108 protein-coding genes, 1 tRNA gene and 1 riboswitch (2 of these 110 cut by a window edge) are annotated in these 115343 nt (G+C 73.9%); of the genes, 46 read left to right on the top strand and 63 right to left on the bottom strand.

What is annotated here, in order from left to right; translation table 11 throughout:
- The 4 genes from EV188_RS13415 to EV188_RS13400 form a co-directional block, all read right to left on the bottom strand.
- Positions 1-43, bottom strand: the 5' portion of a protein-coding gene (locus EV188_RS13415) for an alpha/beta fold hydrolase (protein ID WP_133826759.1). Its footprint begins 830 nt before the window's first position; 43 of the gene's 873 nt are visible here — the first part of the coding sequence; the start codon lies at positions 41-43; its stop codon lies beyond the left edge, outside the window.
- A complete protein-coding gene (locus EV188_RS13410; protein ID WP_133826758.1) occupies positions 40-654 on the bottom strand; it encodes a cysteine hydrolase family protein in 615 nt (204 codons plus the stop codon). Before EV188_RS13410 ends, EV188_RS13415 begins: the two co-directional genes overlap by 4 nt.
- 37 nt (positions 655-691) lie before the next feature.
- Positions 692-1765, bottom strand: a complete 1074-nt coding sequence (locus EV188_RS13405; RefSeq protein WP_133826757.1) for an LLM class flavin-dependent oxidoreductase — start codon at positions 1763-1765, stop codon at positions 692-694.
- 62 nt (positions 1766-1827) lie between these two features.
- Complete coding sequence (locus tag EV188_RS13400; protein WP_279536734.1) at positions 1828-2823, bottom strand: 3-carboxyethylcatechol 2,3-dioxygenase; 996 nt, start codon at positions 2821-2823, stop codon at positions 1828-1830.
- Between the two features lie 278 nt (positions 2824-3101).
- Between EV188_RS13400 and EV188_RS13395 the strand changes: the two genes are divergently transcribed.
- Complete coding sequence (locus EV188_RS13395; RefSeq protein ID WP_208114172.1) at positions 3102-3746, top strand: GntR family transcriptional regulator; 645 nt, start codon at positions 3102-3104, stop codon at positions 3744-3746.
- 762 nt (positions 3747-4508) lie between these two features.
- Here the strand turns inward: EV188_RS13395 and EV188_RS13385 are convergent.
- Positions 4509-5327: a helix-turn-helix domain-containing protein gene (locus tag EV188_RS13385; protein ID WP_133826754.1), complete on the bottom strand. Its 819-nt coding sequence runs from the start codon at positions 5325-5327 to the stop codon at positions 4509-4511.
- On the opposite strand from EV188_RS13385, the gene EV188_RS13380 reads away from it, so the two are divergent.
- The 5 genes from EV188_RS13380 to EV188_RS13360 all read left to right on the top strand — a co-directional run bounded on the left by EV188_RS13380 (position 5326) and on the right by EV188_RS13360 (position 14623).
- The gene (locus EV188_RS13380) at positions 5326-6378 is read left to right on the top strand and encodes a zinc-binding dehydrogenase (protein WP_133826753.1); all 1053 of its coding nucleotides are present in this window, start codon (positions 5326-5328) and stop codon (positions 6376-6378) included. The two genes, EV188_RS13385 and EV188_RS13380, sit on opposite strands and share 2 nt — an antisense overlap.
- A complete protein-coding gene (locus tag EV188_RS13375; RefSeq protein ID WP_166659868.1) occupies positions 6368-7294 on the top strand; it encodes a ketopantoate reductase family protein in 927 nt (308 codons plus the stop codon). Before EV188_RS13380 ends, EV188_RS13375 begins: the two co-directional genes overlap by 11 nt.
- Positions 7295-7595: 301 nt before the next feature.
- Positions 7596-9569 (top strand): ABC1 kinase family protein, encoded by a 1974-nt coding sequence (locus tag EV188_RS13370; protein ID WP_243741668.1) that lies wholly within the window; start codon positions 7596-7598, stop codon positions 9567-9569.
- A 199-nt stretch (positions 9570-9768) separates the two neighbouring features.
- Positions 9769-13068, top strand: coding sequence for a bifunctional lysylphosphatidylglycerol synthetase/lysine--tRNA ligase LysX (gene lysX / locus EV188_RS13365; protein WP_243741667.1), 3300 nt, complete (start codon positions 9769-9771; stop codon positions 13066-13068).
- A gap of 106 nt (positions 13069-13174) precedes the next feature.
- Positions 13175-14623, top strand: coding sequence for a DUF2252 domain-containing protein (locus tag EV188_RS13360; RefSeq protein WP_133826750.1), 1449 nt, complete (start codon positions 13175-13177; stop codon positions 14621-14623).
- Between the two features lie 36 nt (positions 14624-14659).
- Here EV188_RS13360 and EV188_RS13355 read toward each other — a convergent pair whose 3' ends face one another.
- Complete coding sequence (locus EV188_RS13355) at positions 14660-15955, bottom strand: diacylglycerol/lipid kinase family protein (RefSeq protein WP_243741666.1); 1296 nt, start codon at positions 15953-15955, stop codon at positions 14660-14662.
- A 280-nt stretch (positions 15956-16235) separates the two neighbouring features.
- On the opposite strand from EV188_RS13355, the gene EV188_RS13350 reads away from it, so the two are divergent.
- The gene (locus EV188_RS13350; RefSeq protein WP_133826748.1) at positions 16236-16616 is read left to right on the top strand and encodes a SpoIIAA family protein; all 381 of its coding nucleotides are present in this window, start codon (positions 16236-16238) and stop codon (positions 16614-16616) included.
- 46 nt (positions 16617-16662) lie between these two features.
- Positions 16663-18327 (top strand): alpha/beta hydrolase, encoded by a 1665-nt coding sequence (locus EV188_RS13345; RefSeq protein ID WP_208114171.1) that lies wholly within the window; start codon positions 16663-16665, stop codon positions 18325-18327.
- 3 nt (positions 18328-18330) lie between these two features.
- Here EV188_RS13345 and EV188_RS13340 read toward each other — a convergent pair whose 3' ends face one another.
- On the bottom strand, positions 18331-20058 hold the full coding sequence (locus tag EV188_RS13340) for a BCCT family transporter (RefSeq protein WP_133826746.1): 1728 nt from the start codon (positions 20056-20058) through the stop codon (positions 18331-18333).
- Positions 20059-20284: 226 nt separating this feature from the next.
- On the opposite strand from EV188_RS13340, the gene EV188_RS13335 reads away from it, so the two are divergent.
- Positions 20285-21883, top strand: coding sequence for an MFS transporter (locus EV188_RS13335; RefSeq protein WP_133826745.1), 1599 nt, complete (start codon positions 20285-20287; stop codon positions 21881-21883).
- A gap of 3 nt (positions 21884-21886) precedes the next feature.
- On the opposite strand, the gene EV188_RS13330 is transcribed toward EV188_RS13335, so the two are convergent.
- The 9 genes from EV188_RS13330 to EV188_RS13290 all read right to left on the bottom strand — a co-directional run bounded on the left by EV188_RS13330 (position 21887) and on the right by EV188_RS13290 (position 30032).
- A complete protein-coding gene (locus EV188_RS13330; RefSeq protein WP_133826744.1) occupies positions 21887-22759 on the bottom strand; it encodes a M48 family metallopeptidase in 873 nt (290 codons plus the stop codon).
- 146 nt (positions 22760-22905) lie between these two features.
- A complete protein-coding gene (locus EV188_RS13325; protein ID WP_243741665.1) occupies positions 22906-23904 on the bottom strand; it encodes an alpha/beta fold hydrolase in 999 nt (332 codons plus the stop codon).
- Positions 23905-24018: 114 nt separating this feature from the next.
- Positions 24019-24606 carry a GNAT family N-acetyltransferase gene (locus EV188_RS13320; protein WP_133826743.1) on the bottom strand — a complete coding sequence of 196 codons (588 nt, stop codon included), beginning with the start codon at positions 24604-24606 and terminating at the stop codon, positions 24019-24021.
- Positions 24607-24726: 120 nt separating this feature from the next.
- A complete protein-coding gene (serA, locus tag EV188_RS13315) occupies positions 24727-25926 on the bottom strand; it encodes a phosphoglycerate dehydrogenase (RefSeq protein WP_133826742.1) in 1200 nt (399 codons plus the stop codon).
- A 40-nt stretch (positions 25927-25966) separates the two neighbouring features.
- Positions 25967-26956 carry a linear amide C-N hydrolase gene (locus EV188_RS13310; RefSeq protein ID WP_243741664.1) on the bottom strand — a complete coding sequence of 330 codons (990 nt, stop codon included), beginning with the start codon at positions 26954-26956 and terminating at the stop codon, positions 25967-25969.
- 57 nt (positions 26957-27013) lie between these two features.
- The gene (locus EV188_RS13305; RefSeq protein ID WP_133826741.1) at positions 27014-27655 is read right to left on the bottom strand and encodes a winged helix-turn-helix transcriptional regulator; all 642 of its coding nucleotides are present in this window, start codon (positions 27653-27655) and stop codon (positions 27014-27016) included.
- Between the two features lie 4 nt (positions 27656-27659).
- Positions 27660-28076 carry a VOC family protein gene (locus EV188_RS13300; protein ID WP_133826740.1) on the bottom strand — a complete coding sequence of 139 codons (417 nt, stop codon included), beginning with the start codon at positions 28074-28076 and terminating at the stop codon, positions 27660-27662.
- Between the two features lie 87 nt (positions 28077-28163).
- Entirely contained in the window at positions 28164-28895 is a 732-nt protein-coding gene (locus tag EV188_RS13295; protein WP_133826739.1) for a TetR/AcrR family transcriptional regulator, read from the bottom strand.
- A gap of 69 nt (positions 28896-28964) precedes the next feature.
- A complete protein-coding gene (locus EV188_RS13290) occupies positions 28965-30032 on the bottom strand; it encodes a homocysteine S-methyltransferase family protein (protein WP_133826738.1) in 1068 nt (355 codons plus the stop codon).
- Between the two features lie 251 nt (positions 30033-30283).
- Here EV188_RS13290 and EV188_RS13285 point away from each other — a divergent pair, with 251 nt between their 5' ends.
- A complete protein-coding gene (locus tag EV188_RS13285) occupies positions 30284-31054 on the top strand; it encodes a hypothetical protein (protein WP_133826737.1) in 771 nt (256 codons plus the stop codon).
- 1 nt (position 31055) lies between these two features.
- Here EV188_RS13285 and EV188_RS13280 read toward each other — a convergent pair whose 3' ends face one another.
- Entirely contained in the window at positions 31056-31874 is an 819-nt protein-coding gene (locus EV188_RS13280) for a helix-turn-helix transcriptional regulator (protein ID WP_133826736.1), read from the bottom strand.
- An 82-nt stretch (positions 31875-31956) separates the two neighbouring features.
- Between EV188_RS13280 and EV188_RS13275 the strand changes: the two genes are divergently transcribed.
- From EV188_RS13275 to EV188_RS13265, 3 genes are all read left to right on the top strand, one after another.
- On the top strand, positions 31957-32211 hold the full coding sequence (locus EV188_RS13275) for a Rossmann-fold NAD(P)-binding domain-containing protein (RefSeq protein ID WP_133826735.1): 255 nt from the start codon (positions 31957-31959) through the stop codon (positions 32209-32211).
- Between the two features lie 28 nt (positions 32212-32239).
- Positions 32240-32656, top strand: a complete 417-nt coding sequence (locus tag EV188_RS13270; protein WP_133826734.1) for a pyridoxamine 5'-phosphate oxidase family protein — start codon at positions 32240-32242, stop codon at positions 32654-32656.
- 96 nt (positions 32657-32752) lie between these two features.
- Positions 32753-33331: an amphi-Trp domain-containing protein gene (locus tag EV188_RS13265; RefSeq protein ID WP_133826733.1), complete on the top strand. Its 579-nt coding sequence runs from the start codon at positions 32753-32755 to the stop codon at positions 33329-33331.
- A gap of 3 nt (positions 33332-33334) precedes the next feature.
- Here the strand turns inward: EV188_RS13265 and EV188_RS13260 are convergent, their stop codons facing one another.
- A complete protein-coding gene (locus EV188_RS13260; RefSeq protein WP_133826732.1) occupies positions 33335-33742 on the bottom strand; it encodes a VOC family protein in 408 nt (135 codons plus the stop codon).
- Between the two features lie 89 nt (positions 33743-33831).
- Complete coding sequence (locus EV188_RS13255) at positions 33832-34290, bottom strand: MarR family winged helix-turn-helix transcriptional regulator (protein WP_133826731.1); 459 nt, start codon at positions 34288-34290, stop codon at positions 33832-33834.
- A gap of 74 nt (positions 34291-34364) precedes the next feature.
- Between EV188_RS13255 and EV188_RS13250 the strand changes: the two genes are divergently transcribed.
- On the top strand, positions 34365-34742 hold the full coding sequence (locus tag EV188_RS13250; protein WP_208114170.1) for a cupin domain-containing protein: 378 nt from the start codon (positions 34365-34367) through the stop codon (positions 34740-34742).
- Between the two features lie 3 nt (positions 34743-34745).
- Here EV188_RS13250 and EV188_RS13245 read toward each other — a convergent pair whose 3' ends face one another.
- Genes EV188_RS13245 through EV188_RS13235 form a run of 3 tightly spaced genes read right to left on the bottom strand, consistent with a single transcriptional unit; the run spans position 34746 to position 36161 of the window.
- Positions 34746-34937, bottom strand: coding sequence for a hypothetical protein (locus EV188_RS13245; RefSeq protein WP_133826730.1), 192 nt, complete (start codon positions 34935-34937; stop codon positions 34746-34748).
- Positions 34938-34942: 5 nt separating this feature from the next.
- Positions 34943-35317 carry a VOC family protein gene (locus EV188_RS13240; protein WP_133826729.1) on the bottom strand — a complete coding sequence of 125 codons (375 nt, stop codon included), beginning with the start codon at positions 35315-35317 and terminating at the stop codon, positions 34943-34945.
- A 10-nt stretch (positions 35318-35327) separates the two neighbouring features.
- Complete coding sequence (locus EV188_RS13235) at positions 35328-36161, bottom strand: AraC family transcriptional regulator (protein ID WP_133826728.1); 834 nt, start codon at positions 36159-36161, stop codon at positions 35328-35330.
- 46 nt (positions 36162-36207) lie between these two features.
- On the opposite strand from EV188_RS13235, the gene EV188_RS13230 reads away from it, so the two are divergent.
- A complete protein-coding gene (locus EV188_RS13230) occupies positions 36208-37689 on the top strand; it encodes a flavin-containing monooxygenase (RefSeq protein ID WP_243741663.1) in 1482 nt (493 codons plus the stop codon).
- An 86-nt stretch (positions 37690-37775) separates the two neighbouring features.
- A complete protein-coding gene (gene map / locus EV188_RS13225) occupies positions 37776-38561 on the top strand; it encodes a type I methionyl aminopeptidase (protein WP_133826727.1) in 786 nt (261 codons plus the stop codon).
- On the opposite strand, the gene EV188_RS13220 is transcribed toward map, so the two are convergent.
- Positions 38562-39194, bottom strand: a complete 633-nt coding sequence (locus EV188_RS13220; protein WP_208114169.1) for a hypothetical protein — start codon at positions 39192-39194, stop codon at positions 38562-38564. It abuts the gene before it with no gap.
- Between the two features lie 84 nt (positions 39195-39278).
- On the opposite strand from EV188_RS13220, the gene EV188_RS13215 reads away from it, so the two are divergent.
- Entirely contained in the window at positions 39279-39809 is a 531-nt protein-coding gene (locus EV188_RS13215; RefSeq protein ID WP_166659866.1) for an ester cyclase, read from the top strand.
- Here EV188_RS13215 and EV188_RS13210 read toward each other — a convergent pair.
- The 3 genes from EV188_RS13210 to EV188_RS13200 form a co-directional block, all read right to left on the bottom strand.
- Positions 39806-40045, bottom strand: coding sequence for a helix-turn-helix domain-containing protein (locus tag EV188_RS13210; protein ID WP_208114168.1), 240 nt, complete (start codon positions 40043-40045; stop codon positions 39806-39808). The genes EV188_RS13215 and EV188_RS13210 overlap by 4 nt on opposite strands.
- Positions 40046-40196: 151 nt before the next feature.
- Positions 40197-40883, bottom strand: coding sequence for an MT-A70 family methyltransferase (locus tag EV188_RS13205; RefSeq protein ID WP_133826725.1), 687 nt, complete (start codon positions 40881-40883; stop codon positions 40197-40199).
- Positions 40884-40963: 80 nt separating this feature from the next.
- Complete coding sequence (locus tag EV188_RS13200; protein WP_133826724.1) at positions 40964-41713, bottom strand: BglII/BstYI family type II restriction endonuclease; 750 nt, start codon at positions 41711-41713, stop codon at positions 40964-40966.
- 122 nt (positions 41714-41835) lie between these two features.
- Between EV188_RS13200 and EV188_RS13195 the strand changes: the two genes are divergently transcribed.
- The 3 genes from EV188_RS13195 to EV188_RS13185 all read left to right on the top strand — a co-directional run bounded on the left by EV188_RS13195 (position 41836) and on the right by EV188_RS13185 (position 45697).
- Positions 41836-43362: an ArnT family glycosyltransferase gene (locus tag EV188_RS13195; protein ID WP_243741662.1), complete on the top strand. Its 1527-nt coding sequence runs from the start codon at positions 41836-41838 to the stop codon at positions 43360-43362.
- 21 nt (positions 43363-43383) lie between these two features.
- Positions 43384-44835 carry an alpha/beta hydrolase gene (locus EV188_RS13190; RefSeq protein ID WP_133826723.1) on the top strand — a complete coding sequence of 484 codons (1452 nt, stop codon included), beginning with the start codon at positions 43384-43386 and terminating at the stop codon, positions 44833-44835.
- Between the two features lie 73 nt (positions 44836-44908).
- Entirely contained in the window at positions 44909-45697 is a 789-nt protein-coding gene (locus EV188_RS13185) for a class I SAM-dependent methyltransferase (protein ID WP_133826722.1), read from the top strand.
- A gap of 3 nt (positions 45698-45700) precedes the next feature.
- Here the strand turns inward: EV188_RS13185 and EV188_RS13180 are convergent, their stop codons facing one another.
- Positions 45701-47116, bottom strand: coding sequence for an FAD-dependent monooxygenase (locus tag EV188_RS13180; RefSeq protein WP_133826721.1), 1416 nt, complete (start codon positions 47114-47116; stop codon positions 45701-45703).
- An 81-nt stretch (positions 47117-47197) separates the two neighbouring features.
- Here EV188_RS13180 and EV188_RS13175 point away from each other — a divergent pair, with 81 nt between their 5' ends.
- Positions 47198-47803: a TetR family transcriptional regulator gene (locus EV188_RS13175; protein WP_243741661.1), complete on the top strand. Its 606-nt coding sequence runs from the start codon at positions 47198-47200 to the stop codon at positions 47801-47803.
- A gap of 7 nt (positions 47804-47810) precedes the next feature.
- Here the strand turns inward: EV188_RS13175 and EV188_RS13170 are convergent, their stop codons facing one another.
- From EV188_RS13170 to EV188_RS13150, 6 genes are all read right to left on the bottom strand, one after another.
- Complete coding sequence (locus tag EV188_RS13170) at positions 47811-48608, bottom strand: alpha/beta fold hydrolase (RefSeq protein WP_133826719.1); 798 nt, start codon at positions 48606-48608, stop codon at positions 47811-47813.
- A 79-nt stretch (positions 48609-48687) separates the two neighbouring features.
- On the bottom strand, positions 48688-49005 hold the full coding sequence (locus EV188_RS13165; protein WP_133826718.1) for a DUF5313 family protein: 318 nt from the start codon (positions 49003-49005) through the stop codon (positions 48688-48690).
- Positions 49002-51947, bottom strand: coding sequence for an FAD-binding and (Fe-S)-binding domain-containing protein (locus EV188_RS13160; protein WP_133826717.1), 2946 nt, complete (start codon positions 51945-51947; stop codon positions 49002-49004). The genes EV188_RS13165 and EV188_RS13160 overlap by 4 nt, the downstream gene beginning before the upstream one ends.
- A gap of 82 nt (positions 51948-52029) precedes the next feature.
- Positions 52030-53223: an amidohydrolase family protein gene (locus EV188_RS13155; protein ID WP_166659865.1), complete on the bottom strand. Its 1194-nt coding sequence runs from the start codon at positions 53221-53223 to the stop codon at positions 52030-52032.
- On the bottom strand, positions 53196-53921 hold the full coding sequence (gene pepE / locus EV188_RS31565; RefSeq protein ID WP_166659864.1) for a dipeptidase PepE: 726 nt from the start codon (positions 53919-53921) through the stop codon (positions 53196-53198). The genes EV188_RS13155 and pepE overlap by 28 nt, the downstream gene beginning before the upstream one ends.
- Positions 53922-54242: 321 nt before the next feature.
- Positions 54243-55958: a GMC oxidoreductase gene (locus EV188_RS13150; protein ID WP_133826715.1), complete on the bottom strand. Its 1716-nt coding sequence runs from the start codon at positions 55956-55958 to the stop codon at positions 54243-54245.
- Between the two features lie 81 nt (positions 55959-56039).
- Between EV188_RS13150 and EV188_RS13145 the strand changes: the two genes are divergently transcribed.
- Together EV188_RS13145 and EV188_RS13140 are read left to right on the top strand one after the other, a co-directional pair.
- Positions 56040-56582, top strand: a complete 543-nt coding sequence (locus EV188_RS13145) for a TetR/AcrR family transcriptional regulator (RefSeq protein WP_133826714.1) — start codon at positions 56040-56042, stop codon at positions 56580-56582.
- Positions 56579-57883, top strand: coding sequence for an FAD-dependent oxidoreductase (locus EV188_RS13140; RefSeq protein ID WP_133826713.1), 1305 nt, complete (start codon positions 56579-56581; stop codon positions 57881-57883). Before EV188_RS13145 ends, EV188_RS13140 begins: the two co-directional genes overlap by 4 nt.
- On the opposite strand, the gene EV188_RS13135 is transcribed toward EV188_RS13140, so the two are convergent.
- The 3 genes from EV188_RS13135 to EV188_RS13125 all read right to left on the bottom strand — a co-directional run bounded on the left by EV188_RS13135 (position 57873) and on the right by EV188_RS13125 (position 60355).
- On the bottom strand, positions 57873-58853 hold the full coding sequence (locus tag EV188_RS13135; RefSeq protein WP_133826712.1) for an NADPH:quinone reductase: 981 nt from the start codon (positions 58851-58853) through the stop codon (positions 57873-57875). The two genes, EV188_RS13140 and EV188_RS13135, sit on opposite strands and share 11 nt — an antisense overlap.
- Positions 58854-58882: 29 nt before the next feature.
- Positions 58883-59401, bottom strand: coding sequence for a G/U mismatch-specific DNA glycosylase (gene mug / locus EV188_RS13130; protein ID WP_243741714.1), 519 nt, complete (start codon positions 59399-59401; stop codon positions 58883-58885).
- A gap of 99 nt (positions 59402-59500) precedes the next feature.
- On the bottom strand, positions 59501-60355 hold the full coding sequence (locus tag EV188_RS13125; protein ID WP_133826710.1) for an SMP-30/gluconolactonase/LRE family protein: 855 nt from the start codon (positions 60353-60355) through the stop codon (positions 59501-59503).
- A gap of 146 nt (positions 60356-60501) precedes the next feature.
- Between EV188_RS13125 and EV188_RS13120 the strand changes: the two genes are divergently transcribed.
- Positions 60502-60804, top strand: coding sequence for a hypothetical protein (locus EV188_RS13120; RefSeq protein WP_133826709.1), 303 nt, complete (start codon positions 60502-60504; stop codon positions 60802-60804).
- Positions 60801-62204 (top strand): alpha/beta hydrolase, encoded by a 1404-nt coding sequence (locus EV188_RS13115; protein ID WP_133826708.1) that lies wholly within the window; start codon positions 60801-60803, stop codon positions 62202-62204. The genes EV188_RS13120 and EV188_RS13115 overlap by 4 nt, the downstream gene beginning before the upstream one ends.
- 81 nt (positions 62205-62285) lie before the next feature.
- On the opposite strand, the gene EV188_RS31560 is transcribed toward EV188_RS13115, so the two are convergent.
- Positions 62286-63077: a hypothetical protein gene (locus tag EV188_RS31560; protein WP_166659863.1), complete on the bottom strand. Its 792-nt coding sequence runs from the start codon at positions 63075-63077 to the stop codon at positions 62286-62288.
- A 131-nt stretch (positions 63078-63208) separates the two neighbouring features.
- Between EV188_RS31560 and EV188_RS13105 the strand changes: the two genes are divergently transcribed.
- Together EV188_RS13105 and EV188_RS13100 are read left to right on the top strand one after the other, a co-directional pair.
- Positions 63209-63736, top strand: coding sequence for a peptidylprolyl isomerase (locus tag EV188_RS13105; protein ID WP_133826707.1), 528 nt, complete (start codon positions 63209-63211; stop codon positions 63734-63736).
- Between the two features lie 25 nt (positions 63737-63761).
- Positions 63762-64637: a rhomboid family intramembrane serine protease gene (locus EV188_RS13100; protein ID WP_133826706.1), complete on the top strand. Its 876-nt coding sequence runs from the start codon at positions 63762-63764 to the stop codon at positions 64635-64637.
- On the opposite strand, the gene EV188_RS13095 is transcribed toward EV188_RS13100, so the two are convergent.
- Positions 64548-65108, bottom strand: coding sequence for a PH domain-containing protein (locus EV188_RS13095; protein ID WP_133826705.1), 561 nt, complete (start codon positions 65106-65108; stop codon positions 64548-64550). The genes EV188_RS13100 and EV188_RS13095 overlap by 90 nt on opposite strands.
- A 55-nt stretch (positions 65109-65163) precedes the next feature.
- Positions 65164-65418, bottom strand: a complete 255-nt coding sequence (crgA, locus tag EV188_RS13090; RefSeq protein WP_133826704.1) for a cell division protein CrgA — start codon at positions 65416-65418, stop codon at positions 65164-65166.
- A 75-nt stretch (positions 65419-65493) separates the two neighbouring features.
- Here crgA and EV188_RS13085 point away from each other — a divergent pair, with 75 nt between their 5' ends.
- The gene (locus tag EV188_RS13085; RefSeq protein ID WP_133826703.1) at positions 65494-66144 is read left to right on the top strand and encodes an aminodeoxychorismate/anthranilate synthase component II; all 651 of its coding nucleotides are present in this window, start codon (positions 65494-65496) and stop codon (positions 66142-66144) included.
- A gap of 19 nt (positions 66145-66163) precedes the next feature.
- On the opposite strand, the gene pknB is transcribed toward EV188_RS13085, so the two are convergent.
- The 7 genes from pknB to EV188_RS13050 all read right to left on the bottom strand — a co-directional run bounded on the left by pknB (position 66164) and on the right by EV188_RS13050 (position 75854).
- Positions 66164-68110 (bottom strand): Stk1 family PASTA domain-containing Ser/Thr kinase, encoded by a 1947-nt coding sequence (gene pknB, locus EV188_RS13080; protein ID WP_133826702.1) that lies wholly within the window; start codon positions 68108-68110, stop codon positions 66164-66166.
- A 2-nt stretch (positions 68111-68112) separates the two neighbouring features.
- Positions 68113-69522 carry a serine/threonine-protein kinase gene (locus EV188_RS13075; protein ID WP_133826701.1) on the bottom strand — a complete coding sequence of 470 codons (1410 nt, stop codon included), beginning with the start codon at positions 69520-69522 and terminating at the stop codon, positions 68113-68115.
- Entirely contained in the window at positions 69522-71003 is a 1482-nt protein-coding gene (locus EV188_RS13070) for a peptidoglycan D,D-transpeptidase FtsI family protein (protein WP_133826700.1), read from the bottom strand. The genes EV188_RS13075 and EV188_RS13070 overlap by 1 nt, the downstream gene beginning before the upstream one ends.
- Complete coding sequence (locus tag EV188_RS13065) at positions 71000-72595, bottom strand: FtsW/RodA/SpoVE family cell cycle protein (RefSeq protein ID WP_133826699.1); 1596 nt, start codon at positions 72593-72595, stop codon at positions 71000-71002. Before EV188_RS13065 ends, EV188_RS13070 begins: the two co-directional genes overlap by 4 nt.
- Positions 72595-73965 carry a PP2C family protein-serine/threonine phosphatase gene (locus tag EV188_RS13060; protein WP_133826698.1) on the bottom strand — a complete coding sequence of 457 codons (1371 nt, stop codon included), beginning with the start codon at positions 73963-73965 and terminating at the stop codon, positions 72595-72597. Before EV188_RS13060 ends, EV188_RS13065 begins: the two co-directional genes overlap by 1 nt.
- Before the next feature lie 100 nt (positions 73966-74065).
- Positions 74066-74548: an FHA domain-containing protein FhaB/FipA gene (locus tag EV188_RS13055; protein WP_133826697.1), complete on the bottom strand. Its 483-nt coding sequence runs from the start codon at positions 74546-74548 to the stop codon at positions 74066-74068.
- Between the two features lie 19 nt (positions 74549-74567).
- Positions 74568-75854, bottom strand: a complete 1287-nt coding sequence (locus EV188_RS13050) for a DUF3662 and FHA domain-containing protein (protein WP_133826696.1) — start codon at positions 75852-75854, stop codon at positions 74568-74570.
- A gap of 172 nt (positions 75855-76026) precedes the next feature.
- Between EV188_RS13050 and EV188_RS13045 the strand changes: the two genes are divergently transcribed.
- Together EV188_RS13045 and serS are read left to right on the top strand one after the other, a co-directional pair.
- Positions 76027-76109 (top strand) — tRNA-Leu (locus EV188_RS13045).
- A gap of 100 nt (positions 76110-76209) precedes the next feature.
- A complete protein-coding gene (gene serS, locus EV188_RS13040; protein WP_133826695.1) occupies positions 76210-77520 on the top strand; it encodes a serine--tRNA ligase in 1311 nt (436 codons plus the stop codon).
- Here serS and EV188_RS13035 read toward each other — a convergent pair.
- Both EV188_RS13035 and EV188_RS13030 read right to left on the bottom strand, forming a co-directional pair.
- Positions 77510-78322, bottom strand: coding sequence for a thioesterase family protein (locus EV188_RS13035; RefSeq protein ID WP_133826694.1), 813 nt, complete (start codon positions 78320-78322; stop codon positions 77510-77512). The two genes, serS and EV188_RS13035, sit on opposite strands and share 11 nt — an antisense overlap.
- Before the next feature lie 45 nt (positions 78323-78367).
- Positions 78368-78883 (bottom strand): antitoxin, encoded by a 516-nt coding sequence (locus EV188_RS13030; protein ID WP_166659862.1) that lies wholly within the window; start codon positions 78881-78883, stop codon positions 78368-78370.
- Positions 78884-79147: 264 nt separating this feature from the next.
- Between EV188_RS13030 and EV188_RS13025 the strand changes: the two genes are divergently transcribed.
- Entirely contained in the window at positions 79148-80629 is a 1482-nt protein-coding gene (locus EV188_RS13025) for a serine/threonine-protein kinase (RefSeq protein ID WP_133826692.1), read from the top strand.
- A gap of 9 nt (positions 80630-80638) precedes the next feature.
- Here the strand turns inward: EV188_RS13025 and EV188_RS13020 are convergent, their stop codons facing one another.
- Positions 80639-80980, bottom strand: coding sequence for a DUF397 domain-containing protein (locus EV188_RS13020; protein WP_133826691.1), 342 nt, complete (start codon positions 80978-80980; stop codon positions 80639-80641).
- 57 nt (positions 80981-81037) lie between these two features.
- Positions 81038-81955, bottom strand: coding sequence for a helix-turn-helix domain-containing protein (locus EV188_RS13015; protein ID WP_133826690.1), 918 nt, complete (start codon positions 81953-81955; stop codon positions 81038-81040).
- Between the two features lie 144 nt (positions 81956-82099).
- Here EV188_RS13015 and EV188_RS13010 point away from each other — a divergent pair, with 144 nt between their 5' ends.
- Positions 82100-82507, top strand: coding sequence for a hypothetical protein (locus tag EV188_RS13010; RefSeq protein WP_133826689.1), 408 nt, complete (start codon positions 82100-82102; stop codon positions 82505-82507).
- 81 nt (positions 82508-82588) lie between these two features.
- Here EV188_RS13010 and EV188_RS13005 read toward each other — a convergent pair whose 3' ends face one another.
- Complete coding sequence (locus EV188_RS13005; protein ID WP_133826688.1) at positions 82589-84946, bottom strand: glycoside hydrolase family 65 protein; 2358 nt, start codon at positions 84944-84946, stop codon at positions 82589-82591.
- A 74-nt stretch (positions 84947-85020) separates the two neighbouring features.
- Here EV188_RS13005 and EV188_RS13000 point away from each other — a divergent pair, with 74 nt between their 5' ends.
- The 4 genes from EV188_RS13000 to EV188_RS12985 all read left to right on the top strand — a co-directional run bounded on the left by EV188_RS13000 (position 85021) and on the right by EV188_RS12985 (position 89290).
- Positions 85021-86001: an aldo/keto reductase gene (locus EV188_RS13000; protein WP_133826687.1), complete on the top strand. Its 981-nt coding sequence runs from the start codon at positions 85021-85023 to the stop codon at positions 85999-86001.
- Positions 86002-86025: 24 nt separating this feature from the next.
- Complete coding sequence (locus tag EV188_RS12995) at positions 86026-86850, top strand: IclR family transcriptional regulator (RefSeq protein ID WP_133826686.1); 825 nt, start codon at positions 86026-86028, stop codon at positions 86848-86850.
- Between the two features lie 10 nt (positions 86851-86860).
- Positions 86861-87988 carry a 5-methyltetrahydropteroyltriglutamate--homocysteine S-methyltransferase gene (locus EV188_RS12990; RefSeq protein ID WP_133826685.1) on the top strand — a complete coding sequence of 376 codons (1128 nt, stop codon included), beginning with the start codon at positions 86861-86863 and terminating at the stop codon, positions 87986-87988.
- Positions 87989-88360: 372 nt separating this feature from the next.
- Positions 88361-89290, top strand: coding sequence for a hypothetical protein (locus tag EV188_RS12985; RefSeq protein WP_133826684.1), 930 nt, complete (start codon positions 88361-88363; stop codon positions 89288-89290).
- Positions 89291-89502: 212 nt separating this feature from the next.
- On the opposite strand, the gene EV188_RS12980 is transcribed toward EV188_RS12985, so the two are convergent.
- Positions 89503-90255, bottom strand: a complete 753-nt coding sequence (locus EV188_RS12980; RefSeq protein ID WP_133826683.1) for a metal-sulfur cluster assembly factor — start codon at positions 90253-90255, stop codon at positions 89503-89505.
- Entirely contained in the window at positions 90252-91298 is a 1047-nt protein-coding gene (locus EV188_RS12975; protein ID WP_133826682.1) for an amidohydrolase family protein, read from the bottom strand. Before EV188_RS12975 ends, EV188_RS12980 begins: the two co-directional genes overlap by 4 nt.
- A gap of 166 nt (positions 91299-91464) precedes the next feature.
- On the opposite strand from EV188_RS12975, the gene EV188_RS12970 reads away from it, so the two are divergent.
- Positions 91465-92166: an NAD(P)H-binding protein gene (locus EV188_RS12970; RefSeq protein ID WP_133826681.1), complete on the top strand. Its 702-nt coding sequence runs from the start codon at positions 91465-91467 to the stop codon at positions 92164-92166.
- Between the two features lie 8 nt (positions 92167-92174).
- On the opposite strand, the gene EV188_RS12965 is transcribed toward EV188_RS12970, so the two are convergent.
- From EV188_RS12965 to EV188_RS12935, 7 genes are all read right to left on the bottom strand, one after another.
- Positions 92175-93116 (bottom strand): glycine betaine ABC transporter substrate-binding protein, encoded by a 942-nt coding sequence (locus tag EV188_RS12965; protein ID WP_133826680.1) that lies wholly within the window; start codon positions 93114-93116, stop codon positions 92175-92177.
- Positions 93117-93278: 162 nt separating this feature from the next.
- Positions 93279-94241, bottom strand: a complete 963-nt coding sequence (locus EV188_RS12960; RefSeq protein ID WP_133826679.1) for a glycine betaine ABC transporter substrate-binding protein — start codon at positions 94239-94241, stop codon at positions 93279-93281.
- A 154-nt stretch (positions 94242-94395) separates the two neighbouring features.
- A complete protein-coding gene (locus EV188_RS12955) occupies positions 94396-95211 on the bottom strand; it encodes an ABC transporter permease (RefSeq protein ID WP_133826678.1) in 816 nt (271 codons plus the stop codon).
- Entirely contained in the window at positions 95208-96266 is a 1059-nt protein-coding gene (locus tag EV188_RS12950) for an ABC transporter ATP-binding protein (protein ID WP_133827093.1), read from the bottom strand. The genes EV188_RS12955 and EV188_RS12950 overlap by 4 nt, the downstream gene beginning before the upstream one ends.
- A 55-nt stretch (positions 96267-96321) precedes the next feature.
- Complete coding sequence (locus EV188_RS12945; RefSeq protein WP_133826677.1) at positions 96322-97008, bottom strand: ABC transporter permease; 687 nt, start codon at positions 97006-97008, stop codon at positions 96322-96324.
- Entirely contained in the window at positions 97005-97994 is a 990-nt protein-coding gene (locus EV188_RS12940; RefSeq protein WP_133826676.1) for an IclR family transcriptional regulator, read from the bottom strand. The genes EV188_RS12945 and EV188_RS12940 overlap by 4 nt, the downstream gene beginning before the upstream one ends.
- A gap of 359 nt (positions 97995-98353) precedes the next feature.
- Positions 98354-99103, bottom strand: a complete 750-nt coding sequence (locus EV188_RS12935) for a DUF6474 family protein (protein ID WP_133826675.1) — start codon at positions 99101-99103, stop codon at positions 98354-98356.
- A gap of 255 nt (positions 99104-99358) precedes the next feature.
- Here EV188_RS12935 and EV188_RS12930 point away from each other — a divergent pair, with 255 nt between their 5' ends.
- Positions 99359-101143 (top strand): TM0106 family RecB-like putative nuclease, encoded by a 1785-nt coding sequence (locus tag EV188_RS12930; protein WP_133826674.1) that lies wholly within the window; start codon positions 99359-99361, stop codon positions 101141-101143.
- Between the two features lie 31 nt (positions 101144-101174).
- Here EV188_RS12930 and EV188_RS12925 read toward each other — a convergent pair whose 3' ends face one another.
- Together EV188_RS12925 and EV188_RS12920 are read right to left on the bottom strand one after the other, a co-directional pair.
- Positions 101175-101933, bottom strand: a complete 759-nt coding sequence (locus tag EV188_RS12925) for an SDR family NAD(P)-dependent oxidoreductase (protein WP_133826673.1) — start codon at positions 101931-101933, stop codon at positions 101175-101177.
- A gap of 135 nt (positions 101934-102068) precedes the next feature.
- Positions 102069-103340, bottom strand: a complete 1272-nt coding sequence (locus EV188_RS12920) for an SAM-dependent methyltransferase (RefSeq protein WP_243741659.1) — start codon at positions 103338-103340, stop codon at positions 102069-102071.
- Positions 103341-103599: 259 nt separating this feature from the next.
- Between EV188_RS12920 and EV188_RS12915 the strand changes: the two genes are divergently transcribed.
- From EV188_RS12915 to EV188_RS12905, 3 genes are all read left to right on the top strand, one after another.
- Complete coding sequence (locus EV188_RS12915) at positions 103600-105522, top strand: hypothetical protein (protein WP_133826671.1); 1923 nt, start codon at positions 103600-103602, stop codon at positions 105520-105522.
- Between the two features lie 17 nt (positions 105523-105539).
- Positions 105540-106316 (top strand): PIG-L family deacetylase, encoded by a 777-nt coding sequence (locus tag EV188_RS12910; protein ID WP_133826670.1) that lies wholly within the window; start codon positions 105540-105542, stop codon positions 106314-106316.
- Between the two features lie 122 nt (positions 106317-106438).
- Complete coding sequence (locus tag EV188_RS12905) at positions 106439-107971, top strand: hypothetical protein (RefSeq protein ID WP_133826669.1); 1533 nt, start codon at positions 106439-106441, stop codon at positions 107969-107971.
- 21 nt (positions 107972-107992) lie between these two features.
- Here EV188_RS12905 and EV188_RS12900 read toward each other — a convergent pair whose 3' ends face one another.
- Positions 107993-108679, bottom strand: a complete 687-nt coding sequence (locus EV188_RS12900) for a response regulator transcription factor (RefSeq protein ID WP_133826668.1) — start codon at positions 108677-108679, stop codon at positions 107993-107995.
- 440 nt (positions 108680-109119) lie between these two features.
- On the opposite strand from EV188_RS12900, the gene EV188_RS12895 reads away from it, so the two are divergent.
- The 5 genes from EV188_RS12895 to EV188_RS12875 form a co-directional block, all read left to right on the top strand.
- A complete protein-coding gene (locus EV188_RS12895) occupies positions 109120-110409 on the top strand; it encodes a DUF1996 domain-containing protein (protein WP_243741658.1) in 1290 nt (429 codons plus the stop codon).
- Between the two features lie 113 nt (positions 110410-110522).
- Positions 110523-110634: riboswitch (TPP riboswitch) on the top strand.
- Positions 110625-111986, top strand: a complete 1362-nt coding sequence (locus EV188_RS12890; protein ID WP_133826666.1) for a purine-cytosine permease family protein — start codon at positions 110625-110627, stop codon at positions 111984-111986. (Overlaps the previous riboswitch by 10 nt.)
- Before the next feature lie 81 nt (positions 111987-112067).
- Positions 112068-113561 carry a GDSL-type esterase/lipase family protein gene (locus EV188_RS12885; protein WP_133826665.1) on the top strand — a complete coding sequence of 498 codons (1494 nt, stop codon included), beginning with the start codon at positions 112068-112070 and terminating at the stop codon, positions 113559-113561.
- A 121-nt stretch (positions 113562-113682) separates the two neighbouring features.
- On the top strand, positions 113683-114717 hold the full coding sequence (locus EV188_RS12880) for an aldo/keto reductase (protein WP_133826664.1): 1035 nt from the start codon (positions 113683-113685) through the stop codon (positions 114715-114717).
- A gap of 109 nt (positions 114718-114826) precedes the next feature.
- Positions 114827-115343, top strand: partial view of a hypothetical protein gene (locus EV188_RS12875; RefSeq protein WP_133826663.1) — the 5' portion only. Its footprint extends 365 nt past the window's final position; the window shows 517 of its 882 coding nt (coding positions 1-517); the start codon lies at positions 114827-114829; the stop codon falls past the right edge of the window.

Genomic DNA, 115343 nt, shown 5'->3' with positions numbered 1-115343 from the left:
GGGTGTTCCAGATGGAGAGCTTCTCGGTGTCCGCTGCGGTCACGCCGGCACCGCCGCCCTCTCCAGCGCCGCCTCGACCTCGTTGACCGTGACGACCTCGCCCAGCAGGCCGAAGGTGTCGAGGGTGGCCTGGTGGGCCTCGTCGGAGGCCGCGGAGCAGGCGTCGGATACGACGATGGTGCGGTAGCCGAGGTTGACGGCCTCGCGGGCGGTGCCCTCGACCGAGACGTTGGTGGCAACACCGGCGAGCACGACGGTCTTGATGCCCTTGCCGCGCAGAAGGACGTCGAGCTCGGTGCCGTGGAAGCCGGTGAGGCGCTGGTGGTCGACGACGTGCTCGCCGGGCTGCGGAGTGAGCTCGGGGACGATCTCGGCGCCGGGCTTGCCGTCCTCGACTGCGCCGGTCTGGGCAACGACGCCGAGCAGCGGGCAGTTGACGACGAGGTCGGGGTGGCCGGGCTTGAACACCACGCGGGTGTAGACCGGGGTGGCGCCGGCGGTGCGGGCGGCGTCGAGGAGCCGCCCGACCTGGCGGATGATCTGTCCGCGTTCGACGCCCTCGCCGAAGAACTGCCCGAAGGCGCCCTCGTGGGTGACGACGTCGTTGATCATGTGCACGGCCACCACGGCGGTCGTGCGGGGGTCGAGTTCCATCGTCGGACCTCTTTCTGCTGGTGGTGGGTCGGCCTGCTCAGAGGCGAGCGATGATCGAGTTGCCGATGTTGTCGATGTCGGTGGTGGCCCGGAACGGGTTGGAGATGAACACCGAGACGATGTCGACGCCGTTCTCGTACATCAGCTGGGTCTTCTCCAGCAGCTGGTCGGGGGTGCCGTAGAGGCACCAGTAGTCGACGAGCTCCTTGGTGATCAGAGGCCGGTGGCTGGGGTCGAGCCCGCGCAGATACTTCGACCACACGTCGAGGTGGTGCGGCGGGTTCGGGTCGTTCGGGTCACCGAGATAGGCCATGGCGGCCTTGGCGGAGGCGTCGACGATGGGCTGGCCGAGCTCCTCGACGTGCTGGGCCATGAGCCCGGAGTTGGTGATGCAGGAGCTGATCGGGCCCGAGCCGAAGCCGTTGTCGACCGCGTCCTGCCAGTCCTCGCCGTTCTCGAGCTGGTAGAACCACGCCAGCCCGGCCAGCTTGACCGAGCCCGGCGGGCGGCCGGCGTCGGCGACGCCCTTGTCGATCTCGCGGCGGATCAGCTGGATCATCTCGGGCTGCGGCCCGAGGCAGTAGCAGATGACGTCTGCGGTCTGGGCGGCCAGCCGCAGCCCGCGAGGCCCGCCGGCGGCCATCCAGGTCTTGATCGGGTCGGAGTCGTTGTACCAATAGCCGTTGTGGTCGAGGAACTCCACCTCGCGGGTCTCGCCACGCCACGTGAACTCGGTCCGCTCGCCCGCCATGAGCTTCTGCGACACGCGGACCGCCTGGTCGAGGTCCTTGATCGTCGCCGGCGCCGAGCCCATCGAGCGCAGCGCGTTGTTCGCGGTCCCGATGCCCATGAACGTGCGGCCCGGGGCCAGCGCGTTGAGGGTGGCGTGGGAGTTGGCGGTGACCGGGGCGATGCGGGTCAGCGGGTTGGTCACCCACGTCCCGAGGTTGATCGTCGAGGTCTGCTGGGCCGCCAGGGCGAGGTATTGGTAGGGGTCGGAGAACAGCAGCGGGCCGTCCCCGACGCCGAAGTGGCTGGCACCCAGGTCCTCGGCCTGCTTCACCAGCCCGACCGAGTCGATCTTCGCGCAGGTTCCTACGCAGAACTCCATGACTGCTCCTTCGCCGGTCCGCTCGTGGTGAGCGGCCCGTCCTGAGATGGGAGATCGGCGCGTCAGGCGCCGGTGGTGGTGCTGTGGGCGCTGGCCATGGCGAGGTGGGCCTGGCCGGTGGTCGGGGTGGCGGTGGTGACCGCGAACCCGGCGATCCACTCGCGGATCGGTTCGTAGAAGCGGGTGCCGACCTCGTAGGGGCCGGCGGCGGCGAGCGCGGCGTAGGCCGCGATCCAGGTGCGGACCTCGTGCGAGGAGTTGCCGGCCTGTTCCTGGAACCAGGCGTTGCTCCAGCCGTCCACGTCGGCCAGGCGGCCCGAGGCCAGGGTGTCGAGGACGAGCTGGTCCCACTCGGGATTGAGGTCCTGCAGCGTCGTGGGGTCCTCGGCGAAGCGTTGACCGGTGACGATCACGCGCTCCTGCCGGGCGGCACGGGCTTCCGGGGTCGGGTTGCGGCCGTCGATCAGGCCCTCGGCCACCTCGGGGGTGGCCGAGGCGAGCTGGGGGACCGGTGGGTCGTGCGACAGGCCGCCGGAGGCGAGCAACAGCACGCGGCGGTCCAGGCCGGCAGCGAACCGGCCGATCGCGTCGCCCAACAGCCGGGCACGGCGCGCCGGTCCCAGCGGTACCGCGACCCCGTTGATGAACACGGGGATCACCGGTGGGCAGCGGTGGAAGCCGCCGAAGAGGAACTCCAGGGGCTGCACGAGCCCGTGGTCGACCTTCATCCGCTCGGAGACCGCGACGTCGACCTCGGCGTCGAGCACCGCGCCGGCCATCGCCAGGGCGGTGTCGTGCTCGACCGGCAGCGGGCCGGCCACGGTGTCGTAGTCGCCGATCGAGGTCGCCGCGGTGCCGATGCAGAACGGCGGCATCAGGTCGTAGAAGAAGCCGTTGTAGTGGTCCGGCCCGATCACGACCACCAGGTCCGGGTCGTAGGCGGTGACGAACGCCCGGGCCTCCTCGCGGGCCACGTCGACCCGCGCCCGCACCTCACTGCGAGGCTCGTTGAGGCTCAGCAACGGTGAGTGGGACATAGCGCACAGGGCCAACGCCATGGCGGCCACCTCCACAAACGGGAGCCAGAGGCTCCCCGTCGAGCAACTGAAATGCTAGCGTGCCAGTGGAAGGTAGCGCGGGCCTCTCCAGGCCCACAACCCCCACGTTCTGAGGAGCCGCGATGCCTGCGGACGACGCTGAACCGGCCTTCGGTCGTCGCTACGGTGGGCTCGTGAGCGTTCCTGATCCGTTGCCGTCACCGGGCTCGACCCGGCGCCCGAGGCTGGCGTCAGCAGCGACGGGTGGTCGGCGCCCCACGGGGTCTCGGCTCGCGTCGGTGGTCTACGACGGGATCAAGGAGAGCCTGCTCGAGGGCGACCACCAGGCCGGCGAGCGTCTCTCGGTCGAGCAGATCGCCCAGGCGCATGGAGTCAGCAAGCAGCCCGTGATGGACGCGCTACGGCGCCTCTCGATCGATGGTCTCGTCGAGATCATTCCCCAGGTCGGGGTCGAGGTCGCTCGCTACGCCCCGGAGGAGATCGACGACTTCTTCGAGCTGTTCGCCAGCGTCGAGTCCACCGCCGCCGGCCTCGCCGCCTCGCGGCGAACTGGCGCTCAGCTCCGAGAGCTCGACACGGTCGGTGCCCGCATCGAGGCCCTCACCCACGCGGATGACCCTGCCGAGCGCTCTCACGGCTACCGGGTCGCCAACCGCGAGTACCACGGCGTCATCCACACCATGGCCCACTCGCGGATCATCGTCGACTACGCCGCCAGACTCTGGGACCTCAGCGACTTCCTGATCAACACCGGGCCCTCGGACCTGCCGCTGCACAGCGCCCTCGAGCAGCGCCACGCTGATCACGAGGCTGTGCGCGAGGCCCTCCACGAGCGCGATCCGGACGCCGCGGCGCGGCACATGAAGCAGCACATCCTCGACACCGTCGGGATCATCCGCAGCGAGCGCACCGGCACGGCCTGACCATCGAGTCCCCAGCACCGCTGACGACGTGGCACGCCTCGTGGCACGAAACGAGGGCTAACGGCGATGCCGGGGAGCATCGAGTGACGGCCCGCGATGACGTTGTTGCTGGTAGCGGCCCTGGTCAACGCAATCGTCCATCTTTGCAAGGCGGGGGTTGAGGGTTCGATTCCCTTCGTCTCCACCCATCTCGACGGTCGGCCATCAGTGCCGGGCGCGGGTCGAGGGTTCGGTTGCCTTCGTTTCCACCCGGCCTCCATGCGCTCCCCCTCGGCCAGCGCGGCGACGCCGGCCTCGCCGCCCGTGGCGACCCCTGCCGCGCGGCGTCCACCCCACGCTCACCTGGTCGAGCGCGTCAGGCGCACATTCGCCGCGAGGTCGTCTGCCGATCCCCGGAACCGTCATCCGCGCGGACGGGAACCGGCTCGATGCTTCCCGTCGGGTCGCCGACGTTCGTGGACTCGTTCCGGGCGTGGTTCGACGGCGATGCCGGGCTGTGGTGGCGGTGCCATTCCGCGGCGTGCCAGACGAGGACGGCCGTCTGGTCGAGTAGTGGGGCGATTCGGTTGCTCATCGTTGCTCCTGTAGTTCCTCGGGTGGTAGGCGCCGAGACGTCGCCCTGACGAGGTGCCGTCGCGGCTGTCGGTGGCCAGCACGGAGTCGCCGCTCGGGCGGCCGCGGCGAAACCCTGGCGCAGTCCGTTGGAGCGGCCGGTGGTAGGCCGATGCGTGGCCGTACGGCTCCGGTCGTGAGGGTTGCGAGCTATCTGACGGAATCGTGGGCCGGCGAGGCCAGGGCCTCGAGGCGTGCCGCGCTCGAACTACCTGGCTCGACGGTATAGACCGAGAGGTGCTGGCCCGGTGCGCTGACGACGGTCAGCGACTCGAAGTGCAGTGCGATCTCACCGACGTCGGGGTGCCGGAAGCGCTTCACCTCCGTCGTGCGGGGGCCGACGTCGTGCTCGGCCCAGAGCGCGGCGAACGCGGGGCTGCGCACCGACAGCGCGCCGACCACCTGTTCGGTGCGCTCGACTGCGGCGGGCGCCGCAGCACGCAGGTTGCGCGCGGCGGTGCGGGCGACCTGGTCCCAATCGAGGTAGAACTCGCGGGCGACCGGGTCGAGGAAGATCATCCGGAGCAGGTTGTCGAACGCCGAGAAGCCCCGGTAGACGGCCTGCGCGAGCGCGTTGGCGGCCAGCACGTCCTGACCCGGGCCGACGACGAATGCCGGAACGCCTGCCATCTGGTCCATCAGGCGCTGCAGCTCCGGGGCCACCCGGGTGACCGGCGCGCTCGTCGGGTGCAGGTCGGGGAAGCCGATGCGCAGCAGGTGGGCGACGGCGGCGTCGTCGAGGTGGAGGGCACGGGCGATCGCGATCAGCACCTGTCGCGACGGGTGCCGTTCGCGGCCCTGTTCGAGGCGCACGTAGTAGTCGGTGCTGACTCCGGCGAGCAGGGCGACCTCCTCGCGCCGCAGCCCGGGGACCCGGCGCGCGGGGTCGGGCGAGCGATCGGCGAACTCCGCCGGCACGAGCGCCCGACGCGCCCGGAGGAACTCGCCGAGCTCATTGCCGTGATCCATGAACTCGAAGCTAACCGCGCGTCGGCCCGCCTGCCTGGGTGCGCCGCACCCACCCACCTCGACGGATCCGCTCCTACTTTCGATCGTGATGAGCGGGAGGAGCACAGCGATGCCGAGCGACGAGATGAGGGCCGTGCGGATTCACGGCTTCGGCGACGAGTCGGTGCTGGCGGTGGAGACCGCGCCGGTTCCCGAGCCCGGCCCTGGGGACGTCCTGGTGCGAGTCCATGCGGCGGGAGTCAATCCGGTGGACTCGCTCGTCCGGCAGGGGGTGTTCACGGTGTCGGATCGCCCGCTCCCGTGGATTCCGGGCTGGGACTTCGCGGGGACGGTCGTCGCCGTGGGCTCCGCGACCACCAGGTGGTCGGTCGGAGATGTCGTCTACGGTCGGCCGTCCCTGGCGCGGGACGGGAGCTACGCTCAGTACCTCGCGGTCGATGCCGGCGAGATCGCGGCGATCCCGCGCGCCCTGTCCTCGGAGTCCGCCGCCGCCGTCCCGCTGGTGACGCTGACCGCGTGGAAGGCCCTGTTCGACCTCGGCGGGCTCGGGTCGGGCGGGACCGTCCTGGTCCATGCCGGCGCCGGGGGCGTGGGGACGATGGCGGTCCAACTGGCGCGCCACCGAGGCGCCAAGGTGGTGGCGACGGCGTCGGGCGACGGCATCGAGCTCGCGCGGTCGCTCGGTGCCGACGAGGTCGTCGATCACCGCAACGAGGACTTCGCGGCGCGCGGCCGGTTCGCCGACGTCGTGCTCGACACCGTCGGTGGCCGGACGCTGGAGCGCTCCTACGGGGTCGTGGTCCCGGGCGGCACGCTGGTCACGATCGCGGGCGTGCCCGACGTGGCGACGGCGGCCGGGCTCGGGATCACCGCGCAGACGTTCGTGCTCGACTCGAACGGCCCCCGGCTCGCCGACATCGCCGGACTGATCGACGGGGGTGACCTCCGGCCGGTGGTCACCCGCGTGTTCGACCTCGACGAGGTCGCTCAGGCGCATCGCCTCATCGACTCGGGCCGGACGCGAGGAAAGGTCGTACTCCGTGTCCCCTGACCGGATCCTGGTGGCCGGGGCCGGCGCGATCGGTTCGTTCTTCGGTGCCCAGCTCGCCGCGGCCGGGCGGAACGTGACCTTCCTGGTCCGCCCGGCCCGGCGGGCGGCCCTGGCGAGTGGCCTGTCGGTCGACAGCGCGGTGGCCTCCGCGGAGCTGGCGCACCCGTGCACCCTCACCGCGGCCGAGCTCGGCTCGGAGCAGCCGTTCGGTCTGGTCCTGGTGGCGTGCAAGGCGTTCGACCTCGACGCGGTCGCGCGGGAGATCGAACCCGTGGTGCGTCGGGGCGCGGTGGTGCTGCCACTGCTCAACGGCATGCGTCAGCTCGACGTGCTCGACGAGCGTTTCGGGGCCGACGCGGTGGCCGGTGGCACGTGCTTCGTGTCGGTCCGCCGCGACGACGACGGCACGATCCGCCACCTCGGTGGTGGTGCGCGGTTGACCTTCGGCGCCCGCGGCCCGTTGCGCCTTCCGGTCGACGACCTCGAGGCACTGCTGACCTGCCCCGGCTTCACGGTGCACCGCTCGTCCGAGATCGCCGCCGAGATGTGGGCGAAGTGGGTCTTCATCGCGGCCGCGGCCGGGGCGACCGGACTGGTGGGCGGTTCGATCGGGGAGCTCGTTGCGGCGGGCGGGTCCTGGATCGCCGCGCAGCTCGTCGCGGAATCCGCGGCGATCGCCGCGGCGCACGGCTTCCCGCAACCCGAGGAGGCGCTGGCCGTCGCTCGGAAGACGGTGACCGAGCCCGGCTCCGAGCTGGTCCCCTCACTGCTCCAGGACCTCCGCGCGGGCCAGCGGACGGAGGCGGAGCACGTCCTCGGTGACCTGATCGCCCGCCGCCCGGACCCGTCGCCAGGCCTGCTCGACGCGGCGCTCGTGCGGCTGCGCGTCCACGAGTCCGCCCGGTCGGGCGGCTGACCTCACGGCCGCGTCGTCCTGGTCGACCAGGTCATCGATCCTTGCCGAGCTCGCCGAGGCGGGTGGCCGAGAGCCGGGCCCGTGACGCAGATCGACAGGCGGCCTTTCTCGGTGAGGTCGCGTCGGCGTCGGGGCCGAACGGCGCCCTCATGCCACGCCGCGAGCGGCCGGGCGTCGTCTACTCCGTGATCGTCCTGGTACTGGTCCGGACGGGTCAGGCCGGGATGTACTTCCGCCGGGCGTCCGTGCGCCGCGGTGGAGGGGCCGCGACCAGGCGCCGTGCCACTGGTGAGGAGAGCCCGTGACGGTGCAGCTGGCGTTGGACCTGTCCTTCTGGCAGTGGGTCCTCGCGATCCTGTTCATCCTCGGCGTCGGCCTGGTCTCCGGGCGGATCCTGGGGATCGCACGCGGCTTCCGCCGCGCCACGGTCGCCGGCGTGCTGGGCACGCTCATCGGCCTCGTCACGGCCGTCGCGGTGCTCGGCGACACCGCCGGCGAGGCGACCTCGTCGGTCCTCGTCGTGGTCTTCGCCTTCGGTGTCCTCGCGACGATGGTCGTGAGCATCGTCCTGGAGGTCGTGCTCCGCCGCCGTCCGCCCGGACGACGCCCGAGCCTGCGGGTGCGCGTGAGGACGGCCACGACCATCGTCGGCCGCCTCGTCGAGGTCCTCGGCATCGCACGCCGGCACGGCCTCGCCGGACGCCGGCCCACGTCGCGCGCCGCGCTCGCGACGCCCGACGGCGCCCTGCGGGTGAAGTCCTTCCTCGAGGACTGCGGCGGCATGTTCGTCAAGTTCGGCCAGATCGCCTCGACACGGGCGGACCTGCTGCCGCCGGCGCTCATCGTCGCGCTGAAGGAACTGCAGTCCGACGTGGCGCCGGTCCCGGTCGCGCAGGTGCGTGCCACGCTCGAGCACGAGCGCCGGGCCGGCGTGGACGAGGTCTTCGCGTACTTCCGCGACGAGCCGCTCGCGGCCGCGTCGATCGGGCAGACACACCTCGCGCAGACCCGCGACGGCCGCGACGTCGTGGTCAAGGTGCGGCGGCCGGACGTGGAGATCGGGGTGGCCCGCGACGCGGCCGTGCTGCGCTGGGCGAGTCGCATCGCCGTCCAGCGGTGGGAGGGTGCCCGGGCCCTCGGGCTCGAGCGCGTCTCCGACGAGCTGGTCCGCTCGATCGGCAAGGAGCTGGACTACACCGAGGAGGCGGCGTACGGCGCCGCCCTGCGCCGGGCGGTCCTCGCGGCCCACGTCGACGGCGTCGACGTGCCGGAGGTGCTGACCGGGATGACGACCGAGGTCGTCCTCGTGATGGAGCGCGTCCACGGCCGGCCGGTCTCCGACGCCGCGGCCGTGGACGCGTGCCCGGTCCCGCGGCCCGTGCTCGCCGACCGGCTCTTCCGCGCGTTCCTCGCCTCGATGCTCGAGTCCGGGACGTTCCACGCCGATCCCCACCCCGGCAACATCCTCGTCGGCGGCGACGGCACCGTCTGGTTCATCGACTTCGGCGCCGTCGGGATCATCGACCCGGTCACGTTGCGCGCGCTGCAGCTCGTCGGCCTCGGGATGGCCACCGCCGACACCGGCCTCGTCGCTCGCGGGCTCCGCGAGATGTCCGGCGCCGCCGGTCCGGCCGTCGACCTCATGACACTCGAGAGCGAGATCAGCCGCCTGCTGTCCGAGCAGCTCTCGGGCGCCGGCTTCGACCCGCGTGCACTGCAGGACCTGCTCACCGTCATGGAACGCCAGGGCATGCCGGTACCCCCCGCGTTCACGCTCATCGCCCGTGCGGTGGTCACCCTGGAAGGGACCCTGCGCGGCATCGATCCCGGGTTCAACCTGGCAACGTCGGCCATCGAGCAGTTCACGTCGCGGCTGCAGGACGGCGGTGGCGACCCCGCTGCCGTGGCCCAGCGGGAGCTGCTGCGCGCACTGCCGTCCCTGCGCACCCTGCCCGGCCTCGCCGAGGACATCGCCCTGCAGCTGCGGTCGGGGCTGGTCCGCGTGGACGTCGAGACGTTCAGCGCCGCGCGACGCTCCGCCGTCACCGCGTGGGTCGACCAGGTGCTGTTCGCGGCCGTCGGCGCTGTCGGGCTGCTCGTGTCGGCGCTCCTGCTCGTCGGCGCGGGCGTGGCCGGTCCGCGCCCGGGCACGACCGCACTGATCGCCATCGGCTGGATCGGCCTCGTCCTCGCGACGGTGATGCTCCTGCGGGTCGTCGCCCAGATCGTCCGCCGCCAGTCCAGCACCGGGGCCGACGAACGCCGAGGTGCGTGAGCACGCCACGCGAATCGGTGTATCCGGTCACAGGATTGATCGTCATGCTGACGGCAGAAGCCCGGCGACACCCTCGGGGAGAGACGACATGGCCCAGCTGACGGCTGACGAGCCGCCCCAGGCCTCCAGGACCGGATCCCGCGCCCAGGCGCCGACTGCGGCGCGTCGCGACGAACCGTCACCGGCCGGTCGGTCGGCGGTGGCACGGTTCGCCGACCGGGTGCCGGACCTCCTCGCCGGCTACCTCGCGTTCGTCGCGATCTTCTGCGCCGTCACGGCGATCGTGCCGCCACTGCGCGCCCCGCTGGAGTGGCTGCGGATCGCGATCGAGGTCGTGTCGGTCGAGGCGCCGCCGAGCCTGGCCATCGCCGTCTTCCTGGGCATCCTGGCGTCCGCCGTGCGCCGACGGATGCGCGTGGCGTGGTGGTTCGTCGTGGTCTACGTGGTGCTGGGTCGCGTCCTGGGGGGTGTCGAGTTCACGATCGACACCGAGGCGGCGGACCCGGTCACCCTGCAGATCGGGGCCACGGGAACGTGGCTGCGGCTGGTGTTCGGCGTCGCATGGCTCGCGATCCTGCTCGTCGCTCGTCGGCGGTTCAGCGCGCGGACCCAGCACCACAGCGGGTGGCGCGCCCTGGGGACCTACCTCGCCCTCGTCGTCGCCGGGACCCTGCTCGGCTGGGGCCTGCTGGCGCTGTTCCCCGGCACGCTGAGCAACGCCGCCGACCGGCTCGGGTGGGCCGTGACCTACGTGCTCGGTGGTCTCGGCGACCCCGGGGCGGTGGGCATCGACGGCGCCGCACCGCGCGCGGTCACGTTCCTGTGCGGGCTGTTCGGCGCCCTGGCCGTGCTGGCCGCCGCGTACGTGCTGTTCCGGCCCCGGCTCGACCGCCGCCGGCTCGACCCCGGCGACGAGCAGCGGCTGCGGGTGCTGCTCGGCCAGTACGGCGACGACGACTCGCTGGGCTATTTCGCCACCCGCCGCGACAAGGCCGCCGTGTTCTCGAAGACCGGCAAGTCCGCGGTGACCTTCCGCGTCGTCTCCGGCGTCAGCCTCGCCAGCGGCGACCCGATCGGCGATCCGGAGGCGTGGCCGGGCGCGATCGAGGTCTGGCTCGACGAGGCGCGCCGGTACGGCTGGCTGCCGGCGGCGATGGGCGCCAGCGAGCGCGGGGCCCGCGCCTACGCGGACGCGGGGATGAGCGTCGTCGAGCTGGGGGACGAGGCGGTCCTCGACGTCCGCGAGTTCACGATGGAGGGCCGGTCGATGCGGGTGGTCCGCCAGGCCGTGAGCCGGGTGGAGCGGGCCGGCCACACCGTCCGCGTCCGGCGGCACGCCGACCTCTCCCCGGACGAGATGAAGGAGGTCGTCGAGCGCGCCGACGCCTGGCGCGACACCGACGCCGAGCGCGGCTTCTCGATGGCGCTCTCCCGCCTGGGCGACCCTGCCGACGGGCAGTGCGTGCTGGTCGAGTGCTTCGACGGCGCCGGGGAGCTGCGCGCGCTGCTGTCGTTCGTGCCGTGGGGACGCCACGGCCTGTCCCTGGACCTCATGCGCCGCGACCGCAGCGCCGAGAACGGCCTGACCGAGTTCATGGTCGCGTCCCTCGTCGAGCAGGCGCGCACCCTCGGGGTGGACCGCCTGTCGCTCAACTTCGCGATGTTCCGCGCCGCGTTCGAGCAGGGCGAGCGGATCGGGGCCGGCCCGGTGCTCCGGCTGTGGCGGCGCCTGCTCGTGGTGGGGTCGCGCTGGTGGCAGCTCGAGTCGCTCTACCGCGCGAACGCCAAGTACCAGCCGATCTGGACGCCGCGCTACCTGTGCTACCGCGCCGCCCGCGACCTCCCGCGGCTCGGTCTGGCCGCCGCGGCCGCGGAGGGGTTCCTCACCACGCCGAGCCTGCGGACCCTGCAACGCCGCGGCCTCGCCGCCGAGGGTGGCCCGGCCCCTGGTCCGGGGGCGGTCCTCCCCCCGCCGTACGCGGTCGAGGCGGAGGATCCCGTCGCGGCGCAGCTCGCGGCCCGCCTGGCCCGGCTGCCCGAGCAGGTCCGCGTGCGGCACGCGAAGTACGAGCAGATGCTGGCGGACGGCGTCGACCCCTACCCCGTCGGCCACCCGCGCACCGCGAGCCTCGCGGACATCCGGTCCCGGTTCGGGCACCTCCAGGCGGACGCGGAGACCGGCGAGCGCGTGGCGGTGACCGGCCGGGTCGTCCGCGCCCGTGACCTCGGCGGTCTGGTCTTCGCCGTGCTGCAGGAGGGCGACACGCAGCTGCAGGTGATGCTCGCGGCCGACCGGCTCGGTCGCGACGGCGTGCGTGACTGGGCGCGGCAGGTCGACCTCGGCGACCACGTGGGCGTCACCGGCGAGGTCGGGGCGTCGCGCCGCGGGGAGCTGTCCGTGCTGGCCACCGCGTGGTCGATCACCGCGAAGTGCCTGCGTCCCCTGCCCGACAAGCGTCGCGGCCTGGCCGACCCCGAGGCCCGGGTCCGGCAGCGCTACCTCGACCTGGTGGTCAACGGCGGCGCCCGACGCATGCTGCGGCAACGGTCGGACGCCGTGCACGCGGTGCGCGAGTGCCTCACCGGCCGGGGCTACCTCGAGGTCGAGACCCCGATGCTGCAGCCGGTGCACGGCGGCGCCAACGCCCGGCCGTTCACCACCCACATCAACGCCTACGACATGCGCCTCTACCTGCGCATCGCTCCCGAGCTGTACCTCAAGCGACTCATGGTCGGCGGCGCGGAGAAGGTGTTCGAGCTCAACCGCAACTTCCGCAACGAGGGCGCGGACGCCACCCACAACCCCGAGTTCACCATGCTCGAGGCGTACGAGGCCTACGGCGACTACGACACCATGCAGACGATGGTGCAGGACATGATCCAGCAGGCGGCCCGCGCCGCGCTGGGCGGCACCGTCGTCGTCCACCAGGGCCGCGAGTACGACCTCGGCGGGACCTGGCGCTCGACGACCGTCAACGCGGCCATCTCGCACGCCCTCGGCGAGGAGATCACCGCCGACACCACCATCGAGGAGCTCCGCCGCCACTGCGATCGCGTCGACGTCCCCTACGACCCGAACTGGGGCCGCGGAGCCGTCGTCCTGGAGCTCTACGAGCACCTCGTCGAGGACCACACGCTCGAGCCGACGTTCTACCGCGACTTCCCGACCGACGTGTCCCCCCTCACGCGCCAGCACCGCGACGACCCGCGGCTGGCCGAGCGCTGGGACCTGGTCTGCTTCGGCGCCGAGATCGGGACCGCCTACTCCGAGCTGATCGACCCGGTCGAGCAGCGCAAGCGTCTCACCGAGCAGTCGCTCCTGGCGGCCGGCGGGGACGCCGAGGCGATGGAGCTCGACGAGGACTTCCTGCTCGCCCTCGAGTACGCCATGCCGCCGTCCGGCGGGCTGGGGATGGGCGTCGACCGCATGGTCATGATGCTGACCGGCAGCACGATCCGCGAGAGCCTGCTGTTCCCGATCGTCCGGCCCGGGCGCTGACCGAGGACGCCGGGGTACGCCTTCACCCACCGCGGACGAGGCGGGGAGTCGCGCGCGGAGGAAGAGTCGACGCCGAGCAGCCGGCCTTCCGGGGAGGCGGATCGGGATGGTGGAGACGGAGGTCGCGCGTCTCACCACGGCCGAACGCACGGCCCGGGGCCGGGAGGCACGGCAGCGGACACCGCCGTCGTGCCACTCCGGGTGGGAACCCGCACGTGACCGTCCCGATCCGGTCGAACTGATCGAGCGGCAGAACCGCACCCGCGAGCCCGACCTGGTGCCGGTGCGTCACGGGCGGATGGCGGTGTCGCCGTTCACGTTCTACCGCGGCGGCGCGAAGATCATGGCCGCCGACCTCGTCGGCACACCGACCGCCGGGTTGACCACGCAGCTGTGCGGCGACGCCCATCTGTCGAACTTCGGGGTCTTCGCCTCCCCGGAGCGGAAGCTGATGTTCGACCTGAACGACTTCGACGAGACGCTGCCCGGACCGTTCGAGTACGACGTGGAGCGGCTGGTGGCGAGCTTCACGATCGCCGCGCGCAACAACGGGTTCTCGAGGTCGAACGCGTGGGACGTCACGTACGCCTCGGTGAGGTCGTATCGGGAGTCCATGGCCGAGTTCGCCCGGATGCGGACCATGGACGTCTGGTACTCCCACCTCTCCGACGACGAGCTGATGAACGCCGTCCGGAACCTCACCGGCGAGCTCGAGAAGGACCCGAAGGCGAAGAAGGACGCTAAGGAGGCCAGGAAGGCGGAGAAGAAGGCGCAACGGACCCGCGAGAAGGCCTACACGCGGGACAGCCTGCAGGCGCTGGCGAAGCTGGGCGAGGAGGTCGACGGGCGGTACCGGATCGTCAGCCGGCCACCGATCGTCGTGCCGGCGCGCGACCTGGCCTCGACGTTCGGCCTCTCCGCGGACGAGGTCGGACACGCGCTCCGCGACCAGCTGCGCTCCTACCGGAGCACCCTTCCCGAGGACCGACGCCAGTTGCTGGAACGTTTCGAGGTCGTGGACTCCGCCCGCATGGTGGTCGGCGTCGGCAGCGTCGGCACCCGGGCGTTCATCGTCCTGCTCGAGGGGCGGAACGCGCGGGATCCGCTGTTCCTCCAGGTCAAGGAGGCGACCGCATCGGTCCTGGAGGACCACCTGCCGAGGAGCCGGTTCCGGCAGCCGGGCGAGCGGGTCGTGCAGGGACAGCGGCTGATGCAGGCGGCCAGCGACATCTTCCTCGGCTGGACCACCGGGCTCGACGCGGACCGGCACTTCTACTGGCGCCAGCTCCGCGACATGAAGGGCTCGGCCGACGTCGAGTCGATGACCCCGGTCGGTCTCACGTTCTACGCGCGCACCTGCGGATGGACCCTGGCCCGGGCGCACGCCCGAGCAGGGGATCCGGTCGCCATCGCCGCGTACCTGGGCGACGACGACGCCTTCGACCGGGCCGTCACCGACTTCGCGGAGCGCTACGCCGACCAGAACGAACGGGACTTCCAGGAGTTCGTGTCGGCGATCCGGTTCGGACGCCTCGAAGCACACACGGGCGTGTGAGCCGCGGAGGCGGTGGCGCCGTCGAGGCCTCCCTCGTCACGCGGCGCGCGGCCGTCCCGCGGCGCGTCGGAACAGCTCGACCGAGGCCGCACCCGGCCGGGGCAACGGTGGTCGGGCGGCGGCCGGACGGTCCTTCGGGATCCGGACGCGTAGCGCGGCCGGCAACGACCGGAACCGCAGGGGCGGTGCGAGCCGCAGCGCTTCGCCGTCGACCCCGACGTCGACGAGCTCGTCCCCGGAGTCGACCGTGAACTCCGGGGTGCTCCACTGCCGGAAGCCGGGGTGGCTGCCGAGGTCGCCGCGGAGCTCGGCCGCCAGGAGGCCGGACACCCCGGTGGTGGTGTCGAGGGTGAGGGTGACGACCCCCAGGACCCCTTCGTCGAGGCGTGCACGGGTCCCGAAGCCGCTGAGCCGTTCGACGCGGTAGACGTCGTTGGAGACCAGGACGAGGTCGGCACGGATCGAGCGATCCCGGTCCGGCGGCTCGAAGCGCAGGTCGAATCCGCGGGCGTCGGGCCCGAGCAGGTCGGGCAGCATCTGCGAGGTGGTGCGGATCTTCGCCGCTCGATACGCGTCGGACTGGACCACCGTGGCGTAGACACCGAGCGAGGCGTTGTTCACGAAGACCCGGTCTCCCACGCAGGCCAGGTCGACCCGGCGCTCGACGGCCTCGCCGAACGCGTCGAGGGCGCCGACCACGTCGTCGCGGTCCAGCCCCAGGTCCAGGGCGAAGTGGTTCCGGGTCCCGGCGGGCACGCACACCATCGGCAGCCCGTGGCGACGGGCCACATCGGCGACCAGCGCCTGCGAACCGTCTCCGCCCGCCATGCCCAGCACATCGGCGCCGTCGGCCACCGCGCCCTCGGCCAGGGCCCGCAGATCGTCGCCGGGCTCCAGGAGGATCGGCGTGATGCCCCGCCGGCGGGCCTGGTTCTCGAGGTCGAAGCGGACGACCCGGCCTCCCCCGGATCGGGGGTTCATCAGGAGCGCACCGCGGATGGCCGCTCCGACCGGTCGGGTCGTGGCGGCGGCGGTGTCCCGGGTGTCGGACAGCGCCACCCGGGCAGCGGCCAGGGAGACCAGCACCAGGGCGATCACGGTCGCGAGCCGCGCCAGGGCGTGCAGGTCGAGCAGCAGCACGCCGCCGATCAGGGCCGCGACGACGACCGTCGCCGCGACGTACCTCCGCGCCCCGCGATGGACCAGGGCGTCCCAGCCCGCCACGACGGCGACCACCACGGCGGCCACCGCCAGCGGCAGCGTCAACGGCTCACGGAGGAGCCCCGTCACCACGACGGCCACGGCGCCGAGCCCCGCCACCAGTGCGGCCACGGCGGCGCAGCGGACCCGGGCGGCGACCGCCCGGGAGGGCCCGGCGGGAGAACCTCTCGGACCGACCATCGCTGTCCGTTCTCGGCGTCCCGCGGGGGACCGCCGGTTCGAGGGCCTACGGGGGTCGGTGGGACAGGTTCGTGCACGACCCGACGGGTGCGGATCACCCGTGGTGGATGAGGTCGCTCCGGCGTGGTGGGGCCCACGGTGTCAGCACCGGGCGCCCCGACCACGTGGTCGGCCGAGTCATCGCGGGCGTCGTCGTCGAAGGGGGAGAGGCATGCTCAAGGAGATCGCGGACATGCCCGCGGGCGCGGTCGGGTTCGAGGCGGTCGGCAGGGTCGACGACGACGACTTCGAGGAGATCGCCGAGCCCGTGCTGCGGCGGGAGCTCGCCGCCGGCAGGAAGATCCGGATGCTCTACCTCCTCGGCCCCGAGCTGCGCGAGTACGAGGGCGACGCCCTGGCCGAGGAGCTGAAGTTCGCGGCGCGCCACGCCACGTCCTACGAGCGTGTCGCCGTCGTCAACGACGAGGACTGGCTCAGGCCCGCGCTCCGCGTGCTCTCCGCGCTCGTCCCCGGGCAGCTGCGGGCGTTCCCGGTCGCCGAGCTCGCGCAGGCCAAGGCGTGGGTGGCCGGCGAGGGGGAGCGCGCGTCGTGACCGTCGCCCGTGCGGCGATCAGAAGTCGTCGATGGTGACCGACGCCGTGGACCGACAGCGCGGCCGTGAGGACGGGGAAGTCGAGACGGTCCCGCGACGCCGCCCCCGGCCGCTGACCCTGCCCGGGTGCTGGGGCGCGTTGCTGCTCGGCTGCCTCTCGTTCACCCCGTCCCTCCTCCCGCGGGGCGGCGTCGTGCAGGGGCTGGTCTGGGGCATCACGGCGGTCATCGGTTATGGGTTCGGAGTGCTGGTCGCCGCGATCTGGCGGGGACTCGCCGACCGCGGGCCGCGCGCGCCACACCCGAGGTCGTGGCGGGTGTTCGCCGTGATCGCGGCGCCGGCCGTCGCCGCCTCCGTGGTGCTCGGCCAGGTGTGGCAGTCCGACATCCGTCGGCTCGTCGGCGCCGGGCCGGTCGACGTCGGGCTCCTGGTGGCGATGCCGTTCGTCGCGGCGCTCGTCTTCACGGTCCTGCTGATGATCGGGCGCGGGGTGCGCTGGGTGTACCGCCGGCTCGCCGGGCTGCTCGGCCGCCGGATCGGCGCGCGAGCGGCGACGACGCTCGGGTGGCTGCTGGCGGCGGGGATGACCTACCTGATCGTGAGCGGTCTGCTGCTCGACGGCCTGGTCAACGCCGCGAACAGTGCGTTCTCGGTGCACAACACGACGACGGCCGAGGGTGTGGTGGCGCCGTCGGACGGGCTGCGCCCGGGTGGGCCGGGGTCGCTCGTCCCGTGGGACACGCTGGGGCGGGAGGGACGGAACTTCGCGGCGCTCGGACCCGCGCCGGAGGACATCGCACGCGTCGGCCGGCTCCCGGCCGTCGCACCGATCCGTGCCTATGCCGGGCTCGACTCGGCCCCGGACGCCGAGGCGCGCGCTGCCCTCGCGGTGCGGGACCTGGCGCGGGCCGGCGGCTTCGAGAGGCGGAATCTCCTCGTCGTCGTCACGACGGGGAGCGGGTGGGTCGACCCCGCGCTGGTCGACTCGTTCGAGTACCTCACCCACGGCGACTCGGCCACGGTCGCCCTGCAGTACTCGTACCTGCCGTCCTGGATGTCCTACCTGGTCGACCAGTCCAAGGCACGCGAGGCCGGCCGGGCTCTCGTCGATGCGGTCTACGGCGTGTGGACGGCGATGCCGCCCGAGACGCGGCCCCTGCTGTTCGTCGCGGGGGAGAGCCTCGGGTCGTTCGGCGCCGAGGCCGGTTTCAGCGGCGAGTTCGATCTCGCCAACCGTTCCGACGGGGTGCTGTTCGCGGGTCCACCGAACTTCAACCCGCTGTTCCGGGAGTTCACCGACCACCGCGATCCGGGGAGCCCGGAGGTGCAGCCCGTCTACCAGCAGGGCCGGATCGTGCGCTTCGCCCGCGACCCGGAGGAGGCGATCCCGCCGGTCGACCGACCGTGGTCGGGTCAGGTGCTGTACATGATGAACCCGTCGGACCCGATCGTCTGGTGGAGCCCGCGGCTCGCCCTGCACGAACCCGACTGGATCGCCGAGCCTCCCGGTGCCGACGTCCTCGGCGGCATCGTGTGGATCCCGTTCGTGACCTTCTGGCAGGTGACCGCCGACCTGCCCTTCGCCGTCGACGTCCCCGGCGGGCACGGGCACAACTACGTCTCCCGCTACGTCGACGGCTGGACCGCGGTGCTGCCGCCGACCGGCTACGGGTCCGAACAGCTCGCCGCGCTCCGCGCGACGATCGGATAGCGATCAGCTCGGCGTCGTGTCCGAGCCCGCGCCGTCGCGCCGCCGACGGGCACCGGGGACGGCCTCGATGCGCAGGGTGAAGTAGTCGCCGTAGCGGCTGGTGCCGTCGTCGACAGCCCGCTCGACGAGCCGACTGCCCTTGTCCTCGAGCTGCACCTGCGGGTCACGGCGCAGGTCGCGGGCGAAGGCGACGCACAGGAACACCATGATGACGACGAAGGGTGCTGCGACGAGGATCGTGAGGCTCTCGAGGCCCTTGAGCGCGTCCTCGCCCCCGACCAGCAGCATCACCACCGCGACCGCGCCCATCATCGTGCCCCAGAAGATGACGATCCACCGGGTCGGCTCGTCGGTGCCGCGCTGGGACAGCGTGCCGGTGACGATCGAGGCGGCGTCCGCGCCCGACACGAAGAAGATCGCGACGAGGACCATGACGAGCAGGCCGGTGAACGTGGCGGCCGGGTACTGGGCGAGGACGGCGAACAGTTGCTGCTCGGTCCCGGCTGCGGCCGGGTCGAGCCCGGTCTTCTGCTGGTAGATCGCCGAGCCGCCGAAGATGGCGAACCAGAGCAGGCTCACCACGCTCGGCACCAGGATCACGCCGCCGACGAACTGCCGGATCGTGCGGCCACGGCTGATCTTGGCCAGGAACATCCCCACGAACGGGGTCCAGGAGATCCACCACGCCCAGTAGAAGATCGTCCAGCTGCTGAGCCACTCGAGCATCGCCTGGCCGCCGGTCGCCTCCGATCGGCCCGCCATCTCGAAGAAGTCGGTGAAGTAGGCGGACAGGCCGGTCTGCAGCAGATCGAGGATGAGCACGGTGGGTCCGAGCACGAACACGAACAGCGCGAGCAGGCCCGCGAGCACCATGTTGATGTTCGACAGCCACTGGATGCCCCGGGCGATGCCCGAGACGGCGGACAGGACGAAGGCGGCGGTCAGCACGATGATCATGGGTACGAGGACGGCGTTGCCGACCGTCCCGACCAGCCCGGTGGCCTCGAGCCCCCCGCCGATCTGCAGGGCGCCGAGACCGAGCGAGGCCGCGGAGCCGAACACGGTCGCGAAGATCGCGATGATGTCGATGAGCCTGCCGAGCCACCCGTCCGCGAGCCGTTGGCCGATGAGCGGCACGAACGCCGAGCTGATGAGCTGTCGACGGCCCCTGCGGAAGGTCGAGTACGCGATGGCGAGGCCCACCACGGCGTAGATGGCCCACGGGTGCAGCGTCCAGTGGAACAGCGAGGTCGCCATCGCCGTGCGCAGCGCCTCGACCTCGTCTCCCGGGGGCACCGAGCCCGGCGGGGGCTGGGTGTAGAAGGCGAGCGGCTCGGCGACGCCGTAGAACATCAATCCGATGCCCATCCCGGCGCTGAACATCATCGCCACCCAGGACGAGGTGCGGAACGCCGGGCGCTCGTCGTCCCCGCCGAGACGGATCCGGCCGTAGCGGCTGAACGCCAACCACAGCGCGAACACCACGAAGCCGAGTGCGGCGAGGCTGAACGCCCAGCCGCCGGCCCGGATGAGCCCGTCGAGCATCGTGCCGGTGACCGCGGCGAGCGACGTCGAGTCGACGACACCCCAGCCGACGAACAGCAGCGCGAGCGCACCGGCGACGCCGAAGACCACCCAGTCCGGACGGACGCGTCGTGCGTCGGGCGCGGGGTCGACGGGGGCACGAGGAGGGCCGGGGGATCCCGCACCGTCGCCGTTCGTCGCGGCCATGTCCATCTCCGTCCCACGCGCCGGATCGGACCCACGATCGACCTCCCGACCAGGTGAGACCTCCTCCACGGCGGGTGATCCGGCGATGCACCGTCGGCACCGGGGGAGACCGGGGGGCAGACCACCCAGCTCGGGTGAGGCCGTCGTGGCCACCGGACTCCGACCATCGAGGCCTGCCGGGCACCGGGCGATGCGTGCCGTCGCGGACCCCGGGTGGGAGGTCACGATGGCCGGAGCCGTCAACGAGGAGCGCGCCGCGCGGCACGGGCACGATCGGCTGCTCGCGCTGCTCCTGGCCATGGCGATGTTCGTGCTCGTGGTCGACACGTCGCTGATGAACGTCTCGATCGCCGCGGTGGTGCGCGACCTCGGGACGACCGTCAGCGGTGTGCAGTCCGCGATCGCCCTGGAGGCCCTGGTGTCCGCGGCGTTCATCATCATCGGGGGCAAGGTCGGCGACCTGATCGGTCGCAAGCGTGCCTACGTCCTCGGCCTCCTCGCCTACGCGGCCGGCGCGCTGGCGATGACCCTCGCGCAGGGGCTGACCATCGTCGTCGTGATGTGGGCGATCGTCGGCGGCCTCGGCGCGGCGCTGCTGCTGCCCGCCATGCAGTCGTTGATCCACGGCAACTTCGAGGGCGCGGCGCGCAAGCGTGTCTACGCCCTCGTCGGTGCGGCCGCGGCGATCGCCGCGGCGGTCGGCCCCCTCCTGGGAGGCTTCATCACGACCGTCCTGACCTGGCGGCTCGGGTTCGCGTTCGAGGTCCTCGTCGTCGCCGGGGTGCTCAGCGGCATCCGGCTCGTGCGGGACGCGCCCTACACCGGGCCCCGGCGGGTGGACCTCGTCGGCTCCGTGCTGTCGGTGCTCGGGATGGGCGGCATCGTGCTCGGCATCCTCGTCTGGCAGGAGGGCGGTGAGGCGGTCGGCGCGCTGCTGCTGGTCGGCGTGGCCGCGCTCGGGCTCCTCGCCGGGTGGCTCGTGCGGCGACGTCGGCGTGGTCAGCCCGCGCTGCTCGACGCCGGGCTGTTCGCCTCGCCGTGGTTCCGGCTCGGCATCAGCCAGCAGATGCTCCAGCAGATCGCGCTGGGCGGCACGATGATCGCCCTGCCGATCTATCTCCAGATGGTCCTCGAGTACAGCGCGCTGCTCGCCGGGCTGTCGCTCGCTCCGCTGTCGCTCACCATGTTCGTGGTCGCCCTCGTCGCCGGGCGACGCGCCGGGCGCCGGCGTCCGGCCACCGTGGTCCGGGTCGGGTTCCTGCTGATCGTGGTCGGCAACGTCGCGCTCATCGCGCTCGTGCCCCGCGCCGACTTCGGCTGGGCGCTCCTCCTCCCGCTGGCGGTGGTCGGCGCCGGGTTCGGGCTGCTGGTGTCCCAGCTCAACGCCTACACGCTCGGTCCGGTCCCCGAGGAACGCGCGAGCGAGGCGGCGGGTGTGAACTCCGCGGCGGGGTCCTTCGGCCTGTCACTCGGACTCGCCCTCGCCGGGGCGGTGATGCTCGCGGTCCTCGCGACGACCTTCACCACGGAGACGCGCGCGAGCACCGTGCTCGATCCCGCGGACCAGGACCGTGTGGCCGCCGTGCTGGAGCACGACGCGCAGGTGATGAGCAACACCGGGCTCGCCGAGCTCCTCGCCGACGAGCCCGCCGCGGCCCGCGACGAGGTGGTGCGCATCAACACCGAGGCCCGGCCGCCCGCGCTGCAGGCCGCGCTGCTCGTGCCGCTGGTCGCGGGATCGCTCGGTGTCCTGCTGACGTTCGGGATGACGCGGCTCCGCGACCCCGAGCAGAGCGGGACGAGCGACACGGTCCTCGGCGGGTGACCTTCAGCTCGCCGGCTGCTCGTCGCTCGGCACGGCCACCATCGGAGCGGGCGGGTGCAGCAGACCGAGCCCGACCAGCCGGTCGAGCCGCCGGACGGTGAACGGGTGGGACCGGGGGAGCTGGGCGAGGCCGACCCAGAAACCGCGCAGGTGCCGGCCCTGCTCGACGAGCCCGCCGACGTCGACATCGGTCTGGGTGTGCCGTCCCGAGGTCAGCAGGACGAGCCCGGCGGCGCCGGACGGGGCCGCCACGGCGCCGTGGCGGTCGCAGGAGTACTCCCGCAGCCGCGACAGGGTGGCTCCGAGGATCGGGATGCGCGACGAGTAGGCGACGGCGATCTGGTACCAGAGCGAGACGTGGTGCAGGCGGATGTGTCCCAGCTCGTGACCGAGGACGAAGCGCAGGCCGTCACGGTTGTGCGCGTACAGGTTGGCGAAGAGCTCACTGTTGAGCACGACGTAGTCGTGACCCGCCGCCTGGGCGGCGAAGGCGTTGAGCTCGCCGTTCCCGTTGGCCACGAAGATGTCGGGGCGCCTCGACAGCCGCAGGGCCGCGGCGAGCTCGTCGGCGGTCCGGTACAGCTCCGGGAACTGCCGCTCCGAGAGCTGCACCGCGGTGCCCCGTGTCGTCGCCCGCTGGACCTCACGGATGACCACGAGCGCCGGCACGAACAACAGCAGGCCGATCAGCGCGGCACGGATCGCGTTCGCCTCGGGCGAGGTCTGCAGCGACTCGGGCAGGAACGGGACGACGATCGCGGCCCGCACGATCACCAGCACGATCGCGACGTTCAGGACGACCATGACGACGAAGAACGGCACCTCGGCGGGGTGCCGCAGCGAGGACGTGCGCACCGCGGCGTGCTGATCAGTCATCGCCTCCTCCCGATACCGCGCCGTCGACAGCGGGTGACCTCCCGGGTCCGGGGCACGTCCTCCCACTCCGCCACCGAGACCGACGCGCGGTCGCCCGCGTCGTCCTCCGGCCGGCGACCTGACGCCCGGCGCCGGTCAGCCCCACGTCACGCGCCGCCCCGCGTCAGGAACTCCACGACCCGTGCCTGCGCCCCGGCGGCGTCGGGGTGGGTGTAGAGCGCGAGGTGGGTGCCGGTGTCGAGGGTCAGCAGCTCGGCGCCGGGGATGGTGTCGGCGGCGAAGGTGCTCTGGGCGGGCGGCAGGTCGCTGTCGGCGGTGCCCTGCAGGACGAGTGTCGGCGCGGTGATCTTCTCGAGCTCGAGCGAGGTGATCGCGGCGAACTGGTCGAGGTCGTTGCGGTAGCCGGCACGGCGGTGGGCGTCCGGGACCGCGGTGGGGCCGAGGGCGAGCGCGAGGTCGCGCTTGGCGGGATCGGCGAGGACCTCCTCGACGCGCCGGTCGAGCTGCTCCTTGGTGAGGTCGCCCTCGCTGTCGAGCTCCGCGCGGACGTACTGCTCGGGCTGGTGGGCGGCGATCAGTCGCAGGAGCCACTGACCCGGGGCGGTGGTGAACATCAGGCGGGTGGCAAGGTCCTGGTGCGGCGCCTCGTAGGCCTGGCTCACCGCGGCGTTGGCGACCAGGGCGGTGACCCGCTCCGGGTGCCGGACCGCGACGCGGTAGCCGGCGGGCCCGCCGCCGGACCAGGTGTAGACGCCGGCGCGGTCGATGGCCAGGTGGTCGAGGAGCGCGGCCACGAGGTCGGCCTGCTGGTCGATGGTGGCGCGGCCGTCGAGCGGGGTGCCGAGGTACCCGGGCCGGGAGAGCAGGATCGCCGAGACGCGGTCGCGGGGCAGGATCCGCGCCATGAGGGCGGCGGCGTCGATCCCGCCGGGGCTGCCGTGCACGACGACCACCGGCGTCCCGGTGCCGACGACGGCGTACTCGACCGGGCCGAAGGCCGTCTCGGCCGTCTCGCTGACGTACTCGTGCTCGTCGGTGTGCGTGGCGTGGTCCACGAGGAGCTCCTCCGCTCGGCTGCGCCGGTCGACGTCACCGAGCCTGCTGGCCCGCGCGACGACGAACATCACCCGGTCGGGGTGGTCCACATCCGGGCCACCAGCGGGACGTCGCCGGCCACGGCGTCGAACACGACCGCCACGCCGGGGAGTCCAGGAGCGGAGGAGGCGGCTCGTCGGGCAGCCGCGGCGTCGGTGGGTGCCTCAGATCTCCTGCGCGTTGCGCTCGATGCGCCCGGACGGCCACTCGGCGGCGGGTCGCCGGACGGGCAGGAGCATGCCGTTGCGGCGGTGGTCCTCGAGGTCCTGGTCGACGCGGATCGAGCGCAGGGGGTGCTCGAGCAGCGGCGTCCAGCCGCAGCGCGTGTAGAACGACCGGACCTCGGGGTCGCAGGTCAGGAAGCCGTAGGGCACCTCGAGGCGGTCCAGGGCCACCGCGACGGCGTCCATGAGCGCGGCGCCGAGACCCTGGCCCTGCCGCCCGGGGTGCACCGCGACCAGCCCGACGTCGCCGACGAGGACCGACGTGTCGTGGTCGGGGGCGCGCAGGAACCGGCGGACCAGCCCGGCGTGCGCGACGACCTCGCCGCCCTGGTGGCCGAGGACCCGGAGCTCGGGCCGCGCCCCGGCCCAGCTGCGCCCGCGGCGGAACGTCGTGGAGGCGTAGCTGCGCGCGAGCAGGGCGACGATCCCGTCGTGCTCGGGCCGTTCCAGGGCGGTCTCCCACCGGCACGACCAGGACACGGGTGACCCGACGGGCCGGCCGTCCCGGGGGAGCAGCGCGGCCCTCATCGCCGGACACCACGGGGACTGCGAGCGGACTCCGACCTCGACGCCACCGCGGCTCCTTCCTCGGGGACCCTCGAGGATTGAGCCTACATTTGGTCGCGGGAATGTGGGGTCATTCGCCGGTCACGGGGTCCAGGTGCGCAGCCACACGGTGTGGGGTGAGCGGCGCAGCTCGGCCAGCGCGTCGTCGGGGATGGCGGCTTCGGTGTCGGTGAGCACGTAGCCGCGCTCCCCGCGGGTCGAGAGGGCCTGGCTGACCACGTTGACCCCGCTGTCGAGCAGCAACTGGTTGATCCCGGCCAGCACCCCGGGGGTGTTGGTGTGCAGATACCCCATCCGGAACGCACTCGGCGCCACCGGCAACGCCACCTCGGGCAGGTTCACCGACAACGCGGTCACCCCAGTCCCCACGTACTGCAGCAGTTTGGTGGAGACGAACCCACCGATCTCCTCCTGCGCCTCCTGGGTCGACCCGCCCACGTGCGGGGTCAGGATCACGTTGTCCAACCCCCGCAACGGCGACTCGAACACATCGCCCTGCGCCTTGGGCTCGATCGGGAACACATCGATCGCCGCCCCCGCCAGATGCCCGGACAGGATGTTCTCCCGCAACGCCTCGTCGTCGATCACCATCCCCCGCGAGGCATTGATGAAGATCGAGCGCGGCTTCATCAGCGCGAACTGCTCCGCACCGAACAACCCCGCGTTCCCCGGCCGCCCGTCCACGTGCAGGCTCACCACATCGGCCTCGGCCAGCAACGCCTCCAACGACCCCATCTTGCGGGCGTTGCCGTGCGCGAGCCGGTCCTGGGTGTCGAAGAAGATCACCCGCAGCCCCACCGCCTCGGCGATGTTCGACAGCTGGGTACCGATGTTGCCGTAGCCCACGATGCCCAGCGTGCGGCCACGGAACTCGTGGCTACCGCGCGCGGACTTGTCCCAGATGCCCTCGTGCATCCGCGCGGTCTTCTCCGGCAGCCGCCGCACCAGCGCGATGATCTCCCCGAGGACCAGCTCCACCACGCTGCGGGTGTTGGAGAACGGCGCGTTGAACACCGCCACCCCCCGCTCCGCCGCCGCAGCCAGGTCGACCTGGTTGGTGCCGATGCAGAAACACCCCACCGCCAGCAGGTCCTTGCCCGCGTCGAGGACCACCTCGGTGATCGTGGTGTTCGACCGGATCCCCAACAACGACACCCCCGCCAGCGCATCGGCCAGCTCGGGACCACTCATCGAGCCCGGACGGACGTCGACGTCGAGACCCTCGGATCGGAGCGCCTCGGCCGCGACCGGATGGATGTTCTCCAGGAGCAGGGCTTTCACGCCGGGCAGCGTAGGCGCTCCGGCGAGGTCCGGCTCGGGGTCAGACCGAGAGGAACGTGAACGGCGCCGCGTCCTCGAACGAGGCGCTGGCGTCGCCGGCGTAGACGGTGCGCCCGCCCTCGCCGAGGCTCAGCCGCCGCGTCGGGGCGCCCTCGGAGAGATCGAGCCTGCCGAGCTCGACCCAGAAGGTGTTCGGCGACAGCGCCGACTCGAAGACGTAGCGCAGGTCCCGGTGGTCGGCGGCAGTGCGCCAGCGCGTGGACGAGATGTTGGGCTCGTCCGGTGTGGCGATCCCGTAGGGCACCGACACGTTGCGCACGACGCTGAGCACCCCGGCCATGGCGTCGAAGGGGTCGTCGGTCCGGGGGATCGCGTCGATGTAGTACGACGCGCGGACGAAGCGGTCGGCGGCGCGGTTGGTGCCCGGGAGCATCACCGTGCCGCCGATCTGCCGCCAGTACTCGTTGACGGCGAGCTGCTGGTCGAACGTCGGCGAGTTGGTCATCACCTGGTAGGCGGGATCGTGGTGGATCACCTGCCGGCCACCGAGGTACTCGACGATCGCGCTGTCGCCGGTCCGGTCGGACATCGAGAGGTGCAGGGTCGCGAGGCGGTCCTGGCCCGGCACCCCGGTGGTCCTCACCGACAGGGGCGCGGCGGTCAGCGCCGCCACGGCCTCGGCCACCGTCGCGAAGGTGTCGAGCACGTACTGCGCCCACAACGAGAGCGCGACGGCCGACGGGGCGTCGGCGTCGTCCGGGTACTCGGACTCCGCGAGCCAGAGGAGGTTGGCCGCGAGGCCGGCCTCGTTGAGCCCGTCGGTGGAGCAGATGTCGTACCCCGTCGCCACGACGCTGCCGTACCGCGAGGTCCAGGTCAGCGACCGGTCGCCGGCCTGGCCGTGGCGCTGCGCGCCGCGGGGCAGGGACCACAGGTTGGTGCCGACGTCGAGCTTCCAGTCCATCGACCGGCCGGTGACCACACGGTCGCCCGGTCCGCGGTAGACCACCCGGGTGCACACTGCGGCCACCACCCTCCTGTTCAGGCGCAGCCCACACTAGATCGGCTCCGCAGCCGCGGGCGAGGGTCAGGCGGCCAGGTGGAACGTGCTCGCGAAGCGGCCGAGGAGATCGCGCGGCCCGCGCAGCACCTCGACCTCGCCGGTCGCGATCGCGCGGTCCGGGGCGAGCTCGCCGGAGATGAGGCGGTGGATGCCCGGGCCCGCGCTGAACGCCAGGTCGGCGGGCCCGTCCCCGCGCGCGACGTCGAGGGTGGGGCCGTCGACGCGGACGAGCAGCTCGGCGGGGCCGACGCGCGCCGCGTAGGCGGTCGCGGGCAGCTCCGCCGCCACGTGCGGGCGGAAGGCGGTGCGCAGGGACATGGTCATCGCGTCGGGCGTGATGATCTGCTCCTCGCGCGGGTCGCCCAGGGCCTTGGACCCCCAGGCGCCGAGCGCGAGCACCACGGGCTCGAGCTCGCGGCCGTAGGGCGTCAGCTCGTAGATGACCACGCGCGAGCGCGGCGCCCGGCGCAGGATCCCCGCGGCCTGCATCTCCTTGAGCCGCGCCGCCAGGATGTTGCTCGGGATCCGCGGGAGCCCGGCCGCGAGCTCGCCGTAGCGGCGCGGTCCGACGAGGAGATCGCGGATGATCAGCAGGGCCCAGCGCTCGCCGACGAGCTCGAGCGCCTGCGTGATCCCGTCGTACTGCCCGTAGTCGCGGACCGCCATCGCCTCAGCCCTGCTGGCCCTGCTCGGCGGCGGCCGGGTCCATCCACCCGAACTCGAGGTGGTTGCCGTCGGGGTCACTGATCCCGCGCTGGTACATGAAGCCGTAGTCCGCGGCCGGGCGCGGCTCGCTGCCGCCCGCGGCGAGGCCCTCGCCGACCGCCTTGTCCACCGCCTCGCGGCTGTCGAGGAAGATCGCGGTCGCCGTCGTCGGGCTCACCGCCGGGTCGCCGATCGGCAGGTCGGTGAAGGTCTGGAAGAACTCGCGCGTGAGGATCATGAAGGCGCTGTGGCCCTCCTCGACGACGACACAGGCCGCGTTGTGGTCGGTGAACGTCGGGTTCAGCTCGAACCCCATCGCCGTGTAGAAGGCCTTCGCGCGGTCCAGGTCGGTCACCGGCAGGTTCGCGAACATCATCGTCATCGGGTGCTCCTCGGGGCGTGGCGCGTGGACGGGACGACACTTGCAAAAAACAAGTGACCCGTCAACGGACCGCCCGGCGAGCGGTCCTCACCCGCTGCGCACCCGCGCGAACGCCGCGGCCTCGGGCGCGGGGCGCTTCTCCCAGTCCGATCCGAGGACCTCCTCGAGCCACGTCTCGCTGGCGACGACCGGCAGGATGCCGAGCCAGGTGTCGGTCATCCGCTCGAAGTGGGTGGGCGAGCCGTCGACGGTCTCGGCGAACGACCGGTGCCCGCACGACGCGGCGACGACGAGGCGGCTCAGGCGGTCCGGGTCGGTGCGGGGACGCAGCAGGCCCTGCTCCAGCGCGGTGCGCAGGTGGGCGGCGGTGCTGCGGGCCCAGTCGCCGTACCAGGCGCTGTGCTGGGCGGCGAAGTGCGCGGCGCCGGACATCGCCCGGCTCGCGCCCCGCACGACGACGTCGTGGGTCCACCGGCTGACGTAGGCATCGGTCTCGACCAGGAGTGTCCGCAACGGGTCGAGGCCCCGCGTCGCGATCGTCCCGCGGACCAGGTCCCACGAGTCGACGACCTCGGTGACGAGGACGGTGGCGAGCTGCTCCTTGGAGCGGAAGTGGAAGTACATGGCGCCCTTGGTGCGCCCGGAGGCCGCGAGGATGTCCGAGAGCGAGGCGGCGTCGTAGCCGCGCTCGTCGAACGCCCGGGCCGCCTCGAGCAGCAGGGTGTGGCGGGTGGCGCGACCCCGCTCCTGGGGCGACGCGCCCGCGTCGGACCACCCGACGATCGGGACGTCCCACCAGCTCGTGACGGTCGCGCTCATGGCCCACCTCCCGCAGCCCGGTCCGTCGGGCCGCTGGAACGGCGGACACGCTAGCGCGCCCGCGACCAGCTACAACGAGGTGCGGTACGCCTGGTTGGCCGCCCGCAGCCGGGTGTCCGCGCCGAGGTAGACGTGCTTGGACATGTCGGGGGAGTACCGGCTCGCCGGAGGGGTCCGCCCCAGCGTCTCGGCCATCGCGCGGAGGTGGTGCGGGGCCGCGCCGCAGCAGAGGCCGAAGTAGCGCACGCCGGCCGCCCGGGCCCGGCGGGTGAAGTCGGCGATCTCGTAGCGGTGGCACGTGAACGGGTCCAGCGCCGTCGGGAACGGGAGGTCCTCGGGCAGCGGCGTCGGACCCGGGTCGCGCAGCGCGTGGAACGTCGGCTGCTCCGCGGTGGTGCGGTAGGGCACCGGCAGCGCGGCGACCGGGACGTCCACCGCCGCCGCGATCGGCCCGAGCAGCGGCAGCATCGTCGCCGGGCCGCGCACGCAGTTGAGCCCGACGACGTCGGCGCCGAGGGCGGCGAGCTCGCGGCACGCGTCGGTGATGTCGACGTCGTCGCGGGTCACCGGCTCGTGGCCGGCCACCAGCAGGATCACGGCGGGCAGCTCCGCCGCGCGGATGACCTCGAGGGCGATGCGGGCCTCGCCGAGGTAGCGGAACGTCTCGCCGATGACGTAGTCGGCGCCGGCCTCGGCCGCCCAGCCGACCTGCTCGGTGAACATCTCCCGCACGGCGGCGTGCGTCGCGGGGTCGGCCGGGTCGTAGACGCCGGTGTTGCAGATGTTGCCGGCCAGCAGCGTGCCGGTGGTGTCCGCGACGCCGCGGGCGATCTCGAGCGCCTGCCTGTTGAGCGGCTCGAGGATCCCGTCCTTGCCGATGACGCGCAGCTTCTCGCGGTGCGCGTAGTACGTGAACGCCTCGACCACGTCGGAGCCGGCGTGCACGAACTGGCGGTGCAGCGCCGCGACCTCTTCCGGATGCTCGAGGACCACCTCCGGGACGAACGCCCCGGCCTGCAGGTAGCCCCGTCGCTCGAGCTCGAAGAGATAGCCCTCGCCGCACACGACGGGACCGGCCGCGAGCCGCTCGGCGAGACGGTCGCGGGAGTACGCCGGCAGCGGCTGGGGACTGGTCATGGGTGGCCTCGCTTTCGTGACAGAGGTCACCAGGATCACGCGTGCCCGGGATGTTGACCTGGCGCGGGCGATCGGATCCGCCACTGATCCGAGAAGGTCGGCCTTATGACCGGGGTCGCGGACGGCGTCGGGTTCTCCCCACGACGTCGGGGGGTTCTCCCCGCCCCGACGAGGGTCTGCCCGATCGTTCCCCGACGCGCCGCGACCGAGGCTCTGAGCAGCACGAGGAGCCTCGATCCGGAGGAACGACCATGACCGATGTCCGCGACCACCCCTACGCGGCGCCCTACCCCGGTGCGTTCCGTCCGATGGGGCCGCCCCCCGGCGCCCCGGTGTCACCGTTCGGGCCCGTGCCCCCGGCGACCCCGCCGGCCGGCCTCGCGTACGGCTACCCGCCCCCGGCCCCGCTCGGGTGGGGCCCGCCGCCGCCCTTCGCCCCGCCGATGCCTCCTCCGACGGCGCCGCCGCCACCCCGGCGCGGCCGGACCGCGCTCGTCGCCGTGGCCCTCGCGGTCGTCCTGCTCGGCGGGATCGTCGCGGCGGTCGCGATCATGGCGAAGGGCGTGGCGAGCGGCCCCGTGCCGCCCGGTCCCGCCCCGGCCCCGGTCCCGGCCAGCCACCACACGCTGACCGGCATGTTCGCGAACAACGGCAGCTGCACGCCGACGACCGCCGAGGAGCAGGTCCCCTCCACCACCGAGGGCCTGGTCTGCACCGGGTCCGGCGACGGCACCGTCTTCGTCTTCTACCGCTACACCGGGTCGGCGGCGCCGTTCGAGCAGTCGACGGTCCGCGGGTGGGGCGGCTCGGGTCTCACGCTGCGCGAGCAGGACTCCTGCCGCGCCCAGTACACCGGCACGATCGACCTCCCGGGCGCCGGCGCGGCACCGGTGGTCGTCGACTTCTACCGGAACTCGCCCTTCATGGCGGTCTCGGCGGCAGGCAACGGGCAGAGCGTCGACAGCATGCTCACCCCGCGGTACCAGGTGGCGAACCGCACCGACCTCTGCGCGGGTGGGTGAGTCAGTCCGCCACCAGCGCTCCGCCACCGGTCCTCGACCCCGTGGGCCGGTGGCGGACCTCGCTCGGGGCGAGGCCCCGGTGGCGGCGGAAGGCGGCCGAGAAGCTGAACGGGTTGGCGTAGCCGACGCGGCGGGCGACGGCCGCGATCGTGACCTCGGGCTCGGTGATCAGGGCACGTTCGGCGAGGTCGAGGCGGTGCTCGCGGACGTAGGACAGCGGCGAGGTGCCGACGGCCTCGCGGAAGCGGCGGGCGAACGCCGCCCGGCTCACCCCGGTGCGCCGGGCGAGGCCCTCGACGGTCCAGGGCTCGGCCGGGTTCTCGTGGACCGCCGACAGGGCGGCCGACACGTCGGGGTCGGTCACCGTCCCGGCCGGCGCGTCCTGGGTGAGCGCGTCCCGCACGGTCTCGGTGACGAGCCAGTCGAGCAGCCGCTCCGGCACGACGCCACCGGTGTCGCCGGCGTCGATCTGGTCGACGATCCGCTCGATCAGCAGGCGGCAGAACTCCGAGTCCGCGGGGCAGACGGCGTGGTCGGGCAGGGCGAGCAGCCGGCCGGTGCCGTGCAGGGCGAACCGGGTCACGAGCAGCGTCGTGTCGGGCTCGACGGCGTCGGCGGCGAGGTCGCCCCGGGCACGGGTCAGGGCCGCGTCGCCGGGCCCGAGCGTCGTGCCGAGGAGGCGGACGCCGCCACGCGCGACCGCGAGCAGCCCCCACCGGTCGCCGCTCGGGACGACGGCCGGCCCGGCCCCGATCTCCTGGACGCGGAGCTCCGGGTCGGCGACGTGGATCGCGCCGAGCAGCCCGTCGACGGTGTCCACGACGTCCAGATTAGACGCCCGCGTAGGTGCCGTGGAGCCGCGCGGATGGGCACGGCGGCCGCGGGTGGACACGCTGGACGGCATGGCTGAGGACATCACCGTGCTGGCGTGCCGGGACATCCGCTACGAGGCGCTCACTCCCGACGCCTACGCCGCCGAGCTGCGGGCCGCCGGCGTCGACGAGTTCGGTGTCGGCGAGCTCGGCGGGCTGTTCGCGATCATGCGGGAGGGACACCTGGCGAGCGTCCGCGACGACGTCCCCCGGCTGCTCGGACGGCCCGCGCGGCCCTTCCGCGACTGGGTCCTCGAGCAGGCCGCGCTCGGCACCTGGACCTGACGAGCGCCGATCACCGATGGAGGAACCGATGTTCACCGACACCGACCGCGCCCTGCTCGACCGCCCGCTGCACGGGCTGCTGACGATCCCGCCCGGGCCGCAGCGCCTCCCGGCGCCGCGCCCGGTGTGGTTCGAACGGACGGCCGACGACGAGATCCAGCTGTTCTCGATGGCCGACGCCCTCAAGGTCCGCCGCCTCGAGGCCGAGCCCCTCGCGTCGTTCGTCGTCATCACGCCGGGCGGCGAGCCCGAGGGCTGGGTGTCGATCGAGGCCGACGTGACCCTGCCCGAGGACGGCGCGACGGACCTCGCCCTGCGGCTCGCCGAGCGGTACTGGGAGGACCTGACCCCGGAGCGCCGCGACCGGATCGAGGACTACTCGGTGGAGGAGAACCTGCGCCGGATCGTCCTGCACCCGCGCCGCGTCACGCGCGGGCCGGCCTGAGTTCGTCCCTTCGCTGACGTCCGGATCATCCGATCCCTGGAAAGCTGGGGCTGGGCAGACGCGGCACGGGCCGCGGCGCGACGGAGGGACGGCGTCATGGGCGAGGTCAAGGTCGAGCACGAGCTGACGCTCTCGCGCGAGGAGCTCGCGGACTGGTTGGCGGACCTCGCCGACGCCGTCCGCGAGGGCGGGTCGGCCGAGCTGTCGCTGTCCGGGCCGGTGCTCACGCTGCCGCTCGCCGACGACATCGACGTCGACATCGAGGTGGAGATCGAGGGCGACGAGGTCGAGCTCGAGATCGAGCTGTCGTGGTCGACGCGGTCGTCGGCGAAGGACGACGAGGCCGACGACGAGGACGAGGAGGACGACGCCGAGGACGCCGTCGGCGCGACGACGGACGCCGTCGACGACGTGGTCTCCACGACGACCGGGGCGGTGGACGACACCGTCGACGCGACGACCGACACGGTGGACGCCGTGACCGTCGCGGCCGGCGACACCGTGGCCGGCACGACGGGCGCCGTCACGTCGACCGCGAAGGCCGCGACGTCCAAGGCGCCGACGAGGACCGCCGCGAAGGCCCCCGCCAAGACGGCCACGAAGACCGCGTCGAAGGCGCCCGCGAAGGCCGCGAAGACGGCGTCGTCGGCCACGTCGGCGACCGGCGACTCCTGAGGGTCAGCCCGAGCCGGCGATGTTCACGAGCCAGCGGATGCCGAAGCGGTCGGTGCAGTCGCCGTAGAGGTCGCCCCACATCTGCTTCTCCAGCGGCGTCCCCACCGACCCGCTGGCGGAGAGCTTCTCGTACCAGCCGCGCAGCGTCGGCTCGTCGTCGCCGGACAGCGAGATGGTGATGTCGTTGCCGCGCTGCCGGGTCTCCCCGGGCGGCATGTCCGAGACCATGAGCGTGATGCCGCTTTCGGTCTCGAGCTGGCCGTGCATGACCTTGTCCGCGTCCGGGCCCTCCATGCCCATGGACCCGAAGGTCATGACGTTCGTGGTGCCGCCGAGCACGTCGGCGTAGAAGGCGATGGCGTCCGCCGCCTCGCCGTCGAAGTGCAGGTAGGGGTTCAGGGTGACGCCCATGAGGTGGCTCCGTGGGTCAACGGGTCGGGGTCGTGAAAGCTAGACCCGTGCGGGGGCGCGCGGAAGCCGCCTGACGGGCGCATCCCGGCTCACGGGGAGACGAACCAGGCCGCCGCCGCGAACGGGCCGCCACCCCCGTCGGTGAGCGCTCGCAGCCCGTCCTCGAACGCCGCGAAGCGTTCAGGGCCGACCTGCGCCGCCCGCTCGGCGCGCAGGCGCTCGAGGATCTCGCCGGAGAGCGCGAGCAGCTCCCGCCCGCGCGGGGTGAGGACGACGAGGCGGCGACGCGCGTCGGCCGGGTCGCCGGTGCGCTCCACGTAGCCCCGTTCGGCGAGGACGTCCACCGTCCTGCCGGCGGCCTGCTTGGTGACGCCGAGGCGCCCGGCCAGCTCGGAGCCCGTCACCGGTCCCGGCGCGACGGCCTGCAGCGCGAAGCCGTGACCGGGCCGGACGTCGGGGTGCCCGCGCGCCGCGAGCTCGACGTGCAGGGCGTCGATGAGGTCGCGGAACGCGCCGAGCAGCCGGAACGCCATCTCGCCGCCGGGCATGCCCCTGGACGATTCCGTCAACGCCGTTTACCTTTTTGGTCAATCACATTGACCACCCTAGACGGAGGACTCCCGTGGACACCCTCATCCGGCGCGCCGAGGCCCGGCGCACCACCACCCCGAACGCGACCATGACGACCTTCGCGTCCCCGACGCAGGGCGCGAGCCGGCAGGCCCTGTGGCGGGTCGAGATGGCGCCCGGCGCGGCCGGTCCCGACCACGTCATGGCCGGCGAGCAGATCTGGGCCGTCGTCGCCGGTGCCGCGCGGGTGGAGGTGGCGGGCGAGGTCGCCGACCTCGGCCCGGGCGACACCCTCGTGCTGCCCGCCGGCGTGCTGCGCCGCATCCACGCCGACGCCGACCGCGGGCTCGAGGCCGTGGTCACCGGGCCGGGCGACGACACCGCCTCCGGGCCCGGTCGCGAGCCGGTGGTGCCGCCGTGGATCGCGTGAGGGTCACGAGCCGATCCGCCACGGACGCCGGGACCGGGCGGGCCGGTCGGACGGGCTGGGCGGGAGATCCCGGTCGGCGCGCAGCCGGGGGTCGTGCCCGGCGCGCCGGCGGCGGCGCTCCACCACCGTGAGGGCGGCGGACAGGATCGCCAGCACGAGCAGGATGCCCAGCAGGACGAGGATGAGGGTGCCCACGACCCTCAGGATGCCGTACCGGGGCGGTACGTCCCGAAGCTCCAGATGTTGTCCTCGTCGTCGACCGCCGCGTACTCGCGCGAGCCGTAGTCCTGGTCGGTGAGGCCGTGGATGATCGTGGCCCCGGCGGCGACCGCGCGGTCGTGGTGGGCGTCCGGGTCGTCGACGGCGACGTAGATGACGGCCCGGCCGGTCGCGAAGCGGTCGCCCTCGCGGACCGGCCCGAGCAGGACGGCGCCGCCGCCCTGGACGAGCTCGGCGTGCTGGACGGTGCCGGCGTCGTCGCGGTGGGCGGCGGCGACGGTGAAGCCGAGCGCGTCGCGGAGGTACGCGATCGCCTTGTCGGGGTCCTGGTAGCGCAGGGTGGGGTAGACGCTCATGCCGCCGAGGCTAGGAGGGCGCCGGCACGGCGTCTTGGACGTTCGGGAACCCGGCCCACCACTCCCGCACGTAGCCGGTGGGCGTGACCCCGGCGAGGTCGCGGAACTCGCGGACGAGGTGCGAGTGGTCGGCGAAGCCGCAGGCCGCGGCGACGTCGGCGACGGTGGCCGGGTCGTCCGCGTCGGCCACGAGCAGGCGCGCCGCCTCGCGGAACCGCAGGACGCGGCCGGCGGTGGTGGGCGCGAGCCCGACCTGGTCCCGGAACCGGGTCAGCAGGTGCCGGCGGCTCCAGCCGGTCTCCTCGGCGAGCGTGGACACGGCGACCCGCCCGCGCGCCCGGGTGAGGCGCGTCCAGGCGTGGGCGACCTCGGGGTCGGGCGCGGTGCGCGACCGGTCGAGCAGGCCGGCGAGGGTGGCGTCGACGAGCGCGTGGCGCGCCGCCCAGTCCGGGGTGTGCGCCAGGCGTTCGGGCAGCGCCGCGAGGTCCGGCTCGTCGAGGGCGTCGAGCGGGGCGATCCGGTTGGTCAGCGTCGCCGTCGGCCGGTCGAGCAGGCGCAGCACCCCGAGCGGGGTGAGGTCGACCTGGATGCCCTGCTGGTGGCCGGCGAACGCCGTGACCACCGCCCCGTCGTGCATGCCCGCGAGGAACGCCGCCGACCGGGCGTGGCCGCCGGGACCGGTCATCTCCAGCGGGTCGGCCCAGGAGAGGATCAGCGTGCAGGCGCCGTGGGGTGCCTCCCGGCGGCGCAGCGGCGCCGACGGCGAGACCTCGTCGTAGGGCTGGTAGCGCCGCACGACGCCCGCCAGCACCCGGTGGGGGTGCCGAGCAGGGGTGACGCTCACGTTGGCAGCCTGCCAAAAGCAGCGCGGAACGGATACCGTCCGGCCCGTGACGGCAGGCAACGAGATGAACACGGCCAGCGACACCCGCGTGGTGGTCGTCGGCGCGGGCTTCGGCGGGATCGCCGCGGCGATCGAGCTGCGCAGCCACGGGATCACCGACGTCGTGATCCTCGACAGCGCGCCGGAGATCGGCGGGACCTGGTACTACAACGCCTATCCGGGCGCGGCCTGCGACGTCCCGAGCCACCTGTACTCGTTCTCGTTCGCCCAGCGCGGCGACTGGTCACGGCTCTGCTCGCCGCAACCGGAGATCCTCGAGTACCTCCAGGGCGTCGCCAAGGAGTACGGGCTCGAGGAGGTCTTCGTGCCCTCGGTGCGCGTCGACACCGTCCGGCTCGACGAGGACACGATGACCTGGACCGTCGTGGCCGAGGACGGCCGGAGCTGGGAGGCCGGCGCGGTCGTCCTGGCGACCGGCCAGCTGAACACCCCGGCGATCCCGGCGATCCCGGGCGCCGACGGCTTCGCCGGCCCGCAGATGCACTCCGCGCGCTGGGACCACGAGGTCGACCTCCGGGGCAAGCGCGTCGCCGTGGTGGGCACGGGGGCGAGCGCGGTGCAGTTCGTGCCGGCCATCGCGCCCGAGGTCGGCAAGATGACGATCTTCCAGCGCAGCGGCAACTGGTTCTTCCCGCGCAAGAACCGCTACTACCCGCCCGCGCTGCGGCGGGTGTTCCGCCGCGCGCCCGGGGTGATGCGCTTCCGGCGCTTCTTCCTCAAGGGCTACCTCGAGTCCCTGACCATCATGATCAGGCACCCGAACACGGTCGGGCGCCTCGGCCGGATCTACTCGACGCTGTTCATGCGCCGCCAGCTGCGCGACCCGGAGGTCCGCCGCAAGGCCTGGCCGGACTACACCTTCGGGTGCAAGCGCATCCTGTTCAGCTCGCACTACCTGCCCGCGCTGGAGCGCGAGAACGTCGAGCTCGTGACCGACAGGGTCACCGGGATCGAGGCGGACGGCGTGCGCACCGAGGACGGGCGCCACCACCCCGTCGACGTCCTCATCTGGGGCACCGGCTTCAAGACCACCGAGTTCATGTTCCCCATGGACGTCGTCGGGCGGGCCGGCCGGACGCTGCAGGAGGAGTGGAGCGAGGGGGCGCACGCTCACCTGGGGATGACCGTCCCGGGCTTCCCGTCGCTGTTCGTGCTCTACGGGCCGAACACCAACACCTCCGGCGGCTCGATCATCGTGTTCCTCGAGGCCCAGGTCGCCTACGTGCGGCAGGCCCTCGAGGAGACCGCCCGGCGCCGGGCCGCGGCGGTGGAGGTCCGCCGTGACGTGGAGCAGGCCTCCGACCGGCGGCTGCAGGCCGCGTTCGAGGGTACGGCGTGGACGCAGTGCGACTCCTGGTACCGCGACGAGTCGGGCCGGATCGTCGCCAACTGGCCGAAGTACATGGAGCAGTACGTCCGCGCGGTGTCCCGGCTCGACCCGACGGAGTACGACTTCGTGTCCCGCTGACCTGTCCACAGGGTCTGTCCACACTGGGGACGAACTACACCGGTGTCATTCCGGGTGGTCAGGAGCCCGGTGTCTAGGGTCGGGGCATGTTGCGGCGTGCCGAGATCGAGCTCAAGACCCCCGGCGAGGTGGACGCCATGCGGGAGGCGGGCCGGGTGGTCGCCCGCTGCCTCGACGCCGTCCGGACCGCGGCGGCGCCGGGCGTCTCGCTGAAGGAGCTCGACGGCGTCGCGCACGACGTGATGCTCGAGGCCGGCGCCGTGCCCGCGTTCCTCGACTACCACCCGCACTTCGCGCCGTCGCCGTTCCCGGGCGTCATCTGCGCGAGCGTCAACGACGCGGTCGTGCACGCGATCCCCGGCCCCTACCGGCTCGCCGAGGGTGACCTGCTGAGCATCGACTGCGGCGCGTTCCTCGACGGGTGGTGCGGCGACGCGGCGTTCAGCGCGGTGGTCGGCGCCGATCCCGACCCGGCCGACCTCGAGCTGATCGCCACCACCGAGCGCTCGCTGGAGGCCGGGATCGCCGCGGTGCGGCCCGGGGCGCGGCTGGGCGACCTGGGCGCGGCGATCGGTGCCGTCGCGCGCGGGGCCGGCTACGGGATGCTCGCCGACCACGGCGGCCACGGCATCGGTCGCGCCATGCACGAGGCCCCGCACGTCCCGAACGAGGGCCGCGCGGGCAAGGGCATGAAGCTGCGGGCCGGCATGGTCATCGCGATCGAGCCGATGCTGCACGCCGGCGGGGGCGACGACTACGTCCACGACGACGACGGCTGGACCCTGCGCACCGCCGACGGCAGCCGCGCGGCGCACGCGGAGCACACCGTCGCCGTCACCGACGACGGGCCCCGCGTCCTCACGCTGCTGTAGTCAGGCCTGGCTCGACGCGCGCCGGTTCTGCTCGTCGTCCTGCGGCGAGTCGCCCTGCGACGACCCCTCGCGCGGGGCGTCGGCGCGCTCGCGGTGCGCCTGCTCCCACTCGGAGTCGTCGCGGGCGGCGTCCTCCCCGCCGTCCGACGAGGGCTTGCGCCGGACGTTGCGGCGGTCGAGACGGTGCAGCTGGCCGTTGCCGTCACGGCCCCAGTGGGTGCCGTGGGAGTCGGTGAAGCGCATCTCGGGCACCGCGGGCGCCGAGTACAGCTCCTCGCGGCTGACGTCGTCGTGCCCGAAGGGCAGCGAGTGGATCTCGTCGCTGGCCGGGGGCAGCAGCGCCATCGACACGCTGTGCTGCTCGTCGCTGGAGGGCAGGCTGAACAGGCAGCGGACCTGGAAGACCGGGGAGTCGCCGCCGTTGTGGACGCAGAGGACGTAGTCCTCGTCGCGGTCGTGCCGGGCGCCCTCGTCGAGCCACGCGGTGACGCCCTGGGCCTGCTGCTCCTGCCGGACCTCGACCTGGTCCTTGCGGTTGAGCAGCATGATCCACACGTACGCGGCGAAGCCGAGCAGGGATCCGGCGCTGCCGACCGCCGACACCCACTGGGCGGCGAGCTGGGACGTGCTCATCGGTGCTGGTCACCTCGGGGGAACGTTCGGGGGAGTACCGACGAGGAGGTGCCCGACTCGGACGCCCTCTACGCTCCCGTCGGTGTGAGCGCCGTTTCCTCCCCGCCCCGCCCGACGCCGCCGGACGGCGCGTCCCCCGGCGCCCTCGTGCGCTGGACGATCGACGTGCTGAACGCGCACGACGCCGAGGCGCTGCGCCAGGTGTACGCGCCGACGATCCGCGCGCGCTTCCCCACGCGCACGGTGCGGGGCGCCGACGAGCTCGTGTCCTGGTGGCGCGGGGTGTTCGCGGCGGTGCCCGACCTCGGGATGACCATCGAGGGCATGGCGGAGAACGGCACGCGGGACAGCGGCGAGGTGTTCCTGCGCTGGCGGCTCGCCGGTCACCACTCGGGCGCCGAGTGGGAGGGCCTCGAGGCGACCGGGGCCGCCGTCGACCTCGACGGGATGGACCACTTCGTCGTGGCGGACGGCCGGATCGCGAGCAACTTCGTGATCTTCGACCAGATGCAGTTCGCGCGGCAGATCGGGCTGCTGCCCGCCGAGGGGTCGCGCCTCGAGGTCGGGCTCCGGCGCGGGTTCAACGCGCTCGCCCGGCGCCGGCGGGGTCGTTAGCCCGCGCTCTTGCTGCCGTCCTTGCGGGTGCGGCCCTGGGTGCCGCCGCGGCCGCGGAACTCGACGCCGGCGTCCACGAGCAGGCGGCGGACGCGCCCGATGCTGTAGCCGGTCTCGGCGCAGATCTCCCGGATGCTGGCGCCCTTCTGGTACCGCTTGAGCAGCTCGGTGCCCAGCTTGGAGCGCTCCGTCCCCGTCACCCGCTGGTTGCGCGCCAGCTCTGGTGTCTTCGCCATGCGGGGCAGTATCACAGCGCGTGGCCGAACGCCGCCACTATCGGGGATTACTCCTGAGTCAAGCGGTCGGACGCGTACTGCGAACGAGATCAAGGTCCGTCCGTCGGCCCAGTGCCGTGACGGCGAGTGAGAAAAACTGTTCGGCCGTGTACTACCTGTAGGCAGAGTACTGACGTCCGCGCGGCACGACGTCCTCGGCGGACTCGGCGCCCCAGCTCGACCACCCGGGCCGCGGGTAGCGGGCGAACATCTCGAGGTACGGCCCCGGCGAGCACGCCTCGATGAGGTCGTAGGCCTCGTCGGGCTTGCGGGAGTGCTCGCGCTTGCGCGTCTCGATCATGTTGACCTGGCGCCGGCCCGGCTCGAGCGTGCGCAGCGACCCGCGGACACCGAAGAGGACCAGCTCGGTGACGTTGCGGAAGTAGAAGCCGACGCCCCGCCCGTCGGGCCCGCCGTCCTTGCGGCGCTTGGCCCAGACGAGGTTGCTGACGTACCGGAAGCCCCAGCCCTGCATGACCGCCAGGCCCTCGGGGAGCAGGGCGTTCGGCACCCAGAGGTAGAGGTGGGCGTTCGCGGAGACGACGTCGGCCACGGGCAGCGCGGCGATCTCGGCGGCGGTCATCGTGTCGTAGCGGTCGAGCCGCCGGTGCTCGGGCGCGACCTTGCCGGTCCGGTTGGTGAACCGCCACGGGGGGTCGGCGTACACGCAGGACCAGCCGCCCGCGGTGCGCGGGAGCGCGACCTGCTCCAGGGGCGTCGCGTCCACGCGCAGGGGCTCGGCGCGCCGGGCGCGCGTGGGGGTCTGGCCGTCCGGGCCGGCGTCCGCCGCCAGGGTCATCGTCTCGGGCCTCCTCGTGGTCGGGGTGGGCGGGACGCTAGCGCCGGGCCCCGACAGCGCCGGGTCGTCGTCGTCCGGGCTCACCAGCCGAGCCCGTCGGTGAGCATCAGGGGCGCCGGGGCGGCGGGCCGGTCGCGCTCGCCGTCGGCCGGGACCCAGCAGCGGCGCGAGATCGCGACCGCGAGCAGCGGGCACCCGCCGGCGTCCCCACGGGTCATGCGGGACTCGAGCTTGCCGAGGTGGGTGGTCGTGGACGTCGAGAGCCTGCTGCGGACCTCGTCGTCGCTGCCCCCGGCCGCGCGGGTCAGCTCGCGGGCGAGCTCGCGCAGGTCGTCGTGGGTGCGGGTCAGCAGCACGGCCCCGTCGATGAGGCCGGCGTCGTAGAGCGCGCGGTAGGCCCCGATGTCGCGGTCGAGGTTGCCGTCCTTGGCGTTCCACTCGACGTCGAGCGCGACCCGGCCCTTCACGTTGTCGACCTTGTAGCCCTCGTTGACGACCTCGCTCTCGCGCACCGTCACGCCCACCTCCCCGGCGGGCGCCCAGGGCTGGACCTGCAGCCGGGAGGTCACCACGGTGTCGACGCGCCCCTCGCGCCAGCCGCGCTCCCGGAACGCCGCGTTGAGGCGCGCCGCGAGCCGGGACTCGTTGCCGCCGGCCTCGATCAGGTCGGCGGTGGTGAGGGCGAAGTCGGCGAGGACCGCGCAGATCTCGGCGAACTCCTCGCGGCTCGTCGCGGCGAGGACGGCGGCGGCGTTGCGCGTCTCGCGGAGCTCGTAGCGCTCCGCGACACCCGGCGGCACGACCGTCGACCACCCCTGCGTGAGCTCCATCGCCGGACAGTCTCGCACCACGATCCCCGTCGACACGGTCACGGCACCGGACCCGTGCGACCACGCTGTGACGCGTGTCCTAGGGTCCCTCGAATGGGCTACCTCCCCGCCGGAGGTCCCCGATGACCACCACGGCCCCCGTGCCGATCGTCGCGCCTCCCGCCGCGCCCCCGGTCCCGGAGACCTCCGCCACCCCGCGCGTGGCCTGGCGCGCGGTGCTCCTGCTGGCCGGCGTGGTCGCGCTGGTGCACGGGGTCAGCTCCGCCTGGTACGGCGCGTTCGGCGACGAGCTGTACTTCGTCGCCGCCGGCCGGCACCTGGCGTGGGGGTACGCCGACCAGCCCCCGCTCGTGCCGTGGCTCGCCGCGGGCCTCGACGCGATCGCGCCCGGCAACCTCGTCGTCCTGCGCCTGCCGGTGACGCTGACGAGCGCGGCGCACGTCGTGGTGACCGCGCTCCTCGCGGCCGAGCTCGGCGGACGGCGCCGGGCGCAGCTGCTCGCCGGCGCCGCGATCACGATCTCGCCGTTCCTGCTCGCCACCGGGCATCTGCTGGCGACCTCCACGCTCGACCCGTTCCTCTGGTCGGTGCTGCTCTGGCTGGTCGTGCGGTGGATCCGGGTGCGCCAGGACCGCCTGCTGATCGCCGCGGGGCTCGTGCTGGCCGTCGCGCTCGCCGTCAAGTTCCTCGTGCCCGTCCTCGTCGCGGGGCTCGCGCTCGGCGTCCTGTGGGCCGGTCCGCGCCGGCTGCTCGGGCGGCCCGCGCTGTGGCTCGGCCTGGCGCTGGCGGCGGCGTCGACGGTCCCGACGCTGCTCTGGCAGGCCGCGCACGGCTGGCCGCAGCTGCAGATGGGGGAGGTCGTCGCCGGCGAGGGCGGCCTGACCGGCAACCGGTGGTCGTTCCTCCCGTTCGCCGCCTGGGACGTCGGGCTCGTGCCCGGCATGGTCCTCGCCGGGCTGGGGCTGTGGGGGCTCCTGCGCACCGACGCGCTGCGGCCGTGGCGCGCGGTCGGGATCGCCGCCGTCGCCACGACCGCCGCGATGATCGTCGCCGGCGGGCGGCCGTACTACGTCATGGGGCTGGCCGCGGTCCTCGTCGCCGCCGGGGCCGTCGTGCTGCAGGACCGGCGTCCGGCGCGGTGGTGGGGCTGGTCGGTGTCGGTGCCCGCCTACGTCGCGTCCGCGCTGGTCGTGGCCGTGATCGCCCTGCCGCTGGGGCCGGCGTCGTGGCGAGTCGAGCGGGGCGACTTCCTCGCCGCGGGCCAGGTCGGCTGGCAGAGCCTCGCCGCGAGCACCGGCGCCGCGTACCGCGCGCTGCCCCCGGAGCAGCGGGCGCACACGACCGTGCTCGCCTTCTCGTACTGGTACGCCGCGGCGCTCGACCGGTACGGGCCCGAGGCGGGCCTGCCGGACGTGTACAGCGGGCACCGCGGGTTCGCGTTCTTCGGCCCGCCGCCGGACACGGCCACCGCGGCGCTGCTCGTCGGGTCCGTCGACGGGGCCGCGCAGCTGTGCGGCACGATCACGCCCCTGCCGGCGCACCGCGACCCGACGGCCAACGCCGTGATCAACGGCGACGTCCCGCTCGCGCTGTGCACGCTGCGCGCCCCGTGGTCGGCGTCGTGGGCGTCGGTCACGCACATGCAGTAGGCCTGGTCGCATGATGGGCCCGTGAGATCCCGCGTGCTGCTCGCCGTCCTCCTGCTGGCGGCGGTCGTGGGCTGTGCGGGGCGCCCGGCCTCGGGGTCGGCGGCCGCGCCCGACGCCCGCCCGCCGATGGGCACGAACGGCGCGCCGGTCCCCGCCCTCGACTGGCGGGCCTGCGGCGGCGCCCAGTGCGCCGACGTCGTCGTCCCGCTCGACTACCGTCGCCCGACCGGCCCGACGATCACGCTCGCGGCGCTGCGGATGCCCGCCCGGGACCCGGCGGCGCGGATCGGCACGCTGGTCGTGAACTACGGCGGCCCGGGCACGCCGGGGACGTCGAGCCTGCGACGCCTTGCGGGCCGCTTCGACGCGCTGCGGTCCCGCTTCGACCTCGTGACGATCGACCCGCGCGGCACCGGCGCCTCGTCACCGGTCGACTGCGGGCCGTTCGGCGGCGACCGGGTGCCCGCGCCGGTGGGCCCGGCGCGCACCCCGGAGTTCTGGGCGTCGGCCGCCGAGCCCGGCCGGGCCTGCCTCGCCGGCACCGGCGAGCGCCTCGGGCACCTGTCCACCGCGAACGCCGCCCGCGACGTCGACCTCGTCCGCCAGGCGCTCGGCGAGGAGACCGTCAGCCTCTACGGCTACTCCTACGGCACCTACTCGGCGGCGACCTACGCGAACCTGTTCCCGGCCCACACCCGCGCGATGGTGCTCGACGGCAGCCTCGACCTCGTCGCCAACGCCGCCGGCGCGCCCGGGACCGAGCGGGTCCCGGTGGACGTGCGGGCGGCGGTCAGCGAGGCCTGGGAGGAGGCCTTCGGGGTGGCCCTCGACCGGTGCGCCGCGGGTCCCGCCTGCCCCCTGGGCCCCGACGCGCGGGCGCGCGCCACCGACGTCGTCGCGGCCGCGGGTCCGTCCTCGGCGGACCTCGTCGCGCGCATCGACCGGGCCCTGCAGACCGAGGGACGCCTGCCCGGACTGATGCGCTCGCTGGCTGCGCTCCCCGCCCCGCCCTCGGGCGGGCGGATCCCGCTGCCCGCGACCCCGTGGGCGCCGGAGCACTCGCCGTCGTACCTCGCGATCCAGTGCACCGACAGCGTCACGCCGTCGGCGGCCGACATGGACGCCGCCGTGGTGTCCGAGCAGGCCGCGCACCCGATCATCGGGGCGTCCACGGCGCTCAACCACGCGATGTGCGTCGACTGGCCCGCCATCGACCCCGACCGCTACCTCGGGCCGTGGAACGCCCCGCTCGCCGCGCCCGCCCTGATGGTCAACTCGCGGTGGGACCCGACGACCCCGCTCGGGGACGCCCGGGCCACGGCCTCCCAGCTCTCCGCGGCGCACGTGCTCGTCGTCGACGCCATCGGCCACACCACCCTCGACGCCCCGAGCCGCTGCGCCGCCGAGGCCTACACCGCCTACCTGCTCGATCCGCAGGTCACGCCGCCCGAGCAGTGCCCCGCGGGGCTCTGAGCGTCCGCGGCTACCGGTCGCGGTGCGGGTGCGCCAGGGTGAGGCGCATCGCGAGCGGACCCGGGAGGTCGACGTGGCGGAAGCCCTGCGCCCCTACATCCTCGACGACGCGGCGACGGTCGAGTACCAGCGCCTGGACCTCATGTCGAAGATCCTCGATCCGTGGACCCAGCGCTACCTCGAGGGGATCGGCGTCGGACCCGGCTGGCGCTGCCTCGAGCTGGGCGGCGGCAACGGCAGCGTCGCCGAGTGGCTGTGCGGGGTGGTGGGCCCGTCGGGGAGCGTGACCTCGGTCGACATCAACACCGCGCTGCTCCGCCTCGTTCCGGCGCAGAACCTCACCGTGGCGCAGGCGGACGTGCGGACGAGCGAGCTGCCCGGCGCCGGCTACGACCTCGTCACCTGCCGCGCGATGCTGCACCAGGTCGCGGAGCAGGCCCCGGCGATCCTCGGGAAGATGGCCGCGGCGGTCCGGCCGGGCGGGTGGCTGCTGGTCCAGGAGCCGGACTTCCACCTCGCGCCGACGACGGAGCCCGCGACCTGGGCCGACACGTGGTCCGCGATCCTCGGGTGGGGGCGCGACAACGGCGTCGACTGGTTCATCGGACGGCGCCTGCCGGGCATGGTCGTCGACGCCGGGTTCGCGCGCCCGCAGGCCTCGACCGACGTGGAGAACATCCGCGGCGGCGAGCGGGGCGCGCTCTACTTCAAGCTCTTCTTCGCCGAGGTGCGCGACCGGGTTCTGGCCGCCGGCGGACTGGACGCGGCGACCCTCGACGCGGCCACGGCGCTGCTCGACGACCCGACCTCCTGGACGCAGTGCTGGATGATGACCGCCGTGTGGGGCCGCAAGGCCGGCTGAGCGTCACGCCGCCCGAGCGGTGCCCGGCCGGGCTGTGAGCGGGGCGAGCCAGGTGCGCGCCTCGCTCACCGTCGCGCGGCATCCGACGTACCCGTCCGGCCGGATCACGACGACCTCGCCGGGGGCCAGCGCGTAGGTCGCGGCCGCCTCGTCGCCGACGACGACCGTGGCCGCGCCGGCGACCTCGACGTCCTGCGTGCTCAGCACCGTCCAGTCGGCCTCGCGGCGGCGGAGGAAGAGCGTGCTGTCGCCGACCGGGGCGTCGGGGGCGCGGTCGCCGGGACGCGGGCCGGGCCCCTCGGAGGCGCCCCCGAGGGGACCGTCGCGGTAGGACAGGTCGAGCTGGGACGTGGTGCGCACCTGGGCCGCCGTCCGCGCCCACATCGCGCCACCCGAGAGCTCCGCGGAGATGCCGAGGACGCCCGCGGCGATCGGCAGCCGCTCGGCGGTGTACGTGTCGAGCAGGCCCGCGTCGGCGCCTCGGAGCACGGCGGCGAGCTTCCAGCCGAGGTTCATCGCGTCGCCGATGCCGGTGTTCATCCCCTGCGCGCCGGCGGGGGAGTGCACGTGCGCGGCGTCGCCGGCGAGGAACACCGGGCCCACGCGGTAGTCGGCCACCATCCGGACGTTGAGCCGCCACACCGAGCGCCAGGCCACCTCGCGGAGACGGACCCGTGGGCCCCGGGCGCCGACGATCTCGGCGAGCACCGACTCGTCGGGCTCGCGGTCGTCGAGCGGCCCGGCCTGCAGCTGCCAGGTCGACGTGGCTGGCAGCGGGCAGAGCGCGACCCACGAGTACGGCGCCCCGCTCGGCGAGCCCCACTGGTGCCAGTGCTCGCGGTCGAGCCCCTCGAGCTCGACGTCGGCGACGACCATCCGGATCTCCTCGCGCGTCTCGCCGAGGAACGGCACGCCGAGCCGGCGGCGCACGGTGCTGCCGCCCCCGTCCGCCCCGACGAGGTGGCGGGCGCCGATCGTCCCCGCCGTCGTCACGACCTCGACGCCGTCGGCGGTGACCAGCAGGTCCTCGACCCCGACCCCCTGCTCCGGCGCGACGCCGAACTCCGCCAGCCGCTCGCGCAGCACCTGCTCGACCCGCCACTGCGGGACGAGCAGCGTCGAGGGCCAGGGCGTGTCCGGGGTCGGGGCCTTCCCGCGGGCGGGCTCGTCGACGACACCGTCGGGCCCGTACCGGCGCACGGGCAGGTGGGTGCGCCCGAGCGCGACCAGCCGGTCGGTCACGCCGCCGACGACGTCGAGCAGCTCGAGCGACCGGGGCTGCAGCCCCTTGCCGCGCGAGCCCGCGAACGGCGCAGGGGCGGCGTCGAGCAGCCGCACCCCGATCCCCCGGCGCGCCAGCTCGAGGGCCGTGACCAGCCCGGTCGGTCCTGCCCCCGCCACGATCACCTCGGTGTCCATGGTGTCGACGGTACGCCGAACTGAGACTGAGTCTCAAGTAAGACGTAGTGTCACATGAACCGGCGTGTCAAGATGTCGGGTGTGACCGATCCGGGGCTGCGCGCACGCAAGAAGGCCCGCACCCGCGCCGAGCTGCAGCGCCACGCCCTGCGCCTGTTCCGCGACCGGGGCTTCGCGGCGACGACGGCGGACGACATCGCGGCGGCGGCCGACGTCTCGCGCAGCACGTTCTTCCGCTACTTCCCGACCAAGGAGGACGTCGTCCTCCTCGACGACGTCGACCCGCTCTACGACGCGGCCTTCCGGGCGCAACCGGCCGGCACCCCGCTGCTCCGGGCACTGGCCCGCAGCATGCGCACCGCGTTCGCCTCCCTCGACGACGAGAAGCGCGCGCTGGAGGAGGTCCGCATGGACCTCGCGCGGACGGTCCCCGAGATCGGCGCGGTGCTGCGCGAGCGCAACACCTTCGGCGTCGACGCCGTCGCGGCGCTGGTCGGAGAGGCCGTCGGGCGCCCGGCCGACGACGACGACGTCGTCGTCTTCGCCGGCGTGGTCAGCGGCGCCCGCCTCGCCGCGCAGGCCCTCGTCCGGCGCGACCCGGACCGCGCCTACATCGAGACGTTCGCCGACGTGCTCGAGGTGCTCGCCGACGGCGTGCCGCTGGCCGACGCGCCGATCGTGACCTAGCCGGCCCTCACGCGAGGGCGTCGGTGAACCGGAGGACCTCGGCGATGTAGAGGGCGGTCCCGGTGTCCACGGCACCGTGCCCCTGCCCGGGCAGGACGACGAGGCGGGAGTCCGGCAGCGCGTCGTCCACGGCCTCGGCGGCGCGTCGATAGCCAGCCGGGCTCTCGCTCCCGGTCAGCGCCAGCGTCGGGATCGCGAGGTCCCGGAAGCGCTCCGGGTCGAACCGGTACGTCTTGATCGCGCGCAGTTCCCGGGGGATCGTGGGCGCCGCCGCGAGGCGTGCGCCGTAGCTTGGCTGGGACCGCATGAAGTCCACCACCTCCGCCGACACCCCGGCGACCTGGCGGGCCGTGGTCACCACCACCCCGTCGCGGTCTCCCGCCCGCATCAGCGACTCGAGCCGTTCGATGACGTCCCACGGGTAGAGCTCCGCGCCGACCTGCTCGAACGACGGGTCGTAGAGCACCAGCGCCCGCACGTTGCGGGTGATCAGCGCGGCGTCGAGCGCGCAGAGCGCTCCGTACGAGTGGCCGACCAGGATCACCGGCTGCTCGAGCGAGTCCACCACCGCGGCGACGTCCTCGAACTCCCGCTCGATCGCGAAGTCCTCCGCGTCGCCGCTGCCGCCGCGGCCGCGCCGATCGACGGCGCAGACCGTGAAGCGCTCCTCGAACGCGGGCAGGACCGGAGCCCATCGACTGTGGTCGCAGGCCGCGCCGTGCACCAGCACGAGCGCTGTCCCGGCGCCGGTTCGCCGGTAGGCGACCGACGTGCCGTCGTTCGACGTGGCCTGTCCCTGGGGCATGAGGTCGCTCCCGTCGCCGTCGCCTCGTCGACGCAGAGCTTCGTCCACACCGGCGCCGGCGGGAACCCTCGGGCCTCGGCTACTCGTCGTCACGGAGCACGACCTCCGGCAGGTATCCGTGCTGGTAGAGCCGCTTCTCGCGCACCATCGGCGAGAACAGCGTCGCCATGAACAGCGTCGAGAACAGCACGAACAGCGGCAGCGCGACCTTCAGCCACACCGGCCCGGGCAGCAGCGCCAGGAGCGCTGCCGGCGTCGCCTGGACCGCGGAGCGGGCGAGGTGGCGCAGGAACCACGTGCGGCAGGTCAGGTCGTGCAGCACCCACGGCGCGTACCGCACGGGCAGTCGCGCCCCGAACGCGTAGGCGATCCAGCGCAGGACGCCCGGACGGGTCATCCCGACGCCGACGCCGCCGGCGCGCGTGTCCCCGACCGCAGGCCCAGCGCCCGCGCCGCGACGTGGGCGAGGTGCACCGGCTCGTGGCCCGCGTTCTCGAGCTGGCGGATCTGGGTGCGGCAGGAGAAGCCGTCGGCGAGCACCGCGGTGTCCGGGTCGGCGGCGCGCACCGCGGGCATCAGGCCCCGCTCGGCGCAGGCCGTCGAGACCTCGTAGTGCCCGTCCTCGAACCCGAAGTTGCCCGCGAGCCCGCAGCACCCCTCGTCGAGCACCCGGACGTCGACCCCGAGCGCGTCGAGCACCGACCGGTCGGCGTCGAAGCCCATCGCCGCGTACTGATGGCAGTGGATCTGGGCGACGGCCTTGGTCGTCGTCGTGACCTGGGCCCGCAGCTCGTCGGTGTGCTGCGCCAGGACCTCGGCGAGCGTCCGCGTCGACTTCTCCAGCCGCACGGCGTCCTCGTCGTCGGGGCCGAGCAGCTCGACGACGTCCTGGCGCAGCGCCGCGGTGCACGAGGGCTCGAGGCCGACCACGGGGACGCCGTCGTCGAGCCAGGGCTTGACGACGTCGAGGCTGCGCCGGGCGACGGCGCGCGCCGTGTCGAGCTGGCCGGTGGTGTGCCACGTCAACCCGCAGCAGACCTGGCCGTCCGGGAGCTCGACGCGGTAGCCGAGGTGCTCGAGGACGGCGATCGCGTCGAGGGCGAGCTCGGGGTCGAACGCCGCGGTGAACGTGTCGGGCCACAGCAGCACGCGGGGCTTCGTGCTGTCGGCGTGCGCCCGGCGCGCGTCCACGAGGCGGCGCAGCGGCTTCGGGGCCAGCGTCGGGATGTCGCGCTGCGGGGCGATGCCGCCGAGGCGCTTGGCGACGTTCGCCAGCGCGGGCCGGCGGGCCAGGGCGTTGGCGACCCGCGGCAGGCCCGGCACCGCCGTGGCGAGGCGCAGCCAGCGGGGCAGGTGCCCCATCGACCAGTGACTGCGGGGACGCTTGTGGGCGCGCCCGGCGTAGTGCTGGGAGAGGAACTCGGCCTTGTAGGTGGCCATGTCCACGCCCACCGGGCAGTCACGCTGGCAGGCCTTGCAGCTCAGGCACAGGTCGAGGGCGTCGCGGACCTCGGTGGAGCGCCAGCCGTCGGGGACGAGCTGCCCGCTCGCCATCTCGAACAGCATCCGCGCGCGGCCGCGGGTGGAGTGGGCCTCCTCGCCGGTGACGCGGTAGCTCGGGCACATGTAGCCGCCCGAGTCGGAGATGCACTTGGCGACGCCGATGCAGCGGCGGCTGGCGCGGGTGAAGCTGCCGCGGTCGTCGGTGTAGGCGAGCTCGGTGCGCGGCCCGATGGTGGGGACGCCGACGAAGACCTTGAGGTCCTCGTCCATCGGCGCCGGGTCGACGACGCGGCGCGGGTTCATGCGGCCCTCGGGGTCCCAGGCGTCCTTGAACGCGCCGAACGCCTCGAGCAGCTGGGGGCTGTAGGTGCGGGCGAGCAGCTCGGCGCGCGCCTGCCCGTCACCGTGCTCGCCGGAGACCGAGCCGCCGTGCGCGGCCACGAGGTCGGCGGCGTCGGTGAGGAACGCGCGGAAGTTCGCGAGGCCGGGGCGGGTGAGCAGGTCGAAGTCGATGCGCACGTGCAGGCAGCCGTCGCCGAAGTGCCCGTAGTAGGCGCCCCGCCGGCCGTGCTTGCCCAGCAGCGCGTCGAACTCGCGCAGGTAGGCGCCCATCTGCGCCGGCGGCACCGCGGCGTCCTCCCAGCCCGGCCACGCCTCGCCGCCGTCGGGGGAGCGGGTGACGATCCCCGACCCGTCCTCGCGGATCTTCCACAGCGCGCGCTGCGCCGTCGGCTCCGAGACGACCTTGACGCTCGCGCCGTAGCGGGCCATCTCGCGCCCGATCGCCTCGGCCTTCGCGGTGGCCTCGGCGCGGTCGGCGCCGCCGGTCTCGACGTAGAGCCAGCCCTTGCCCTCGGGCAGCTGCTCGTGGGTGCGCTCGTCGGGCCTGCTCGCGCGCAGGGCCCCGATGACGCCGGTGTCCATGCCCTCGATCGTCAGCGGGTGGTGCTCGCGGATCGGCATGACGTGGTCGGCGGCGATGTAGGCGTCGGGGAACCCGAGCACGCACAGCGCCCGCGCCGGCGGCGACTCGACCAGGTCGACGGTGGCCTCGAGGATCGTCGCGCACGTGCCCTCGGTGCCGACCAGCGCGCGGGCGAGGTCGAAGCCGTGGTCGTCGAGCAGCTCGTCGAGGTTGTAGCCGCTGACCCGCCGGGTCATCCCGTGGCCGAGCAGCTCGTCGCGGACGAGGCCCTCGTAGCGGTCGCGCAGCGCGGCCAGCTCGCGGTAGATCGCGCCCTCGCGGCCGGGGCGCGCCATCGCGGCGGGCAGGTCGGGCGTGCGGCCGGCGCCCATCCGCGTGCCGTCGGCCAGCAGCACCTCGAGCGAGCGGACGTTGTCGACGGTCTTGCCCCACGCCACGGAGTGCGACCCGCAGGCGTTGTTGGCGATCATCCCGCCGAGGGTGCAGCGGTTGTGCGTCGAGGGGTCGGGGCCGAACGTCAGCCCGTACGGGCGCGCGGCCTCGCGCAGGTCGTCGAGGACGACGCCGGGCTGGACGCGGGCGGTGCGCGCGTCCGGGTCGATCTCCAGCACGCGGGTCATGTGGCGGGAGAAGTCGACGATCACGGCCTCGTTGACCGCCTGGCCGCCGATGCTCGTGCTCGCCCCGCGCGGCAGCAGCGGGACGCCGTGGCGGCGCGTGACGTCGACGACCGCCTCGACGTCGTCGATGTCGACCGGCTGGACGACGCCGATCGGCACGTGGCGGTAGTTCGACGCGTCCGCCGACCACATCGCCTTGCTCGAGGTGTCGAACCGGACCCGCCCGCGGACAGCCGAACGCAGGTCCTCGGCGAGGAGGGATTCACGGGACGAGCGACGCGTGACGGTCATCGCCGGTCAGTCTGCGCCGGTCCGCAAGGCTTCGCTGCTCGGGGCGGCGTGATGTTCGCAGCGAACGCGCTGTTCGCTGCTACTAGGCACGCGGAGTCCTCGTTCGCTCGGTGACGGGCGTGCGGCGGGCGCGGTCGAGGAGGCCTGTGCGCGCGTCGGCGGCGTCCATGAGGACCAGGTCCGCCCGCGCGCCGGGGACGACGTCGTGGCGGTCGTCGCCGAGCAGGGCGGCCGCGTCGACGGTGCCCATGTCGAGCAGGGTGTCGAGGTCGACGCCCTGCATGTGGCCGAGCAGCAGGGCGGCGTCGAGGAGGTCGACGGTGCCGAACGGGGTGAAGGCGTTGCGGACGTTGTTCGACGAGTAGGCGACGCGCACGCCGGCGTCGCGCAGCTCGCGGACGGGGGCCGAGGCGCCGACGAGGTAGAGGTCGGTGGGCGGCAGGACGGCGACCCCGACGCCCGCGGCGGCGAGGGCGTCGGCGGTGCGGCGCCGGCGGTCGGGGTCGAGGCCGGCGAGGGTCGTGACGTGGCCGAGGACGACGTGGCCTTCCATCCCCGCCGCTCGCGTCATCGTGGCGATGTCCTCGGCGAGGTCGTGGCGGGCGTCGGTGGCACTCCCGCCCGCCCCGGCGGCGAAGTCGGCGTGGACGTCGACCGGGACGCCGTGGTGCTGCGCGAGCTCGAGGACGTCGCGGACGTGGTCGCGGCAGGCGTCGACGTCGTCCTCGGCGTAGCTGCAGGCCCCGAGCACGTCGGCGCCGCGGCGCAGGGCCTCGACGAGGAGGTCGCGGGTGCCGGGTCTGCTCGCGATCCCCTCCTGGGGGAAGGCGACGACCTGGAGGTCGATGCGGTCGCGCCACTCGTCGCGCAGCTCGAGGAGGACGTCGAGGCTCGTCAGACCGACGGTCGGGTCGACGTCGACGGGCGTGCGGACGCGCGTGGTGCCGGCGGCCTGGGCGCGCCGCAGCACATCCGTGGTGCGGGCGCGGACGTCGTCGGGGGTGAACCGCTGCTTGCGCTCGGCGGTGCGTGCCACGGCGGCGTCGAGGCCGGCGTCCGGGTCGGGACCGGGGTCGAGCATCGCCTTGTCGAGGTGCAGGTGGGGTTCGACGAGGCCGGGGAGGAGGACCTTCTGGTGGCCGTCGATGCGTGGTGCGTGGTGGTCGAGTCCCGGCCCGATCGCGGCGATCCGGCCGTCGTGCACCGCGACGTCCACGAGCCCGTCGTGGTGGCGGGTGCGGACGTCGGTCAGGAGGTAGGTGTCGCGAGGAGCCACGTCAGGTCGGTACCCGCCGCGAGCTCGTCCGGCGCGTGGCCGCGGCGGAAGAGGCGCGCGGTGTGGCCGTCGAGGGTGAGGGTGTCGGCGCTGTGCAGCAGCCAGGCGCCCTCGCGGAGCCCGACGACGGCGACCGCGTTCTCCTCGTGGAACTCCTCGATCCGCTGCTGGCGGGTCTCGCCGCGGTGGGTCGAGTGCGGGTCGGGGTCGAGGTAGTGCGGGTTGATCTGCACGGGGATGCGGCCGACGGCGTCGTAGCCGCCGGGGTCGACGATCGGCATGTCGTTGGTCGTCATGATCGTCGGGCAGGCGAGGTTGGACCCGGCGCTGGCTCCGGCGTATCGGAGGTCTTCTCGGGCGCGCAGGGCGTCCAGGACGCCGTTGTCGCCGGTGCGCCGGCGCAGGCGGAACGTGTTGCCGCCGCCGACGAACACGGTCTCGCGGTCGGGGTCGGCGTCGCGGATCGTCGCCGCGGGGTCGGGCTCGCGGTGCAGGCCCCGGACGTCGAGGGGCCCGAGGACGTTCTCCAGCGCGGCGGCGACGAAGCCGGTGTAGGCGTCGTGGTCGCCACCGGCCCACGGCGCGAACCACAGCGTCCGGCCGCCGACGTGGCGGCGCAGCGGCTCCGCGGCGTGCGCGAACGGCACGGCCTCCCCGGGCGGGCGGGAGTTGGAGAAGAGCAACGCGTCGGCGGCCACGCCCGCGATCCTCGCCGTCTCCGGCCGGTGAGCGACGCACGGGGTGTGTCAGCGTGGCGGCCATGCTGACGTTCAACGTCAGTATTTCCGCCAGCTCGATCCCGCCCCGGCGGGCCCAAGATCGTGGTGGCTTCCCTGACGTTCGTCGTCAGCGTCCGGCCTTCGGCGCGGCAGCTCCGCTGCGCTGCGTGCCGCGGGTGGCCGCAAGGCTGAGACACCGCCGTGTCTCAGCGACTTCTCGGCGTGTCGCGCGAGCGAGGCTGTGGCGATCCTGGCGCCAGACGCCAGCGATGCCGCATCGCTCGTATCTCGGGACCCTCGTCAGACCGGGGTGCGCGGGGGGACGGCGGGGGTGCCGAGGGGCACCAGGCGCAGGGCGCCCGGAGCGTCGGCGGGGACCACGGGCGCGTGCGGGGCGACCGGCTCCACGCGTTCGTACGCCGAGCCGAGCGGCGGGCGCGGGTCGGGCTCGCCCTTGTTCGGCCAGAACGCCATCGCCCGTTCCGCCTGCGCGGTGATCGTCAGCGACGGGTTCACGCCGAGGTTCGCCGAGAGCGCGGAGCCGTCGAGGACGTGCAGGCCCGGGTGCCCGAAGAGGCGCTGGTAGCCGTCGATCACGCCGTGCTCCGGGTCGGCGCCGATCGGGCAGCCGCCGATGAAGTGCGCGGTCATCGGCATGTTCACCGCCTCGCCCCAGGTGCCGCCGGGGTCGCCGTCGATGATCTCCGCGAGCCGGCGGGTGGTGTCGTTCGCGGCCGGGATCCAGGTCGGGTTCGGCGTGCCGTGGCCCTGGCGGGACACGAGGCGGCCGAAGCGCCGGCGCACGGTGATCGAGTTGTCCAGCGACTGCATGACCAGCGCGATGACCGTGCGCTCCGACCAGTGCCGCTTGTCCAGCGAGCGCGCGAACGTCCGCGGGTGGCGCACCATCCCGCCCAGCAGCTTGAGCAGCCGCGGCACCCGCCCGCCGCCGTCGGTCATGAGCGTCGTGAGCAGGCCCATCGCGTTCGACCCACGCCCGTAGCGGCACGGCTCGATGTGCGTGTCCTCGTCCGGGTGCCAGGACGAGGTGATCGCGACGCCGCGGGTGAAGTCGCGCGGCCCGCCGGGCTCCGGGGCACGGTGGGCCATCGCGCCGACCAGCGCCTCGGAGTTGGTCCGGGTCAGCTCACCGAGCCGCCGGGAGACGCGCGGCAGCACACCGGTGTCGCGCAGGCGGTGCAGGAGCGACTGCGTGCCCCACGTGCCGGCGGCGAGCACGACCTGGTCGGCGGTGAACGTCGTCCGGCCCCGCCCGCGGGTCGCCCTGGTCTCGACCACGTAGCCGTCGGCGGACGGCCGGACCGTGCGCACCGTCGTCTCCGGATGCACGACGGCGCCGGCGCGCTCGGCCAGCGCGAGGTAGTTGGTCTCGAGGGTGTTCTTGGCGCCGTGGCGGCAGCCGGTCATGCACTCGCCGCACTCGCGGCAGCCGGTGCGCTCCGGGCCCGCGCCGCCGAAGAACGGGTCCGGCGCCGTCACGCCCGGCCCCTCGCCGAAGTACACGCCGACCTGCGTCGGGGTCACCGTGTCGCCGCGGCCGCGCTCCTCGGCCACCTGGCGCATGACGACGTCCGAGGGCGTGACCGACGGCTGGGTGACGACGCCGAGCATCCGCGTCGCCTGGTCGTAGAACGGGTCGAGCTCGTCGCGCCAGTCGGTCAGCGACGCCCACTGCGGGTCGCGGTAGAACGCCTCGCTCTTCGGGCGGTAGAGCGTGTTCGCGTAGTTCAGCGAGCCCCCGCCGACGCCCGCGCCGGCGAGCACCACGACGTCGCGCAGCACGTGGATGCGCTGGATCCCGTAGCAGCCCAGCCGCGGCGCCCAGAGGAAGTTCCGCACGTCCCACGACGTCGCCGGCAGGGTCTCGGGCGTGAACCGTCGTCCGGCCTCGAGGACCCCGACCCGGTAGCCCTTCTCGGCGAGCCGCAGCGCCGTGACGCTGCCGCCGAACCCGGACCCGACGACGAGCACGTCGTAGTGGTGTGGTGGTGGCACCGCAGGAACTTAACCCGTCGGTAGCTGTGACGGAAGGTCACAGGTAGACGTCGACCTCGACCGTGCCCTAGTCTCCATCAAGTGATTGATGGAGGGCCGACCCGGCGCGAGCAGCTCGTGTCGGCGGCGTTCGGACTGGTGGCCGAGGTGGGCCTCGAGGGCCTACGCCTGCGGCGGGTCGCGGACGAGGTCGGCATCGACCAGTCGACGCTCCACTACCACGTCGCGACGAAGGCCGAGCTCGTCGAGGCGGTCGCGGAGCACGCCGCGGCCCTGCTCGCGACGAGCGCGCCGCCGTCCCACCTGCCCCCGCGCGAGGCCCTCGCGGCCCACCTCGATGCGCTCGCGGGCCTCATCGCCACGCGCCCCGAGCTCTTCACCGTCACCGCCGAGCTCGACCTGCGCGCGCGCCGCGACCCGTCGGTCCGGGCGGTGGTCGACCGGCAGGAGGCGGGCTGGCGCGAGGTGCTCGTCGGGCTCTTCACGGCGCTCGACGGTGACGACGACCCGTCGGCGCGGGCGGAGCTGGTGATCGCCGCGGTCAAGGGCGTTCGCCTCGTGCCCGACCTCGCCCCGACCGTGCTGGCCCGGCTGGTGGAGCAGACGACAGGAGCGACGCGATGACGGACCGACCGCGGGTCGCGGTGATCGGCGGCGGGATCGGCGGGCTCTGCCTCGCCCAGGGTCTGCACCGCGCCGGGGTGCCGGTCACCGTGCACGAGCGCGACCGGGATCCCGCCGACCGGTGGGAGGGCTACCGCATCCACGTCGACCCGGCCGGTGCGCGCTCCCTGCGGGCCTGCCTGCCCGACCACCTCTGGGAGGCCTTCCTCGCGACGTCTGCGCCGGGCGGGCCCTTCGGGTTCGTCACCGAGCAGCTCGAGGAGCTCGTGGAGATCGAGGAGGCCATCGCCTACCCGGCGGCCGACGACCCCGCGGAGAACCACTACGCCGTGGACCGGCGCACGCTGCGCCGCCTGCTGCTCGCCGGGCTCGACGACGTCGTGCACCTCGGCGCCGAGTACGTGTCCCACCAGGTGGGCGACGACGCCGTCACCGCCCGCTTCGCCGACGGCCGCCACGTCACCGCCGACCTGCTCGTCGGCGCGGACGGCGTGGGTTCGCGCGTGCGCCGCCAGCTCCTCCCCGACGCCGAGCCGGTCCCTGCGGGCGTCGTCGGGCTCGCGGGCAAGGTGCCGCTCACGTCGGACGTGCCGGCGGTCCTGGCCCACGGCATGCACGTCGTCTCCGACGCCGGCCCGGGCTCGCTGTTCACCGCCGCCTTCCGCCCGCCGCCCGGTGCCCGCGCGGTCCTCGCCGAGGTGACCGGCCGGCCCGCCCCGCCGGTCGACGAGCCCTACCTGCTGACCGCGTTCGTCACCGCGCCCGAGCACCTCCCGCCGGACCTCGACGCCCACGACGCCGATGCCCTCGCCGCCCTCGCCGACGGGCTCACCGCGGCCTGGCACCCCGACCTGCGCCGCCTGCTCGCCGCCGGCGAGCCCGCGAGCCGCGGCGCGAGCGTCTTCCTCGTCGCGCCGCCCGTGCCGCACTGGGAGCCCGGCCGCGTCACCCTGCTCGGCGACGCCGTGCACGCCGTCCCCGCCACCGGCGGGCTCGGCGGCAACGCCGCCCTGCGCGACGCCCGCCGGCTCACACTGGCCCTGACCGGTCCCGACGCCCTCCTGGACGCCGTCGGCGCCTACGAGGCCGACCTGCGCGAGCACGGCACCGCGACCATCGAGGACGCGCTGGCCGTGCGCGACCAGATGCTCGCCGGCGGCGTCTGGCGCACCCGTGTCGCGCGCGCCTGGTTCCGTCTGTGTGCGCGCTCGTCGTTCCTGCGCCGGCGCACCTTCGCCGAGAGCGAGCGCGCGGTGAGCCGCCCGCGGCCGTGGGAGCTCGCCGCGTCGGTCAGGGCGTGAGGATCACCTTGCCCACCGCGCCCTGCTCCACGGCCTCGTGCGCGGCGACGATGTCGTCGAGCGCGTAGCGGGTCACCGGCAGCGGCGAGAGCGCGCCGGCGGCCGCCGCGTCCGCGGTCCACGACACCGCGTCGGCGAGCTCCACGCGGGGCACGCCGTAGAGCAGCACGTAGCTGATCGCGGTGTTGGCGACCATGAGGCGCCGGGTCGGGATCACCGGGTCGTCGGGCTCGTTGGCGTACACGGCGATGACGGTGCCGGCGCCGGACACCGCGAGGTCGAGCTCGAGGTTCGCGCCGAGGGCGACCTCGACGACCCGGTCGACCTGGTCGGTGAAGGCCTGGACGCGCTCGATGAGCCCGGGCTCGCGGTAGTTCACGACAAGGTCGGCGCCGGCGGCCCGCGCGAGCTCGCCCTTCTCCTCGGAGCTCACCGTGGTGACGACGCGGGCGCCCGCGTGCTTGGCCAGCTCGATCGCGTAGTGCCCGACCGCGCCGGCGCCGCCCGCGACCAGCACCGTCGTGTCGCGCAGCGCCTCGCGGCCCGCCCCGCGCACGAGCAGGCAGTGCGCCGCGGTCACGGCCGGCACGCCCAGGCAGGCCCCGAGCTCGTCGGGCGCGTCGTCCGGCAGCGGGACGGCCAGGTCGGCGTGCACCACCGAGTACTCCGCGGCGGTGCCGTAGCGGTTGCCGAACGCGGCGAGGAAGAGCCAGACGCGCTGCCCGACCCGCGTGGCGTCCACTCCCTCACCGATCGCGTCGATGACGCCGACGCCGTCCTGGTGCGGGATCTGGAACGTGTCGGGCTCCTGCCCGGTCAGGCCCGTCCGGGTCTTCCAGTCGGTCGGGTTGATCCCCGACGCCGTGATGCGGACGCGGACCTCGCCCGGTCCCGGCTCGGGGGTCTCGACGTCGACGACCGACAGCACCTCGGCGGCCGGACCGGTGTGGCGGTAGAGCGCAGCCTTCATGCCGGGCTTGTGCCCCGGGAGCGCGCAACTTATCCGGCCTGTCCCGCGGCCTCGCGCAGCTCCCGGAACGCCGCCGCGAGCGTCGCCGGGGTCTGGTGGGCGTTGAGCCCGCTGGGGTTCGGCAGCACCCACACCCCCGTCGGCCCGAGGGTGCGCTCCTGGCGCCCCGCGGCGGCCCGACGGTCGCCGAACGCCACGCGGTAGGCGCCGATCCCGACGACCGCGAGCCACCGCGGCGCGACGTCCGCGACGAGGGCGCGCAGTCGCTCGCCACCCGCGACCAGCTCGGCGTCGTCGAGCTCGTCCGCCCGGGCGGTGGCCCGCGGCGCGACGTTGGTGATGCCGAGGCCGAGGGACGGCATCAGGCCCTGCTCGGACGGGGCGAACAGGCGCGGGGTGAAGCCCGAGGCGTGCAGCGCGGGCCAGAACCGGTTGCCGGGGCGGGCGAAGTGGTGCCCGGTGAACGCCGAGACGAGCCCCGGGTTGATGCCGCAGAACAGCACGCGCAGCGGGGGGTCGCCGGGACCCGGCAGCACGTCGGGCAGCAGGCGCGAGCGGGCGGCCTCGAGCTCGGCGGGAGACGGAGCGGAGCGGCGCTCGACCCGTCGGTTCGCGGACGGCACCGGCGCAGTATCAGCCCGGCACCCTCAGCCCGGCAGCTCGGTCACGAGGACCCGGGCCGACCGCCGCTCCTGCACCTCGCGCAGGCGGTCGACACCCTCGAACTCGTTGCAGAGCAGGAACAGGTGCCGGCCCTCGGGCCCGCCGAGCACGCAGGAGAAGCACGGCAGGTCGGTCTCGACGCGGTGGGTGACCTCGCCGCCGTCGAGCACCCGGACGCACGCCCCGCGCGGCGCGCCGGGGTCGCCGGTGTGGGCCGCGGTGTCGGCGGTCTGGGTCCAGATCCCGCCCGCGGGGTCGATCGCGATGCCGTCGGGACCGAGCCCGTCGGCCCACACACGGCGGCCGGACAGGCCGCCGTCCTCGGCGATCGTAAACGCGGTGAGGCGCCCGGCGACGGACTCGGCGACGACCAGCGAGGTGCCGTCCGGGGTCACGACCATGCCGTTCGGGAAGTCGATGTCCTCGGCGACCCGCCGCGAGGTGCCGTCGGGGCCGAGGAGGTCGATCCAGCCGGGGTCGGGCATGCCGGCGCCGTCGCCGAACGCCCCGTCGAAGCCGTCGACGAAGACGTGCCCGCGCGGGTCGGTGACGATCTCGTTGGCGCCGCGGTCCCGCAGCGTCGTGGTCGTGCCGTCGGGCTCGTGGCGGGTGACCGTCTCGCCGGTGGTGACGAGGCGGCCGTCGGGCAGCCAGTCGATCGACCAGCCCATCCGGGCCGGGCCCGGGGCCATCACCTCGGCGCGGCCGTCGAGGTCGACCGCCACGACCTCGCCGACGCCCCAGTGCGCGAACCACAGGCGGCCGTCGTGCCAGCGCGCGGACTCGACCATCGCCAGGCCGGTCAGCAGCGTCCGCGGGGATGGCAGGTGCTCGATCATGGGTGAACCTTCCGTCGGTGTCGCCCTGCTACGAACGGGGCCACCCGGAATCGACAGCGGCCGTCTGCCGTCCCCATCCCCCGATCGCGTCCCCAGGCCACCGGGGACGCGGGAGCCCCGGACGGGCCCGCCGCGTCGGAACCGGTGTGGACGAACAGGACGGGCCCGCCGTGCGGCCCGAGGAACTGCGGGAGGCCGGGGCGGCGTGCGTCGCCGCCGGGCTCGAGGTGCCGGTCGCCGCGCCGGCGGAGGCGGTGCGGGACGTGGCGGTGGCGCCGACGGGACGGTCCGGGGCGGCGGCCGTCGCGCTGGCCGACCGGTGGGAGGTCGCGCACGCGCGGTGGTGCGCCGACCTCGTGGCCCACGGCGAGGCGCTGGCCGCGGCGGCGGTGGCCTATGCCGCCGGCGACGGCGCGGCCGCGACCGGACTGATGACGGCGGGCTCGTGACGGGCGGGCCCGCCGTGGCGGCCGCGCGCCTGCTCGCCGCCCGCCGGGGTCTGGCCCGGGCGGCCGACGTGCTCGCCGACCCGGCGCCCGGGTGGCGCGGCCCGGCCGCGCAGGACGCCCGCGCCGCGCGCGCCGCCCTGCTCCGGGCCCACGAGGCCCTGCTCGACGACCTGGACGGCGTCCTCGCGGCCCTCGGCGTCGCGGCGCTCGCCCTCGCCGCCGGCACCCCGCCCGCCGTCGTGGACGCCGCGCTGGCGGCCGCGCTCGACGCCGCCGGCACCGCACCGCCCGCCACGGTGACGGCGGCAGCCCCCGCGACCGTCCCCGGCCTCGACCCCGAGGCCGTCGCGCGCTGGTGGGCGGGCCTCGACCCCGACGCGCGCGCGGCGCTCGAGCGCGACCGGCCCGCGCTGGTCGGCGGCCTCGACGGGCTCCCGGCAGCGGTGCGCGACCGCGCCAACCGGCGGGTCCTCGCCACGGCGCAGGACCAGGCGCGCGCCGAGGAGACCGCCGCCCGCGACCGCCTCGCCCGCACCCGCGACCCGGCCGAGCTCGCTCGCCTCGGCTACGAGCTGCACGAGGTGCGGACCCGCCTCGCGCGGCTCGCGGCCGTCGCGGCCGCCGTCGACCGGCCCGGGCGCGCGCTGCTGGACCTCGAGGTCGAGCCTCGCGCCCCCGACGGCGAGGGGGTGCGCGCGGCGGTGGCCCGGGGCGACGTCGACACGGCCCGGCACGTCGGCGTGTTCACGCCGGGCTTCACCACCGGGGTCGACGAGCTGCCCCGTCGCCTCGGGGAGCTCGACGCGCTGGCGGACGCCGCGGGACCGGGCACGGCCGCCGTCGCCTGGTACGGCTACGACGCGCCGCAGCTCTCCGAGGTCGCCGACCCCGACCGCTCGGTCCTCGGCCGGGCGCCCGCCGAGGACGGCGGCCGGCGGCTGGCGTCGTTCCTCGGCGGCCTCGACGCCGCGCGGACCGACGACGCGCACGTGACGGCGATCGGGCACTCGTACGGGTCGGTGGTCACCGCGGCGGCGGTGGGACAGGCCGGCGGGGTCGACGACGTCGTCTACCTCGGCAGCCCGGGCGTGGGGGCGTCACCGGGGCGGCCACCGGGGCACGCGTGGGTGGTCGAGGCGGCAGGCGACCCGACCGCGGACACCGCCTGGTTCGGCCCCGACCCGAACCGCATGCCGGGTGTCACCGGGCTCTCGGCGCGCGAGGTGGCGCTGCCCGACGGGCGGGTCCTCGCCGAGTCCCGCGGTCATCTCGGCTACCTGACGCCGGGCTCCACGAGCGCGACGAACGTCGCCGCGGTCGTCGGGGGGCGGCCCCAGGACGCGGTGCTCGACCGCGGGATCGACGCCGGCGACCGGCTCCGGCGGGTCGTCGGACGGTGACGGACGCGCGCGAACGGCCCGCCCCCGGTCCTCCGAGGGGATCGGGAGCGGGCCGTGCCGACGAGCGTGCGGGCGGAGTACCTACTCCTTGCCGCCGGTGGCGGGCTTGTCCGAGGACACCGCGCCGTTCGAGGTCGAGCCGCTCACGGCGTCGGTGGCCGTGTGCGTCGGGATCTCCTGGCTGCTCGCCTGGGCCGGCGTGACCGGCGCCGTCCCGGCGGGCTTCTCGGTGCTCACCGGACGCGGCCGCGGGGCGGGCGGCGGCGGGGGCGGCAGCTCCGGCTCGCGGCGGGTGGCCACGACGGCCGCGCCGACGCCCACGAGGGCGATGACGACGAGCCAGAGGCCCCAGCGGCGACGCTTCTTCGGCTCCTCGGGCTCGATGCGGGCCGCGAGGTCCTTGCGGACCGACGTCAGGCCCTCCTCCAGCGAGCCGCGGACCGACTCGCCGAGGTCACGGAGCTCGTCGGCGCTGGTGGGCACCGGCGAGTCCTCGAGGCGCTTGCGGGCCTCCTTGGCGTAGCCCTTGGCCTGCTTGCGGGCCTCCTTCGCGGCCTTGTTGGCGCGCTTGCGGGTCTCCGCGCGGGCCTCCTGGGCGCGCGCACGGGCCTCGGCCTGCGCCTCCTCGGCACGCTGGCGGGCGTCCGCACGGGCGTCGAGCACCCGCTGGCGGGCCTCGTCGGCGGCCTTGCGCACGTCCTTGCGGACCTCGGCGCGCTTCTTCGCGCCCTGCTTGCGGGCCTTCTCACGGTCCTTCCGGGCCTGCGCCGCAGCCTTCTCGGCCTTCTTCTCGGCCTTCTTGCGGGCGCGACGGCCCTCCTTGCGCAGATCGTCCAGGTCCTCCCTGGCGCCGATCAGAGTCTTGCTGCTCAACGACTTCACCTCACTCGTCGGTGGGCGGCCATGATGCCCCCGGCCCTGTGGTGCAGGTGCCCGACCCGCCGGGTCGTCACACCCGCTACTCCATTCGAAGGTCGTCACTGTCTTAGTGGCACGATGGCCCCGTGACCACCGCCGACACCCAGACCGCCACGCTGCACACCTCGAACGGGGACATCAACCTCGTGTTGTTCCCTAACGAGGCGCCCAAGACCGTCGCGAACTTCGTGGGTCTGGCGACCGGTGAGCAGTCGTACAGCGAGCCCAACGCCAAGGGCGGCAGCACCGGGCCGTTCTACGACGGCACCATCTTCCACCGCGTCATCGCCGGCTTCATGCTGCAGACCGGCGACCCGACGGGCACCGGCCGCGGAGGCCCCGGCTACAAGTTCGCCGACGAGTTCCACCCCGACCTGCGCTTCGACCGGCCCTACCTGCTCGCCATGGCCAACGCCGGGCCGGGCACCAACGGCTCGCAGTTCTTCGTCACCGTGGCCCCCACCACGTGGCTCAACCGCAAGCACACGATCTTCGGTGAGGTCGCCGACCAGGCGTCCCGCGACGTCGTCGACTCGATCGCCGCGACCGCGACCGGCCCCGGCGACCGCCCCGTGCAGGACATCGTCATCACCTCGGTGACGGTCGGCTCCTGAGGAGCAGCCCCGCAGTGAGGACGGCGTGACCGCACCGGGCGGACCGACCGCCGGGCCCGAGGCCTCGCCGGTCTGCGTCCGGCACCCCGACCGGCCCACGGCGCTCGCGTGCACCCGGTGCGGGCGTCCGGCCTGTCCCGACTGCCTGCGCGCGGCGCCGGTCGGGGCGCACTGCGTCGACTGCGTCGCCGAGGCCAACCGCGCCGCGGCGGCGACCCGGCCCCGTAACGTCGGCGGCGGGCGCAGCCGCCCGGACGCCCGTCCCGTCGTGACGATGACGCTCGTCGGCGTCAACCTCGTCGTCTTCGTGCTCACCGCCCTGTCGGCGGGCAGCGTGTGGACCAACTACGCGTCGCCGTGGGTCGAGGCCACCTGGCTGGTGCCCGCCGACGTCGCCGCCGGGCAGTGGTGGCGCCTGGTCACCGCGGGGTTCCTGCACCTCGGGCCGCTGCACGTCGCGGTCAACATGTTCGCCCTGTGGGTGCTGGGCCGGGACCTCGAGCTCGTCCTCGGGCGCCTGCGGTTCTCGCTGGTCTACGGGGTGTCGCTGCTCGGCAGCTCGGTCGCCGTGGTGCTGCTCGGCAGCCCCGGCCAGCCGGTCGCCGGCGCGTCCGGGGCGGTGTTCGGGCTGATGGGGGCCCTGCTCGTGGTGCTGCGGCGCCTCAACATGAGCCAGGGTCCGGCGCTCGTGACCATCGGCGTCAACGTGGCGCTGTTCTTCGTGATCCCGGGCCTGTCGCTGCTCGGGCACCTCGGCGGCCTCGTCACGGGGCTCGCGGTCACCGCCGTGCTCGTGCACGGGCCCGCGCGCTCACGCCCCGCGGCCGGGCTCCTCGCCGTCGGCGGGATCGTCGTGCTCCTGGTCGTCCTCGTCGCCGTCCGGTCGCTCGCGCTCGCCTGAGCGCCGGTCCCCCGAGAGCCGGCCGGACGACCGCCGGCCCGCGCGGGCCCGGTGGTCCTGGAGCGCGCCGGCCACCTCGACCGGGTCGGTGCCGAGCTCGAGGCGCCCGAGCACGAGCAGGCGCTCGCCCCCGTCGTGAGCGTCCTCGCCGTCGTCGCGGACCTCCACCTCGAGGTACGCGGCGGGCAGGCCCATCCGCCGCATCCGCACCGCCCGTACGGCGTCCACGCGCGCCCACGGCCAGGCGCGCCGGCCGGAGAGGCCGCGCAGGGCGAGGCCGTCGTCGTCGGCCCGCAGCCGGGGCCGCGCGAGCGCCCCGAACGCCGCGGCGAGCGCGAGGGCGAGCGCCGCGAGGCCGGTGAGCAGGCGTCCGGGCGGGTCGGTGGCCGCCACGGCCCACGCGCCGAGCCCGAGCGCGCCGGCGGCCCCGAGGACGACCGCGGGCCAGGGCGGGGCCCAGAAGTCGGTCACCGGGAGTTGTCCACAGGGTCCGTCCACAGCGGTGGACGAATCACATCGATGTGGTTCAGCGCCACTTCATGGTCATGAGCAGGGAGACCACGATCAGGCCGAAGCCGATGAGGAAGTTCCAGGCGCCGAGGTCCTGCATGAACGGGATCGACTCGGAGGCGAGGTAGTTGACCACCAGCCACGCGAGGCCGAGCAGGCCGACGCCGAGCATGATGCCGACGTAGACCGGGTGCGACGGCCCGGCGGGCGCGGGCCCGGCCTTCGGGGGCGGGGTGTACGCCGGCTTGCGGCGGACCTTGGACTTCGGCACGTCGGCTCCGATCAGGAAGACTTCGCTGCGAGTCTAGTGCACCCGTCCCGATCACCCGGCTCGTACGCTGGGGGGATGCGCGTCCTGGTCGTCGACAACTACGACAGCTTCGTCTACAACCTCGTCCAGTACCTCGCGCAGCTGGGCGCCGACCCGGTCGTGCGCCGCAACGACGTCGACGGGGTGGTCGACCTCGTCGACGAGGTCGACGGCGTGCTCGTCAGCCCCGGCCCCGGCACGCCCGCCGACGCCGGCGCGAGCACCGAGGTCATCCGCCGGTGCGCGACCCTCGGGCGCCCGATGCTCGGGGTGTGCCTGGGCCACCAGGCCCTGGGCGCGGCCTACGGCGGCGTCGTCGACCGCGCGCCGGAGCTGCGCCACGGCAAGACCTCGCTGGTGCACCACGAGGGCGCGGGCGTGCTCGCCGGCCTGCCCAGCCCGTTCACGGCCACGCGGTACCACTCGCTGACCGTGCTCCCCGACACCGTCCCCGCGGAGCTCGAGCCCACCGGCTGGACCGCCGACGGCGTGCTCATGGCGATGCGCCACCGTGAGCTACCGCTCGAGGGCGTGCAGTTCCACCCCGAGTCGGTGCTCACCGAGGACGGCCACCGGCTGCTCGCGACCTGGATGGGCCAGTGCGGCCACCCCGTCGACGACGGCGTGGTCACCCAGCTCACCGAGGGCCTGCGGGCCCTGGCGCTGGCCGCGGCCCCGCCCGCCTGAGCAGTCCGGAGCAGCGGGCTCAGTTCCCGCCCGGGAACAGCCCGCCGCCGTCGTCGCTGCCCGGCTGGTAGCGCCCGACGACGACGGCCACGCTCGACCCGGGGTCGGCCGACGAGCCGGCCGTGGGGTTCTGGCTGAGGATCTTGCCGTCCTGCGAGGGGTCGCTCACCGACTGGGACGTCCGCTGCAGGTTGCCGCCGCGGAAGCCCGCCTGGACCAGCGTCTGCACGGCGTCCGACGGCAGCTGCCCGACGAGCGAGGGCACCTGGACCTGGTTCTGGTTGCCGCGCGAGACCCGCAGCGTCACCGACGAGTTGCGGGGCACCTGGCTGCCGGCGCTCGGCGAGGTCGACACGACGGTCCCGGCGGACCCGCCCCCGTCGACCTCGGTGACCTCGACCTGCAGGCCGACCCCCTCGAGCGTGGTCGTCGCGGTCTGGCGGTCCTGGCCGGTGACGTCGGGCAGGCGCAGCGTCTCGCGCTCGCGCCCGATCGTGAGCTGGACCGGGGTGCCCGGCGCGAGGAACTGCCCGGGGGCCGGGTCCTGTGCGAGCACCCGGCCGATCTGGCGCGAGTCGTCGACCTCGCGCTGCTGCGGCACCGGGGCGAGGGACAGGCCGAGGCGCTGGACGCTGGCCTGAGCCTCGTTGGCGGTCTGACCGGTGAGGTCGGGGACCTGCACCCGGTCGGGTCCGCGCCCGACCCGCAGCTCGACGACGCTGCCGGGCGGGACCTCGAGCCCGCTCGTCGGGTTGGTCGTGACGACCTGGCCGACCTGCTCGGGGTTCGACGCTACCGGGACGACGGTGGGGCGCAGGCCCGCGGTGGACAGCGTCTGGAGCGCCGCCGCCTGGGGCTGCCCGACGACCGTGGGCACCGCGACGGAGTTGGCCGACGGCGAGAACAGGAAGTACGCGCCGGCGAGGGCGGCGAGCAGCACGAGCGCGGCGACGAACCCGATCGCGCGCCGCCGGCCGCGGCGCCGCCGGACCTCGGCCTGCTCGGCCTGCCACTCGGCGAAGTCGTCGACCTGGTCGACGGGACCGGTCGCGGCGGCCACCGGGTGGCCGCCGGTCATGTACTCGGTGCGCTCCTGCTCGGTCATCACCGCCGGCGCGCCCGGGCGCTCGCCGTTGAGGACCCGGTAGAAGTCCTCGCGCATCTCGTCGGCGCTCTGGTAGCGGTTCGACGGGTTCTTGGCCAGCGACTTCAGCGTGATGGCGTCGAGCTCCGGCGGCACCTGCGGGTTGATCTCCGACGGGGCCGGCGGGTCCTCCCGCACGTGCTGGTAGGCGATCGCGACCGGGGAGTCGCCGGTGAACGGCGGCCGGCCGGTGAGCAGCTCGAAGAGCACGCAGCCGGTGGCGTAGACGTCGGAGCGGGCGTCGACGGACTCGCCGCGCGCCTGCTCGGGCGAGAGGTACTGCGCGGTGCCGATGACCGCGGCGGTCTGGGTCACCGCGGGCTGGGCGTCGGAGAGCGCGCGGGCGATGCCGAAGTCCATCACCTTCACCGCGCCCGCCGGCGTGATCATGATGTTGGCCGGCTTGACGTCGCGGTGGATGATCCCGTGACGGTGCGAGAAGTCGAGCGCCGCGCAGACGTCGGCGAGCACCTCGCAGACCCGGAAGGGCTCCATCGGGCCCTCGGTCTTGACGATGTCGCGCAGCGTCCGCCCCGCCACGTACTCCATGACGATGTAGGGCAGCGGCACGTCGTCGGTGGGCGTCTCACCGGTGTCGTAGACCGCGACGATCGCCGGGTGGTTCAGGGCGGCCGCGTTCTGGGCCTCGCGCCGGAACCGCACCTGGAACTGGGGGTCGCGCGCCAGGTCGGCCCGCAGGACCTTGATGGCCACGTCGCGGCCCAGGCGCACGTCCCGGCCGCCGTGCACCTCGGACATGCCGCCGTAGCCCAGCGCGGGCCCCAGTTCGTACCGCTCCGAGAGGAGTCGTGGCGTCGTCATCCTCAGAACTCCTGACAGGTGACGGTCACGGTCTCCCCGCGCGGGACCTCGCCGGTGGGCGAGAGGTAGAGCACCCGGCAGCGCGACGGATCGTTCGGCTCGCCGCCGAGGATCGTCGCGACCTCGGGATCGAGACCCGACTCGCGCAGCGCGGCGGACGCGACCGACGCGGGCCGCCCCACGTAGTCGACGGGGTTCACGCTGACCCCGTTCGCCGCGGTGGTGGTCGTCGTGCGCGAGCTGCGCGCCGTGGTGCTCGGCGCCGTCGTGGTGGTCGACGTCGCGGTGGTCGTCGCCGCCGGGGGCGGCGGCGCGGACGTCTCGGCCGAGTTGACCACCCACAGCACGCCGGCGAGCAGCAGCAGCGCGACGACGGCGAGCGCGGCGACCGTGCCCCACGGCCCGCGGCGGCGAGGCTGCTCGGGCTGCGAGGCCCAGCGGTCGGGACGCTCGGAGCCCCGCGGTGGCGAGGGCTCGCGCGACATCGCGGGCGCCACGCGGGTCTGCGGGTTGACCCGCTCGGTGAGCGCCGTCGCCTGGCCGGGCAGGGGGAGCGGCTCGCCGCGGCGGACCGCGCCGACCGCGGCCGCGAACTCGCCGCCGGTGGCGTAGCGCTGGCGGGGGTCCTTGGCCAGGGTCGCCTCGATGAGCTGGCGGACCACCGGCGGCACGTCGTTCGGCAGCGGGGGCAGCGGGTCGCGGATGTGCATCATCGCGACCGTGACGGCGTTCTCCGACAGGTACGGGCGGCGTCCCGCGAGGCACTCGTAGCCGACGACGCCCAGCGAGTAGACGTCCGAGGCGGGGCCCGCGTCGCCGCCGCCCGCCTGCTCCGGCGCGATGTAGTGCGCGGTGCCCATGACCATGCCCGAGCGGGTCACCGGCGCCGCGTCGACGGCCTTGGCGATGCCGAAGTCGGTGATCTTCACCTGGCCCGACGGCGTCACCAGGATGTTGCCGGGCTTGACGTCGCGGTGCACCAGCCCGCGCTCGTGCGCGGCCTCGAGCGCCCAGCCGGACTGCTCGAGGATGTCGAGGGTGTAGTCGACGCCGAGGCGCCCGTGCACCGCGAGGATCTGGGCCAGCGGCTCGCCGCGCACCAGCTCCATGACGAGATAGGCGGTGGGCACCTGCACGGTGCCGTTGGCGGTGGCCCACTCGGTGGTGGTCTCGCCGTAGTCGTGCACGGCGGTGATGCCCGAGTTGTTCAGCGAGCCCGCGGTGCGCGCCTCGGTGCGGAAGCGGTGCAGGAACTCGGGGTCACCGGTGAGCTCGGCCTTGAGGATCTTCACGGCGACGGTGCGCCCGAGCCGCGAGTCCTCGGCCTCCCAGACCTCGCCCATGCCGCCGACGGCGATCCGCCGGCCGAGCCGGTAGCGGTCGCCGATCAGCGAACCGGTCGTGGGCGCCACTAGGAACCACTCCCCAGGGCGGCCGCGATGACCGCGCGCCCGATCGGGGAGGCGACCGAACCGCCGGTGGCCTCCTCGCCGCGGTTGCCGCCCCGCTCGACGATCACCGAGACGGCGATCTGCGGGTTCGGCACCGGGCCGAACGCGTCGTACCAGGTGTGCGGCGGGTTGGTCTTGGGGTTCGCGCCCCACTCGGCGGTGCCGGTCTTGGACGCGATCTGGACCCCGGGGATGCGGCCCTGACCGGACCCGTTGTTCTCCGAGCCGATCATCAGCTGGGTCAGCGTGTCCGCGGTCGACTGCGAGAACGCCCGGGCCAGCCGGTCGGGCTCGGTGGACTCGACGGTCGAGAGGTCCTGGCCCTGGATCTGGGCGACGGTGGTCGGGGTCATCGGGACGCCCCCGTTGGCCACGGTCGCGGTGATCTGGGCGTTCTGCAGCGGGGTCAGGCGGACGTCGCGCTGCCCGATGCTGGACTGGGCGGTCGAGGCCCCGTCGGCCATGTCGCCGAGGCGGGAGGCCTGCACCGGCATCGGCACGGTGAGCCCCGGGTTCTCGAAGCCCAGCGAGACCGCCATGGCGCGCAGCCGGTCGGCGCCGATCTGGGCGCCGAGCTGGGCGAACGGCCCGTTGCAGGACTTCGCGAAGGCCGTCGCGAACGGCACCGACGCGCCGGGGCCGCACGGCTTGCCGTCGTAGTTCTCCAGCGTCGTCGTGCTGTCCGGCAGCGTGATCCGCGGCGCCGCGGTGACCGGGGCCTCCGGCGTGATCGCGCCGGCCTCGAGGGCGGCGGCCGTCGTGACGATCTTGAACGTCGACCCGGGCGGGTAGGTCTCGCTGGTCGCCCGGTTGGTCAGCGTCGGCGGGTCGTCCTCGGTGAGCTGGTTCCAGGCGTTCTGCTGGGTGGTGCCCGAGTGGCTGGCCAGCGGGTTCGGGTCGTACGAGGGCGTGGAGACCATCGCGAGGATCTCGCCGGTCTGCGGCCGGATCGCGACGACCGAGCCCTGGTAGCCGCGCGACGTCATCGCCTCGTAGGCGGCGCGCTGGACCCGTGGGTCGATGCTCAGCACGACGTTGCCGCCCGCGGGGTCGCGCCCGGTGACCGCGTCGGAGATGCGGCGCACGAACAGACGGTCGTCGGTGCCGTTGAGCACCGGGTCCATCGCGCGCTCCATGCCGCCCGCGCCGTAGATCTGGGAGTAGTAGCCGGTGACCGGCGCGTAGAGCGGGCCGTCGGTGTACTGGCGCTGGTAGCGCAGCCGGTCGCCGGGGTCCGGGCTCTGCACGCTCTGGGCGAGCACCTCGCCGCCGGCCGAGATCTGGCCGCGCTGGCGGGAGTACTCGTCGAGCAGGACACGGGCGTTCCGCGGGTCGGCGCGGTACTCGTCGGCCTTGACCACCTGGATCCAGGTGGCCTGCCCCAGCAGGAGCAGGATCAGGACCATGACCGCGAGGGAGACCCGTCGCAGCGGGGTGTTCACTCTCCTCGGGTCCTTCCTCGCGGGGCTGGGTCGGGCGGGGCGCCCGCCTCCTGGCGCACGCCGCCGTGCGGTGGAGTGCGCACCTGGTCGCGCGAGACCATCTCGGTGCTGGCCTCGGCCAGGGGGGCGAGCGGGGCCTGGCCCTGGCCGGGGACGGGCGTCCCGGGCCGCTTCTCGGTGCTCGGCTGGCGGGCCGCGTTCGACACCCGCAGGACCAGCGCCACGAGAGCGTAGTTGGCCACGAGCGACGACCCGCCGTAGGACACGAACGGCGCCGTGATGCCGGTGTTCGGGATCAGGTTGATGACGCCGCCGACGACGACGAACACCTGCCACGCGATCGCGAACCCGAGGCCGGCGGCGAGCAGCTTGCCGAAGGTGTCCCGCACGGCCAGGGCGCTGCGCATCGCCCGCGTGGCGAGCAGGCAGTAGATGAGCAGCAGCGCCGCGATGCCGACGAGGCCGATCTCCTCGCCGAGCGAGGTGAAGATGAAGTCGGTGCTGGCGAACGGCACGAGCTCCGGGCGCCCGGCGCCGAGCCCGGTGCCGCCCATGCCGCCGGTCGCGAGCCCGAACAGCCCCTGGCTGACCTGGAACCCGCGGCCGTTGTAGTCGGCGAACGGGTCGAGCCACACCGAGACGCGGATCTGGACGCGGGACACGAACGTCCACGCCGCGAACGCGCCGGCACCGAAGATCGTCAGGCCGATGAGCACCCAGGAGATGCGCTCGGTGGCCACGTAGAGCATCACGAGCACGATCCCGAAGAACATCAGGGACGTGCCGAGGTCGGACTCGAAGACCAGGACGGCCATCGCGACGCCCCAGGCCACGAGCAGCGGGCCGAGGTCGCGGGGCCGGGGGAAGGTCATGCCGAGGAAGTGCTTGCCGGCGCTCGTGAACAGGTCGCGCTTGACCACCAGGAACGAGGCGAAGAAGACGACGAAGAGGATCTTCGCGAACTCGCCGGGCTGGATGCTGGCCGGGCCGAGGCGGATCCAGATGCGGGCGCCGTTGACCTCCGAGAGCGAGGCCGGCAGCACCGCCGGCAGGGCCAGCAGGATCAGGCCGGCGAACCCGGCGGTGTAGCCGTAGCGCGCGAGCGTCCGGTGGTCGGGCACGAGCCACAGCACGCCGACGAAGAACACCAGGCCGATGGCGGTCCAGCCGACCTGGCGCAGCGCCTCCTGCGCGGGCTCCTCGTTGCCCAGGCTGACCGCGCGGGCGATCCGGGCCAGGTCGACCCGGTGGATCATCACCAGCCCGATGCCGTTGAGCAGCGCGGCGAGCGGGAGCACCAGCGGGTCGGCGTACGGCGCGAACTTGCGCACCGCCAGGTGCGCGAGGGCGAGCAGCGCCATGTACGCGGCGCCGAGGTAGAGCAGCGCCCAGGTGAGCTCCTGCTCCTGGTTGGCCTCGACGAGCACCAGCGCGCCGGTGGTGATGACGGCGGCGAGGGCCAGCAGCGCGAGCTCGACCCCGCGGCGGGTGGACACGGCGGCCGCGACCGCCGGCCGCAGCGCGGTGCGGTCGGCAGGACGGTCGATCCCGGGCGCGCCGTTCTGGGCGCCGGGAGCGGTGGGCCGCGTCATTACGGCACCCGGCAGTCCCGGCCCGGGACCTGCGGCTCGGTCGGTGCGGGCGACGCGACGGGGGCCTGACCGGCCGCGTCGGGGGCGCCCGGGGTGCCGGGCGCGGCGGGGGTGCCACCGGCGGGCGGGACCGTGCCGGGGGCGGTGGTCGGGGCCACCGGTTCGCACGGCGGGAGCATCTGCTCGGTGCGCAACCGGTCGACGGTCGCCTCGGCGCGGGGGAGGTCCGCGACCCGGATGCCGTCGCCGGCCAGCTGCTGGCGCGCGACGGGGGTCAGGTCCGCGACCCGGACGCCGGAGTCCTGCGCGACGCTCTGGAGCGCGACGCCGAGGAACGTGCCGGGCACGCCCTGGTAGATCACGACGGTGTCGTCGTCGGCGGCCACGTAGTACTGGCTCGAGACGTACACGGTGGCGGCGAGCACGGCGATGCCCGCGAGCGCGACCACGGCCAGCGCGGCCAGCGCGAGGCGCAGGCGCGCACGGCGGGGCCGCCGGCGGGACGAGTCGGAGGCCGTCGGGGTCGGCCGGGGCTCGGGCTCGCTGCGGGTCAGCGTCGCGGCGGAGGCGCGCGCGGCCGCGGAGTCGCCGGGCGGGGGGTCGGCGCGGCCGTCGCCGGCGGCGCCGCCGTAGATGGGGTCGTGCTCGCCGAAGTCGACGTCGACCACGTCGGCGACGATGCACGTGACGTTGTCGGGGCCGCCGCCCTTGAGCGCGAGCTCGATGAGGCGGTCCGAGCAGTCCTGCGGGTCGGCGATCGTCAGCGCCTCGGCCAGGGTCTCGGCGCTCACCACGCCGGACAGGCCGTCGGAGCAGAGCAGGTACCGGTCGCCGGAGCGCGCCTCGCGGACGGTGAGCGCGGGCTCGACGTCGTGGCCGGTGAGCGCGCGCAGGAGCAGCGAGCGCTGGGGATGGCTCGCCGCCTCGTCCTCGGTGATCCGGCCCTCGTCGATCAGCGACTGCACGAAGGTGTCGTCGCGGGTGATCTGGGTGAGCACGCCGTCGCGGAACAGGTAGGCACGCGAGTCGCCGACGTGCACCATGCCGAGCCTGCTGCCGGCGAAGAGCACCGCGGTCAGCGTCGTGCCCATGCCGTCGAGGTCGGGCTCCTCGGCGACCAGCTCGGTGATCGCGTCGTTGCCCTGGGCGGTGGCTTCGGCGAGCTCGCCCAGGAGGTCGTCGCCGGGCTCGTCGTCGTCGAGCGGGACGAGGGCGGCGATGACGAGCTTCGAGGCCACCTCGCCGGCCGCGTGTCCGCCCATGCCGTCGGCGAGGGCGAGCAGGCGCGGGCCCGCGTAGACCGAGTCCTGGTTGTTCTGCCGCACCAGGCCCCGGTCACTGCGAGCGGAGTAGCGCAGCACCAGGGTCACGGGTCGATCCTGCACGGGAGGGGACGGGGCGTCGTCACCCGGGTCCGGATGGCGGGCGTGCTGATCAGGGACCTGGTCATGAGCGCCGTCATGAGCGCCGTCATGAGCGGAGCTCGATGACCGTCTTGCCGATCCTGATCGGAGAGCCCACCGGGACCCGGGTGGGTCCGGAGACCTTGTTGCGGTCGAGGTACGTGCCGTTGGTCGATCCGAGATCCTCGACGTACCAGTCGTCGCCGGACTGGGAGATGCGGGCGTGCCGGGTCGACGCGTAGTCGTCGTCGAGCACCAGCGTCGAGTCGTCCGCCCGCCCGATCATGATCGGACGACCGTCCAGGGCGATGCGGGTGCCCGCGAGGGCGCCGGCGGTGACGATCAGGGCACGGGGCCCGGAGCGTCCGCCGCCGCGGGCCGGCTTGGACGTACCCCCGCGGGTGGAGGGACGTCGGCCGCCGGGCGCCGCGGCCCGCAGACCCGATGCCGCGTAGAGGTCGCTGCGAACGACTCGCAACGCGGCGAGGACGAACAGCCACAGGAGGGCCAGGAATCCGGCCCTCGTGATCTGGAGGACGAGTTCGGGCACGCCGTCGGGCCTTCGGGCCTCAGCCCTGCGCGCGGAAGAGCAGCGCGCTGTGCCCGACCCGGATCGTGTCGCCGTCGGCGAGCTGCCAGGTCTGGACCGGCGTGCCGTTCACCGTGGTGCCGTTGGTCGACCCGAGGTCGGACAGGGTGGCCTGCTGGCCGTCCCAGTTGATCTCGAGGTGACGACGCGAGACGCCGGTGTCCGCGAGGCGGAACTGCGCGTCCTGGCCGCGGCCGATGACGTTGGAGCCGTTGACCAGCTGGTACGAGCGGTTCGAGCCGTCGTCCAGCGTCAGCGACGCGGTCATCTGGCGGGTCTGGACGCCGCCGTAGCCCTGCTGGCCGTACTGGTCGTAGCCGCCCTGCTGCTGGCCGTAGGGGTCGTAGCCGCCCTGGCCGTACTGGCCGCCGTAGCCCTGCTGGCCGTAGGGGTCGTAGCCCTGCTGCTGGCCGTAGCCCTGCTGGGGCTGGCCGTACTGGTCGTATCCGGGCTGGCCGTAGCCCTGCTGCGGGTAGCCCTGCTGCTGGCCGTAGGGGTCGTACCCCGGCTGCTGGCCGTAGCCCTGCTGCGGCTGGCCGTACTGGTCGTACCCGGGCTGGCCGTAGCCCTGCTGCGGGTAGCCGCCCTGCTGGCCGTACTGGTCGTACCCCTGCTGCGGGTAGCCGCCCTGCTGGCCGTACTGGTCGTAGCCCTGCTGCGGGTAACCGCCCTGCTGGGGGTAGCCCTGCTGCGGCTGGCCGTACTGGTCGTAGCCGGGCTGGCCGTACCCCTGCTGCGGGTAACCCTGCTGCTGCGGGTAACCCTGCTGTCCGTAGGGGTCCTGCTGGCCGTAGTTGCCGTCGCGACCCTGCTGGTCGTCCGGGTAGCGGCCGGGTGCCTGACTCATGGGCTGTTCTCCTGCGGATCGGGGGCTCGCGGCCCGTCGCCGCGACGCGTCGGGGTCAACGGACGACCTGGTGCGGAACTGTCCCGTGTGCAGCGCGTCGGAACGCTCCAGAGAGACTACGACCTCACCGTAAGTCTCCCACCCGCCCTCCGTGAGGTGCTCCTCCACGACCTCGATGAGCGAGTGGGTGATGGTCTCCTCGTCGCCGGCCAAGCGTTCGTGGTCCGCGGGACTGAGCACCACCGTGTACTGATTGGGCGCCAAGCGGCGTCCACCTGCCAACTCTCGCACGCCGTCCTCCGCCTCACGGCGAAGACCCTGCGCTATCTCCTGCGGGACGACCTTGCCACCGAACACGCGTGCGAAGGCGTCACCCACCAGACCTTCGAGCTTGCGCTCGAAGCGCTGTGCGCGCCCCACCGCGATCCCTCCTCGTCCGACGCTCGTGCCGTCGTCCCGACACCTGCTGCCCCGTCCGGCATGTCGCCACACCGGTCGGGCGGATTCGATGGTATCGGTCGCCGCGAGCGGGGCGCCGACCTCCTTCCGGGAGGGCGGATCCGTGCGTGCTAGCGTTCCGTCAGATCACTCCGGGCGAGTGGCGGAATGGCAGACGCGCACGGTTCAGGTCCGTGTATCCGGAAGGATGTGGGGGTTCAACTCCCCCCTCGCCCACCCAGCACCTCCCAGCATCTAGGCCAGAGCAATCAGGGCCCCGGTCGTGACCCACGGCCGGGGCCTTCTTCATATGCGGACCCGGAGAGGAACGCCCGCGATGCACGACGCACGCCTCCTGCTCGAGCTCGGCGACGAGGCGGTGCGCCGCCTCGCCCGACGCGGCTACTCGCTCGACCTCGCGGGTCTGGAGGCGATGTCGTCGCGCCGGTCGGCGGCGATCGGCGCGGTGGACGAGCTGCGGGCGGAGTCCAAGCGGGCGGCCGGCGAGGTGGGGAAGGCCGCGAAGTCGGGCTCCCCGAGCGACGAGGTCGACGCGCTCAAGGAGAAGGCCCGCGAGCTCAAGGACCGCATCCGCGGGGCCGAGGAGGAGGTCGACGCCGCCGAGGCCGCGCTGCGCGAGCTCCTGCTCACGATCCCGAACCTGCCGTCCGACGACGCCCCCGACGGCGACTCGGAGGACGACGCCGTCGAGGTCCGCCGCGTCGGCGAGCCCCCGGTGCTCGGCTTCGCCCCGCGCGACCACGTCGAGATCGGCGAGGCGATGGGGATCCTCGACCTCGGGCGGGCGGCGAAGCTCTCGGGCGCGCGGTTCTCCGTGACGCGCGGGCCGGGCGCCGTGCTCGAGCGGGCGCTCGCGTCCTTCTTCCTCGCGCTGCACACCGGCCGGCACGGCTACACCGAGTTCTCGGTGCCCTACCTCGTCACCGCGCCGACCATGACCGGCACGGGGCAGCTGCCGAAGTTCGAGGAGGACCTCTTCCGGACCGGCACCGGCGAGCGCGACCTCTACCTCATCCCCACCGCCGAGGTGCCGCTCACGGCGATGCACGCCGACGAGATCCTCGAGACCGAGAGCCTGCCGCGGGCGTACACGTCGTGGACGCCGTGCTTCCGCTCGGAGGCGGGCTCGTACGGCCGCGACACCCGCGGCATCCTGCGGCTGCACCAGTTCTCCAAGGTGGAGCTGGTGCGGGTCTGCGCGTCCGACGACTCGCGCGACGAGCTCGAGGTGATGCTCGCCCACGCCGAGGCGTGCCTGCAGGAGCTCGGCCTGGCCTACCGCGTCATCCGGCTGGCGGCGGGCGACATGGGGTTCAACGCGCAGCTGACCTACGACATCGAGGTCTGGCTGCCCAGCCAGGACACCTACCGCGAGATCTCCTCGTGCTCGGACTGCGGCACCTTCCAGGCGCGCCGCTCGGGGATCCGCAGCAAGGACGCCCAGGGCAAGCGGGGCCAGGTGGCGACGCTCAACGGCTCGGGCCTGCCGATCGGGCGGACGATGGCGGCGGTGCTCGAGCAGTGCCAGGAGGAGGACGGGTCGGTCACGATCCCCGAGGCCCTCGTCCCGTTCACCGGCTTCCGGCGCCTGCTGCCGGACGGCACGCCGGAGCTCGTCATCTCCTGATCGCGGCCAGCTGGTGGGCGTGGCCGACGAGGCGGTCGTCGGCGTCCCACACGCGGCAGGTCTCGTGCATGCGGTCGGCGCCCGCGCGCTCGACCCACTGCACGACGCGCAGCGGGCCGGGCGCCGGGTCGGCGACGACGTGCGCCGAGAGCGACATCGTCGGCGACCAGCCCGACAGGCCCATGTCGAACGTCGCCGGCGGCAGGATGTCGAGCGCGACGAGCAGGCCCTCGGGGGTCCACGCCTCGCCGGAGGCGAGCGAGGCCCAGCCCGCGAGCCTGCCCTCGCCCGACGGGCGGCCGTGCACGAAGCCCGCGGTGACCGGGTCGAGGCGGGTGTCGACGACGTCCATGATCGGCAGCGAGCCCCGGCCGTCGTCGTCGGAGCCCGACGGGCTGCGCGGGCAGTCCTCGAACGGCGTCAGGTCCGGCGCCGCCGGCGCGACGTCGTCGGGCGTGGGCGTCGCGGGCGGGCCGAGGATGAGGGCGGCCTCGACCGCCGGGCCGTCCTGGTCGAGGCGCACCCGCAGCTGCGAGGCGCCGCGCCCCAGCCGCAGGACGGTGACCTCGAGGGACGCCGGCCCCGGCTCGGGGGCCTGCAGGTAGGTCCCGGTCACCGCCTGCGGGCTGGTGTGCGCGGGCCGCTCGGTGGCGACGGTCTCGCGCGCCGCGCGGGCGAGCACGGCGAGCAGGTAGCCGCCGTGCAGCTTGGGACCGATCGACCACTGGTCGTCGAGGACGATGGTGAACCGGCCCGCCTCGTCGGTGGGTTCCGGCGCCGTGGCCTTGTCGAACTCAGCCACGGTGCTCCGGGATGTCGGTGGCTGTGCTGTCTCCTGGGCCCCGGCTCACGACTGCGGCGGGCGCGGCCAGTCGGCCGAGTCGTCGCGCGGCGGGTGCGTGGGACGGCCCGGGTCGGTGGGCGCGTCGGACGGCGGGGTGCTCACCGGCGGGCTCGCGGGCGGGCCGACGGGTCCGGTCGGCGGCTCCGGGGTGGCCGAGGCGCCCGGAGCGGTGGGCGTCGCGCCGGCCGTCGGCGGGGTGGTCGGCGGCGTGGTCGGCGTGGCACCCGTCGGGCCGGTGGTCCCGGGGGTGTTCGGCGTGCCGTCGCCCGCGGCCGCGCCGGGGGCCTGCGGGTCGCCGGTGCCCTGCTTGGCGGCCCAGCCGACGCCCTCGCCGGCCTTCGCCTCGGCCTTGCCGATCTGCTCGGAGTACTTGCCGCCGGTCTTCTGGTCGACCCAGCGCGCCGCCTTGCCGATCGCGCCGAGGATGCTGTCCTCGTTGTCGGCGACCTTCTTGCTGGCCGTGTCGCGCAGGTCGTTGGCGAACTGCTTGCCCTGCTGCACGTAGTCGTCGCGGCTCATGCGTCCTCCACGGTGGGCGTCCGGAACGGAACCGTACCCGCGTGCCGCCCCGCCCCACACCCTCGAACGGGCGCGCCCGGATGGCCGGTGGTATCGCCCGGGGAGGCGCGTGCGGCAGGGTGGCCGTCGGACGCGGCGAGCGGGCCAGGCACGATGGGCAGGCACTCCGGACGACTCCGGGGTCATCCGGACGTGGTCCGGGTCAGGTACTGACGAGACGGAGCCGGCGACCGCCGGAGCACCGGAACGAGGAGGCGCGCGGGCGTGAGTTCGACGGAGGCGGGCCCGCCGCCCACCGTGGGTGGAGGGCGATACACCCTCGGTGACCTCATCGGCCGCGGCGGCGCCGCCGAGGTGTTCCGGGCGCGCGACGAGCTGCTCGGCCGCGACGTCGCCGTCAAGCTGTTCCCCGCCGGCGTCGGCGAGGCCGACGAGTCCCGCCGCCAGCGCGAGGTCCAGACGCTCGCCGGGATGAACCACCCCGGCCTGGTGACGATCTACGACGTCGGCCAGGAGCGCGACCGCGCGTACTTCGTCATGCAGCTCATCGAGGGCGAGTCCCTCGCCGACCGCATCCGCAGCGGTCCCCTCGCGCTCGGCGACGTCGTCGCCCTCGGGTCGGCCCTCGGCGACGCGCTGACCTACGTGCACCGCCACGGCGTCGTGCACCGCGACATCAAGCCCGGCAACGTGCTGCTCGACACCGACGGGCGTCCGCACCTGTCGGACTTCGGCATCGCCGTGCTCGCCGACGCGACGAACATCACCGCCACCGGCATGGTCATCGGCACGGCGTCCTACCTGTCGCCGGAGCAGGTGCGCGGCCAGCAGGTCGGGCCGGCCTCCGACGTCTACGCGCTGGGCCTGGTGCTCCTCGAGTGCATCACGGCGCGCCGCGAGTACCCCGGCAACGCGCTCGAGGCCGCGGTCGCCCGCCTCCACCGCGCCCCGGAGATCCCGCCGGACCTGCCCGCGCCGCTCGGCAACCTGCTCGCGGCGATGACCGGCGACGAGCCGATGGAGCGCCCCACCACCGAGCAGGTGGTCGGCGAGCTCCGGATGATGGCCCGCGAGGCCGGCATGGACGCCCAGACCGTGCTGGCCCCGGCGCCGGTCACCGGCAGCGGCGCGATGCGCACCACCGCGATGGGCCCGGGCACCGGCGCCACGGCGTACGCCCCGATGGGCGGCGCCCCGGCGAGCGGGCCGACGCGGGCCATGGGCACACCCCCCGGCGGCTACGCCCCGGCGGCCTACGGGGCGACGGGCGCGTACGGCGCCGCCGACCCGACCGCGCTCGTCGGTCCCGACGACCCGCGGACCGCCGGCGGCCAGGCCCCGCCGCGGCGTGGCCGGCGCGCGGCGATCGTCGCGCTCCTGGCGCTGCTGCTCGCCGGCGGTGTCGGCGGGTACTTCCTGCTCTCCAACCAGCAGGAGGCCGCGCCGCCCGCGCTGCCGCCCGCGCCGCCGGTGTTCTCGTCGAGCACGACGACGACCACCGAGGAGGCGACGACCACCCGCTCGCGGCGCACCACCACGGAGGCGCCGACCACGACGACCGTGGCGCCGCCGCCGGTCGTCCCGACCACCCGCACCACGACCACCACGGTGGCCCCGAACCCCGGTGGCGGTGGTGGCGGCGGCGGTGGCGGCGGCAACTCCGGCGGTGGCGGCGGCGGCAACACCGACGACGACACCGTCCAGCCGGTCCCGGTGCCCGGCGGCGGCGCCAACGGGACCGGCTGACCCGGCGGGTCAGTCGCCGAGCGCGCCGAACTCGCCCGCGAGGACGCCACGCCGGAACGCGACCCACTCGTCGTCGCGGAAGTGCAGCACCGCGCCCGAGGAGTGCTCCTGCACCGCGCGGGCGCCGTCGTCGCCGCGGGTCGTCACGTCCACCGCGCCGTTGGCCGAGGGGGCGTCGCGGGCGACCTCGTCGAGGAACGCCGACCACGCCGGCCCGTCGAGGTGCAGCACCGCGCCCTCGCCGTGCTCCTTCGTGTCGCGCAGGTAGGTCGCGCCGTCGGCCTCGAGGACCTCGACGCAGCTCGCGCCGTTGGAGCTGAAGCTGGAGGTCCGCCATCCGTGTGTGCTCATGGATTCGTCTCCTTGCACCGTGGGGAGCGATGCGGCCGCGGCACCGTGCTCGGCGGCTCAGTGGGCCCGCAGCGCCGCGCGTCGGTGGCGGATCACCTCGAGGGAGGCGTCCTGCGGCAGCGCTGCGGAGCGGAGTCTGGCAGCGGCCGTGCGGTATCCGCCAATCCGGTCGGGATCCTGGACGTAGACCGCCCCATCTTGGAACTCTATGTAACCGATCGATCGCGCAGTGTCGAAATCGAGCAGCGTGAACTCGCCGTCCAGCCCGTCGTGTACGGCGACCGCCAACGGCATGACCCGGATGCTGACGTTGCCCTGCTCCGAGAGTGTCAGCAGATGGTCGAGCTGTTCGGCCATCACGGCCGGCCCGCCGACGAGCCGGTCGAGGATCGTCTCCTCGATCACCGCCTCGTACTGCAGCGGCCGCGCGGCGTCGTGCAGGCGCTGCTGGCGGGCGAGGCGCAGCCCGACGACGCGGTCGACGTCGACGACGGGGACGCGCAGCGCGTCGGCGAGCAGCGCGGTGGCGTAGGCGCGCGTCTGCAGCAGTCCGTGCAGCAGCAGGGGCTCGTAGGCGAACGCCGCCGTCGCCAGGCCCTCGAGCCCGACGAAGGTGCGCAGCCAGTCCGGGACGACGTCGGCGAACGGCGCCCACCAGGTGCCGCGGTCGGCGGCCGAGGCCAGGGAGGCGAGCCGTTCGACGTCGGCGACGTCCGCCCCGTAGGAGCGCAGGAGTCGCGCGACCTCGTCCGGCCGCTGCTGGTTCTTCCCCTGCTCCAGATAATTGATCTTCGCGTGCGTACAGCCGAGCACCCGGGCCGCGGCGGTCTGGGTGTGACCCGCGCCCTCCCGTGCCGACCGCAGCTCGTGGCCGATGAGCCAGCGCAGCGCACTGGGGTCGGACCGGTCCGGTCCGCCGCCCCCGCGTCGCTCGACGTCGGCTGCTGTGCCCCCCGCTCCGGCGGTGCGATCCACGCCCCGCGTACCTCCTCGAGCCCCCTGCGACACCGCGGCTCGGCGTCGGTCGGGGGAAGGGTAGCCACCTGACACGACACGAACCGGTGAACTACTCTTCCATCTACATGTAACGGAGCCGGCGCGCGTCACGTGGAGGCCGAGGTGTCCGACCCCGCCGTCGATCCCCTGGCGAGTCCGGCCGGCACGCCGGCGATCCCGGACACCCCGGGGGAGGCCACCTGGATCCTGCCCGCCGAACCGGTCAGCGGGACCACGACCACCACGGCGACCGGCCACCGGGCGACCCTGACGCACTGCCGGTGCGGGCTGCCGGTCGGCGGCGAGGGCTACGACGTCTCCGTCGACGCCGAGCCGCCCGACCTCGTCACGGTCACTGTCCTCGGCCAGGTCCCCGGCGTGACGCGCTGGGACCGGGGCGCCGACGGGCTCTGGCACCCGGCACGCACCCGCTACCAGGCCCCGACGCCGCCGGTGCCCTGGCGCGCGCTCGGTGTGTGCGCGGCCCGCCGGCGGCACCGGATCGTCCCGGTCCGGCGGCTCAACCGCTAGATCACCCTCGGAGCGCGCCGCCGCAGCCGACACGTCGGGCGACAGAGGAGCCCGAGGGGTCGTGACCGGCTTGGCGCCACACTAGGCGTGGCGGCGGAAGAGCGGCGCCCGTCCCGGCGGCTGCTCCACGTCACCGACCGGCGGCGCGGGCGGCACGTCCCGCGACACCGGCTCGCCCTTCGCCACGGTGACGGTCTCGCCGTGGTGGCCGATCTCGAGGTCGTCGCCCTCCTCGAGGGTGTACGTGGTCTCGGTGCTCTCGACGGCGATGTGCAGCGAGCGCCCCCGCCACTGGATGCGGAACCGCACGCCGGAGAGCGCCTCGGGCAGGCGCGGCGCGAACGTCAGCCGGCCGTCGTGGGTGCGCATCCCGCCGAGGCCCATGACGATCGAGGTCCACGCGCTCCCCATGGCGGCGAGGTGCACGCCGTCGCGGACGTTGTGCTCGAGGTCGGCGAGGTCCATCTGCGCCGACTCGCACAGGTAGTCGTAGGCGAGGTCCATGTGGCCGGTCTCGGCCGCCATCACCGCGAGGGTGCCGGGGGACAGCGACGAGTCCCGGACGGTCACGCGCTCGTAGTAGACGAAGTTGTCGTGCTTCTGCTCCGGGGTGAACGCGTCCGGGCACTGCACCATCGCGAGCACGAGGTCGGGCTGCTTGACGACCTGCTTGCGGTAGAGGTCGAAGTACGGGTAGTTCAGCAGCAGCGGGTAGTTCTCCTCGGGCGTGTTCTCGAAGTCCCAGACGGCGTGGCGGGTGAAGCCCTCGCTCTGCTGGTGCACGCCCAGCGCCTTGTCGAACGGGATCACCATCGAGCTCGCCGCCGAGCGCCAGCTCGCGATCTCCTCGGGCGAGACGTGCAGCCGCTCCGCCTCGCGGGGCCAGCGCACCGCGGCGTCGGCGGCACCGCGCAGGTTCTTCTGCGCCATGAGGTTGGTGTAGACGTTGTTGTCGGCCACGGCGGAGTACTCGTCGGGGCCGGTGACGCCGTCGATGCGGAAGGCGCTGTCGCTGTCGTGGTGGCCGAGCGAGCGCCACAGCCGCGCGGTCGCCACCAGCAGGTCGACGCCGATCTCGCGCTCGAACGCCTTGTCGTCGGTGGCGGCGACGTAGCGCATGACGGCGTCGGCGATGTCGGCGTTGACGTGGAACGCGGCGGTGCCCGCCGGCCAGTAGCCCGAGCACTCCTCGCCGTTGATCGTGCGCCAGGCGAACGCCGCGCCGTCGAGGCCGAGCTTGGCGGCGTGCGCGGTGGCGACGTCGAGCGTGCTGTGCCGCCAGCGCAGCGCGTCGGCCGCGGCGCGCGGCTGGGTGTACATGAAGACGGGGAGCACGAACGTCTCGCCGTCCCAGAAGCTGTGGCCGTCGTAGCCCTGGCCGGTGAGCCCCTTGGCGCCGATCGCGCGGTGCTCGGCCCGCGCCCCGGCCTGCAGGACCTGGAACAGGCAGAACCGCAGCGCCTGCTGCAGGCGCGGGTCGCCGTCGATCTCGAGGTCGGCCTTCGCCCAGAACGCATCCAGGTACTCGCGCTGGGCGGCGAGGAGGCCGTCCCAGCCCGTGTAGACCGACGCGTCGAGGGCGGCCTCGACCTGGTCGACGATCGCCGGCTGCGACCGCTGGCTCGACCAGCCGTAGGCCATGTACTTGACGACGCGCAGCTTCTGCCCCGGCTTCAGCCGGGTGATCACCGAGGTGCGGCCGACGTTGTTCGAGCACGAGCTCGTGACCTGGGCGTCGTCGGGCCCGAAGACCTGGTGCTCCATGGCCGCGCCGACGCGCAGCTCGGAGCGCCGGGTCTGGTGGGTCATGCGCGCGCCGTGGGTGGAGTTCGAGTGGTGCTCGGGGACCAGCACGTTCTGCAGGGCGGCCGCGACGCGCGGGTCGCCCTCGATGACCGGCATCTGCTCGTTGGCGAAGAGCTCCGACTGGACGACGAGCAGCGCCTCCGAGCCCGCGTCCTCGGGGACCGCCACCTCGTAGGAGATCGCCGCGACCGAGCGCTGCGAGAACGACACGAGGCGCTCCGAGGTCACCGTCACCCGCTGGCCGTTGGGGGAGACCCAGTCGACGTGGCGGGTGAGGGTGCCGGCGCGCATGTCGAGCGTGCGGTGGTGCGCGAGCACCTGGCCGTAGCGCACGTCGAGCGGCTCGTCGTCGACGAGCACCCGGATGAGCTTGCCGTTCGGGACGTTGACCAGCGTCTGGCCCTCGTCGGGGTAGCCGAACCCGCCCTCGGCGTGCGGCAGCGGGCGCGACTCGTAGAACGAGTTGAGGTACGTGCCCGGCATCGCGTGCGGCTCCCCCTCGTCGAGGTTGCCGCGCATGCCGACGTGCCCGTTGGCCAGCGCGAACAACGACTCGGTCTGCGGGAGCGCGTCGAGGTCGACGTGGGGCTCGTGCACCGTCCACGGGTCGACGCGGAACGGGTTGCTGATCACGGGTTCTCCTCGTCCACGGGTCCGGGCGGAGCGTAGCGCCGCGGTGATCCGGTGATCGGGCCTACCGTGGGGACATGGCCGCCCGCGTCCGCATCCCCCGCTCGGAGCTCGACGTCCACCCGCTCTGCCTCGGCGGCAACGTGTTCGGGTGGACGGCGGACGCCGCCGCGTCGGCAGCAGTGCTCGACGCCTACCTGGACGCGGGCGGGAACTTCGTCGACAGCGCCGACTCGTACACCTGGCGGGTGGAGGGCAACAGCGGCGGCGACTCCGAACGCGTCCTCGGCGACTGGATGGCCGCGCGCGGGGTGCGCGACCGCGTCGTCGTCGCCACCAAGGTCGGTTCGTGGCCGGAGCGCCCGGGCCTCTCGCCGGAGAACGTGACGGCCGCCTGCGACGACTCGCTGCGGCGCCTGCGCACCGACCACATCGACCTCTACTACGCCCACCGCGACGACCCGGACACCCCCATCGAGGACGCCCTCGGCGCGTTCGACGAGCTCGTGCGGGCCGGGAAGGTCCGGTACGTCGGGCTGTCGAACTACTCCGCGGAGCGTCTGACCTCGGCGCTCACCGTCGCCGACAAGCACGGCCTCGCCCGGCCCGTCGCGCTGCAGCCGCACTACAACCTCGTCGAGCGCGCGCTCTACGAGGACGAGCTCGCCGACGTCGCCGCGGACGCCGACCTCGGGGTGATGCCGTACTTCGCGCTCGCCAAGGGCTTCCTCACCGGCAAGTACCGCCCGGGCGACCCGGCCCCCGACATGAGCGGCCCGATGGCCTCGGCCCGGGCGGGCGGCGCCGTCGCCTACCTCGACGACCGCGGGACGCGCGTGCTGGGCGTGCTCGAGCAGGTCGCGGACGCGCACGGGGTCCCGATGGCCGCGGTCGCGCTCGCCTGGCTCGCCGCGCAGCCGACCGTCACGGCGCCCATCGCGTCCGCGCGGACCGTCGAGCAGCTGGCGACGATCCTGCCGATGGCGGACCTGGAGCTCGCGCCCGACGAGGTCGCCGCCCTGACCGAGGCGTCGGAGGACACTCGGCTGGCGAGCTGAGGGCGGCTCGGGTCTCATGGTCGTGTGAGCGCGCTCTCCTCGGTGCACCGCGCCCTGCAGGTGCTCGAGGTCGTCGCCGCGGCCGGTGACGGGATCAGCGCGAAGGCCGTCGCCCGGCGGCTCGAGTACAACCTCTCGACGACCTACCACCTGCTCGACAGCCTCGTCACCGACGGCTACCTCGTGCGCCTGGAGGCCACCCGCGGCTTCGGTCTCGGCCCCAAGCTGCCGGCGCTGCACGACCGCCTCGTCGCCCAGCTCCCCGTGCCGCGCGGGCTGGGCGGCATCCTCGGCGAGGTGCACGGCCACGCCGGCGCAGGGGCGCTGTACGCGGCGTTCCGCGACGACGACGTCGTGGTCGTGGGGCACGACGACTGCGCCGAGCACCCGGTGCCCGTGATCTCGCAGTGGCGCGGGGCCCTGCACGCGACCGCCGTCGGCAAGCTCTGGCTGGCCGAGTCGGGCGCCCCGGCCCGGCGGGCGATCCTCGACCGCGACGGGCTGCCCTCGCACGCCTACCGCACGATGACCGACGTCGAGGCGCTCGAGCGCGAGCTGGACGGGGTGCGCCGGCGCGACCTCGCCGTCGACCGGGGCGAGTTCCGCGAGCGCCTGGCCTGCATGGCGGCGCCGGTGCGGGTGCCGTCGGTCGAGGGGCCCGTGCTGGTCGGCGCCGTGGCGGTGGCGGTCCCGGTGGTTCCTGCCGGCGGGCCCGGCAGCATCGCCGACCGCCGCGACCGGCTCGAGCGCGCGGTCCGCGAGGGCGCCCGTCGCCTGGCCGTGGCGCTGCAGGATCCCGTTTCCACTGGATGGGACGACGGCGGGCCGGGGGCCGTGCAGCGCGGATAACCTGCCGCGCATGAGTGCCCGGACCAGCGCCCCGTTCCGCGCCGACCACGTCGGGAGCCTCCTGCGCCCGCCCGCCCTGAAGCAGGCCCGCGACGACCACGCCGCCGGGCGCATCGACGCCGACGCGCTGCGCGCGGTCGAGGACGACGCGATCCGCGAGGCGGTGCGGCTCCAGGAGGACGCGGGCCTGCAGGCCGCCACGGACGGCGAGTTCCGCCGCACCTCCTGGCACATGGACTTCCTGTACCAGCTCGACGGCGTGACCTCGTCCAAGGACTCGTCGGTCGAGGTGGCGTTCCGCAACGCGTCGGGCGACCTGACCTTCGCCGCGATGTCCCTGGTGATCGACCAGCGGATCGGGCTCTCGCGCACGATCTTCGGCGACGCGTTCTCGACGCTGGCGTCGTTCACGTCGTCGGCGGTGCCGAAGCTGACGATCCCGTCGCCGTCGATGCTGCACTACCGCCTCGGCGGCGCCCCGGTGCACGAGGGCTCGCCGTACTCCGACCCCGACGAGTTCTGGGCCGACCTCGCCGCCGCCTACCGCGAGGAGGTGTCCCGGCTCTACGACATCGGCGTGCGCTACCTCCAGCTCGACGACACCTCGCTCGCGTACCTCAACGACCCGGCGCAGCGCGAGTCGATGGCCGCGCGCGGCGAGGACGCCGACCACATGCACGAGCGCTACGTCGCGACGATCAACGAGGTCCTCCGCGACCGCCCCGCCGACCTGCGCGTCACCACCCACATGTGCCGCGGCAACTACCGCTCCTCCTGGGCGGCCGAGGGCGGCTACGACTACGTCGCCGAGACCGTCTTCGGCGGCCTGGAGATCGACGGCTTCTTCTGCGAGTACGACGACGCCCGCTCCGGCGACTTCTCGCCGCTGCGCTTCGTCCCGCGCGGCGACCAGCAGGTCGTCCTGGGCCTCGTGACCACCAAGACCGGCGAGCTCGAGGACCCGGACACGCTCAAGCGCCGCATCGAGGAGGCGACGAAGTACGTGCCGCTCGAGCAGCTCTGCCTCTCGCCGCAGTGCGGCTTCTCCTCGACGGTCGAGGGCAACGACCTCACCGCCGACCAGCAGCGCGCGAAGCTCGACCTCGTCGTGTCCGTGGCCCACGACGTCTGGGGCTGACGGCCCCCCGGCGCCCACCCAGCGCCCCGACGCGGCGCCCTGGCCCCCCGGGCCCCGCTCGGGGCTCGGGGTGGTTTGCGGCGAACGCGCTGTTCGCTGCTTCTAGGCGTCGGAAGTCCCCGTTCGCTCGCGGGCCGGCTCGGTGGGCGGCCTCTGGGGGCTGCAGCGAACGCGCTGCTCGCTGCTTCTAGGCGTTCGGAGTCCCCTTTCGTTCGCGGACGCCTCTCACCCAGGGCGGTCCCCCGTAGGCCGTCCCCATCGTCCGTTCGCGTCCACAGCCCTCGAAGTCGTCGCTACCGTCATCGCGCGGGGCGGAGCGACGCTCGCGGCATGCCTCGTCGTTCACGCGTCGATCCCGTTGCCATCGCGTCCGTGGGGCTCTTCGGCGTGGCGGCGGTCGCTGACCTGGCGGCCCTGGGCATGCCCTCGTCCACGATCTCGCGACGGGTCCAGGCCGGACATGCGCGCCGAGTGCTGCGCGGTGTCGTCAAGGACGGCCCGGACGAGCCGACCGGGGACCAGCGCGCTGCCGCGGCTTTGCTGTACGCCGGCCCGTCCTCGGTGATCAGCGGCGGCGAGGCGTTGCGCCGCTACGGCCTCACCGATCCCTCTCCCGACGCGCGCATCCTCGTGGTGGTCGAGGAGCAGCGGCAACGCACATCATCGGCGTTCGTCGACATCGAACGGACCGAGCGCCTACCCCGCGCGGTGACCATCGACGGTCTGGATCTCGCCCCGCTGGATCGTGCCGTCATCGACACCGTGCGCCGGGAAGACCGGATCGACGTCGTGCGCGGAGTCTTGTCCGAGGCCGTGCAGAAGGAGCGGACGACCGTGTCTCGACTGATGGCGGAGCTGGCGGCGGGTTCGCAACGGGGCACGGCGCTCCCTCGGAGGGTGCTGCGCGACGAGCTCGGCGTCGGGGTGCGGTCGGTGGCGGAGTCTTGGGCTCTCGAGCTCCACGCGGACAGCGGCCTGCCGCCCGCTCTCTGGAACCCCCGCTTGTACGACCCGACTGGGACCTACATCGCACAGGCGGACGCCTTCTTCCCGGACGTCGGGCTGGCGTGGGAGATCGACTCGCGTCGCCACCACTTCCTGCTGCCCGACTGGGACAAGACACTCCGCCGACGAGCGCGGATGCAGTCGTACGGCCTCGTCGTCGCCCACACGCGACCGAGCCGTCTGCGGGCGGACCGAGCTGCCGTCATCGAGGAACTGTGGGGCTCCTACCGGCTGGCCGCATCACGCCCGTGCCCCGATCTGCGGGTCGTCGCCGCTCCCGACACGAATTCAGCGTGATCGAGACAGCGGCCGAGCGAGCGGGGACTTCGCGCGCGTAGAAGCAGCGAACAGCGCGTTCGCTGCCAACCCGGAGAAGGCACGCCGACCAGGTCCCGGAGCGAACGCGGAGTTCGAGCGCATAGAAGCACCGAACAGCGCGTTCGCTCCGGAAAGTGGCGAGCCCGGGGAACCGGCGCGCTCCAGAGCCCGGCGAGGCCCGAAACGGAGGCTCAGACGCCGTAGCGCGCCGCGAGTTGCCCGCGGCAGATGCTCGTGTTCGCGTCGACGCCGACCTGGTACGAGCGCGCCTTGCGCAGGTGCAGCGGCAGGGCGTCGACGCCGACGGTGGCGCCCGAGGGGTCGACGACGAGCGGGTCGTCGTCGCCCGCCGGGATGCCGAGCTCGCGGCGCCGGGCCCGGAGGCGCCGGAGGTCGTCGGAGTCGGGCGCGTCGGCGAGCGTCATCGCCGCCACGTCCTCCGGCGTCGCCCCGCCACGCATGAGGGGGCGCACCACGAGGTCGGTGCCCGCCATCAGCGCGCGCTCGGTGAACGTGCGCCGCAGGTCGTCGAGCTCCGCGACGGCCTCGCCGACCTCGGTGCCGGCCATCGAGCCCACGAACCCGGCCCGCGCGGCGACGCCGGCGTTGATGGCGTCGGAGGCGAAGTGGTCGGCGAGCGTCACGTCGGCCCGGGTCACCCCGGGCGTCGCCGACACCGCGTCGTGGGCGTCGGCGACCATGAGGAACGCGAAGTTGGGCGCGCAGAAGTAGGTGGGCAGGCGCAGCGACACGGTCGCGACCCCGTCGTCGGATACGGAGCACGACCCGACGAAGTCGAGCGAGACGACGTCGCTGTCGAGCTCCGGGTCGCGGACGGTGCGCAGCGCCTCCCACACCCGGGCCGCCGTGCCGGTCGCGGCGGCGGCCTCGGCCGCGTTCACCCCGCCCGACCCGGCGACGCGGGCATCGGAGAGCACCGTCATGCCTGGGCCACCTCGCGCTCGTCGACGAGCTGCGCGCCCTCGCCCTCGGTGATCCGGCAGTCCGCAGGCACCGGGATGTCGTAGAGCTTCGCGGCGTTCAGACCGAGGATCTTCTTCTTGCCGTTGGTGCCGAGGGCCGGGTAGTCGGCGTACTCCTCGCTGTCCGGGTACTGCCAGTCGACGAGGCCCTCGACCTGCCACTTCGGTTCCCAGATGTTGTAGTCCGAGCCGAAGGTCATCTTGTCCTCGCCGACCCAGAACAGCAGCTCGCCCATCACCTTGGCGAAGAAGCGCGGGCGGGCGTGCATGAGGCCGCCGAGCACGACCGAGAGGCCGGCGTAGACGTTGGGCTCCTGCGTCGCCATGAAGCAGAAGTCCTCGATGCGCGGGAGACCCACGTGCTCGACGATGAAGTTCAGGCCCTGGAAGTCGGTGGCCGCGTGGTCGACGTCCGAGACGTCGAAGGCGTCCTTGTCCAGCGGCCAGATCGTCGGGCCCTTGTGGACGTGGATGTTGCGGATGCCCAGTTCCTGGGCGCGCTCGAGGAAGCGGTAGCACTCGGGGTCCGAGAGCTTGAAGCCGCGCGAGTCGCCGTTCCACTCCGCGGTGTAGAGCTTCGCGCCGAGCGGCTGGATCTTCTCGACGTTGGCCTCGAACTCGCGCATGCCGGCGTCGCCGTCACGCGGGTCGAAGCGGGTGTTCACACGGAACTTGTCGGGGTGCTTCTTCGCCAGCTCGCCGTTGCGCTCGCTGGTGTTGAAGCCGTCCTTGTACCACTCGCGCAGATAGGTCGACTGGAAGATCGCGACGTCGACGTGGCCCTCGTCGAAGACCTCGCGCATCAGCTGGTTCTCGGAGACCTTCTGGAACTCCTCGAGCGGCTGGTGCGTCTCCGCCGGGCCCAGCGACTGGTAGGCGTGGAAGCACTCGATCCAGCCCTTGGCGTACTGTTCCGCGCCCTGCACCCAGTTCTCGGGCGACGCGTCCCAGTAGTGCATGTGGGAATCGACGACGAAGTACTTCTCACCGTTCTTCTCGTACACGGCGAAGGCCTCCCGTTGGCTGCGCGGCCGTGGTGGTGGATGTGGTGGTGGCCACGCGGCCCACATCACACGTGATCGTCCGTGCGTGGGCAAGACCACGGTTTCCGTGGGTCGCCGAAACGGACGAAACGGACGTCGGCGTGGTCCCCCGCGTACCGTCGTGAGCATGCGCATCGTCATCGCGGGCGGACACGGCAAGATCGCGCTGCGCCTGGAGCGGCAGGCCGCGGCACGGGGTGACGCGACGGTCGCCCTCATCCGGGATCCGGCCCAGTCCGACGACGTGCGCGACGCCGGCGCCGAGCCCGTGGTCGCCGACCTCGAGGCGACGGCCCCCGGCGAGCTCGCCGAGCACCTGACCGGCGCGGACGCCGTCGTGTTCGCCGCCGGCGCGGGCCCGGGCAGCACCGCCGAGCGCAAGGGCACCGTCGACCGCGACGCCGCCCTGCTGCTCGCCGACGCCGCCGCGGCGGCCGGCGTGCGGCGCTACGTGCTCGTGTCGGCGATGAACATCGACAGCCCGCCCGCGGTCGAGGACGACGACTCGGTGTGGGCCCACTACGTGCGGGCGAAGAAGGCGGCCGAGGACGCGCTGCGCGCCCGTGCGGACGACGGGGTCCTCGACCTCACGATCCTGCGCCCCGGCCGCCTCACCGACGACCCGGGCACCGGGCTCGTGCGCCTCGGGACCGTCGACGGCCAGCCGCCCGTGGGCTACGGCGAGGTGACCCGCGAGGACGTCGCGGCCGTCGTGCTCGCGCTGCTCGACGCCCCGGCGACGACGGGTGCGGTGCTCGACCTCGTCGGCGGCACGGTGCCGCCCGCCCAGGCCGTCGCCGCCCTGAGCGGCGCGAACGCCCCCCGCTGACCGCGAGCTCAGCCGATCAGCCCCTGCTCGCGCAGGAACGCGCGGGCGACCTCGTCGGGGTTGCGCCCGCCCGCGGACACGCGCTCGTTGAGCTGGCGCATCACCGGCTCGGTGAGCGTCGGCGCGAGCATCCGGCCCAGCAGGGCGAGCCGCGGCGCGCGTGCCATCACGTCGGTGCGGACCGTCAACGCCGCGTTGTAGGGCAGGAAGTAGCCGCGGTCGTCGACGAGCGTGGAGAGCCGCAGCGGGTTGAGCCGGCCGTCGGTGGCGAAGACCTCGCCGAAGACGCACGGGTTCGCCGCGGCGATCGCGTCGTAGATCTGGTCGATCTCGCGGGTGTCGAGCGCCTGGTCGCCGAGCGGGATGTCGTAGGTGGCGAGCATCCCCTGCAGGCCGTCCTCGCGGCCGGTGAACTCCTGGTCCACGCACAGCGTCGCCTCGGGGGAGCCGGAGCGGACGAGGGCGGCGAAGTCCGAGAGCGTCCGGATCCGCAGGCGCTGGGCGGTGTCGGTGCGCACGCCGATCGCGTAGGTGTTGTTGAACGGGGTGGGGTCGAGCCAGGTGACCTGGTTGCCCGCGTCCGCGGTGCGCACGGCGTCGTAGAGCGCCTCCGGGTCGGCGATCGTCGACTCCTGGGAGAGGTACAGGCGCCAGGCGGTCCCCGTGTACTCCCAGTACATGTCGATCTGACCGCTGGTCAGGGCGGCGCGGACGTTGGCCGAGCCCTTCGTGTCACAGCGGTCGACGACCGTGGCCCCGCTGGACTGCAGCAGGGCGATGGTCATCTTGCAGAGCACGATCTGCTCCGCGAACTCCTTGCCGCCGACGGTGAACGTCTGCCCGGTGAGGTCCACCTCCTGGGCGAAGCTGCCCGGCGGGGTGAGGCGCCGCTCGTCCGAGCACCCGGCGAGCGTGGCGAGCACCGCGACGACGGCGACGAGGAGGGCCATCAGAGCCGGGGGTCGGGGCACGGGCGCGGCGCCTTCGTCTCGAACGGTTGTGGGCGATCTTCCGGTGCGGACGACGACGGCCGGCCGGGGTCCTCTGGACCCGCGACCGGCCGCCGCCGTCACACCGTCATGAACTCATCCGGCGAGGACGTCACCAGGGGCTCACTGGCCGCCGATGAATCCCTGCTGCTGCAGCCAGCGGGTGGCCACCTGCTGGGGGTCCTGCCCCTGCGAGGAGACCTGCCCGTTGAGGTCCAGCATGACCTCGTTGGTCAGACGCGGGGTGATCGCGTCGAAGACCCGCTGGACGCTCGGGTTGCGGTCGAAGACCTCCTTGCGGATGGTCGGCGACGCGTTGTACTGCGGGAAGTAGTTCTTGTCGTCCTGCAGCGTCACCAGGTTCAGACCGGGGATGCGGCCGTCGGTGGTGAAGACCTCGCCGAAGTTGCACGGGTTGCCGTTGGCGGTGGCCTGGTAGATGGCGCCCGTGTCCAGCGTGTTCAGCTGCGGCGGGCCGGCCGGCGGGTTGGTGACCCCGTAGGTCCGGAACAGGCCCGCGAGGCCGTCGTCACGACCGGCGAACTCGGCCTCGACGCAGAGCGTGGCGGCCGGGTTCCCGCTGTTGGTGAAGTTGCCCCAGTCGGTCAGCGTGCGCAGGTTGTTCTGCTCCGCGAACGGACGGGTCACCGCGAGGCCGTAGGTGTTGTTGAACGGCGACGGCGGCAGCCAGACGATGTTGTTCTGCGCCAGGTCCGCGTCACGGGTCGCGACGTACTGCTGCTCGGAGCCCGGGATCGGCGAGGCGTTCTTGAGGTGGGTGATCCAGCCGGTGCCGGTGTACTCCCAGTACATGTCGATCTGCCCGCCGACGAGGGCGGCACGGGTCGACGCGGTACCGGTGATGTTGCAGCGGTCGTTGGCCGTGGCGCCCACCGACTGCAGGGCGGCAATGGTCATCTTGCACAGGACCAGCTGCTCGTCGAACTCCTTGCCGCCGACCGTGTAGGTCTGACCGGCGAGGTTGATGCCGCTGGCCGCCAGGCTGCCGCCCTGGGCCGCGGGCTGGCCGCTGCCCGACAGGCCACCGCAGCCTGCGGCCAGGAGGGCCGTGGCGGCGAGCGTCACCGCGCCCGCCCGCCATCCGGAACGGCGACCGGTTCGGTCACCGCGGAATGTCCACCGCACAGTGTTCTCCTTATCCTCCGGGGTTGGCCGGGCTCGCGGGCGCGGGCGGACGGCCGAGAGAAATCTCGAGGGACCGGCGTCGGCCGGGCCGGGCTCAGCCGGATCGAGAGACGACGACGCGTTCGACGACGCCGGCGAGCCAGTCGATGAGCAGGGCGACCGTGGCGATGACCGCCCCGGCGACCAGCAGGACGTTGATGCGGTTGAGCCGCAGCGCCTGCTGGACGAGCTCGCCCAGGCCACCCGCCCCGATGTAGCTCGCGAGGGTGGCGGTACCGACGTTGAGCACGAGGGCCACGCGCAGCCCGGCCACGATGACCGGGACCGCGAGCGGGATCTCGACGCGGAAGAGCGTCTGTCGTGACGACATGCCCATCCCGCGCGCCGCCTCGATGAGCGACTGGTCGACCTGCTGCAGACCGATGACCGTGTTGCGGAGCACCGGGAGCAGCGCGGCCAGCGTGAGGCCGATGACGGCGGTGGTGACGCCGAAGTCGAGCCAGAACGCCATGAGCAGCAGGACGCCGAACGGCGGCAGTGCCTGCGCGAACCCGCCGATGGCGAGCACCGGGCCCTGCGCCTTCCGTGCGCCGCGACGGCTCAGCACGATGCCCAGGGGCACCGCGATGATCAGCACCAGCACCGTCGACAGGAACGCGAGCCAGAGGTGCTGGCGGAGCAGCCCCCACACGTTGTCGGCGGCGAGGACGCGTTCCTCGATGGTGTCGAGGTCGCGTGTCTGGATGTAGACGAACAGCAGGATCAGCAGCAGGATGATGATCGCCGGCAGGATGACCAGGTCGTAGTGCTGCTGCCAGAGCCGGGCGAGCCCGCTCTCCTTCTTGCCCTCGACCTCCTCGACCGTCTCCTGGGCCTGGGTGTTGATCGTCTCCGGGGTGGCCGTGCTCATGCGTCACGCTCCCGGGTGCGCAGCCCGCTGACGAGGTCGTTCCAGTGCAGGACGCCCTGCGCGCGGCCGTCGTCGTCGACGACGGCGACCAGCGAGGCCGCGCCGTCGAGCATGACGTCCACCGCGTCGTAGACCGTGCCGGAGATCGGCACCGTCACCAGCGCGACGCCCGAGGCGTCGGCACCGGGCAGGTGGCGCCACGACACCGGCTTGCCGGAGGCGTCGATCTCCACCACCGGGGTGCCGTTGCTGTTGCCGACCGCCTTCTCGTCGGTCTCGATGGGGTGCAGCTCCAGGCGCGCGAGCTCGAGCAGGGACAGGCGCCGGACCGCCGCGCCGCCGCCGACGAAGTCCGACACGAAGTCGTTCGCGGGCCGGGTGAGGACGGTCTCGGGGTCCGCGTACTGCTCCAGCTTGCCGGTCGCGAAGACGGCGATCTTGTCGCCGAGCTTCACGGCCTCCTGGAGGTCGTGGGTGACGAAGGCGATCGTCTTGCCGACGGTGCGCTGGATCTCCAGGAACTCGTCCTGGAGGCGGTCGCGCGTGATCGGGTCGATCGCGCCGAACGGCTCGTCCATGAGCATGACCGGCGGGTTCGCGGCGAGCGCGCGGGCGACGCCGACACGCTGCTGCTGGCCACCGGAGAGCTGGCGCGGGTAGCGGTCGCGGAAGGTCGAGGGCTCGAGGCCCACGAGGTGGAGCAGCTCGTCGGCGCGCTCCTTGGTCTTCTGCTTGTCCCAGCCGAGCATCCTCGGCACGACGCCGATGTTGTCGGCGATCGTGAAGTGCGGGAACAGGCCGCCCTGCTGGATGACGTAGCCGATCTGGCGGCGCAGGAGGTCACCGTTGACGTGGGTGACGTCCTTGCCGTCGAGCAGGATGCGGCCCGACGTCGGCTCGATCAGCCGGTTGATCATCTTCAGGGTGGTCGTCTTGCCGCAGCCCGAGGGGCCGATGAGCATGACGATCTCGCCCTGCTTGATGGTCATGTCGAGCTGGCTCACCGCGGGGGACGTGCCGCCCGGGTAGATCTTCTCGACGCCCTCGAGGACGATCGTGTCGGTCTGGCCGGCGCCGGGCTCCGGGACGACGGCGGTCTGGTCGGGGTTGTCAGACACGGATCCCCCTGGGGATGGTCAGGCGCTGGACGATGGCAAAGAAGATCTCGAAGACGGCGGCGACCACCAGGCACAGCAGCGTGCCCGCGAGGACCTGGTAGAAGGAGTTCGCCGCTCCGATGCGGGAGATCCCGTTGAGCAGCAGGATGCCGAGGCCGGGTCCCTGGACGACGGCGCCGACCACGGCGATCGAGATCGAGATCAGCGTGGTGACGCGGATGCCGTTGAGGATGACCGGCCAGGCCAGCGGCAGCTGGATGGTGAGCAGCCGGCGCAGCCGGCCGTAGCCGAGGCCCTTGGCGGACTCGAGCACCGCGCGGTCGACCGTGGTGAGGCCGGCGACGGTGTTCCGCAGCACCGTGTAGAGCGTGTAGATCGTCAGCACGATGATCGCGGTGGTCACCCCGAGCCCGGTGATGGGCAGGAACAGCGCGAACAGCGCCAGCGAGGGCACGGTGAGCAGGGCCGCGGTGAAGACCAGGCCGCCCTCGCGGACACCGGCCGCGAACCAGTCGAGCGAGAACCGGCGCGGGTCCGGCTCGCCGGTGGAGACCGCGAGCCCCAGCACGACGCTGATGAGGGATCCGAGCCCGACGGCGATGAGCACCACCAGGAAGTGGGCCTGCGTCAGGAACACGATCTGCTGCGAGTTGCTGGCGAGATAGTCCAGGAAGTTCACGACGCTCCTCTCTCGGGAGCAGGGGGGGTGGACAGGGGGGACACCTCGTTGTTCTGGCCGGGTGGTCCGGCGCGGGCGGTGGCGCGCCCTGCCGAGCTCACCGCGCCCGCCCCCAGGGACCGGGACAGGTCGTAGGCCGCCCGCAGCACCGCGGCGCGGACCTCGTCCAGGACGGGATCGACCCGCGACTCGGGGCCGCTGACGCCGAGGGCGGCGACCACGGCGCCGCTGCTGTCGCGCACCGGGGCGCCGAGGGAGAGCAGGCCGCGGTCGGTCTCGTGACGGGCCAGGGCCCACCCGCGGCGGCGTTCGTCGGCGACGCGGGAGACGAGCTCGTCGAGGGAGCGGGGCGCGGCCGGGCCGGCCGGGCCGAGGCCCTCGGGCACGATGACCCGGGCGATGGCGGCCGTGTCGAGGTCGAACAGAAGTGCACGCCCGGTGGCAGTACACGACAACGGCCCCGTGCGCCCCACCCACCCCGCCGCGCGCAACTCGCTGTCCGGCGCCGCGGAGGCGATCGTCATGACGCTGCCGCCGCTGCGGATCCCGACGTCCACGCGCTCGCCGAGCAGCGCGGCCTCGCGCGCGACGGCGGCGTCGGCCTCGTCGCGCAGCCGGCGCTCGACGGCCGTCGCGCCGATCGCGAACAGGCGCGTGCCGATCCGGTAGCGCAGGGAGCCGGGCTCGCGGTCGACGTACCCGGCGTCCGCGAGGAGCTTGAGCAGGCGCGAGACCTGCGATTTGTCCCGTCCGAGCTGGCGGGCGATCTCGACGACGCCGAGCGAGGACGGGCCGCCCGGCGTGCCGAGGAGGTCGAGGACGTCCAGCGCCCGGTTCACCGGGCCGCCGGCCTCGTCGCGCGGGCGTCGCCCGCGCGGGGCGGGCGTGGTCGGGGCGGCGTCCTTGGCGCCGATCGCGGCGGCGGTCGAGCCGGACGTCCTGGGGGCGGGGGCGTCCGCGGCTCCGGTGCGCGCGCGAGGGCTCACGGCTCGCCCCCTTCCCGTGACCCCGTCCCGGACTGCCCCGGATCGGGGCGTCTGCGGCAACGGGCGTTGTCTCAGCGACAACGACTGCGGGGACAGTAGGCGCGTGCGGTGCGAGTTGTCACCCCGTACGTCCGACATTCGAGGGATGTTTCCTCGCGGAGTCTGGACGCGGTGGGTGACGGAGCCCCGGTCGGCGGGCGCATCGGTGCGGGATCGCGGCAGCTCCGAGCACGACCAGCCCCTCGTCAGGGTCCGGACGGCCCTCGCGCATCACCCGTAGTGACGGCGGTGATGTTTCGAGATCGTGATGTGTCCCGGTCCCCGACGGGATCGCCCGTTCGGAGGACTGCTCGGGGAGCTCAGCCCGCGGAGGTCGGGCCGGTCACCGCGGTGCGGGGGTTGCCGCCGACGCCCCACAGGGCGAGCAGGCGGTCCTCGATGCGCTCGAGCTCGCCGGCCACCGCGACGTGGGCGCTGCGGCGGCGGCTCGCGGGCATCTGCTCGGCGGCGCGCACCGCGGACTCCAGGTCGCTCAGCCGCTGCTCGGCGTCCTCGACGAAGGAGCGGACCTCGGACGAGCGGGCGTCGTCGCCGCTGCCGTGGCGGGTGCGCAGGTCCTGGGCGGAGAGCGCGAGGTTGTGCACGCGGGCGTAGAGCGCCGCGCCGCGGCCGGTGAACTCGCCGAGCTCGTCGGGGGCGACGCCGAGCTGGCGGGCGCGGTGCGCGTCCCAGCGGTCCCGCGCCATGCCGACGGCCTGGTAGGCGATCGGGGCCACGATCGGCACGACGATGCGGGCGATCCCGATGTAGCGCTTGATCTTCGCGCCGGTCAGCGGGTCGGCGACGGTGCCGGTCGGGTCGTCGTCCTCGGCGTCGTCCTGCTCCTTCCAGCGCTTCTTGGCCGCCTTGAGGGTCTTCTTGTCGCCGAGGAGGCTCGCCTCCTGGGTCTCCGCGAGCCGCCGCTCGGCCAGCGCCGCCCGGCGCCGCTCCTTCTGCGCCGAGACCGCGAGGTCGGCGGCCTTCTTGCTCACGACGTAGACGTCGTCGCCGACCTGCATGGCGTCCGCCTCCGTCGCGGGCCGCCCGCGGTGGCGCCGCAGCAGTCCCATGGACCCTCCAGTCCTCGTGCCCGTGGCCTGTTCGTCGCGTCCGGGCGGATCGCCCGCACCCTAGTGGCCGCGGGCGGGGCGCCGCGGCCCGTGATCCGGCCCGGCGCGTCGGTGCGCCGGACCGGTCCGCCCGATCACCCGGGCCTCCTCGCGGCCCGAGTGCCCCGGTCGCCCCGGGCCCACACCCGGGCCCATACCCGGGCCGCGCCGACGCCGTCGACCAGCGCTGTCGGGGTCACGTGGGAAGCTCGGGGCATGAGCACGACCACCGCCCAGGGGACGGGAGACGGGTGTGCGCCCGCCGCCCCGCCGCCCGTCGCGCCGCCGCGGCCGGTCCTGCTCGACGCCGCGGCCACCACGCGGTGCCGCCGCCGGGTCCACCTCGAGCACGTGCCGTCGGAGGATCTCGGCCCGGGCGGCCCGCCCCCGGGCGACGAGGCCGACCCGGGCGTGGCGATGCGCAAGGCGGACGCGGCGAGCCACCGGGCGGCGCTCGCCGCGCGGTGGGCCGAGCTCCTCGGGCCGCGCTGGACCACCGTGCCGGCGGCCCCCACCGCCCGCGAGCGGGCCGCGGCCACGCGCGAGGTGCTCGCGGACACCGCGTCGGTGCCCGACCTGGTCGGGGGCGCCGAGCTCCCGGCGGGCGAGGGGCGGCGCGGGCACGCGGAGGCCCTCGTGCGGGCGGTGCCCGGGGATCCGGCGTCCGGCTGGTGGCCGCTGATCGTCGTGCGCCACCGCATCACCGACCCGGGCGAGGGCGCGCTGACCTCCCCGCTCGGGCGGCCCCACCCCGACGCGGCCGCCCCCGACGACGCCCGGCGCGTGCGCACCGTGACGCGCGACGTGCTGCGCCTGGCCCACCTGCACCGCATGCTGCGCGCCGCCGGGCTCGCGCCACCGGAGACGCCGGGCAGGCCCGTCTGGGGCGGCATCGTCGGCCTCGACGCCGACGTCGTCGTGTGGGTCGACCTCGCCAGCTCGGCAGGCTCCGGCGGACGCAGCACCCTCGAGACCTACGACCGCCGCCACGCCGACCGCCTCGCCGTCGCCGAGGCCGCGCGTTCCCGCGCCCCGGCGCTGGCCGAGCCCTCGCGCATCACCGAGTGCCGGCGCTGTCCCTGGTGGCCGACGTGCGAGTCGGCGCTGCGCGCGGTCGACGACGTCAGCCTCGTCGTCCGGGGCGACGCGGCCCTGCGGCTGCGCGGCCGGGGCGTCACCACCGTCCGCGAGCTCGCGGCGATCGACCCGGCCGAGGGCCTCCCCGGGCCGCCGCCCGACCCCGAGGTGCCCGACGGGGCCTTCGAGGGTGCGGACCTCGTGGAGGCCGTCGCGCTCGCCCGCGCCTGGAGCCGCGACGTCCCGCTCGTGCGTCGCGTCGTGCGTCCGACCGTCGCGCGGGGCGACGTCGAGGTCGACGTCGACATGGAGAGCCTCGGCGAGGACGGCGCCTACCTGTGGGGCGCGCTGCTCTCGGGCGCCGACATCGGGCTCGAGCCCGGCTACCGCGGCTTCGTCACCTGGGATCCGCTGCCCACCCGCGACGAGGGCCGCTCGTTCGGCGAGTTCTGGACGTGGCTCTCCGAGGTCCGCGCGCGGTGCGCCGAGCGCGGCCTCGTGCTGCGGGCCTACTGCTACAACGAGCAGGCGGAGAACCGCTGGCTGCGCGCGTCGGTCGAGCGGTTCGGCGACATGCCGGGGGTGCCGACGGCGGCGGAGGTCGAGGAGTTCATCGCCTCCGACGCGTGGATCGACCTGTTCCCGGTGGTCAGCGAGTCGTTCCTCTGCCCGCACGGCAAGGGCCTCAAGCGGGTCGCGCCGTCGGCGGGGTTCGCCTGGCACGACCCGGAGGCCGGCGGCGAGAACTCCATGCGCTGGTACCGCGACGCGGTCGGACTCGACGGCGGCGAGCCCGACCCGGCGCAGCGCGAGCGGCTGCTCGTCTACAACGCGGACGACGTCCGGGCCACGTGGACGCTGCGCACGTGGCTGACGTCGGAGCGGGTCCTCGAGGTGCCGTACCTCGAGGACCTCACCGCCTGATCTACCGGGGCTTGATCTACCGGGGCCTGATCTACCGGGGCTGCATCCGCAGGCCGCCGTCGAAGCGGATGACCTCGCCGTTGAGGTAGTCGTGCTCGATGATCTGGCCGACCAGCTGCGCGTACTCGTCCGGGCGGCCCAGCCGCTGCGGGAACGGGATGCCCGCGGCGAGCTGCTCGCGGAACGACTCCTCGACGCCGGCCAGCATCGGGGTGTCGATGATGCCGGGCGCGATCGTCATGACGCGGATGCCGTACTGGGCGAGGTCGCGGGCCGCCGGCACCGTCATGCCGACCACGCCGCCCTTGGACGCGGCGTAGGCGACCTGGCCGATCTGGCCCTCGAACGCGGCGACCGAGGCGGTGTTGACCACGACGCCGCGGGCGCCGTCGGTGAGCGGCTCGGTCTGTGCGATCGCCTCGGAGGCCAGGCGCATGACGTTGAAGGTGCCGATCAGGTTGACGCTGATGACCTGGTTGAACACCCCGAGGTCGTGCGGGCCCTTCTTCGACAGCACGCGCCCGGCGGTGCCGATGCCCGCGCAGTTGACGACGACGCGCAGCGGCAGGCCGGTGTCCGTCGCCGCCTCGACCGCGGCGGCGACCTGGTCGCCGTCGGTGACGTCGGCGCCGACGTAGGAGACGTTGTCGAGCGCCTCCGCCCCGTCGACGGCCTTCGGCAGGTCGATCGCGATGACGCGGGCGCCCTGCTCGGCGAGCCGGCGGACGGTGGCACCGCCGAGGCCCGAGGCCCCTCCGGTGACGATCGCGGCGACGTCGTTGGTGTCCATCTCTCTGCGGCGCTCCTCTGCGGCACGGGTGAAGACGAGGGCGTGTACCCGCGCGGAGGCTATCCCCGACACCCCGTGCCGGTCAGCCCTGACTGTTCGTGAAGGCCGACACGTCGGGGTCCAGGCACGTCGCGATCAGGGACGCGCGATCCCCAACTGGTAGTCGTCGAGGTAGCGCGACGCGAAGCCGGCCTCGGAGTAGGCCAGGTAGAAGTCCCACATCCGCACGAACGTCTCGTCGAACCCGAGCGCGCGCACCTCCTCCGCGCGTGCCAGGAAGGTGTCGCGCCAGCGGTGCAGGGTCTCGGCGTAGTCGAGCCCGATCGAGCGACGGTCGACCACCTGCAGCGTCGTGTGCCGGGCGAGGGTGTCGTCGACGGCCTCGAGGCTCGGGATCAGCCCGCCCGGGAAGACGTACTTGTGGATCCAGGTGTACGACGACTTGGTCGCCTCGAGCCGGTGGTGCGGCATGGTGATCGACTGCAGGCCGAAGCGGCCGCCGGGGGCGAGCAGCCGGTCGACGGTGCGGAAGTACTCGGGCCAGAAGCGCTCGCCGACGGCCTCGATCATCTCGATGCTGACGACGGCGTCGTAGAGGCCCGCCGCCTCCCGGTAGTCGCGGACGTCGATCGTGATCCGGTCGGAGACCCCGGCGCGCTCGGCACGGGCCCGGGCGAGCTCGGCCTGCTCCACCGACAGCGTCAGCGTGGTGACCCGGGCGCCCCGGCGCGCGGCGCGGATGGCCGCCTCGCCCCACCCGGTGCCGATCTCGAGCACGTGCTGGCCCGCGCGCACCCCGGCGAGGTCGAGGATGCCGTCGATCTTGCGGTGCTGGGCGTCGACCAGCGGCTCCTCGGGGCGCAGCGGGTCGAACCAGGCGGCCGAGTACATCATCGACTCGTCGAGGAAGAGCGCGAACAGGTCGTTCGACAGGTCGTAGTGCCGGTGCACGTTCTCCTGCGAGACCTCGGCGTCGGCGGCGACCTCCTCACGCGGCTGGCCCCGGTCGTACAGGCGGCGCAGGTTGCGCAGGGGTCGGGGGACGAGCTCCTCGATGTGGTCGGTCATGACGCGCAGGACGCCGACGAGGTCGTCGGAGTCCCAGTCGCCGACCATCCAGCCCTCGCCGAAGCCGATCAGCCCGTGCCGGCCGAGGCGGGTGAAGAAGGCCTCGGGGCGGATGAGCCGCAGCCCGGGGCCGCCCGTGTCGCCCTCGACCGAGCCGTCCGGCCACACCAGGTGCATCGGCAGGCGCTTGACCGCCGACCGCACCAGCCCGCGCGCCACGGTCATGCGCAGCCGGTTCTCGCCCGGGTCCTGCAGACCCGGCCACACGCCCTCGGCGGGCCGCGGCAGGACGCGACCGCCTCGGGAGGCGGTGGCGGTGGTGCGCGAGCTCGGAGACACGGCGACGTCCTCTCGTCCGCGGCCGGGGGAGTTCGACCGCTCTTCCACGTGCGCGACGCCCCTCGTGCGCCGCATTCGCCGCCACCTTCGTGAGGGGGAGCCGGAGTGTTCGCTCCTTTTCGCCGAGATCACGCCGGGGGTCGCCGAACTGAAGATCACTCACGGAGCGCGGTCGTGCGTTACCGTGCGGAACCTGCGCAGGTCGGACGGTGTTCGAGACCGACCGGCCCTGATCAGCGGAGCCGCGGAGGAAGGTGCGATGGGCGTCCCGGAGCAGCTGCGTCGGCTCGACGAGGACCTGGCCACCGGCCGGGTCGACGCCGAGTCGTACCGCCGCCGCCGCGACGAGATCCTCGCCTCCCGATTGCCGCCCCCGCCGGCCTCGCGCGACGACCTCGACGACAGCGAGCTCGACGCCGCCGACCACGAGCTGGGCTTCGACGACGGGTTCGAGACCGGCTACGGCGCGACGGGTGACCGCACGAACGGGCGCTCGACCGCCTCGCCCCCGGCCGCGCCGCCCCCGGCCGCGCCGCACCGGCCGCCGCCCGGCCCGCCCTCCGGCGGGCCTCGGCCGCTGGGGCCGGCACGCCCGGCGGACACCGGCCGCCCCGCCCCGCCGCCGCGTGGCGGGCCGCCCCCGCCCGACCGCCGACCGCCGTCCCCGCCGTCGCGTCCGGCCGAGCCCGCGGACAGGGGTGCTGTCCTGCCGCCGTCGCGTCCCGCCACGTCCGCGGGTCCGGAGCGGCCGGCGACCCCGCCGTCGCGGACGGCCGAGTCCGCGGCGCCGCAGCGTCCGGCGGAGCCCGCGGCGCCGCAGCGACCGGCGACGCCAGCCGCCCCCGCTGCTCCCCGGGCGACGATCCCGGCCTCGGGAGCCGTCGAGAGCGCCCTGTCCCCGGCGAGCCCGGAGCCCGGCGCGGCGGGCACGACGTCGGAGAAGGCCGCGACCGGAGCCGCGACCCGTCCCGCCGACCCGGGTCCGCAGGACACGGTCGCCGACCCGACGCCCGCGAGCCCGGCCGAGGGTGACGCGGCCGGAGCCGCTGCTGAGCCGGTTCGGGATGCGGTCGCGGACCCCGCGCCCGTGACGGCGGGTTCCGGCGACCCGAGTCCCCAGGACACGGTGACCGACTCCGCGCGCCCGACCACGGCCGATGCGACCGAAGGCGCCTCCGGTGCGCCGGACCCGGGTCCTCGGGACACGGTCGCCGACCCGGAGTCCACGACCTCGGCCGCCGCCGACGCGGCCGGTGCGACCGCCGGCGCCGCCGACCCGAGTCGTCAGGACACGGGTTCGGAGTCGCCGTCCGCGCCATCCGCGCCGTCCGCGCCGTCCTCGCCGTCCTCGCCGTCGGCCGCCGGTGCCGCCGAACCGGGTCGCGAGGACACGGTGGCCGGCACGGAGCGGCCCGCCTCCGTGGTCGACGACGACCCGCCCGACACCGAGACGCGGTGGACACCTCTCCCGGGGCGCGCCGTCCGCGCGGCACCGGCGGAGCCCGCCGGCGAGCCCGCTGTGGGCGAGCAGGCCGAGGACGCCGACCAGCTCCGCGGCATCCCCGTGCCCGCGACGCCCGCCGAGGCGCCGCCCCTGCCCGAGACGCGCGCGTCGTCGCCCGCCCTCCGCCCACCTCCGCCACCGGCCGAGGAGGAGGACGACGCCCGCACCGACGAGCGCCCGCTGCCGGCGGACCCGTTCCCGCCGCCGTTCCGGTGGTCGGCGCAGGACGCCGACGCCGGGACGTCCCCGGACACGACGCAGGTCGTCCCCGACGCCCCCGGACCGGCCGCCGACCGCACGCAGGTGGTGGCGCGCGACGAGCCGGCGCCGGAGGCGACCCAGGTGGTGCGCCGGCGCCCCGAGCCGCCACCACCCCTGCCGCCTCCGCGCGGGGCGGCGACGTGGCGCAGCGGTCCTGCACGGCCCGGTCCGCCCCCGCCGCCGGAGCGCACGCAGTTCGTCCCCGGCGCGGTGCCGGCGCGGGCGGCCGGGGGCGGCGTGGCGCGTCCGGAGGACACGGCCCCGCCGTGGGCGAGCGCCGCGGCGCGCTCGGAGGGCCTCCAGGGCCGCGAGCTCTTCGCGCGCGGGCCGGGCCCGCGCGCGGGCGTGATCCTCGGGACGGTGGCGTTGCTGCTGCTCGTCGCGATCGTGCTGGTGGCGTCGATCGCGCTCGCCTGATCGCTAGGCTCGGTGTCGTGGCGACCATGGTCAGCTTCCACGCACACCCCGACGACGAGTGCATCACCTGCGGCGGCGTCATGCGCGCCGCCGCCGACGCCGGCCACCGGGTGGTGCTGGTGGTCGCGACGCGCGGCGAGCACGGCGAGATCGTGCCCGGCGTGCTCTCCGACGGCGAGACGCTCGCGCAGCGCCGCGTCAAGGAGACCCACGACTCCGCCGAGGTGCTCGGCGCCGAGCGGGTCGAGTTCCTCGGGTACACCGACTCCGGGATGGTCGACACCGAGACCAACGGCGAGCCCGGCTCGTTCTGGTCCGCCGACGTCGAGGAGGCCGCCGAGCGTCTGGCCGCGATCCTGCGGGAGGAGGACGCCGAGGTCCTCACCGTCTACGACCGCATCGGCGGCTACGGCCACCCCGACCACATCCAGGTCCACCGGGTCGGGCGCCGCGCCGGCGAGCTGGCCGGCACGCCGCGGGTGTACGAGGCCACCTCCAACCGCGACGACTTCCGCCGCATGGCCGAGATGGCCCGTGAGGCCGGCGAGGAGATGCCCGACCTCGACCCGGAAGCCTTCGGCTCGCCCGAGTCGGTCCTGACCACCCGGGTCGACGTGACGCCCTGGCTCAAGGCCAAGCGCGCGGCGATGCGGGTGCACCGCAGCCAGATCCCCGAGGACTCCTTCTTCCTCGCGCTGCCCGACGACCGGTTCGCGATGGCCTTCGGCACCGAGTGGTTCATCCGCGTCGGCGGCGATCCCGCGCAGCGCGAGGACACCCTCTTCCCCGCCTAGCGACCGCCCCGGCTACGGGCTCGACCAGCTCGACGTGGTGATATGGGCGCCGACAGCTGACACACGGAGACGGAGCCGGCGGATGCGGTACGAGATCGTCGTCGAGCCGGGGATGACCTGAGGTGGCGACCGGCCTCGACCCGGCGACCGGGTCGGACCACGACGTCCCCGTGACCGTCGACGACCCCCCGCCGGCGCGGACGCTCCCGCGACCGTCGCCCCAGACGCTGCTGATCGCCGCCGTCGGCGCGCTGATGGGCGGGCTGCTGTTCCTCGTCGCCTACCGCGGGATGCCCGACGACTCCTACATCACGCTCGACTACGCCCGGAACGTCGCCGAGCTCGGGCACTGGGGCCTCACGCCGTTCCGCGACGCCAACTCGGCCACCTCGCCGCTGAACGTGTGGCTCCTCGCCGCCGGCATCGTCGTCACCGGGCGCCCGGCGGTCTCGGCCGGCCTCGTCCTCGTGGCCACCACCGCCGCCATGGCGGTCTGGGCGTCCGCGCTGGCCGCGCAGCTGGGCCTGCGCCGCCCCGTCGTCGCGTTCCTCACCGTCGGCCTGATCGTCAGCTCGCCGATCTTCGCCGCGGTGGTCGGCATGGAGTCGTTCCTCGTGGCGGCCCTGCTCGTCGCCGTGGTGCGCTACGCCGCCGCCCGGCGCCCGGTCGCGACCGGGATCGTCATGGGCCTCGGCGTGCTCACCCGTCCCGACCTCGTGCTGCCCGCCGTCGTCCTCGTCGCGGTGCTCTTCCTCGCCGCGGCCCCGCGGGCGGTGCGCGGCGCGCTGGTCGCGGTCGGGGTGGGCGCGCTGGTGACGCTGCCGTGGCACGTCTGGTCGTGGTTCGTGCTCGGCAGCTTCGTCCCGGACAGCCTGATCATCAAGACGAGCGGCGCGTTCCCCGGCGGCGAGGTCTTCGGCAACGGGCCGCTGTTCATGGCCGAGCGCTGGCCGATCGCCATGCTCGTCGTCGGCGTGGTCGTCGGGGTGGGCCTCGTGTCCGTCGCCGTCTCGGCCGCCCGGTGGGTGCGCGGGGAGGGGCGGCTGCTCGACCGCGTCGTGGTCGCCGCCGGCCTCGCCGGCGCCGTGCACTACGCGGCGTACGCGGCGATGGGCGTCTCGTCCTACATCTGGTACTACTGCCCGTCGTTGGCGCTGCTGACGCTGTGCGCCGCGCTCGGCGCCGCCGACCTGAGCCTGCAGCGCACCACCGCCGTCGTCACCGGCCTCGCGCTCGTCGCCGGGGTGAGCATCGGCCACCAGACCGGGCTCGGCATCCCGTGGCCGCACCCGGCGGTGTTCGGCAACTGGGCCAGTGCCGCCGACTACATCAACGCCGGCACGGAGCTGGGCCGGGCGGTGCCGACGGACCAGAGCGTCCTCGCGCCCGGCGAGATCGGGACGCTGGCGTTCGCGTGCCGCTGCGACATCGTCGACCAGTTCAGCGACCGGGCCCGGCTGATGTCGATCGTCGACTCGCGCCTGGCCTCGGCGGGCCCGCTCGGGGGGTTCCTGCTGCGCGTGAACTTCCTGCACGCCGAGCGCCGGCCCGTCGAGCCCCCCGACCGCACGCTGACCTACGAGACGGGCACCGGCCCCGGCTGGCCGACCTACGTCATCGGCCGCGGCGCGGGGCACCTCGTCCTCGCGCCCTGAGGACGGGCCCTGGGAAGGGACTCAGCCCTCGAGGATGTAGCCGCGCCCGCGGACGGTGCGGATCCGCTCCGCGCCGAGCTTGCGGCGCAGGTAGCCGATGTAGACCTCGACGATGTTCGAGGTCGGCGGTCCGCCCCAGACGCGGGTGACGAGCTGCTCCTGCGACATGGCCTGGCCGCGCGGGTGCCGGATGAGCGCGTCGACCACCGCGTACTCGGTGCGCGACAGGCTGACCGGCTTGTTCTCGACGAACACCTGCTCGAGGGCCGTGTCGACGGCCACCTCGCCGCGGCGCAGGAACAGCTGCGCGGTCGGGCGGTCGTCGCCCAGGCGCAGCCGCAGGCGCGCCAGCAGCTCCTCCATGGGGAAGGGCGTGACCAGGTAGTCGTCCTGCGTCGCGCGCAGGGTGGACACCGTGCGGTCGCGCGCCTCCGGGCTGGTCAGCGCGATGATCGGGGTCCGCGGGCTGTCGCGGTGCAGGTCCGCGAGCACCTCGACGGGCCGCAGCCCCGGCATCTCCACGTCCAGCACGACGGCCCGCGCGCCGCTGGCCCGTGCGGTCGCCCCGACGCTCCAGCTCTCCCGGAGGAGCTGGGGTTCGAAGCCGTGCGACCGCAACGTCCCGACCAGGACGCTCGTTGTGCGATGGGAAGGGGCCACGCACAGCACGCGGCCCCGCTCCGCGCCCGCATAACGATCAGGTCTCATCGCGGTCCAGCTTGTACCGGGACGCGTTCGAGTTCAATCGACGAGCGGCGAGCGGAGACGTGATGCTCGTCGGCGGTCCTTCCCTGAGAGCCCACTGGCGCGAGCGGACCAGATTTTCATCCGTTCAGCCCCACCACCCTGCCGATCGTCGCGCTCAGCGGCCCTGCGAGCGGCGTCCAGAGCTGAGATCTCTCAGATAAGCGGTCGCCGGACGGCCGTGTCCCTACCGTGACCTTCCGTCGGAGCCCGGACGGCGACGCTCCCCCTCTTTCCTGCCGCCGCCCGTGCTCCGCCGACATCCACAGGCAGGACACCCATGTCCCCGGCGTCGATTCCCCGGACGAGCTCCCCCGTCCCGGCGTCGCGGGCACCGTCAGGAGGTTCCCGTGCCCCGACGCGGACGACATCGCACAAACCTGCCGACACGGCTCATCGCGACCGTGGCGGCCCTGCTGGTCACGGCCGGCGTCGTCGTGGCGGCCGGCTCGGCCGCCGCCGAGGACGGCGGTGGTGACGGCGGCATCCTCAGCTCGCTCACCGGCAGCTCGTCCTCCGAAGGGTCCGGCGACGAGTCGGACAGCGAATCGGGTGACGACAACGGGTCGGACCAGAACTCCGGGGACGACTCCGGGGACGAGGGCGACCAGAACGGCGACGGCCAGGGCGGCGACGGCCAGGCCCAGGGCGACGAGAACGACGACCAGGGCCAGGACGGCGACCAGGGTCAGCAGCGTCGGGGTCAGGGCAACAACGGCATGACCCAGGACGACGGCGAGGTCGACGCCGACAACGAGGGCGCGGACGTCGAGGCCGCCGAGGCCGCCGACCCGTTCCCGGGCCGTGACGAGGCGCGGAACGCCGACCGCGGCGACTACGTCGACATCAACCAGGTCGAGGCCAACGGCAACATCGGCGAGGGCGGCTCCTTCAGCGGCGGCTCGTACTCCGTCGACTGTGGCGTCAGCGACCACAACAACTCCGACAACTACATGGCCGCGCCGGGCAAGAAGAACGGTGCCCAGCACGTCCACGACTACGTCGGCAACGAGTCGACCGACGCGAACTCGGACGACGACTCGCTCGAGCAGGCCGGCACGTCCTGCGGCAACGGCGACCAGTCGACCTTCTTCTGGCCGGTCCTGCGCAACATCAACGGTCAGAGCCCCGACGAGGGCGAGGACGGCGGCAGCCTCGACGGCAACGTCGGCTCGATCCTCAAGCCGACCTCGGCGCAGCTGACCTTCCGCGGCCACGGCGACGAGCCGGTCGAGCCCATGCCGACCCACCTCATGATGATCATGGGGAACGCGAAGCAGGGCGCACAGAACGGCGAGAACGCCAACGCGAAGTACACCTGCTCCAACGCCCAGGACCGGGTCACCGAGCAGTACCCGATCTGCAGCGGCGGCGGCAAGCTGATGCGCCTGCTCGACTACCCGAGCTGCTGGGACGGCCAGAACCTGGAGTCGGCGAACTTCCGTGACCACATGGCCTTCGCGGACGACGACGGCAACTGCTCGGACGGCTTCAAGCCGATCCCGGCGCTGCGGATCACGCTGACCTACGACCAGCCCGCGGGCCGGACGTTCCAGATCGACAGCTTCCCGAACGAGACGCACGACCCGAAGACGGACCACTCCGACTTCGAGAACCTGGCCAGCCAGGACTCGAACGACGCGGGTGCCGCCTGCATCAACGAGAACCGGACCTGCGCGAACCTGCCGCAGTAACCGCCACCGCACGACCCCGAGGGGCCGTCCCCGTGATCCTCGCGATCACGGTGGGCGGCCCCTCGTGGCGTGTGGGTCGTGTGTGTCTCGCGTACGGTCGTCGGCAGGCGCCGACCGGCGCTCACGGGAGTCCGGAGCCACCGGGCTGAGAGGGGACCTGCGCGGTCCCGACCGTCGGAACCTGATCCGGATCATGCCGGCGCAGGGAGGCTGCTGTGAGTACGTCTGCGTCCACCTCCACCACGGCCCACGACGGCCCGGCGGAGGTCGCCCCCACCCTCGACGGCCCGGTGCCGAAGACGCTCGGGTTCCTCGACCAGGGCGCCTTCTGGGCCAACCTCGGTGTCAGCCTGCTGGGCTTCGCCGGGGTCCTCGCGGTCCTGCAGCCCGCGGGCGCCCCGCCGCTGACCGTCACCGCCGCGGTCGTCGCGACCGTCGTCGGGACCCTCATCGGCAGCGCCATGGTCGGGCTCTCGGCCATGCCCGGCGCGGCCACCGGCGCGCCCGCGATGGTGCTGCTGCGCGGCCTGTTCGGCGGCGTCCTGTCGTGGCTCCCGTCGGTGCTCAACGTCGTCCAGCTCGTCGGCTGGGGCACGTTCGAGCTGGTGGTCATCGCCCAGGCCGGCACGCTCGCCCTCGGCGGCCCGACCTGGGCCTGGGTGCTCGGCGCCGGCGTCGTCACGACCCTGCTGACGCTGCGCCCGCTGGGGATGCTGCGGCTGCTGCGGCGGGTGGTGACGATCCTGGTCGCCATCTCGGTCGCCTACCTCACGTGGTGGCTCTTCTCCCGGCCGGAACTGGACCTCGCCGCCGGCGGCGGCTCCTGGGAGGGCTTCTGGGCCGGGACCGACGCGGCCATCGCCGTCGCCGTCTCGTGGATCCCGGTCGCCTCGGACTTCTCCCGGCACTCGCGGCGCGTCTCGACGGCGTTCACCGCGGCGACCGTCGGCTACGGCATCACGCAGATCGTCTGCTTCGTCGTCGGGCTCGCCGCCCTCGCGCTCGTCGCGGGTGACGGGGACGCGGTCTTCGCCCCCATGCTCGCCGCGCCGCTCGGGCTCGTGGCGCTGCTGGTGCTCACCGCCCGCGAGACCGACCAGTCGTTCGCGAACGTCTACTCCACGGCGATCTCGGTGCAGAACCTCGCGCCGCGCGCCGACCGCCGGGTGCTGTGCCTGGTGATCGGCGTCCTCGTCACCGTGCTCGCCCTCGGCGTGACCATCGACGACTACGCGGTCTTCCTCGCCGTCATCGGGTCGGTGTTCGTGCCGCTGCTCGGCGTGGGGGTCGGCGACGCCCTGGTCCGCCGGGGTGCCGCGCCGGACCTGTCGCGGTGGGCGCCGTCGCGCCCGCTCATGGTCGTCGCCTGGGTGGTCGGTCTCGCCGTGTACCAGCTGGTCAACCCCGGTGGTGCGCCGGGCTGGTCGGACGCCTGGACCGCGCTGCGCGACGCGATCGGGTTCGCGCCGCCGTCGTGGCTCTCGGCGTCGCTGCTGTCGTTCGTGGTGGCCGCCGTGGTCGCCGCGGCGCTGGCGACGCTCGAGCGCCGCGACAGGACGGACGCCACGAGCGGGTGACGCCGACGGGGTCGGTCCGGTAGGGCTGGGAGCCGACAGGGCCCGGGATGTCTCCGGGGGAGTCGACCAGCGAGGAGGGCCGTGGGCCGCCGCCTCCGCGGAATCCGGCGCGAGCTGCGCTCGCCGGTGACGCTCCTGCTGGTCGTGGCCTGTGTCGTCGCCGGCGTGTGGGCGGCGCTGGTGCTGACCCCGGACCAGGACGTCGAGGCGTTCGGGCAGCAGATCAGCGTGGGCGTCCAGCCGCCGAGCGCGACGGCCTCGGGGCCGCCGCGGATCGTCCAGATCGGCAACACCAGCCTCGACGTCCCCGACGTGACGATCTACGGGCCGATCCGTCCCCAGCTCTCGATCGGCCCGGTGCAGCGCAACGAGACCGCCGGGTCCGCGCTCGAGTCGCTGGCCGACGGCGACAGCCCGACCGAGGCGCTCTCGGCGATCGTGACGGGCTTCGAGGCGTGGTTCGGGAAGGCGACGCTGATCCTCGTCGCGGTGGTGCTCGGGGTCTGCGGGCTCGTGGGCTCGCTGCGGGTCCTCGCCACCCTGCGGCTCACCGCCCGCCGCTCCGGCGCCGGCGCCCGGCCCGCGGTGATCGCCCGTCGGCTCTCCCGGACGCTCACGCTGTCGACGATCACCGCGCTCGCCGTGTCCCTCGTCGTGTGGGGGGCCTGCGGCGCGCTCGCGGTGGCCGGCGCGCAGGACCTCCGCAGCGCGGAGTCGCTGACCGACCTCACGGGCGCGCACCACGTCACCCCGTCGCCGGTGGGCCCGACCGTCTCCGGGGTGCGGGGCGTCGTGATCGGCGACTCGCGGGTGGCCCGGCTCGGCGGGACGCCGGCGCCGGGCGCCTCGCCCGAGGACGTCGCCTGCGCCCGCAGCAGCGACTCGCTGGCCCGCCAGCTCGGCGCGGCGATCCGTGACGACGTCCTCAACCTCGCCTGTTCCGGCGCCCGCATCGCCACCGGCCTGCGCGGGCCCCAGCAGACCGGCGGCGTCACGGTCCCGCCGCAGATCGGGCGCCTCAAGCAGGTCGAGGACCCGGCGTTCGTCGTCGTCGCGGTCGGTCCCAACGACCTGAACTGGACCGACCTCATCGGCTACTGCTACGCGGTCGCCGACTGCGCGGACAACTTCACCGCCGGCGAGTTCCGGTACCGGCTGGCGGCCTTCGACCGCGACTACGCCGACCTCCTCGCCGACCTCGCGACCCTCCCGTCCAAGCCGCGGGTCGTGGTCATGACCAGCTACGACGTGCTGCGCCCGGACGCGCGGTGCTCGACGGCGCGGGGCCCGCTGCAGTACCCCGGGCTCACCCCGGAGGAGATCCAGCTGCTCTCCGACCGCAACGCCGAGCTCAACGGGGTGCTCACCGCCGGCGCCGCGCGCTACGGCTTCGACGTCGTCGCGCCGCCGCTGACCCCGCTGTGCGAGCCGTCGCCGGACGGGCTCGGGCCGGACCTCCAGTCGCTCGACGACCCGCACCCGTTCCACCCGACCGGCGTCGGCGAGCTGCGCCTCGCGATCCCCGTCGTCGACCGGATCGGGCTGCCGCCCGCCGCGGCGCCACCGCCGGGCTGAGGCGGCTGATCGTTTCAACGGGTGCGGCCGGTCGGGGCAACCGTGGGGTCGGGTGCTTCGAGAGCGTGCGGGACGGCTATCCCGCAGGCCCTCGCCACCGTCGACAAGGAGCACCCCGCTCGTGAAGATGCGGACGCTGGGCCGGACCGGCATCAAGGTCAGCCCGTACTGCCTGGGCGCGATGATGTTCGGCGCCTGGGGCAACACCGACCACGACGACTCGATCCGGATCATCCACAGGGCGCTCGACGCCGGGATCAACTTCGTCGACACCGCCGACGTCTACGCGCAGGGCGAGTCCGAGGAGATCGTCGGCAAGGCGCTGCAGGGGCGGCGCGACGACGTCGTCCTCGCCACCAAGGCGCACGCCCCGATGGGCGACGACCCGAACCACCGCGGGAACTCGCGGCGCTGGCTGGTGCAGGAGGTCGAGAACTCGCTGCGCCGCCTGCAGACCGACCACCTCGACCTCTACCAGATCCACCGTCCCGACCCCGAGACCGACGTCGAGGAGACGCTCTCCGCGCTCACCGACCTCGTGCGCAGCGGCAAGGTCCGCGCGATCGGGTCGTCGACCTTCCCCGCCTCCGAGATCGTCGAGGCCCAGTGGGTCGCCGAGCGCCGCGGCCTGCAGCGCTTCCGCACCGAGCAGCCGCCGTACTCGATCCTCAACCGGGGCATCGAGCGCGAGGTGCTGCCGGTCTGCCGGCGCTACGGCATGGGCACGCTGGTCTGGAGCCCGCTGGCGATGGGCATGCTCACCGGCAAGATCCGCAAGGGTCAGGAGGCCGGGACGCAGCGCGCCCGGCGCACGCCGGGCCGCTTCACCGACGAGCGCAAGCTCGACGCCGTCGAGGAGCTCGTGCCGCTGGCCGAGAAGGCCGGCCTGTCGATGGTGCACATGGCGATGGCGTTCGCCGTGTCCCATCCGGCGGTCACCTCGGCGATCATCGGCCCGCGCACGATGGAGCAGCTCGAGGACGTACTCGCGGGCGCTGAGGTCACCCTCGACGACGAGGTCCTCGACCAGATCGACGCGATCGTCCCGCCGGGTGTCGACGCCAACCCCGGCGACGTGTCCTACGAGCCGCCCGCCATCGGCGAGGTGGCCCAGCGACGCCGGCCGCTCGCGGAGCGCGCCGCAGCAGGAAATTAATTCCCTCGGAAGCGGGCGGGGCGCCCCGCGACATCGGGCATCCCACACACAACACCGATCACTGAAGTCCCAGGTCCGGAAGGGGTCCGCGATGGGCACCGTCGCAGTTGTGATCATCATCGTGGTGGTGCTGCTGGTCGTGGCCGGCATCGCCGCCCTCGTCCTGGCGCGAAGGCGCCGACAGCAGCAGCTCGCCGACGAGTTCGGTCCCGAGTACGAGCGCCGGGTCTCGGAGACCGGCGACCGCAAGGAGGCCGAGAAGGAGCTGCGCCAGCGCAAGGAGCGCCACGACCAGCACCAGCTCCGGCCTCTCCAGCCCGACGAGCGCCAGCGGTTCCAGGCCGACTGGCAGCAGGTGCAGCGCGGGTTCATCGACGACCCGGGCGGCGCGGTCGAGCACGCGGACGCGCTGCTCGTGACGATCATGCGGGCGCGCGGCTACCCGGTCGAGGGGGGAGACCGTCGCACCGACGACCTCTCCGTGGCGCAGCCGCACCTCGTCGAGGACTACCGCGAGGCCCAGCGCGTCGTGACCGCCCACCGGCAGGGCACGGCGAGCACCGAGGACCTGCGCGGCGCGTTCACCGCGTTCCGCACCCTCGTCGAGGCGATGCTCGACGACGGTG

Origin of the sequence: Actinomycetospora succinea, assembly GCF_004363095.1 — a bacterium.
GTDB lineage: Bacteria > Actinomycetota > Actinomycetes > Mycobacteriales > Pseudonocardiaceae > Actinomycetospora > Actinomycetospora succinea.
This window is presented reverse-complemented; position numbering and strand designations above follow the sequence as displayed.

Coding starts and splice junctions, on each gene's coding strand:
- EV188_RS13300 (WP_133826740.1), bottom strand. CDS start 28,076: ATGACGATGATGTTCGCGAACCTGCCGGTGACCGACCTGGACCGCGCG.
- EV188_RS13195 (WP_243741662.1), top strand. CDS start 41,836: ATGACCACCACGGCCCCCGTGCCGATCGTCGCGCCTCCCGCCGCGCCC.
- EV188_RS12900 (WP_133826668.1), bottom strand. CDS start 108,679: ATGAGACCTGATCGTTATGCGGGCGCGGAGCGGGGCCGCGTGCTGTGC.
- EV188_RS13410 (WP_133826758.1), bottom strand. CDS start 654: ATGGAACTCGACCCCCGCACGACCGCCGTGGTGGCCGTGCACATGATC.
- EV188_RS13220 (WP_208114169.1), bottom strand. CDS start 39,194: ATGAGCACGTCCCAGCTCGCCGCCCAGTGGGTGTCGGCGGTCGGCAGC.
- EV188_RS12955 (WP_133826678.1), bottom strand. CDS start 95,211: ATGAGCACGGCCACCCCGGAGACGATCAACACCCAGGCCCAGGAGACG.
- EV188_RS13125 (WP_133826710.1), bottom strand. CDS start 60,355: ATGATCGAGCACCTGCCATCCCCGCGGACGCTGCTGACCGGCCTGGCG.
- EV188_RS13305 (WP_133826741.1), bottom strand. CDS start 27,655: ATGGCGGTCCGCGACTACGGGCAGTACGACGGGATCACGCAGGCGCTC.
- EV188_RS13340 (WP_133826746.1), bottom strand. CDS start 20,058: ATGGCCGCGACGAACGGCGACGGTGCGGGATCCCCCGGCCCTCCTCGT.
- EV188_RS13380 (WP_133826753.1), top strand. CDS start 5,326: ATGAACTCGAAGCTAACCGCGCGTCGGCCCGCCTGCCTGGGTGCGCCG.
- EV188_RS12935 (WP_133826675.1), bottom strand. CDS start 99,103: ATGGGACTGCTGCGGCGCCACCGCGGGCGGCCCGCGACGGAGGCGGAC.
- pknB (WP_133826702.1), bottom strand. CDS start 68,110: ATGACGACGCCACGACTCCTCTCGGAGCGGTACGAACTGGGGCCCGCG.
- EV188_RS12925 (WP_133826673.1), bottom strand. CDS start 101,933: ATGGACACCAACGACGTCGCCGCGATCGTCACCGGAGGGGCCTCGGGC.
- EV188_RS13320 (WP_133826743.1), bottom strand. CDS start 24,606: ATGAGGGCCGCGCTGCTCCCCCGGGACGGCCGGCCCGTCGGGTCACCC.
- serS (WP_133826695.1), top strand. CDS start 76,210: ATGCACGACGCACGCCTCCTGCTCGAGCTCGGCGACGAGGCGGTGCGC.
- EV188_RS13000 (WP_133826687.1), top strand. CDS start 85,021: ATGGCCGCCCGCGTCCGCATCCCCCGCTCGGAGCTCGACGTCCACCCG.
- EV188_RS13285 (WP_133826737.1), top strand. CDS start 30,284: ATGACCGATGTCCGCGACCACCCCTACGCGGCGCCCTACCCCGGTGCG.
- EV188_RS13180 (WP_133826721.1), bottom strand. CDS start 47,116: ATGGACACCGAGGTGATCGTGGCGGGGGCAGGACCGACCGGGCTGGTC.
- EV188_RS13400 (WP_279536734.1), bottom strand. CDS start 2,823: ATGGCGTTGGCCCTGTGCGCTATGTCCCACTCACCGTTGCTGAGCCTC.
- EV188_RS13160 (WP_133826717.1), bottom strand. CDS start 51,947: ATGACCGTCACGCGTCGCTCGTCCCGTGAATCCCTCCTCGCCGAGGAC.
- EV188_RS13020 (WP_133826691.1), bottom strand. CDS start 80,980: ATGAGCACACACGGATGGCGGACCTCCAGCTTCAGCTCCAACGGCGCG.
- EV188_RS13275 (WP_133826735.1), top strand. CDS start 31,957: ATGGCTGAGGACATCACCGTGCTGGCGTGCCGGGACATCCGCTACGAG.
- EV188_RS12965 (WP_133826680.1), bottom strand. CDS start 93,116: ATGGCCCTCCTCGTCGCCGTCGTCGCGGTGCTCGCCACGCTCGCCGGG.
- EV188_RS13255 (WP_133826731.1), bottom strand. CDS start 34,290: ATGCCCGGCGGCGAGATGGCGTTCCGGCTGCTCGGCGCGTTCCGCGAC.
- EV188_RS12990 (WP_133826685.1), top strand. CDS start 86,861: ATGAGTGCCCGGACCAGCGCCCCGTTCCGCGCCGACCACGTCGGGAGC.
- EV188_RS13205 (WP_133826725.1), bottom strand. CDS start 40,883: ATGACCCTGGCGGCGGACGCCGGCCCGGACGGCCAGACCCCCACGCGC.
- EV188_RS13335 (WP_133826745.1), top strand. CDS start 20,285: ATGGCCGGAGCCGTCAACGAGGAGCGCGCCGCGCGGCACGGGCACGAT.
- EV188_RS13240 (WP_133826729.1), bottom strand. CDS start 35,317: ATGAGCGTCTACCCCACCCTGCGCTACCAGGACCCCGACAAGGCGATC.
- EV188_RS12970 (WP_133826681.1), top strand. CDS start 91,465: ATGCGCATCGTCATCGCGGGCGGACACGGCAAGATCGCGCTGCGCCTG.
- EV188_RS13260 (WP_133826732.1), bottom strand. CDS start 33,742: ATGGGCGTCACCCTGAACCCCTACCTGCACTTCGACGGCGAGGCGGCG.
- EV188_RS13360 (WP_133826750.1), top strand. CDS start 13,175: ATGGTGGAGACGGAGGTCGCGCGTCTCACCACGGCCGAACGCACGGCC.
- EV188_RS13140 (WP_133826713.1), top strand. CDS start 56,579: ATGACGGACCGACCGCGGGTCGCGGTGATCGGCGGCGGGATCGGCGGG.
- EV188_RS13385 (WP_133826754.1), bottom strand. CDS start 5,327: ATGGATCACGGCAATGAGCTCGGCGAGTTCCTCCGGGCGCGTCGGGCG.
- EV188_RS13165 (WP_133826718.1), bottom strand. CDS start 49,005: ATGACCCGTCCGGGCGTCCTGCGCTGGATCGCCTACGCGTTCGGGGCG.
- EV188_RS12980 (WP_133826683.1), bottom strand. CDS start 90,255: ATGACGGTGCTCTCCGATGCCCGCGTCGCCGGGTCGGGCGGGGTGAAC.
- EV188_RS13210 (WP_208114168.1), bottom strand. CDS start 40,045: ATGGCGAAGACACCAGAGCTGGCGCGCAACCAGCGGGTGACGGGGACG.
- EV188_RS12930 (WP_133826674.1), top strand. CDS start 99,359: ATGAGCACGACCACCGCCCAGGGGACGGGAGACGGGTGTGCGCCCGCC.
- EV188_RS13135 (WP_133826712.1), bottom strand. CDS start 58,853: ATGAAGGCTGCGCTCTACCGCCACACCGGTCCGGCCGCCGAGGTGCTG.
- EV188_RS13290 (WP_133826738.1), bottom strand. CDS start 30,032: ATGACCAGTCCCCAGCCGCTGCCGGCGTACTCCCGCGACCGTCTCGCC.
- EV188_RS13295 (WP_133826739.1), bottom strand. CDS start 28,895: ATGAGCGCGACCGTCACGAGCTGGTGGGACGTCCCGATCGTCGGGTGG.
- EV188_RS13065 (WP_133826699.1), bottom strand. CDS start 72,595: ATGACGCGGCCCACCGCTCCCGGCGCCCAGAACGGCGCGCCCGGGATC.
- EV188_RS13350 (WP_133826748.1), top strand. CDS start 16,236: ATGCTCAAGGAGATCGCGGACATGCCCGCGGGCGCGGTCGGGTTCGAG.
- EV188_RS13030 (WP_166659862.1), bottom strand. CDS start 78,883: ATGAGCCGCGACGACTACGTGCAGCAGGGCAAGCAGTTCGCCAACGAC.
- map (WP_133826727.1), top strand. CDS start 37,776: ATGTTGCGGCGTGCCGAGATCGAGCTCAAGACCCCCGGCGAGGTGGAC.
- EV188_RS13270 (WP_133826734.1), top strand. CDS start 32,240: ATGTTCACCGACACCGACCGCGCCCTGCTCGACCGCCCGCTGCACGGG.
- EV188_RS13405 (WP_133826757.1), bottom strand. CDS start 1,765: ATGGAGTTCTGCGTAGGAACCTGCGCGAAGATCGACTCGGTCGGGCTG.
- EV188_RS13330 (WP_133826744.1), bottom strand. CDS start 22,759: ATGACTGATCAGCACGCCGCGGTGCGCACGTCCTCGCTGCGGCACCCC.
- EV188_RS12915 (WP_133826671.1), top strand. CDS start 103,600: ATGGGCGTCCCGGAGCAGCTGCGTCGGCTCGACGAGGACCTGGCCACC.
- EV188_RS13200 (WP_133826724.1), bottom strand. CDS start 41,713: ATGGAGCTCACGCAGGGGTGGTCGACGGTCGTGCCGCCGGGTGTCGCG.
- EV188_RS13085 (WP_133826703.1), top strand. CDS start 65,494: ATGCGCGTCCTGGTCGTCGACAACTACGACAGCTTCGTCTACAACCTC.
- EV188_RS13170 (WP_133826719.1), bottom strand. CDS start 48,608: ATGCCCCAGGGACAGGCCACGTCGAACGACGGCACGTCGGTCGCCTAC.
- EV188_RS13265 (WP_133826733.1), top strand. CDS start 32,753: ATGGGCGAGGTCAAGGTCGAGCACGAGCTGACGCTCTCGCGCGAGGAG.